Annotated in this window: 109 protein-coding genes and 1 riboswitch; of the genes, 43 read left to right on the plus strand and 66 right to left on the minus strand. The window is 49.0% G+C overall.

All coding sequences use genetic code 11. The features are described 5' to 3' along the window. Positions 1-441: 441 nt before the first annotated feature. From DUW71_RS15130 to tatC, 9 genes are all read left to right on the plus strand, one after another. Positions 442-639, plus strand: coding sequence for a hypothetical protein (locus tag DUW71_RS15130; RefSeq protein ID WP_119396113.1), 198 nt, complete (start codon positions 442-444; stop codon positions 637-639). Between the two features lie 69 nt (positions 640-708). Continuing rightward, a complete protein-coding gene (gene ubiE / locus DUW71_RS15135) occupies positions 709-1458 on the plus strand; it encodes a bifunctional demethylmenaquinone methyltransferase/2-methoxy-6-polyprenyl-1,4-benzoquinol methylase UbiE (RefSeq protein WP_119396114.1) in 750 nt (249 codons plus the stop codon). Then, entirely contained in the window at positions 1458-2042 is a 585-nt protein-coding gene (locus DUW71_RS15140; protein WP_119396115.1) for an SCP2 sterol-binding domain-containing protein, read from the plus strand. Before ubiE ends, DUW71_RS15140 begins: the two co-directional genes overlap by 1 nt. Next, on the plus strand, positions 2042-3709 hold the full coding sequence (gene ubiB / locus DUW71_RS15145; protein WP_119396116.1) for a ubiquinone biosynthesis regulatory protein kinase UbiB: 1668 nt from the start codon (positions 2042-2044) through the stop codon (positions 3707-3709). Before DUW71_RS15140 ends, ubiB begins: the two co-directional genes overlap by 1 nt. Next, positions 3702-4037, plus strand: coding sequence for a phosphoribosyl-ATP diphosphatase (locus DUW71_RS15150; RefSeq protein WP_119396117.1), 336 nt, complete (start codon positions 3702-3704; stop codon positions 4035-4037). The genes ubiB and DUW71_RS15150 overlap by 8 nt, the downstream gene beginning before the upstream one ends. Before the next feature lie 3 nt (positions 4038-4040). Continuing rightward, entirely contained in the window at positions 4041-4385 is a 345-nt protein-coding gene (locus DUW71_RS15155) for a histidine triad nucleotide-binding protein (RefSeq protein WP_119396118.1), read from the plus strand. Positions 4386-4394: 9 nt separating this feature from the next. Further along, positions 4395-4646, plus strand: a complete 252-nt coding sequence (tatA, locus tag DUW71_RS15160) for a twin-arginine translocase TatA/TatE family subunit (RefSeq protein WP_119396119.1) — start codon at positions 4395-4397, stop codon at positions 4644-4646. 3 nt (positions 4647-4649) lie between these two features. Then, a complete protein-coding gene (gene tatB, locus DUW71_RS15165) occupies positions 4650-4913 on the plus strand; it encodes a Sec-independent protein translocase protein TatB (RefSeq protein ID WP_119396120.1) in 264 nt (87 codons plus the stop codon). Next, positions 4910-5698, plus strand: coding sequence for a twin-arginine translocase subunit TatC (gene tatC, locus DUW71_RS15170; RefSeq protein WP_233546163.1), 789 nt, complete (start codon positions 4910-4912; stop codon positions 5696-5698). Before tatB ends, tatC begins: the two co-directional genes overlap by 4 nt. Here tatC and DUW71_RS15175 read toward each other — a convergent pair. After that, the gene (locus DUW71_RS15175; RefSeq protein ID WP_158584157.1) at positions 5607-6218 is read right to left on the minus strand and encodes a hypothetical protein; all 612 of its coding nucleotides are present in this window, start codon (positions 6216-6218) and stop codon (positions 5607-5609) included. The two genes, tatC and DUW71_RS15175, sit on opposite strands and share 92 nt — an antisense overlap. A 68-nt stretch (positions 6219-6286) precedes the next feature. Here DUW71_RS15175 and DUW71_RS15180 point away from each other — a divergent pair, with 68 nt between their 5' ends. From DUW71_RS15180 to DUW71_RS15195, 4 genes are all read left to right on the plus strand, one after another. Then, positions 6287-6601, plus strand: a complete 315-nt coding sequence (locus tag DUW71_RS15180) for a YbjQ family protein (RefSeq protein WP_119396214.1) — start codon at positions 6287-6289, stop codon at positions 6599-6601. Further along, entirely contained in the window at positions 6598-7053 is a 456-nt protein-coding gene (locus DUW71_RS15185) for a heavy metal-binding domain-containing protein (protein ID WP_119396122.1), read from the plus strand. Before DUW71_RS15180 ends, DUW71_RS15185 begins: the two co-directional genes overlap by 4 nt. A 92-nt stretch (positions 7054-7145) precedes the next feature. Then, positions 7146-7439 carry a hypothetical protein gene (locus tag DUW71_RS15190; protein ID WP_158584158.1) on the plus strand — a complete coding sequence of 98 codons (294 nt, stop codon included), beginning with the start codon at positions 7146-7148 and terminating at the stop codon, positions 7437-7439. A 72-nt stretch (positions 7440-7511) separates the two neighbouring features. After that, positions 7512-7943 carry a DUF411 domain-containing protein gene (locus DUW71_RS15195; RefSeq protein ID WP_119396124.1) on the plus strand — a complete coding sequence of 144 codons (432 nt, stop codon included), beginning with the start codon at positions 7512-7514 and terminating at the stop codon, positions 7941-7943. A gap of 65 nt (positions 7944-8008) precedes the next feature. Here DUW71_RS15195 and DUW71_RS15200 read toward each other — a convergent pair whose 3' ends face one another. From DUW71_RS15200 to DUW71_RS15225, 6 genes are all read right to left on the minus strand, one after another. Continuing rightward, positions 8009-8590 carry a penicillin-binding protein activator LpoB gene (locus tag DUW71_RS15200; protein ID WP_119396125.1) on the minus strand — a complete coding sequence of 194 codons (582 nt, stop codon included), beginning with the start codon at positions 8588-8590 and terminating at the stop codon, positions 8009-8011. A gap of 3 nt (positions 8591-8593) precedes the next feature. After that, positions 8594-9931, minus strand: a complete 1338-nt coding sequence (locus DUW71_RS15205; RefSeq protein ID WP_119396126.1) for a hypothetical protein — start codon at positions 9929-9931, stop codon at positions 8594-8596. Between the two features lie 23 nt (positions 9932-9954). After that, positions 9955-10485, minus strand: coding sequence for a hypothetical protein (locus tag DUW71_RS15210; RefSeq protein ID WP_119396127.1), 531 nt, complete (start codon positions 10483-10485; stop codon positions 9955-9957). After that, positions 10485-11714: a phosphoglycerate dehydrogenase gene (gene serA, locus DUW71_RS15215; RefSeq protein ID WP_119396128.1), complete on the minus strand. Its 1230-nt coding sequence runs from the start codon at positions 11712-11714 to the stop codon at positions 10485-10487. The genes DUW71_RS15210 and serA overlap by 1 nt, the downstream gene beginning before the upstream one ends. Before the next feature lie 329 nt (positions 11715-12043). Then, on the minus strand, positions 12044-13120 hold the full coding sequence (fbaA, locus tag DUW71_RS15220) for a class II fructose-bisphosphate aldolase (RefSeq protein ID WP_119396129.1): 1077 nt from the start codon (positions 13118-13120) through the stop codon (positions 12044-12046). Positions 13121-13186: 66 nt separating this feature from the next. Further along, positions 13187-14350 (minus strand): phosphoglycerate kinase, encoded by a 1164-nt coding sequence (locus tag DUW71_RS15225; RefSeq protein ID WP_119396130.1) that lies wholly within the window; start codon positions 14348-14350, stop codon positions 13187-13189. A gap of 260 nt (positions 14351-14610) precedes the next feature. Between DUW71_RS15225 and DUW71_RS15230 the strand changes: the two genes are divergently transcribed. Both DUW71_RS15230 and DUW71_RS15235 read left to right on the plus strand, forming a co-directional pair. Beyond that, positions 14611-15465, plus strand: a complete 855-nt coding sequence (locus DUW71_RS15230; protein WP_119396131.1) for an NDR1/HIN1-like protein — start codon at positions 14611-14613, stop codon at positions 15463-15465. Between the two features lie 23 nt (positions 15466-15488). Beyond that, a complete protein-coding gene (locus tag DUW71_RS15235) occupies positions 15489-17645 on the plus strand; it encodes a hybrid sensor histidine kinase/response regulator (protein ID WP_119396132.1) in 2157 nt (718 codons plus the stop codon). A 389-nt stretch (positions 17646-18034) separates the two neighbouring features. Here DUW71_RS15235 and DUW71_RS15240 read toward each other — a convergent pair whose 3' ends face one another. The 6 genes from DUW71_RS15240 to DUW71_RS15265 all read right to left on the minus strand — a co-directional run bounded on the left by DUW71_RS15240 (position 18035) and on the right by DUW71_RS15265 (position 24707). Continuing rightward, positions 18035-18652, minus strand: a complete 618-nt coding sequence (locus DUW71_RS15240; protein ID WP_119396133.1) for a LysE family translocator — start codon at positions 18650-18652, stop codon at positions 18035-18037. Position 18653: 1 nt separating this feature from the next. Continuing rightward, positions 18654-19274: a MarC family protein gene (locus DUW71_RS15245; RefSeq protein ID WP_119396134.1), complete on the minus strand. Its 621-nt coding sequence runs from the start codon at positions 19272-19274 to the stop codon at positions 18654-18656. 264 nt (positions 19275-19538) lie between these two features. Beyond that, complete coding sequence (gene tkt / locus DUW71_RS15250; RefSeq protein WP_119396135.1) at positions 19539-21536, minus strand: transketolase; 1998 nt, start codon at positions 21534-21536, stop codon at positions 19539-19541. Positions 21537-21703: 167 nt separating this feature from the next. After that, the gene (locus DUW71_RS15255; RefSeq protein WP_119396136.1) at positions 21704-22996 is read right to left on the minus strand and encodes a peptidoglycan DD-metalloendopeptidase family protein; all 1293 of its coding nucleotides are present in this window, start codon (positions 22994-22996) and stop codon (positions 21704-21706) included. A 106-nt stretch (positions 22997-23102) separates the two neighbouring features. Further along, entirely contained in the window at positions 23103-23318 is a 216-nt protein-coding gene (locus DUW71_RS15260; protein ID WP_199671244.1) for a DUF2788 domain-containing protein, read from the minus strand. Then, positions 23319-24707, minus strand: coding sequence for a cobyric acid synthase (locus DUW71_RS15265; protein ID WP_199671245.1), 1389 nt, complete (start codon positions 24705-24707; stop codon positions 23319-23321). It lies immediately after the preceding gene. A gap of 73 nt (positions 24708-24780) precedes the next feature. Here DUW71_RS15265 and DUW71_RS15270 point away from each other — a divergent pair, with 73 nt between their 5' ends. Beyond that, positions 24781-25902 (plus strand): response regulator, encoded by a 1122-nt coding sequence (locus tag DUW71_RS15270; protein WP_158584160.1) that lies wholly within the window; start codon positions 24781-24783, stop codon positions 25900-25902. A 44-nt stretch (positions 25903-25946) separates the two neighbouring features. After that, on the plus strand, positions 25947-26693 hold the full coding sequence (locus DUW71_RS15275; protein WP_119396138.1) for a hypothetical protein: 747 nt from the start codon (positions 25947-25949) through the stop codon (positions 26691-26693). Positions 26694-26751: 58 nt separating this feature from the next. Here the strand turns inward: DUW71_RS15275 and ppk2 are convergent, their stop codons facing one another. Further along, positions 26752-27540: a polyphosphate kinase 2 gene (gene ppk2, locus DUW71_RS15280; protein ID WP_119396139.1), complete on the minus strand. Its 789-nt coding sequence runs from the start codon at positions 27538-27540 to the stop codon at positions 26752-26754. A gap of 91 nt (positions 27541-27631) precedes the next feature. Between ppk2 and DUW71_RS15285 the strand changes: the two genes are divergently transcribed. Beyond that, entirely contained in the window at positions 27632-29008 is a 1377-nt protein-coding gene (locus DUW71_RS15285; RefSeq protein WP_158584162.1) for a hypothetical protein, read from the plus strand. 24 nt (positions 29009-29032) lie between these two features. Here the strand turns inward: DUW71_RS15285 and DUW71_RS15290 are convergent, their stop codons facing one another. Next, positions 29033-29515 (minus strand): Crp/Fnr family transcriptional regulator, encoded by a 483-nt coding sequence (locus DUW71_RS15290; protein ID WP_119396141.1) that lies wholly within the window; start codon positions 29513-29515, stop codon positions 29033-29035. Positions 29516-29517: 2 nt separating this feature from the next. Further along, positions 29518-30954 (minus strand): cardiolipin synthase, encoded by a 1437-nt coding sequence (gene cls, locus DUW71_RS15295; RefSeq protein ID WP_119396142.1) that lies wholly within the window; start codon positions 30952-30954, stop codon positions 29518-29520. Between the two features lie 80 nt (positions 30955-31034). Between cls and DUW71_RS15300 the strand changes: the two genes are divergently transcribed. Next, on the plus strand, positions 31035-33767 hold the full coding sequence (locus tag DUW71_RS15300; protein ID WP_119396143.1) for a sensor domain-containing protein: 2733 nt from the start codon (positions 31035-31037) through the stop codon (positions 33765-33767). Here the strand turns inward: DUW71_RS15300 and nrdG are convergent. Further along, positions 33706-34203 carry an anaerobic ribonucleoside-triphosphate reductase-activating protein gene (gene nrdG, locus DUW71_RS15305; protein ID WP_119396144.1) on the minus strand — a complete coding sequence of 166 codons (498 nt, stop codon included), beginning with the start codon at positions 34201-34203 and terminating at the stop codon, positions 33706-33708. The genes DUW71_RS15300 and nrdG overlap by 62 nt on opposite strands. Positions 34204-34219: 16 nt before the next feature. After that, on the minus strand, positions 34220-36364 hold the full coding sequence (gene nrdD / locus DUW71_RS15310) for an anaerobic ribonucleoside-triphosphate reductase (protein WP_119396145.1): 2145 nt from the start codon (positions 36362-36364) through the stop codon (positions 34220-34222). A 185-nt stretch (positions 36365-36549) separates the two neighbouring features. Here nrdD and DUW71_RS15315 point away from each other — a divergent pair, with 185 nt between their 5' ends. Beyond that, the gene (locus DUW71_RS15315) at positions 36550-37434 is read left to right on the plus strand and encodes a DMT family transporter (RefSeq protein WP_119396146.1); all 885 of its coding nucleotides are present in this window, start codon (positions 36550-36552) and stop codon (positions 37432-37434) included. 4 nt (positions 37435-37438) lie between these two features. Here DUW71_RS15315 and DUW71_RS15320 read toward each other — a convergent pair whose 3' ends face one another. The 13 genes from DUW71_RS15320 to ectA form a co-directional block, all read right to left on the minus strand. Beyond that, positions 37439-37939, minus strand: a complete 501-nt coding sequence (locus DUW71_RS15320) for a TIGR00645 family protein (protein WP_119396147.1) — start codon at positions 37937-37939, stop codon at positions 37439-37441. A 168-nt stretch (positions 37940-38107) separates the two neighbouring features. Continuing rightward, positions 38108-39076, minus strand: a complete 969-nt coding sequence (locus DUW71_RS15325; protein ID WP_119396148.1) for an ABC transporter ATP-binding protein — start codon at positions 39074-39076, stop codon at positions 38108-38110. 2 nt (positions 39077-39078) lie between these two features. Further along, on the minus strand, positions 39079-40077 hold the full coding sequence (locus DUW71_RS15330; protein ID WP_119396149.1) for an ABC transporter ATP-binding protein: 999 nt from the start codon (positions 40075-40077) through the stop codon (positions 39079-39081). Between the two features lie 13 nt (positions 40078-40090). Next, positions 40091-41986 (minus strand): extracellular solute-binding protein, encoded by a 1896-nt coding sequence (locus DUW71_RS15335; RefSeq protein ID WP_119396150.1) that lies wholly within the window; start codon positions 41984-41986, stop codon positions 40091-40093. 60 nt (positions 41987-42046) lie between these two features. Continuing rightward, a complete protein-coding gene (locus DUW71_RS15340) occupies positions 42047-43141 on the minus strand; it encodes an ABC transporter permease (RefSeq protein WP_119396151.1) in 1095 nt (364 codons plus the stop codon). Between the two features lie 2 nt (positions 43142-43143). Continuing rightward, positions 43144-44163, minus strand: a complete 1020-nt coding sequence (locus DUW71_RS15345; protein ID WP_119396152.1) for an ABC transporter permease subunit — start codon at positions 44161-44163, stop codon at positions 43144-43146. A 618-nt stretch (positions 44164-44781) separates the two neighbouring features. Then, on the minus strand, positions 44782-46524 hold the full coding sequence (locus DUW71_RS15350) for an ABC transporter ATP-binding protein (RefSeq protein ID WP_158584164.1): 1743 nt from the start codon (positions 46522-46524) through the stop codon (positions 44782-44784). Further along, complete coding sequence (locus DUW71_RS15355) at positions 46517-48292, minus strand: ABC transporter transmembrane domain-containing protein (RefSeq protein ID WP_119396154.1); 1776 nt, start codon at positions 48290-48292, stop codon at positions 46517-46519. The genes DUW71_RS15350 and DUW71_RS15355 overlap by 8 nt, the downstream gene beginning before the upstream one ends. A gap of 286 nt (positions 48293-48578) precedes the next feature. Beyond that, the gene (locus tag DUW71_RS15360) at positions 48579-49460 is read right to left on the minus strand and encodes a tetratricopeptide repeat protein (RefSeq protein ID WP_158584166.1); all 882 of its coding nucleotides are present in this window, start codon (positions 49458-49460) and stop codon (positions 48579-48581) included. 38 nt (positions 49461-49498) lie between these two features. After that, positions 49499-50932, minus strand: coding sequence for an aspartate kinase (locus DUW71_RS15365; protein ID WP_119396156.1), 1434 nt, complete (start codon positions 50930-50932; stop codon positions 49499-49501). Positions 50933-51100: 168 nt separating this feature from the next. Continuing rightward, entirely contained in the window at positions 51101-51499 is a 399-nt protein-coding gene (locus DUW71_RS15370; protein ID WP_119396157.1) for an ectoine synthase, read from the minus strand. 80 nt (positions 51500-51579) lie between these two features. Next, positions 51580-52848: a diaminobutyrate--2-oxoglutarate transaminase gene (ectB, locus tag DUW71_RS15375; RefSeq protein WP_119396158.1), complete on the minus strand. Its 1269-nt coding sequence runs from the start codon at positions 52846-52848 to the stop codon at positions 51580-51582. 23 nt (positions 52849-52871) lie between these two features. Further along, on the minus strand, positions 52872-53387 hold the full coding sequence (ectA, locus tag DUW71_RS15380; protein WP_199671246.1) for a diaminobutyrate acetyltransferase: 516 nt from the start codon (positions 53385-53387) through the stop codon (positions 52872-52874). A 315-nt stretch (positions 53388-53702) separates the two neighbouring features. On the opposite strand from ectA, the gene DUW71_RS15385 reads away from it, so the two are divergent. Then, positions 53703-54134: a chemotaxis protein CheW gene (locus DUW71_RS15385; protein WP_119396159.1), complete on the plus strand. Its 432-nt coding sequence runs from the start codon at positions 53703-53705 to the stop codon at positions 54132-54134. A 70-nt stretch (positions 54135-54204) separates the two neighbouring features. Here DUW71_RS15385 and metF read toward each other — a convergent pair whose 3' ends face one another. The 4 genes from metF to DUW71_RS15405 all read right to left on the minus strand — a co-directional run bounded on the left by metF (position 54205) and on the right by DUW71_RS15405 (position 59030). Next, positions 54205-55071 carry a methylenetetrahydrofolate reductase [NAD(P)H] gene (metF, locus tag DUW71_RS15390; protein ID WP_119396160.1) on the minus strand — a complete coding sequence of 289 codons (867 nt, stop codon included), beginning with the start codon at positions 55069-55071 and terminating at the stop codon, positions 54205-54207. 60 nt (positions 55072-55131) lie between these two features. After that, the gene (ahcY, locus tag DUW71_RS15395) at positions 55132-56514 is read right to left on the minus strand and encodes an adenosylhomocysteinase (RefSeq protein WP_119396161.1); all 1383 of its coding nucleotides are present in this window, start codon (positions 56512-56514) and stop codon (positions 55132-55134) included. Positions 56515-56532: 18 nt separating this feature from the next. After that, a riboswitch (S-adenosyl-L-homocysteine riboswitch) is annotated at positions 56533-56627 on the minus strand. 245 nt (positions 56628-56872) lie between these two features. Beyond that, positions 56873-58036: a methionine adenosyltransferase gene (gene metK / locus DUW71_RS15400; RefSeq protein ID WP_119396162.1), complete on the minus strand. Its 1164-nt coding sequence runs from the start codon at positions 58034-58036 to the stop codon at positions 56873-56875. A gap of 73 nt (positions 58037-58109) precedes the next feature. Beyond that, positions 58110-59030: an ArsR/SmtB family transcription factor gene (locus tag DUW71_RS15405; protein ID WP_233546170.1), complete on the minus strand. Its 921-nt coding sequence runs from the start codon at positions 59028-59030 to the stop codon at positions 58110-58112. A 240-nt stretch (positions 59031-59270) separates the two neighbouring features. Here DUW71_RS15405 and DUW71_RS15410 point away from each other — a divergent pair, with 240 nt between their 5' ends. After that, complete coding sequence (locus DUW71_RS15410) at positions 59271-60098, plus strand: HDOD domain-containing protein (RefSeq protein WP_119396164.1); 828 nt, start codon at positions 59271-59273, stop codon at positions 60096-60098. A gap of 5 nt (positions 60099-60103) precedes the next feature. Here DUW71_RS15410 and argC read toward each other — a convergent pair whose 3' ends face one another. The 3 genes from argC to DUW71_RS15420 form a co-directional block, all read right to left on the minus strand. Further along, entirely contained in the window at positions 60104-61048 is a 945-nt protein-coding gene (gene argC, locus DUW71_RS15415; protein WP_119396165.1) for an N-acetyl-gamma-glutamyl-phosphate reductase, read from the minus strand. 123 nt (positions 61049-61171) lie between these two features. Next, the gene (locus DUW71_RS17965; protein WP_267896672.1) at positions 61172-61300 is read right to left on the minus strand and encodes a hypothetical protein; all 129 of its coding nucleotides are present in this window, start codon (positions 61298-61300) and stop codon (positions 61172-61174) included. A 357-nt stretch (positions 61301-61657) separates the two neighbouring features. Then, on the minus strand, positions 61658-62179 hold the full coding sequence (locus DUW71_RS15420) for a YqgE/AlgH family protein (protein ID WP_119396166.1): 522 nt from the start codon (positions 62177-62179) through the stop codon (positions 61658-61660). An 86-nt stretch (positions 62180-62265) separates the two neighbouring features. On the opposite strand from DUW71_RS15420, the gene DUW71_RS15425 reads away from it, so the two are divergent. After that, a complete protein-coding gene (locus DUW71_RS15425) occupies positions 62266-62730 on the plus strand; it encodes a chemotaxis protein CheX (RefSeq protein ID WP_119396167.1) in 465 nt (154 codons plus the stop codon). A gap of 38 nt (positions 62731-62768) precedes the next feature. Here the strand turns inward: DUW71_RS15425 and DUW71_RS15430 are convergent, their stop codons facing one another. From DUW71_RS15430 to DUW71_RS15445, 4 genes are read right to left on the minus strand one after another with little or no spacing between them, the layout of a single operon-like run. Continuing rightward, a complete protein-coding gene (locus DUW71_RS15430) occupies positions 62769-63236 on the minus strand; it encodes a GAF domain-containing protein (RefSeq protein WP_233546165.1) in 468 nt (155 codons plus the stop codon). Between the two features lies 1 nt (position 63237). Next, positions 63238-63516 (minus strand): hypothetical protein, encoded by a 279-nt coding sequence (locus DUW71_RS15435; RefSeq protein ID WP_119396168.1) that lies wholly within the window; start codon positions 63514-63516, stop codon positions 63238-63240. A gap of 56 nt (positions 63517-63572) precedes the next feature. Beyond that, positions 63573-64331 carry a Crp/Fnr family transcriptional regulator gene (locus DUW71_RS15440; RefSeq protein WP_119396169.1) on the minus strand — a complete coding sequence of 253 codons (759 nt, stop codon included), beginning with the start codon at positions 64329-64331 and terminating at the stop codon, positions 63573-63575. Further along, on the minus strand, positions 64328-64933 hold the full coding sequence (locus tag DUW71_RS15445) for an alpha-ketoglutarate-dependent dioxygenase AlkB family protein (protein ID WP_119396170.1): 606 nt from the start codon (positions 64931-64933) through the stop codon (positions 64328-64330). Before DUW71_RS15445 ends, DUW71_RS15440 begins: the two co-directional genes overlap by 4 nt. A gap of 167 nt (positions 64934-65100) precedes the next feature. Here DUW71_RS15445 and DUW71_RS15450 point away from each other — a divergent pair, with 167 nt between their 5' ends. Continuing rightward, positions 65101-65670, plus strand: coding sequence for a DUF2937 family protein (locus tag DUW71_RS15450; RefSeq protein WP_119396171.1), 570 nt, complete (start codon positions 65101-65103; stop codon positions 65668-65670). Between the two features lie 13 nt (positions 65671-65683). Here DUW71_RS15450 and DUW71_RS15455 read toward each other — a convergent pair whose 3' ends face one another. Genes DUW71_RS15455 through DUW71_RS15465 form a run of 3 tightly spaced genes read right to left on the minus strand, consistent with a single transcriptional unit; the run spans position 65684 to position 68268 of the window. After that, positions 65684-66367, minus strand: coding sequence for a sensor histidine kinase (locus DUW71_RS15455; RefSeq protein WP_158584168.1), 684 nt, complete (start codon positions 66365-66367; stop codon positions 65684-65686). Next, on the minus strand, positions 66360-67979 hold the full coding sequence (locus DUW71_RS15460) for a tetratricopeptide repeat-containing response regulator (RefSeq protein WP_119396173.1): 1620 nt from the start codon (positions 67977-67979) through the stop codon (positions 66360-66362). Before DUW71_RS15460 ends, DUW71_RS15455 begins: the two co-directional genes overlap by 8 nt. A 46-nt stretch (positions 67980-68025) precedes the next feature. Further along, positions 68026-68268 (minus strand): hypothetical protein, encoded by a 243-nt coding sequence (locus DUW71_RS15465; RefSeq protein WP_119396174.1) that lies wholly within the window; start codon positions 68266-68268, stop codon positions 68026-68028. Between the two features lie 210 nt (positions 68269-68478). Here DUW71_RS15465 and DUW71_RS15470 point away from each other — a divergent pair, with 210 nt between their 5' ends. Together DUW71_RS15470 and DUW71_RS15475 are read left to right on the plus strand one after the other, a co-directional pair. Then, a complete protein-coding gene (locus DUW71_RS15470) occupies positions 68479-69546 on the plus strand; it encodes an amino acid ABC transporter substrate-binding protein (RefSeq protein ID WP_233546167.1) in 1068 nt (355 codons plus the stop codon). A 149-nt stretch (positions 69547-69695) separates the two neighbouring features. Further along, positions 69696-72017 carry a hybrid sensor histidine kinase/response regulator gene (locus DUW71_RS15475; protein ID WP_119396176.1) on the plus strand — a complete coding sequence of 774 codons (2322 nt, stop codon included), beginning with the start codon at positions 69696-69698 and terminating at the stop codon, positions 72015-72017. On the opposite strand, the gene DUW71_RS15480 is transcribed toward DUW71_RS15475, so the two are convergent. The 3 genes from DUW71_RS15480 to DUW71_RS15490 all read right to left on the minus strand — a co-directional run bounded on the left by DUW71_RS15480 (position 72007) and on the right by DUW71_RS15490 (position 75119). After that, positions 72007-73407: a GGDEF domain-containing protein gene (locus tag DUW71_RS15480; RefSeq protein WP_119396177.1), complete on the minus strand. Its 1401-nt coding sequence runs from the start codon at positions 73405-73407 to the stop codon at positions 72007-72009. The genes DUW71_RS15475 and DUW71_RS15480 overlap by 11 nt on opposite strands. Continuing rightward, positions 73400-74161 carry an endonuclease/exonuclease/phosphatase family protein gene (locus tag DUW71_RS15485; protein WP_119396178.1) on the minus strand — a complete coding sequence of 254 codons (762 nt, stop codon included), beginning with the start codon at positions 74159-74161 and terminating at the stop codon, positions 73400-73402. The genes DUW71_RS15480 and DUW71_RS15485 overlap by 8 nt, the downstream gene beginning before the upstream one ends. A gap of 196 nt (positions 74162-74357) precedes the next feature. Further along, positions 74358-75119 carry a c-type cytochrome gene (locus tag DUW71_RS15490; RefSeq protein WP_119396179.1) on the minus strand — a complete coding sequence of 254 codons (762 nt, stop codon included), beginning with the start codon at positions 75117-75119 and terminating at the stop codon, positions 74358-74360. A gap of 129 nt (positions 75120-75248) precedes the next feature. On the opposite strand from DUW71_RS15490, the gene yihA reads away from it, so the two are divergent. The 3 genes from yihA (at position 75249) to DUW71_RS15505 (ending at position 77911) form a co-directional block, all read left to right on the plus strand. Next, positions 75249-75878, plus strand: coding sequence for a ribosome biogenesis GTP-binding protein YihA/YsxC (gene yihA, locus DUW71_RS15495; RefSeq protein WP_119396180.1), 630 nt, complete (start codon positions 75249-75251; stop codon positions 75876-75878). Beyond that, entirely contained in the window at positions 75875-77188 is a 1314-nt protein-coding gene (locus tag DUW71_RS15500; RefSeq protein ID WP_119396181.1) for an MATE family efflux transporter, read from the plus strand. The genes yihA and DUW71_RS15500 overlap by 4 nt, the downstream gene beginning before the upstream one ends. 84 nt (positions 77189-77272) lie before the next feature. After that, positions 77273-77911, plus strand: coding sequence for a hypothetical protein (locus tag DUW71_RS15505; protein ID WP_119396182.1), 639 nt, complete (start codon positions 77273-77275; stop codon positions 77909-77911). Positions 77912-78818: 907 nt separating this feature from the next. Here the strand turns inward: DUW71_RS15505 and DUW71_RS15510 are convergent. The 4 genes from DUW71_RS15510 to DUW71_RS15525 form a co-directional block, all read right to left on the minus strand. Beyond that, complete coding sequence (locus DUW71_RS15510; protein WP_119396183.1) at positions 78819-79907, minus strand: 5-(carboxyamino)imidazole ribonucleotide synthase; 1089 nt, start codon at positions 79905-79907, stop codon at positions 78819-78821. A 2-nt stretch (positions 79908-79909) separates the two neighbouring features. Then, positions 79910-80401: a 5-(carboxyamino)imidazole ribonucleotide mutase gene (gene purE / locus DUW71_RS15515; RefSeq protein ID WP_119396184.1), complete on the minus strand. Its 492-nt coding sequence runs from the start codon at positions 80399-80401 to the stop codon at positions 79910-79912. A 20-nt stretch (positions 80402-80421) separates the two neighbouring features. Beyond that, positions 80422-80688, minus strand: a complete 267-nt coding sequence (locus tag DUW71_RS15520; protein WP_119396185.1) for a YheV family putative zinc ribbon protein — start codon at positions 80686-80688, stop codon at positions 80422-80424. Between the two features lie 90 nt (positions 80689-80778). Continuing rightward, complete coding sequence (locus DUW71_RS15525; RefSeq protein ID WP_119396186.1) at positions 80779-81507, minus strand: hypothetical protein; 729 nt, start codon at positions 81505-81507, stop codon at positions 80779-80781. Between the two features lie 199 nt (positions 81508-81706). On the opposite strand from DUW71_RS15525, the gene DUW71_RS15530 reads away from it, so the two are divergent. After that, positions 81707-82030 (plus strand): rhodanese-like domain-containing protein, encoded by a 324-nt coding sequence (locus DUW71_RS15530; RefSeq protein WP_119396187.1) that lies wholly within the window; start codon positions 81707-81709, stop codon positions 82028-82030. On the opposite strand, the gene DUW71_RS15535 is transcribed toward DUW71_RS15530, so the two are convergent. Both DUW71_RS15535 and DUW71_RS15540 read right to left on the minus strand, forming a co-directional pair. After that, a complete protein-coding gene (locus DUW71_RS15535) occupies positions 82027-82476 on the minus strand; it encodes a GNAT family N-acetyltransferase (RefSeq protein ID WP_119396188.1) in 450 nt (149 codons plus the stop codon). The genes DUW71_RS15530 and DUW71_RS15535 overlap by 4 nt on opposite strands. Beyond that, on the minus strand, positions 82473-84503 hold the full coding sequence (locus DUW71_RS15540; protein WP_119396189.1) for a M3 family metallopeptidase: 2031 nt from the start codon (positions 84501-84503) through the stop codon (positions 82473-82475). Before DUW71_RS15540 ends, DUW71_RS15535 begins: the two co-directional genes overlap by 4 nt. A gap of 82 nt (positions 84504-84585) precedes the next feature. On the opposite strand from DUW71_RS15540, the gene DUW71_RS15545 reads away from it, so the two are divergent. The 6 genes from DUW71_RS15545 to DUW71_RS15570 all read left to right on the plus strand — a co-directional run bounded on the left by DUW71_RS15545 (position 84586) and on the right by DUW71_RS15570 (position 92003). Continuing rightward, positions 84586-86316: a hybrid sensor histidine kinase/response regulator gene (locus DUW71_RS15545; protein WP_119396190.1), complete on the plus strand. Its 1731-nt coding sequence runs from the start codon at positions 84586-84588 to the stop codon at positions 86314-86316. 127 nt (positions 86317-86443) lie between these two features. Continuing rightward, the gene (locus tag DUW71_RS15550; RefSeq protein ID WP_119396191.1) at positions 86444-86980 is read left to right on the plus strand and encodes a gamma carbonic anhydrase family protein; all 537 of its coding nucleotides are present in this window, start codon (positions 86444-86446) and stop codon (positions 86978-86980) included. Then, positions 86977-87963: a hypothetical protein gene (locus DUW71_RS15555; RefSeq protein WP_119396192.1), complete on the plus strand. Its 987-nt coding sequence runs from the start codon at positions 86977-86979 to the stop codon at positions 87961-87963. The genes DUW71_RS15550 and DUW71_RS15555 overlap by 4 nt, the downstream gene beginning before the upstream one ends. 188 nt (positions 87964-88151) lie before the next feature. Further along, entirely contained in the window at positions 88152-88904 is a 753-nt protein-coding gene (locus DUW71_RS15560; RefSeq protein ID WP_119396193.1) for an ABC transporter ATP-binding protein, read from the plus strand. Further along, positions 88901-90019, plus strand: a complete 1119-nt coding sequence (locus tag DUW71_RS15565) for an ABC transporter permease (RefSeq protein ID WP_119396194.1) — start codon at positions 88901-88903, stop codon at positions 90017-90019. The genes DUW71_RS15560 and DUW71_RS15565 overlap by 4 nt, the downstream gene beginning before the upstream one ends. A gap of 127 nt (positions 90020-90146) precedes the next feature. Further along, the gene (locus DUW71_RS15570; RefSeq protein WP_119396195.1) at positions 90147-92003 is read left to right on the plus strand and encodes a methyl-accepting chemotaxis protein; all 1857 of its coding nucleotides are present in this window, start codon (positions 90147-90149) and stop codon (positions 92001-92003) included. 4 nt (positions 92004-92007) lie between these two features. On the opposite strand, the gene DUW71_RS15575 is transcribed toward DUW71_RS15570, so the two are convergent. Continuing rightward, a complete protein-coding gene (locus DUW71_RS15575; protein ID WP_119396196.1) occupies positions 92008-92346 on the minus strand; it encodes a MerR family transcriptional regulator in 339 nt (112 codons plus the stop codon). A 201-nt stretch (positions 92347-92547) separates the two neighbouring features. Here DUW71_RS15575 and DUW71_RS15580 point away from each other — a divergent pair, with 201 nt between their 5' ends. From DUW71_RS15580 to DUW71_RS15605, 6 genes are read left to right on the plus strand one after another with little or no spacing between them, the layout of a single operon-like run. Further along, entirely contained in the window at positions 92548-93243 is a 696-nt protein-coding gene (locus tag DUW71_RS15580; RefSeq protein ID WP_119396197.1) for an RDD family protein, read from the plus strand. Then, entirely contained in the window at positions 93240-94181 is a 942-nt protein-coding gene (locus tag DUW71_RS15585) for a stage II sporulation protein M (protein ID WP_119396198.1), read from the plus strand. The genes DUW71_RS15580 and DUW71_RS15585 overlap by 4 nt, the downstream gene beginning before the upstream one ends. Next, complete coding sequence (locus tag DUW71_RS15590) at positions 94171-95559, plus strand: hypothetical protein (protein ID WP_119396199.1); 1389 nt, start codon at positions 94171-94173, stop codon at positions 95557-95559. The genes DUW71_RS15585 and DUW71_RS15590 overlap by 11 nt, the downstream gene beginning before the upstream one ends. Continuing rightward, positions 95559-96632: a DUF4350 domain-containing protein gene (locus DUW71_RS15595; RefSeq protein WP_119396200.1), complete on the plus strand. Its 1074-nt coding sequence runs from the start codon at positions 95559-95561 to the stop codon at positions 96630-96632. The genes DUW71_RS15590 and DUW71_RS15595 overlap by 1 nt, the downstream gene beginning before the upstream one ends. Continuing rightward, complete coding sequence (locus DUW71_RS15600; protein WP_199671247.1) at positions 96629-97561, plus strand: AAA family ATPase; 933 nt, start codon at positions 96629-96631, stop codon at positions 97559-97561. Before DUW71_RS15595 ends, DUW71_RS15600 begins: the two co-directional genes overlap by 4 nt. Continuing rightward, entirely contained in the window at positions 97558-98832 is a 1275-nt protein-coding gene (locus DUW71_RS15605; RefSeq protein WP_119396202.1) for a DUF58 domain-containing protein, read from the plus strand. Before DUW71_RS15600 ends, DUW71_RS15605 begins: the two co-directional genes overlap by 4 nt. A 604-nt stretch (positions 98833-99436) precedes the next feature. Here the strand turns inward: DUW71_RS15605 and DUW71_RS15610 are convergent. The 8 genes from DUW71_RS15610 to DUW71_RS18110 form a co-directional block, all read right to left on the minus strand. Then, positions 99437-100516: an OmpA family protein gene (locus DUW71_RS15610; RefSeq protein WP_119396203.1), complete on the minus strand. Its 1080-nt coding sequence runs from the start codon at positions 100514-100516 to the stop codon at positions 99437-99439. Then, positions 100513-107139: a putative Ig domain-containing protein gene (locus tag DUW71_RS15615; RefSeq protein ID WP_119396204.1), complete on the minus strand. Its 6627-nt coding sequence runs from the start codon at positions 107137-107139 to the stop codon at positions 100513-100515. Before DUW71_RS15615 ends, DUW71_RS15610 begins: the two co-directional genes overlap by 4 nt. A 900-nt stretch (positions 107140-108039) precedes the next feature. Next, positions 108040-108966 (minus strand): hypothetical protein, encoded by a 927-nt coding sequence (locus DUW71_RS15620; protein ID WP_119396205.1) that lies wholly within the window; start codon positions 108964-108966, stop codon positions 108040-108042. A gap of 10 nt (positions 108967-108976) precedes the next feature. Further along, positions 108977-109882 carry a lipoprotein gene (locus tag DUW71_RS15625; protein ID WP_119396206.1) on the minus strand — a complete coding sequence of 302 codons (906 nt, stop codon included), beginning with the start codon at positions 109880-109882 and terminating at the stop codon, positions 108977-108979. A 164-nt stretch (positions 109883-110046) separates the two neighbouring features. After that, positions 110047-110286 (minus strand): alpha/beta fold hydrolase, encoded by a 240-nt coding sequence (locus tag DUW71_RS15630; protein WP_158584172.1) that lies wholly within the window; start codon positions 110284-110286, stop codon positions 110047-110049. A 23-nt stretch (positions 110287-110309) separates the two neighbouring features. Further along, entirely contained in the window at positions 110310-110915 is a 606-nt protein-coding gene (locus tag DUW71_RS15635) for a DsbA family protein (RefSeq protein ID WP_119396208.1), read from the minus strand. Positions 110916-111085: 170 nt separating this feature from the next. Then, the gene (locus DUW71_RS15640; protein WP_119396209.1) at positions 111086-111457 is read right to left on the minus strand and encodes an NUDIX domain-containing protein; all 372 of its coding nucleotides are present in this window, start codon (positions 111455-111457) and stop codon (positions 111086-111088) included. A gap of 754 nt (positions 111458-112211) precedes the next feature. Continuing rightward, positions 112212-112592 (minus strand): VF530 family protein, encoded by a 381-nt coding sequence (locus DUW71_RS18110; protein WP_407690499.1) that lies wholly within the window; start codon positions 112590-112592, stop codon positions 112212-112214. Between DUW71_RS18110 and DUW71_RS15650 the strand changes: the two genes are divergently transcribed. After that, complete coding sequence (locus tag DUW71_RS15650; protein ID WP_119396210.1) at positions 112591-113469, plus strand: TIGR01212 family radical SAM protein; 879 nt, start codon at positions 112591-112593, stop codon at positions 113467-113469. The two genes, DUW71_RS18110 and DUW71_RS15650, sit on opposite strands and share 2 nt — an antisense overlap. Here DUW71_RS15650 and DUW71_RS15655 read toward each other — a convergent pair. From DUW71_RS15655 to DUW71_RS17895, 3 genes are all read right to left on the minus strand, one after another. After that, entirely contained in the window at positions 113452-113967 is a 516-nt protein-coding gene (locus DUW71_RS15655; RefSeq protein WP_158584174.1) for a DUF805 domain-containing protein, read from the minus strand. The genes DUW71_RS15650 and DUW71_RS15655 overlap by 18 nt on opposite strands. A gap of 63 nt (positions 113968-114030) precedes the next feature. Then, positions 114031-114576, minus strand: coding sequence for a DUF805 domain-containing protein (locus DUW71_RS15660; protein ID WP_119396212.1), 546 nt, complete (start codon positions 114574-114576; stop codon positions 114031-114033). A 446-nt stretch (positions 114577-115022) separates the two neighbouring features. Beyond that, positions 115023-115220 (minus strand): hypothetical protein (locus DUW71_RS17895; RefSeq protein WP_233546169.1); only part of this gene is annotated, 198 nt, incomplete at its 5' end.

Consider the following 115220-nt stretch of genomic DNA (forward strand, 5'->3'; position numbering starts at 1 on the left):
TGTCGTTCTTGGCAAGGGCTGCGTATCTTAATGATTCCCCGCAGCGTGTCAACCAGTTTTTCTAAGAAAGTTTCGAAAAGTTTTTCAGAACTTTCAGCAACTTAGCGAAGAGTGAACCCTCACCAGCCGCTTGGCTGACTCAGCGTTGCTGGCCGTTTTGGCTGTGCCCCGCTGGTGTGGAGGCGCATTATAGAGACAAAGCCAAATGCGTCAACACTTTTTTTGAAGTTTTCTAAATTTTTTTCCTTTTAAATCATAGAGTTAGTACCCACACACTCGCTAGGGGCATAAACCCTATGACACTGATACCAATTAGAACCAAGTCTCAGTTTGCAGTTGAGCCAAGTGAACGAAGTCACATTACTACGCAAGTTAAATAGTGTCGCAGCCGTTTATCCGCACAATGATAGACAACAAGCAATTAGACAGGAGCCGTAGTAAATGGCCTCTAACAGTAAGTACTCGTTGCTATTAGTCGTTTTGGCATCTTTTGGCGTAATGTTCGCCGGGGTTGGACTAGTAGTAGGACTATCTATTAATCAGCTAACGATTACGTTTGGTATGGCAGCGATTGGCTGGCTGTTTATTCTGCCACTTTTGGTAACCGGCCTAAAACAAAGCTGGCAAACAAAGCACTAATAAAGTGGCAATAAGCGAGACAAAGCTAGCACTCCCCCTTACAATGGCTAGAAAATTATTGGGGGCGTTATGTCAGATCAGCAGAAAACCCATTTTGGGTATCAAACCGTCGATGTAGATGAAAAGCAGAAACGCGTAGCAGACGTTTTCCACTCAGTTGCAGCACGCTATGACGTTATGAACGACTTAATGTCTGGTGGCGTTCACCGACTTTGGAAGTTTGTAACCATAGAAGCTAGTGCCGCTCGACCAGGCCAAAAGATCCTCGACATTGCCGGTGGCACTGGTGACCTTACCAAAGCCTTTAGTAAAAAGGTTGGCCCAACGGGCAAAGTCTACCTCTCCGATATCAACGACTCTATGCTGAAAGTCGGTCGCGATAGACTAACCAACCTTGGCTACACCGATAACGTAGAAGTCGTACAAGCAAACGCCGAAGTTTTACCTTTCCCAGACAACCATTTTGATGTGGTTAGCATCAGCTTTGGTCTGCGTAATGTTACTCGCAAAGAAGTCGCGATCAAAGAAATGCATCGTGTACTGAAACCTGGCGGCCGCTTATTAATTCTAGAGTTCTCTCACCCAACGGTGCCAGGTTTGGGTAAACTATATGACATGTATAGTTTCACGGCCTTGCCGTTGATGGGTAAGTTAGTAGTGGGTGATGGCGACAGCTATAAGTATTTGGCTGAGTCGATTCGTATGCACCCAGATCAAGAAACGCTTAAAGGTATCATGCTCGAGCAAGGGTTTGCCAAAGCCGACTATCAAAATATGACAGGCGGCATTGTGGCCTTGCATAAGGGGTATAAAGCCTAATGTGGCGTAACCTTGCGATCATTGCTAGCAAGCAGTTATTGGCGCATTCGGTTGTTACCCGCCAAGCGGTAAATGATTTAGCGGGCAAAACCATGCAGATCGTTGTTGGCGAGCTTAGTTCGCCCGTTACGATTGCGTTTCATACCGGCTACATTGCTTTGCCTGAGCAACCACACAAAGTAGATTTAAAGATCGTCGCGACATTGGCAGATTTACGTGCCTTAGCCAGCAGTGACAATGTCCAGGCAGAGTTATCACAACGCAGCATTCGCATTGAAGGCGATACAGCCATGCTGTTTGCCGTGCAACGTCTATTGCAGTCGCCAGATATTAGCGTCACGCCGTTTTTAGTACCTGCATTAGGCTATCAAGGTGCGCAGGCGGTAGAGGTTGCACTGACTGGCTTAGCATCGCTGCTTAGCGCGGCATATTCTAGCCAATTGCGGCAAGCTGAAGAATGGCTAGTGTGGGAATCAGATTTAGTTGCTAGTCGCGCCCAGTTTGAGGCCATTGCCGACGACCTAGAACAGTTAAGAATCGACATCGCCGCCTTAGCAACACAATTAGCAAAATTGGAGCATTAATGAAGAGCATTTGGCGCGGCTTGCGCATTTTGCATGTCACCGCACGATACCGATTGGATCTATTGCTACCTAGCAACCTGCCATTCCCGATACGTGTTTTGCTTTTCTTGTTACCTGCCCGCTGGATATATCGTGCTAAACAATCACCAGAAGCTAACCTACGGGCGGCACTAGAATCCCTTGGCCCAATCTTTGTAAAATTCGGCCAGATCCTCTCGACTAGACGAGACCTATTACCCCCAGCACTCGCCGTTGAGCTTGCCAAGTTGCAAGACCAAGTGCCGCCATTTGATAGCGAGCTAGCAAAACGAACCATCGAGAAGTCGCTGAACCAACGAATCGACGAGTTGTTTGATCGCTTTGACGAAAAGCCCCTAGCGTCCGCTTCTATTGCCCAAGTGCATTCTGCCAAATTAAAAACGGGCGAAGAAGTCGTTGTGAAGGTTATTCGGCCTGGCATCCGCTCAACAATTGAGCATGATCTGGCCTTGATTGGCCTAATCGCCAAGTTAATAAGTCGCCTGCCGGATGGTCGCCGGTTACGCCCAGTAGAAGTGGTCGAGGATTACCGCGCGACTGTGCTTGATGAGCTCGACCTGATGAAAGAAGGCGCTAACGCAACCACCCTTAAGCGCAACTTTGCTGATGGCGACATGCTTTATGTCCCCAGCATCTATTGGGATTACTCCCGCTCTAATGTGTTAGTGATGGAACGTATCTATGGCGTGCCCATTTCCGACATTGAAACGCTTAAAGCACACAACGTCGACTTCCGCGTCCTCGCCGAGAAAGGCGTTGAGATATTCTTCACCCAAGTCTTCCGCGACAGCTTCTTTCATGCCGACATGCACCCAGGTAATGTGTTCGTCGATATTAGCGACCCGGCCAACCCAGGTTACATCGGTATAGACTGCGGCATTGTTGGTACACTTTCCGACGATGACCAAAACTACCTAGCACAGAACCTAATCGCGTTTTTCAATCACGACTATCATAGAGTGGCCGCACTCCATGTTGAGTCTGGCTGGGTGCCACCACAAACCCCTGTGCGTGAGTTTGAAGGCGCCATTCGAGCAGTGTGCGAGCCAATTTTTGAGAAGCCTTTAGCTGAAATATCATTTGGCCAAGTACTGATTCGTTTATTCCAAACAGCACGTCGCTTTGATATGCAAGTGCAGCCGCAGTTAGTGTTACTGCAAAAAACCCTGCTTAACATTGAGGGGCTAGGCCGCCAACTTTATCCTCAACTCGACCTATGGCAAACAGCAAAACCGTTTCTAGAGCGCTGGATGCGCGACCGCCTTGGGCCAAAACGATTACTTAAACAGGTAAAAGCGCGTGCACCTGAGTGGATTGACCGATTACCACAGCTACCTGACCATATTTGGCATGCCTTGCAAGTACAGCAGGAGCAGGCTCGCATGTTGGATAAGCAGCAAAAGAACATAGACCGTCTAGCGCGCGAGCTAAAGTTCCAACGCCAGCAAAAGCAAGCATGGCTGCTCACTGGCGTATTGCTATTGGTTGCTTGGGTATTGCTACCAGACGGTCAGCAAATTCATACATGGCAAAACTGGCAGCTTAGCCAATGGGCGTGTATCGCGGCCGCCGGTGTCGCGCTTGCATGGCCTTCTATTTATCGTTTTTTGGGATCGGACAATGACTGACGTATTAAAAGAACTCACGACAATTCTTGAACAGCGCAAAGGCGCGAGCCCAGATACCTCGTATGTTGCGCAGTTACATCACAAGGGCTTAAACAAAATTCTGGAAAAGGTTGGCGAAGAGTCATTCGAGACAGTTTTGGCTGCCAGAGACGCAGAGTTAGACCCAGTTCACAAAAAATCGTTAATTGGCGAAACGGCAGACCTGTGGTTCCATACTCTTGTAATGCTTAGTCATTTAAACTTAACTGCTGACGATGTGCTTGACGAACTAGCCAGACGTTTTGATATGTCGGGCTTAGAAGAGAAAGCGAGTCGTATTAAGGACTAAACTATGACTGATTGCCTATTTTGCAAGATTATCGCCGGCGAAATTCCGAGTGATATTGTTTACCGCGATGATGAAATGCTGGTGTTTAAAGACATAGCGCCGAAAGCACCCGTGCATTTATTAGCCATTCCATTGCGTCACATCGAAAATCTAGATGATCTTGATGGCGACGCCCAAGCATTGCTTGGCCGAATGCTTGGCAAGGTGAGCAAAATTGCTCATGACGCGGGCTTGGCAGAAGGGTATCGAGTTATTACCAATACTAACGCGGGTGGTGGGCAAGAAGTCTATCATTTGCATTTTCATATTCTTGGCGATGTTCGCCAGGCTACTTGGGCTGGAATGTAAGGTATTACTATGTTTGCTGGTATGAGTATTTGGCAGCTTGTTATTATCGCAGTTATCGTGATTGCGATCTTCGGCACGAAGAAGTTACGCAATATGGGTTCTGATGTGGGTGGCGCCGTAAAAGATTTTAAAAAAGCCATGCATGATGAAGAGTCTAAAGACGATAAAAAAGATGAATCACCAGCACAGTTGAACCACAAAGAAGGCGACGCCAACTTTAGTGAGCTCAACAGCCAAAAAGAAAAAGATAAGCAGTCTTAAGCTATGTTCGACGTTGGCTTTTTTGAATTATTGCTTATTGGCATGATCGCTCTAGTGGTGGTTGGCCCCGAACGCTTACCAAAAGTGGCACAAACTGCTGGTAAATGGGTAGGTGCCGCTAAACGCTATGCGATGTCGTTACAGCGCCAGTTGGACGCCGAAGTACGAATTGAAGAGATGAATCGCAAGATTATGGAAGCCCATCCGAACGAGCCAACTGCGGAAGAGAACATAAAAAAGCTGCAGCAAGAAGAACAGAATAAATGAACCTACCCGATTCAAGCATGCCGCTGGTTAATCACCTACGGGAACTGCGCAAGCGCTTAATCATTTCATCGGTAACCGTTGCCGTGGTGTTTGCTGGGTTATGGTTTTTCGCCCGCGACATGCACGAAATACTTGCTGCACCACTACAGGCACTGCTGGTCGATAGCGACGGCAGTGCGCTCATTGCAACAGGCATCGCATCGCCATTTTTAGTGCCATTTAAACTTACCATGGTATTAGCAGTGCTGATTAGCGTGCCGGTACTTCTGCATCAAATTTGGGCGTTCGTTTCACCAGGCTTGTATCAGCACGAGCGCAAGTTTGCTATGCCGTTGCTGTTTAGCAGTATCGTGCTGTTCTATAGCGGTGTCGCATTCTGCTACTTTGTTGTATTGCCCCTGGTATATGGCTTCTTTACTGGCTTTGCCAGTGAGGGCATTACGCTGATGCCAGACATCGCCAATCACCTTGATTTTACCCTCAAGCTGATATTTGCCTTTGGTATTGCCTTTGAAATTCCAATCGCAACGGCACTACTGGTAAAAAGTGGCGCCGTAAGTCGGGAAACCTTGCAGCAAAAACGTGCTTATGTGTTTCTAACCTGCTTTATTATTGGCATGTTTATCACACCGCCTGATATGTTTTCGCAAACGATTCTGGCTGTGCCGATGTACTTGTTATTTGAAGCAGGGCTTATTGCGTCTCGATTTCTAGGTCAGCCACCCATTTCGAGAACGCCTGAGGATTTAGAAGAATCGCCGGATCAGACTTCGACTGACCAATAAGACCAGCAAACAAAGATTTCGTTCGCGGTGCGATGCGCGGCAATAACGCTAGCGCATCAGCGAGCGGCTGTATGTGGCTGTCGTCCACCGTGTGGGTATCGGCAACCAAATCAACAACAAAGCCAATTAATGGCTTGTTGCCATCACGCGTTGTGTATACCAGCACCGGCTTGAGCTGCTCTTTTGCCTCTTGCAAGCGCTCACCGAGCTTTTCCATATCGTCTTTCGCTGTCACACCCGCAAGACGTCTTGCTAGGCGAGCTTCACTTTGCGACAACACTTGTTGATTGGAGAGTTTCGCAAGCAACTCACTAATTAGAACGTCAGTCGACTTACCTTCGAGCATTTTCACCAAGTCAAAAATAGGTGTCGACACACCTAGGTACTCTTTTACCCCTATCAAGTCAGGGTCATCGCCCGGCACAGTGACATAGTCATCAGCCAGCTGCTCAGTTAACAAAATATCTAAAATGGGCAAGGCGACAGTTTTACTGCCAGCGACAAAGTTCACGACATCCACAATTGCTTCTACCCTGTTTGGTCTCTATGGCAGAATAGACCAAAGTGCGCGCTATTGAGGAAGAAATCGTGTTAACTAGTAATATAGAAACCCTACCAGGCTATCGAATTACCCAACACCTCGGGCTTGTGGAAGGCAGCACCGTGCGCGCTAAAAATGTTGGCCGCGACATTTTGTCATCAATAAAGAACTTATTTGGCGGCGAACTGGAGAGCTACACCGACCTAATGCGAGAAGCACGGGCTGAAGCCGAAACCCGTATGCTTGAAGCAGCAAAACAACTTGGTGCCAATGCAGTGATTAACATCCGCTTTAGCACCACCAGCATCGCCGATGGCGCAAGTGAAGTTTTAGCCTATGGCACAGCGGTAGTGGTTGAATGAGCGCACTACTCTGGGACCTGATTCCCTTTATTAGTATCGTGCTCATAGCAGCCATCACTCGCATGCTATTGACCCGTGCGCATCTGCTAGCCCTAGCTCGCGGTGAGCAACGGCTGCAACATATACAGCTGCGCAACACACAGCAATATCACGGCTCAGGCCAAGGCAAACTAATTTGTGCCGAAGTTGTCTTAGCAGTCGATGCATTTAGCAGTTTACGCTGGGCAATAAGGTCGTTGATTGGTGGCGAAGCAAAAGCTTTACAAAAGCTAACCTGTCGAGCACGTCGCGAGGCACTGCTTCGCTTGCGCCGAGAGGCACAAGCAAGCGGCAGTAAACTTGTGATTGGCGTGCGTATTGAACCGGCAAGGCTTAATGCCACCTTTGGGCGTAATCAACATCGCATTGCCTTGCGGGTGACCGGCACGGCAATTAAGCTCGCCCATTCATAGAAAAAAGCATAACTGAATAAAAATTGAAGCTGGGTCACTAAAACTGATCTAGATTCTTGCCAAGTAAAATGGTGTGCGCGTATCTTATGCTTATGAACAAGTTTCTTTATTACATACTGGTACTCGCATTGTTAGCGTCTTCGACGATCGCAACTGCCAATCAAATACCAGACATACAGGCAAGCGTGCACGCCACCGAGATGCCATGTCAGAGTATGGATGAGCCATGTTCACCAGAAATTCACAACTGCTGCCAATGGGTTGCCCTCGCGGCTAACCAAGCACCACCATTGCTGGCAGCACCTTCAGCCATTATCCTGCCCGTGCAGCCACAGCTTGTTAGTGCTGCCACCTCACCACCATTTAAGCCACCAAGGCAATCATAACTCTTACCAATTCAATATTATCGTTAAGTAAAGTTTGTGCGCTTTAGCGCTCTGCAACATATAGGTATTGTTATGAAAAAATTAGTGATCGCTACACTTGCCAGCACCCTTGGTTTATCGGCATTAGCCGCAGAAATGACCGTACACAAATCACCTTACTGTGGTTGCTGCACCGGCTGGGTTGAGATTATGGAAGATAAAGGCCATGAGTTAACTGTGATCGAAACCGAAAACGTTAACGACATAAAGGTCGCGCTTGGTATTACTCCTAACTTGGCAAGCTGCCACACAGTCGAAGCGGATGATTATTTCTTTGAAGGTCATATCCCAGAAGCAGAAATTGTTCGCTTTCTAGAGAACCCGCCTGCGGGTGCAGTAGGGCTAACTGTGCCAGGCATGCCAATGATGAGCCCAGGCATGGCGCCGGAAGGTGAAACGTACCGCGACTTTGATGTGCTATTAGTACGTGAAGACGGTAGCACTGAGGTGTATGCGAGCTACTAAATAGGGCTAAAGGGAACCTCTAAATAGCGGTATGACTCAATACCGCTATTGCTTAATAAAGCGGCTTAAAAAGTAGCCGCTTTCTGAATCTTCTTCTGACCGATCCAAACTTCTTCGTTGGTTTCGAGATTAATCAAGGTTAGATCCACTTGATAACTGGTTACTCGACGATCTTGCCACTCATCAACAAATGAATTAATGACCCCAGCCAAAGCAAAGTCGGCACCTAGCTCTTTGCCCCACTGTGACATGCTATCCACTGTCGCATATCCGTCTTGTGCTTCGCGCTCCTCACGCAAGGCTTCGCGTTGAACACTATCGGCAACAAAACGCAGTTTGCCAGTTTGCAAAGAGGCTCGCTTGATGTCGTTAACAAATGTATCGACTGAGACATGCTCATGTGACTTGTTGCGAATGGTTTGCACGATAATGGTTGGGCGGTCTTCACCTGAACGCAGCCAGTCTTTATACCAAGGGAAGGTAATCATTTCGCCAATCATCGCATCAGCCACAAGGCGGCTATCTTCGGCATTCCATTTGTCGGTCAGGGCAATCTCGATATTTGGGTCGACTCGCTGCACAACTGGATTGCTAGCACAGCCAACAAGCACCATAGCAGATAGTGCAAGGGTAAGTAGGCGACGCATTTGTCACTCCTTTATTGATTGGTTTGCGGTTAAATATAGCCTGATTTGACCAGCCGAAAGCTGAACGTCTGGGTTATTAATGGTTCTTGTTACGTGGACATAGCGTGGCATTGCCATCCAGTAGCGCGTATCCGCCGTGGAGACAGCAGCGTTGTATAGCGACAGCAGTATAGAGACGACCTGCAATTCAGTGCTCGTTGAACTGTCAATCACTTCCACAGCTGCTGCTTTGCTCAGCTCGCGCACGGCAGTATTAATCATCAATCTTGGTAGCTGCGCTTGGTAATCTAGGTGTGCAGCCTGGGCGGGCGAAAACACAATGTGGTCTTGTTTAGCCGGCATAGCTACCGGTGGTACATAAGGCACAGAGAAATTAATCACACTGACATCAAAGGCCTCACTGGCAGGTAAGCTGACCGAGGCAGTGCCATATAAACTTGTCAGCAACAAGCTGCCTTCTTGGCCACGAGCGCTAACAATTAGCTCATCACCTAAGCGTGCAATGGTAAAGCCAACTTCGCGAACGATTGGTCGCCAGTCTTTGTAATCGACTGTAAGTGTTTGCCAGCTAGTCGCCCGCCATTCAATCACTTGTTGCTGTAATGCTTCAGGCAATTGAGTCACTTCGTCTTGCCAGCTATCGCCTAACTGCTTGTGCATTCTAAGTTTATCAGCGAGTGCTTGTTCCGCTAGCCAGCCGGTCGCATTACGCTCTGCCGAGTAATAAGCAATTCTGGCATTGTCCCATTCATTTAGGCGCTCATAAGCAACCCCTACCCACCACCAGTAGTAGGCCGCTATACTTGGGTCTTGCAGGGGTTGTGCCGCGCTAACCAGCGAGTCAAACATACCCTGCTCGCTCTCTAGGCGGCGGTTACTCTCTAACAACATCGACAGACGCCTTGCTTCTACCCGCATGCCATCAAGCGCTGCGATGCCACCACCTTGCTGGGCGAGGATAAAATAGTTCTTTAACTGCAAATAATGCGAATACCAACGCTCACTTATCCAAGGCTGGTAGACGGCACTATCCTGGGTGGCAAAAAAACGTTTGAGCCGCTCTTCATTGTTTAGCTCAAGCCAAGCACGGGTTAATGAATCAGCGCGCTGGAGGGATCGGTTAGATTCGCCATATTGGCCTTGCAGATGTTGCAGGCTCCCTAACTCTAGCCAATAGAGTATGCGCTCGCTGCCAGTGGGGTCGACGAGTTCGGTAAGGGTCGCTTCAGCTGCACCAAGCGCTTGCTCAGTTAACTGAGACTGATAGGCTTGCTGGCGATCACCATAGGTAGCACAGCCGCTGAGCGTGAGTAAAATTGCAAGGCTAATCCATAAACGCATGCACACAGTGTTGCTCAACCCGATTAATTAAGACTGAATTCCCGCCAGCTTTCAATCACGGTCTGGCGATCCGAGAGTGGCACTTGCCAGAATGGCCAATTGTCGCTTAGTAGCTTTTCACCAGCCACAATCCAACTATTTTCATCCATCCCTACTACAACATATAGTTGGCCTTGCGGGCTTCTACGGCTACCTAAAACAGGGGTTTGCTGTAACTGAGCAAGCGCAAGCTCAGTTGCTTGGCTGCTATCGCGATAAATCCCAACTTGCTGTGATACCGCAGCTTGCAGCCGTTCAGCCAACTGCTTAACAGCTAACAAGCGAGCCACTTGCTGAGCTTGCAAAGGCGCTTGGTTATCTGTAGCCGTCGTCCCCACTGCCGCGTATTCAACGCCAACTTGCTGCGGATCGCACAGCCAGTTAGGCGCTAACGTCAGTGGGTCGTCGGGAAACTCGCAAGAAATATCGGCAAGGTTGCGACCGCTCAATATACTGCAACCACTCAACAGCAGTGTTGTAGCAATAATCGACGATAGCAACCAAGCCTTATGCATTAGAACAAGATCCGCGATTTCAGTGTGCCAGCCACTGTGCGAATTTTCTCTAACGCTTCACCTGAACATGCTTTATCTACATCAATGACCACATAACCAACCTCGTCATTGGTTTGTAGATATTGGCCAGCGATATTAAAGCCATTGTCCGAGAACGTTTTATTGATCTCAGAAATCACACCTGGGCGATTCTCATGGATATGAAGAATGCGATGGGTGTCACCAGTAGCTGGCAGTGCTACTTCTGGGAAGTTCACAGACGACAACGTCGTGCCATTATCAGAGTAAGCCGCCAGTTTGTCAGCAACTTCAATACCAATGTTGACCTGTGCTTCTTGCGTTGAACCACCTACGTGCGGCGTAAGAATAGCGTTATCAAACTTGCGCAGCGGTGACTCGAACTCTTCATCAGCCGAGCGCGGCTCAACTGGGAATACATCGATTGCCGTACCCAAAAGCTTGCCGCTTTCCATCACTTCACATAGCGCGTCGATATCAACAGTCGTACCACGGGCAGCGTTAATGAAGATAGAACCATCTTTCATCTTGGCGAACTGCTCTTTGCCCATCATCCACTTGGTTGCAGCGGTTTCAGGTACATGTAATGAGATGACATCACTAGTTGCTAACAGCTCGTCCATGGTTTCAATCTGGGTTGCATTGCCCATTGGCAGCTTAGGAACGATATCGTAGAACTGCACGTTCATACCAATGCTTTCAGCCAATACCGACACCTGCGCGCCGATGTTGCCATAACCAACAATACCCAGTGTTTTGCCACGTGCTTCAAAGCTGTTAACTGCGTTTTTCAGCCACTCACCACGGTGAGCAGCAGCACTGCGATGTGGCACACCACGGAACAACATGATGGTTTCAGCCAATACTAGTTCAGCGACTGAACGTGTATTTGAATAAGGTGCATTAAATACTGGCACGCCGTGACGAGTTGCCGCCTTGAGGTCAACTTGGTTGGTGCCAATGCAGAAACAACCTACTGCAACCAGCTTTTCAGCGGCGTCAAATATTTCGGCTGTTAGGTTCGTACGCGAACGAATACCAACAAAGTGGGCATCTTTAATCGATGCAATAAGGTCTTCTTTTGGTAAAGAGCCTTTATGGTATTCGATGTTGGTGTATCCGGCGCGCGTAAAGGTATCCACCGCAGATTGGTGAACGCCCTCTAGCAATAAGATTTTGATTTTAGCTTTATCGAGAGACGTCTGTGCCATGCTTGTGTGCTTCCATAGGTTGGAAAGGTTGCAATCGCGGGCAAGTTTACCACAGCTTTAGTTAATGCCATTAACTTAACGATAAAAACATTGGTGGATTCACAATGAGCAAGGGCCATCATTTCTTCAGCACGCCGTGAATCCATCCATGGAGGCTCGGCACCTGCTCCCTGCAGGTGACGGCTTCGAAATGACAACCCACGCTCATTGAATGTCCAAATTTATCGTTAAGTTAATGGCATCAATATGCTGCACTCTTGCCAATAACTTGCCCAAAACCAAAAAGCCCCCGCACGAAGCGAGGGCTTTAGATCAAACACTAATATGACTTACAGTACGTCAATAGCGTTAAGATCCGCAAAAGCCTTCTCTAGACGAGCGACCATGCTTGTTTGACCTGCACGTAGCCATACGCGTGGGTCGTAGTATTTCTTGTTCGGCGCGTCTGGGCCTTCAGGGTTGCCGATCTGACCTTGTAGGTAGTCGAACTTCTCAGCCGCGTAAGCACGAACGCCGTCCCAAGTTGCCCACTGAGTGTCAGTATCGATGTTCATTTTGATCACACCGTAGCTGATAGACTCTTGGATCTCTGCTTCAGAAGAACCAGAACCACCGTGGAACACATAGCTTAGAGCGTTTGGAGCAATGCCAAACTTCTCAGAGCAGTATGCTTGTGAGTCACGAAGGATCGTTGGCTTAAGAACAACGTTACCTGGCTTGTAAACGCCGTGCACGTTACCGAATGAAGCGGCAATCGTGAAACGGTGAGACACTGCAGATAGCTTCTCGTACGCGTAAGCAACTTCTTCAGGCTTAGTGTAAAGGTCAGCTGTATCAACATCACTGTTGTCTACGCCGTCTTCTTCACCACCAGTGATGCCCAATTCGATTTCTAGCGTCATGCCCATTTTGTCCATGCGCTCTAGGTACTTAGCACAGATTTCCATGTTCTCTTCTAGTGACTCTTCAGAAAGGTCAATCATGTGAGAAGAGAATAGTGGCTTACCAGTTTCTTCGAAGTGCTTCTCGCTCGCGTCTAGTAGACCGTCGATCCATGGAAGTAGCTTCTTAGCAGCGTGGTCAGTGTGCAGAATAACTGGCACACCGTAAGCTTCTGCAAGCGCGTGTACTTGTTTAGCACCTGCGATCGCGCCTAGGATCTGCGCTTCTTGACCTTCTTTCTTCAAGCCTTTACCAGCGAAGAAAGCAGCACCACCGTTAGAGAACTGAACAACAACTGGCGCTTTAACCTTCGCCGCTGCTTCCAGAACCGCGTTCACTGAGTCAGAACCAACACAGTTAACCGCTGGTAGAGCGAACTTGTGCTCTTTTGCGATTTCAAATACTTTTTGTACGTCGTCACCAGTTAGTACACCTGGTTTTACTACGTCTAGGACTTTAGTCATTGCAAATTCCCACTAGGTTTTAAATATGCAAAAACCGCAGCATCGCTGCGGTTCTCTTAAAGGTGTTTAGCCTTTTGCGCGCTCTTCTAGGATCGCGACTGCTGGAAGCGTTTTGCCTTCTACAAATTCTAAGAAAGCACCACCGCCAGTTGAGATATAGCTAATTTTATCACTCAAGCCGTACTTGTCGATAGCTGCTAGTGTGTCACCACCACCGGCAACAGAGAAAGCATCACTCTCGGCGATGGCTTTCGCGACAACTTCAGTACCTTTAGAGAAGTTGTCGAACTCAAATACGCCACAAGGGCCATTCCAAAGAATTGTTTTTGCTTCTTTAAGAATTGCAGCAAACTTCTCTGCTGTTTGCTCGCCCAAATCCATGATTTCTTCGTCATCTTGGATATCTTCACGAGATTTGTTTACTGCCGGCTCATCAGCGCTGAAGTTCTTACCAACGCGAACGTCGATCACAGTTGGGATCTCAGTTTTCTGGATAAGCTTCTTCGCTTCTGGGATCAAGTCTGGCTCGTATAGAGACTTGCCAACATTGAAGCCACGAGTCGCAACAACAGTGTTAGAGATACCACCACCAACAATTACTTGGTCACAGATATCCGCTAGCTTGTCTAGCACTTGTAGCTTAGTAGAAACTTTTGAACCACCAACTAGTGCAACCAGTGGGCGAGCTGGGTTGTCCATTACTTTACCTAGCGCTTCTAGTTCGCCGGCAAGCAGCGGGCCTGCACAGGCAACCGGAGCGTATTGAGCAACACCATGGGTTGATGCCTGGGCGCGGTGAGCGGTACCAAATGCATCCATTACAAACACGTCGCAAAGAGCGGCGTATTTCTTCGACAATTCTTCTTCGTTCTTCTTCTCGCCTTTGTTAAAGCGTACGTTGTCTAGTACAACCACTTCACCGTCAGCGATTTCAACACCTTCAAGGTAATCTTTAACCAAACGCGCGTTAAAGCCTTTGTCTTTAAGATAAGAAACGATTGGCGCCAAAGACGCTTTTTCGTCGTACTCACCTTCAGTCGGGCGACCAAGGTGAGAAGTAATCATCAACTTAGCACCTTTTTCTAGGGCTAGTTTGATGGTTGGGATAGACGCATCAATTCGCTTAGCACTAGTGATGTTACCGTTGTCGTCTAGTGGCACGTTCAAATCCTGACGGATCAGTACACGTTTACCAGCCAGATCCTGTTCAGTCATTTTCAGTACAGACATGGCGTTTCCCTTGTATATCAGGTTTATTAGATAGGCCTATTCTATCGTTTGTTTGGTAATTTTGGCAGTGAAAAATGTAAGAAACTTACAAAACACTGCATTAAATCAAGAAATTTTGAGCTGAATCAGCCATTTTGTCCGGCTTAAAACAACAAGTTTGAAAGCAATTTTCATCTAGCCCTTCCTCACAATCGCGTTAGAATAGCGGATAGGGCGCCAAACTTGCCTACACTTACACAAACCATGCTTCGGAGAATCGCATGCTGGCCAGAAAAATTGCTTTGTATTTTAGTTTCATCACCACCCTTTTCATTGCTGGGTGTGCCTCGGTGCCAACACTGCAAAGCATGACCCCTGCGGTAGAGGTCACCAACACTCGCTTAGCTGGGCTTTCAATGCAATCCGCTAACGTTGAAGCGCTGATCGAAATTCAGAACAAAGCCCCGATAAATTTGATGACTAAAAATTTGCAGCTTGATTTACAAGTAGCAGGTCAAACTATTGCCGACGTGTTGTTAAACGACCCGATTAGCATAGAGGCTAATGGCAGCAAAATGGTTGCAGTGCCAATTAACTTGCCATACCAAGCTCTCTTTAATGCGGCCAACGAGCTAAAAGGTGCCAATGAGTTTTCTTTTGCCTTAGTTGGCAGCACAGCCTTTCCAATACCTGGGTTTGGTGATGCACGTGTACCGTTAAACTTTGAAGGCACTTTACCCATCCCGCAGCTGCCTAAAATCACTTTAGATGAAGTGGTATTAAGTGAACTGGGTGTGCGTAAAACAGTGATGGACGTATATATCGGCATCGAAAATCCAAATATATTTCCGCTAACCCTCACCGACTTCAACATTAAGATGGATGCCAATGACAATCGCCTGTTAGATGTGCGTGCGCTGCAGGACATCCAGGTCGCGTCGGGCGAATCCGTTCGTAAGAAGTTCCCATTAACCTTACAGATTGATCGTGCCGGCATCATGTTGTACCAGGCAATACTTGGGCAAGAGCCAATTGACTGGAATATCAGTGGTAGAACTGATGTACTAGGACTACAAGGCTTGTCAGTGAATGACCTAGGCATTGATATACAAGAGTACCTTTCTGCCTTTAAGTAGGGCCGCTTGAGGAGCACGTTGAAATGGCACAACACAAACAGGGAGAGCTCAGCAATAGCTTGCATAAAAAGCTTAGCTGGACACTAACCGCTAGCGCCTCTGTACTAGGGGTTAGCTTGCTCACTCTGCAATTAATGTGGGGTACGCCATTTCAACAAACGCCACAGTTTGCCGAAAAAGTAACCAACATTCGCAGCGAACTGATCAAAATACGCCTCGATTTAGATGCCTCCTCCAAATGGCAGGCACCACCAAGCAATCAAGTTCGACTCAATATCAATGAGCTGCGTCGTAAGATATTCGAGTTTACCCAGTCGATCGACAACAATGATGTCATTCTGATTCAGGCATCACTGTCACACTTTGAAAAAGAAGCTGATCTAATCCTATCGGGCAACATCGCCGCGTCGCGGATGCTGGCGGGCAATGCGCTCGTGCTGCTGGAGGAACACATTGATGCCGTTATTGCCAAAGAAATGTCGGATGCAGCCGAACGACTACAACGGCATAACTGGATTACCTATATCTTAGCAATCAGCTGGATGGTTAATTTGTTGACACTGATGGCGGTCATCATTCATGACCGGGTAAAAGTAAAACGCCATGCCGCCAAGTTAGACATTCAAGTGAATGAGCGTACCAAGGAGTTAACAGAGCTCGTTGACGCCTTATTGTTACAACGACAAGAACTGCTACAAGCACGCCGCCAAGCAGAGGCGGCGTCGGAAGCGAAAGCTGAGTTTCTGGCAACGATGAGCCATGAGATTCGCACACCACTCAATGGCGTGATCGGCATGACCGAGCTGCTTAGCCGACTAGACCTTAGCAATGCACAAAAGGAGTATGTAGAAGGCATTCGCAATAGTGGCGACACCTTAATGGCCATTATCAATGACATACTGGACTTCTCTCGTATTGAGTCCGGCATGTTTGAACTCGAGCATATCCCGTTCGATTTACTCAACGCACTAGAATACGGCCCTATTTTGCTGTCACCGAAAGCAAAAGAAAAAGGCTTACGCCTCAGTCTAGTCATTAGTCCGGACGTGCCTGAAACCGTACAAGGCGACAGCACTCGCTTAAAACAAGTCATCGTCAACCTACTTGGCAACGCAGTGAAGTTTACAAATCACGGTAAGGTTACGCTGTATGCTGACTATCATAACGACATGCTGAGCATCCGGGTCGCCGATACAGGCATTGGCATCCCAGAAGATCGGCAAAGCCGCCTTTTTCAATCATTCAGCCAAGTAGATGCCTCTACAACACGCAAGTTCGGCGGCACCGGACTTGGCTTAGCCATTAGCCAACAGCTTGTTAACCGAATGGGTGGCGACGGCATCAAGGTAACCAGCGAAGAAAATAAAGGCTCTACTTTCGCTTTTTCTATTCCATTACTTATGGTCCCCAATCAGGCCAGCCAAACCGAAAAAACTGAGTTCGATAATCTAACGTTGCTATCAGATTCACGCGTGCTTAAAGAAAGCGTGCAAGCCATTGCAAGCCGCTTGGGAATAAGCTTTCAAGGCGCAGGTGACCCAACCCTGCTACGCCCGTCGGAGCATTCTGCTCTGCTTGTCGAAGGCTCGGATGTCATTGACGCAGAAACCATTCAAGCTGCCAAGGTACAACTGCAACCGAAAAAGGTTTTATTCATCAATAATCGCTTCGCCCCACCTAGCGATGAAGATTCTTACCTCGACGAGCCCATTAGAATTAGTCAAATCAGACAAATGCTTTCCACCATTGAAGCACCACAACCTACATCTGAAACAGATGCTGATTTGAGCGCACTGCATGGTTTGTCGATTTTGGTGGCTGAGGACAATATTGTGAACCAGAAGATTCTGATTCGCTTTTTAGAAAAGCTGGGCATGCACCCCACCATTGCAGGCAACGGTAAACTCGCCATTGAGATGTTCGAGCTACACCAGCCGCCACTGATCTTAATGGATATGCAAATGCCAGAAATGGACGGTTTGCAAGCTACTCGACTTATTAGAGCATACAAAGACAAGCGCCAGCCCTACATAATTGCCCTAACAGCCAATGCGCGCCAGGAAGACAAACAGAGCTGCCTAGACGCCGGCATGGACGATTTTTTAGCCAAGCCGCTGCGACTATCTTCGCTACAAGAGGCGCTAAAAACCTGGTTAATGAAAAAAATAACTTGCATATGATAATCGTTATCATTACTATTTAACCGTTCCCGCGAGAAACATATCTCAACGGACACTGCTCTATACTCGTAACTCTGCTCGAAGGGCAACAGCTTATGGCTGTTGCCCTTTTTTTGGATTCACTAAAAGCAACCAATTATGTAATAAAACTACATTTTGCAGGGATTTGTTAGATTCTGAAATAAAAGAAGTACTGACTTAAAACAGTTTCCACGAACCAATATGGCGCAAATAGTTGAGCAGGCAAAAAAAATGCACCCAATTGGGTGCATAGAAGCCTTTTGAAGAGGCACGTTAGAAAAGCGGCTGAATACTGACTCTCTCATAATCAGCATTGGTTAACAGCTGGATGTAATTTTCCTACATTTAACCTTAACCTTAGCTGAATGTTAAAATACAGCACTGACAACATAGATTGACAGCAACAATAAAACTGCCCCCATGATGCGATCTAACCAATAACCATGTTGTTGCAAGCGCTGGCGAACCCATACATTGCCAATCAATAACGCAATCAAACTAAACAAACATGCGGTAGCAACCGGTAGGTAAACAAGTAACGCAACTTGTAGTGCAACAGGCGTTTGTTCGGTAGCCAGCAAACTAGAAAACAATGCCGCAAAAAACAGCAATGCTTTCACGTTCAAAGCGTTAGTCGCTAATCCGATAAGAAAGGCTTGTTTGCGCGACGGCAAATTACTGTCTTCAGACATAACCGATGGCTTAGCGGTTAACCCCTGCCAGCCAATCCAAGCCAAAAACGCCGCGCCAAATAGTTGTAGAACAGTCAACGACCAAGGGGCCACCTGCATTAGTGCAGTGATGCCAAACATGGTGAGGGCAACATGCAACAAGATTCCGCTGCCAATACCCGCTGCGGTAAGCAACGCAATGCGCCAGCCATAGCGCAAACTCTGACGCATAATCACAGCAAAATCAGGCCCAGGACTCATTACACCCAGTGCATGGATCACGGCAATCGAAAGAAACGTAGCGAGAGGGGTCAAGTTAACTCCTTTGAGTCATCCAAGCGGCAATGCCAAGCGCGTCCATCACCAATTCTACCGACAAGGCAGCCAGCAACATACCCATGACCCGCACTAAAATTGCAGCACCATTGCGGCCAATTACACGCAAGATAGGCTCGGCAGCGCGCATTAAACCATAGGTGAACAATAACACCGCAATCAAAACACCGGCAGTCATTAGTTGCTCGGTAAACGAGCGCGTCGCATTATCGGTTAATACAATCACCGCCATAATCGAACCTGGACCAGCAATATTTGGTACCGATAGCGGAAACACGGCCGGATCGTGGCCTTGCTCTATTTCCTCTTCCGGGTTACCAGACTCTTTTCCAAAGATCATCTGAATGCCGAATAAGAAGAGAATCACACCACCTGCCACCTGCAGCGAAATCAGCTGCACACCCATTGTCGACAACACCAGCTGACCCAAAATCATGGAGCCCAGTAGCACGGCAATGGAATATAGAATCGCCTTTGAAGCCGTTTTCTTGCGCCGCTCTGGTGGCATCGACGCAGTTACGGCAGCAAACAATGCCGTCGATCCAATCGGATCGATCGTGGCAAACAAAATCAGCGCGTCGCGCAATATATTTTCTAGCATTTTTTTGTACCCTACTTTGAATAGGTTCAATGCCAGCTTAGTGAGCGCTTAAATGAGTTGTGGGTGTGTCTTGTGAGCCCGTCACCTGCAGGGAGGCAGGTGTCGAGCCTACATGGATGTATACACGGCGTGGCGAAACAAGGCATGCGCACAACTCATCAGCTCAATAAACTGGAATTGAACTTAACTACGGTAAGTATGCTAGATAAACAAAAGGCGCGACTATATCGCGCCTAACATGATTGCCTAATTCGCTGTAACGAATTATTTAATCAGAGCTGCCGTTTTGGCAACAACTGCTTCAACGGTGATGCCGAAGTGCTTGTACAAGTCGCCTGCTGGCGCAGACTCACCAAAGGTGCTCATACCAACGAAGTCACCGTCTAGGCCAATGTAGCGGAACCAGCTATCAGCAATACCAGCTTCTACCACTACGCGGGCGCGCACGTCGCTTGGTAATACCGACTGCTTGTACTCAGCACTTTGGGCTTCAAATGCATCAATCGATGGCATAGACACCACGCGTACTTTTTTGCCAGCGTCAGTGAGTTGTTTGGCAGCATCAACCGCCAATTCAACTTCAGAGCCAGTGGCAATAATGATGGCTTCTGGCGTGCCATCGCAATCCACTAGTACGTAACCGCCTTTCTCAATGTTAGCGATCTGCTCAGCAGTGCGCGGCATTGGTGTTAGGCCTTGGCGAGAGAATGCAAGTGCTGCAGGGCCGTCTTTACGCTTGATGGCAACTTTCCAAGCTGCTGCCGACTCAACCGCATCACATGGGCGCCAAGTGCTTAGGTTTGGCGTAGCACGCATTGAAGCTAGCTGCTCAACTGGCTGGTGCGTTGGGCCGTCTTCGCCTAAGCCGATCGAGTCGTGTGTGTAAACGAAGATCACTGGTTGCTTCATCAAGGCAGCCATGCGCACAGCGTTGCGAGCGTATTCCATGAACATGAGGAAGGTCGCACCGTATGGGCGAAGTCCACCATGCAGCTGGATACCATTCATCATTGCACTCATGCCAAACTCGCGCACACCATAGAAGCAGTAGTTGCCTGAGGCATCCTGTGCAGTCACACCTTTAGCACCACTCCACAGTGTTAGGTTAGAGCCCGCAAGGTCAGCCGAACCACCGAACAGCTCAGGTAGTTTGCTCGCGTAAGCTTCAATGGCATTTTGGCTAGCTTTGCGCGAGGCAATTTTTTCAGCGTTGGCTGATACTTCAGCAATGAAGTCATCGGCAATTTTGTCAAACTCAGCTGGTAAATCACCAGCCATGCGACGCTCGTATTCTGCGGCTAATTCAGGGTAGGCAGCTTTATAAGCCGCAAACTTGTCATTCCAAGCAGACTGAGCCGTGCGGCCTTTTGGCTTACCATCCCATGCTTCCTGTACATCGCTAGGAATGTCGAATGGGCCATGGTTCCAACCTAGACGCTCACGCGTTAGCTTGATTTCTTCATCGCCAAGTGGGGCACCGTGACAGTCCTCTTTGCCTTCTTTGTTTGGCGAACCAAAACCAATGATGGTTTTGCAGCAAATCAATGTTGGCTTGTCGCTCTCGGCGCGCGCTGTCTCGATGGCTTGAATAATCTCTTCTGGATCGTGACCATTAACACGTGGAATCACTTGCCAGCCGTATGACTCAAAGCGCTTCACGGTATCGTCGGTAAACCAGCCTTCTACCTCGCCGTCGATAGAAATGCCGTTGTCGTCGTAGAATGCGATGAGCTTACCTAAACCAAGCGTACCGGCTAGTGAGCAAGCTTCATGGCTCACACCTTCCATCATGCAACCGTCACCCATAAACACATAGGTGTAGTGATCAACAATGTCGTGACCATCACGGTTAAACTGGGCGGCTAGCACTTTTTCAGCTAAGGCCATACCAACACCATTGGCAATACCCTGGCCTAGTGGACCCGTGGTCGTTTCAACACCTGGCGCATAGCCATACTCTGGGTGACCTGGTGTTTTAGAGTGCAGTTGACGGAAGTTTTTCAGATCATCAATGCTTAGGTCATAACCACTAAGGTGCAGCAAACTGTAAAGCAGCATCGAACCGTGACCATTGGACAGAATAAAACGGTCACGATCAAACCAGTTCGGATCTTCTGGGTTGTGTTTTAAATAATCACGCCATAGCACTTCGGCGATGTCCGCCATGCCCATAGGGGCACCCGGGTGACCAGATTTTGCCTGTTGTACGGCATCCATAGAAAGTGCGCGAATAGCATTCGCTAGATCAGAACGAGCGGGCATTGTTTCTCCTCGGCGACGGGCTCGTGGTCAGAATGGGCGTATTGTGGCTGATTCCGAGTCATTGAGCAAAATCAATGCAGCATTTTTTGAAAAATGCTGCCCAAAACCATACCGATTTAAAACCCATTCCTCATTTGGCATCATAATTTGATACCAAAAACATACATTTATTCACGACTAGCCAGCGGCGAGCTGCTTTCGATCATGCTTTCGATGTCGGCAACTCGCGCTTTAAAGTCTGGTAATTTAGCCGATGCGACAGATGATGCTAATGGGATCTGTGCTCGCATCGCATTCACTGGGCGGCCATTAATGTGGAACTCAAAGTGTAGGTGCGGGCCGGTAGAGCGACCGGTATTGCCCGACAGCGCAATACGTTCTCCTCGGCTTACCCGCTGGCCTTTGCGAACCAAAATTCGATCTAGGTGCAAAAAGCGGGTGCGGTACTGACCACTGTGCTCAATCACAATGTACTTACCGGCATAAGGATGGTTTTCTACGCGGGTCACCACGCCATCCCCTGTTGCGTAGACTGGCGTGCCACGCGGTACGGCGAAGTCGGTACCGTTATGGGGTGAAATTTTGCCAGTAATTGGGTGTAAACGACTAGGGTTAAACGCAGAGCTAATACGGTATCTCTGATCTACTGGGTAACGGTTAAACGCCCGCGCTAGGCTTTTACCTTCCACATCGTAATAGTTGCCGTCTTCAAAAAGAAAAGCCGTATGCGTTTTAGTGCGGCGATGAATGCGAACGGCCTCGATGCGGGTTTCGCCCGTTGCCTGCGTTTCAACAAATTGGCTTGCGCGCACAATTTCGAACTTGTCACCAGCTTGTATTTGGCGGGCAAAATCAAGCTGCTCGCGAAACAGAGTCGCCACTTCTTGAATCTCTCTGGCCGTAAGCCCTGCTTGTTCAGCCGAGTAATAAAAGCTGCCGTATATCTCACCGCTGAGCACTTCGGTTTTCCAAGTACCTGGCAGGATAAACTCTTCAAAATAAAAAGTACCATCTTCGTTGCGGTGATAGCGAATACGGTTACCAACGTGAATCACTAACTCCATTACCGCTAATTTATCGGTCAGGGCATCCGTGTGAAAAATAATCGTTTGCCCGGGGCGAAGCACATCTAAAGCAAGTAGCTCTATATCGGCGGCTAGTACTTCGTACATGGCTTGCTGGCCAATATTGAGGCGATCAAAAATGGTGCTCAGCGTGTCGCCTTCAGCAACCGCATAATAAAGGCTGTTTAATGAATCAGCATTGGGCAAGGGTGCTATGGTTGCAGAGGGTTGCTGAAAAACAAACTCTGGTGCCGCTTCACTTGGCTCAATGGATAGCGGCACGGTAATTTCAGCAGCGAGTTTGTTTTGTGGCCATAACAACAGTACTAACATAACTAATACCGTTGCAGCGAGTACCGGCTGGCGCCATAACGGAAGCGTTTTAACAGTATTCATAATTTGATCAGACTTATTAGCAACCCCCGTACTATGCGATATGGTGACAAGGGATACAAGCGCAAAATCTGATCATCAACGCTGCGGTGATGCAAATCAAACGTGGTTAGATTGCACCAGATTCCATAAAGTACTGGATGACGACCTTGATGATATAGCCCAGCATCCCTACCCCTAAACCAACAAACAGAATAAAGGTGCCAAACTTACCAGCGTTACTTTTTTTGGCTAAATCCCAAATAATAAAGGCCATGAAACTAATCAGCGTGCCAACCCCAAGAAGAAGCCCCCAATCATTTACAAACTGCTCTACTGCTTCCACTTACCCCTCCTGTTTTACTACATTGTCTACCCAGCCAGTGCGCTCAAGCATATCAGCTAACCGGTCGAGCTCTTGATCGATTCGTTGCTGCCAAGGCCGCACCTGCCCGCGCCAGCCTAATTGCTCTAACCACCACTGACGATAATCATCATTGGTAAAAATATCATGTAAATATACGCCAATGGTCTGCCCTTGGCGCCATCCTAGTTCATCATCTAAGTGCTTTTCTGCCTTGCCACTGGTTTTACCATGATGAATCTCGTAGCCAGTCACGCTGACATCAAACTCAGTTTTTACTGTTGTCAGCTGGGTAACCTTGTTGGCTTGCATACTTGTCGTCAGCGGCAGTAAACCAAGACCTTGTGCTTGCTGGGAATTATCCTCCGCCGCCAAGGATTCACCCAATATTTGCAAACCACCACAGATGCCAAACCGATGCGCCACCTTAGGTATTTGTGCTGCGAGTCCCTGCTCGTGTAGCCAAGCCAAACTCGCCAGTGAGTTTTTAGAGCCTGGCAATATCACAGCATCAAACCCAACCAACGACTGACCATGGCGAATGGGTACTAGGTTTACACCCTCTTCTTGCAGTAACACATCCAACTCATCTAAGTTGCTGGCATAGGGATATACCACCACGGCAATATTGGTTTGCCCTTGAATAAAACTGCTCTGATGGCGCCAGCTATCTTCATCTGGTAATCGGTGAGGCCAGTAGGGAATGCAGCCGCTGACTGCAATGCCAGTTTGTTGAAGAATCCACTCATCGGCAGGGGCTAATAAACTAGCATCACCACGAAACATGTTTAACACGAAACCTTGCACAAGGTTTTGTTCACTGGCGCTCAAACAATGCCAGGTTCCCAATAAGTGTGCATAAGCACCACCTCGGTGAATATCGGCAATGAGTTGCACGCGAGCATTGCAGTGCAGTGCCACCGCCATGTTCACAATATCACCGGCTCTAAGGTTAACCTCGGCAGGGCTGCCAGCTCCTTCGATGACTACAACATCATATTTCGATTGCAGTCTCGCCAAAGCGCTTTCTACATGGGGCCATAGGCGCTGCTTGCGCTGCATCCAAGGCAACTTAGTTACTTCATGGTCAACTTCACCGTTAACAATGACTTGTGAGCGCATATCAGACTCAGGTTTGATCAGTACTGGGTTCATATCAGTATGCGGTGCTAGCCGACAGGCCTTGGCTTGCAGCCACTGGGCACGGCCAATTTCGCCACCGTCGGGCGTAATGGCGGCAAAGTTAGACATGTTCTGCGCTTTAAACGGTGCAACCTGAAAACCTCGATTAACCAGCGCGCGACACAAGCCTGCAGCGAGTAGAGACTTCCCAGCATCGCTGGTACAGCCCTGCAACATAATCGGGCGCATATTCACTCCTATGGATGAAGATCTTTCAACTAGACTTAACAGTAAAACGCTACGCCAAACCGACGAGGCTACTATGACACATGTGCTCATTGTTGATGACGCACCAGACAACCGACTTATCTTGGAATCGATGCTAAAAGGCGATTATCAGACCTCAACAGCCGATTCGGGTGAGCAATGCTTGCAGTTTTGTCAGCAACAAGTTCCAGACGTGATTGTACTGGATGTTGAGATGCCTGGCATGGATGGCTATCAAACTTGTAAAGCATTGCGCCTGCAACCAAGCACCAACACAGTGCCGGTGTTGTTTGTGACCGGTAAAGATACCGATGAAGAACGCTTGGCTGGCTATGAATCGGGCGGTAATGCTTATTTAATCAAACCGGTGGAAAAAGACACCCTTGTAGACCAAATTGAGCGCAGCCAGCTGACTCGCAGGGCCGCGGCCCAGGCGCAAAAAGACGCCGACATGGCAATGAATGTGGCAATGGAAGCCATGACATCCAGCTCCGAGCTAGGGCAAATTATTGAATTTGTTAAACAAGTTCAAGAGGCTTCAAGACGCATTGATGTCGCTAACCTATTAGTTGACTCACTGAAAAATTTCGGGCTAAACATTGCTGTTTATGTACCCAATGCGGCAGAGCCGTTCGCCGGCTGCATGGCCAGCTCGATCGAAGCGCAGCTATTAGAAAAGGCCGTTAACAAACCAGGTAGAATTTTAAGCTTTGGCATCCGCACCATTGTAAAAAGCGAAGTATTGGTCATGCTAGTAAAAAACATGCCCGTTGAGGAGGAAGCAAAGTACGGCCGTTTTAAAGACCACCTAGCTGTTATGCTCACCATAGCCGAAGGCCGCATGCTAGCCATTCAAAGCTCAATAGAAGCTAAGGGTGAGCAGATCAAACTATTAGATGAAGTCATGGTCGCCACCGCGAGCAATGTTGACAGCGTGCGGAATGCCTTTGAGCATCACGATGAAAAAGTAAAAACGGTGATGTTAGATATGATTACTGATCTAGAAGCTATGTTGTTTCGTTTAGGATTAGATGAAGATCAGGAAGAAAAGTTAATGAAGCTCGCATATGATGCCAACGAGCGCTTGCGCTCTACTGAAAAATCGAAAACCGAGCTTCTGGCAACCACAGAAAAAATCATGGACGGCCTAGCTGCCATTAAACAGCAACTCTCGTGACGTTTAATAGCGCATCCACAACAAAAAGAATAAGGATTAACAGTATGCGCAGCACCCTTTTGCTTGTTGCAATCACTATTTCTACTTTGCTACAAGCCGAAACCTTTCCTTGGCGCTTGGGTGTTGGCGTTATTGCCGACCAGCAAATCTATGACAACTACGACGCAAGTAATTTCCCACTGATCGTGCAAACCGATGAAGTACAGTTATTAACAGTACCCATCATTGGCTACGAAGCAGAAAACTGGTCAATTGGCACAGATGGGGCAAACTACACGCTAGAAAGCGGCAAAAACAGCTACACACTTGGCGCTGATTTTACCGGCGCTGGCGTTGACTATGCCTATCAAATAAACGACTTTCTCTCTGTTGGCAGTGGTGCCGGAATTACCTTTAATGGTGGTTTAGGCTGGCAAGTCAGTGCCAACTCTACGGTTTTGTCAGCGACTTATGGCCAGTTATTCAGTGACCCAACAGCCTATATTGCGACCGCCTCAACCGGAGCTCCAATTTGGATTAAAGATGGGCAGCCCGGCTTCATCGCCACACTGGGGTTAACCATGCAGAGCAAAACACATACCTTAGCAACAGCCAATGCTCCGTTGAATGCCAAGCAACTGGATCCAAGCCAACTCACCCTGAGTACAGGTATTATCCATTTTTGGGAGCTAAGCGACCAATGGAGCTATGTGATCATAGCGGGTTACGACTGGTTACCTATCGATGTGCAAGCGCAAGCCAAAAGTAATGGTAAAGCCAACTTGTTGAGCTTTATTACTTATCGCTTTTAGCCGCTTCTAAGCTATGTGAATACCATGACGCTTGTGCCTAGCATTCACACCCAAGCAACTATAAGCCCTTAGTAATATCTGGGACGAAATTCTGCGCTTCATATGGTGAGCGCAGATAGCCTTTGTCGTTCAGTGGTGGCAGTTCAATATGTTCGTGCTCAATATCTTGGTAGTCGACTTGCGCCAAAAAGTGAGCAATACAGTTCAGGCGCGCCCGGCGTTTATCATTGCCATCGATAACCCACCAAGGGCATTCTTTGATGTCGGTAAACTCAAACATTTTATCTTTCGCTTGCGAATACTCTGCCCACCGCTCACGCGACTGTAAATCCATAGGGCTAAACTTCCAGCGCTTCATTGGCGTGGCTATTCGTTCACGAAACCGTTTTTCCTGCTCTTCATCCGATACCGAAAACCAGTATTTCAGCAAGATAATGCCCGAGCGCAGTAATAGCCGCTCGAATTCTGGGCATGAGCGCAGAAATTCGTCGTACTCCTCATCACTGCAAAACCCCATTACCCGCTCAACCCCAGCGCGGTTGTACCAGCTGCGATCAAATAAAACGATTTCACCCGCCGCTGGCAAGTGCGCAACATAGCGTTGAAAGTACCATTGCGTGCGCTCGCGCTCAGTTGGCTTATCTAGGGCAACCACCCGGCAAATCCTAGGGTTGAGCTTTTCGGTAATGCGTTTAATCGCGCCCCCTTTGCCAGCGGCATCACGCCCCTCAAACACCACAGCCACTTTTAGGCCCTTTTCTTTTACCCAGGTTTGCAGTTTCACCAGCTCCAATTGCAGCTCGGCTAGCTTCATTTCATAACTGGCTTTTTTCAGTCGCTTGGCCATGTGTTTTCCTCCGGTTTTTATTGAAAGCCTAGTTGGCGCAAACCAAACTTGCCTGCGTATACCTCACAACAACTTATTAAAAACTGGGCTTATGCGTTGGATCATTATCATTACTGCTGGGTTACTAATTGCGGGTGGGGTTTGGTTTAGTCAATCTCAACCAGCCGTTGTGGTAACGACTAACTCAACATCGCAAGTCCAGATTAATAACGTTATTGCGACACTGCCGCCTGTAGCCCTGCCAATACCAGAGCAAAGGCCCGCGCAAACACAAGAATTAACTCGCAGCATGCCTGTTTTGCCTACACCAACGCGCCTGCCCAAACCCGTTGAACCAGCTGAGATGACCAAAGCGGACCAGCTTAACGAGCTGCTTGCACAAACCGTAGCATTAGATGAAACAGGCAATGCATACCGAGCCATATGGCGTGAAATCTGGCCGCTTAGCCGCCAACGAGGTGTGTTTGAACAAGCGCCCACCACCATCTCATTGATCCAGCAAGGGCTAACAAAACACGGCTGGCGCAATGGCAATACATATTTAGCACTAGCAGCGCAAATGCAGGCGCCACAGGCATTAGGCCCTGTACTTTCAACCTACTGGCAAGCGCAAGACGCACTGGATGCACAAAACTGGCGCTCACAGTTGCAAACACTTGCGCTCATTCAAGCGGGTGACAAAGAGTCTTACCTAGGTGAAACGCAGGCGTTCTGCAGCGACTTGCGCCGCATTAGCGAACTAGCGATGGCCAGTTGTTTCGGCAGCCTGCTCAATGGCTTCAGCGTGGTTTTGCAGCTTCAAAATCTAAAAGACCCAGAAGCAGTCATAGCCTTGGTGCAACAAGCGTTGAGTCAACCAGAGAACATCACCCTTAACTTGCTGCGTGCCATTGAGCAGATTCAATTACCGGGAAGTAGTGAACAACTACTCAAAGTTGCAGTTGTGCAAGCGTTAGCCAACCTACCCATTGAGTACTTGCGCCAAGAGCCATTAGCAAGTTTTGTGCAAAGCTTCGATAGCCCAGATTATCAACTGGCAAACCTAGGGGTAAGTGAACAGGATGACTTGCTCGACGCGCTGTCTATCGACCTTCACGAGTATCATAGGCTATATGTGCTAGCAGCGACGACAGCAGGCGTTAACCTAACCGATAATTGGTTAGATAGAGCCAGTCAAATTAGCGTGGAGCTGATGCTTTTTGGCAAAGATATGATTTTGACAGCCTATCAAAATCCGGAACAGAACAAGCTAACCGACGATTTAAACCGCTATGCGCTCAAGCTATATCAGCACCCTAGGATACTGCAGGCGATGCGCGATGGTGTTCAGTATTGCTTGGCAAACAACCAAGCCGATGAAATTGCCCTGCAACTAATGGACTTAGTTACCTTTCAAAGTCCAGGGCGCGACAGCGATTTCAACCAGTTATACCAGCAACTGGTGCAGTGCCATAACTATCCAAGCTAAGTACTCAGATTCCAAACTACAGGATCAACTCGGCGAGTCGGCTAACTGAAGCGAAGTATGGCGCAAGCGCTGGCTTAGTAGTTGCGCCAAGCGAAAGGTAAAGCGAAAAGCTAGTTTAGGGTGGACTTCAGCCATATTGAATAGCGCATCTTTGTCAGTCAGCAGCAAGGTGACGTCGGTCATCGCTACAGCAGTGGCTGAGCGTGGCGCGCCGTCGATTAGTGACAACTCACCAAAGGTTTGTGATGGGCGCATCACTGCCAGTATACGCTCTTGTCCTGATTGGCCTTTTTTAATGACTTTGATTTTGCCAGCCACAATAAGCCCCATGCTAGAGGCTTGCTCGCCTTCTTCAAACAGTGTGGCACCTGCCGCAACACGATAAGCCTTGAAGTAACGCGCTAGCACTTGAATATCTTGCCAAGGTAAATCGTGCACCCAGTTGGTTTGATCCAACAACTCGGCCAACGAGAACTCAGCATTGTTAATAGGAGAAAGATTTTCCATCGCTATAAAATAGGACTCAAAAAGTACATAACACGTTCCAAAACTTTGGCTCTGCGTGGACGCTGTATCCACTGTGACAATCGAACAGGCTCACTGTCTTCAAGATAACTTTCTAACAGCGCTCCAATCATCTCGCAACTATGCTGACTAAAAAGTGCTACCGACAACTCAAAATTTAATTGCAGGCTGCGAATATCCAAGTTCACACTGCCCACCAGTGCCAGTTCATCGTCGATCAAAATGGCTTTTGTGTGCAGCAAGCCACCGTCGAAGTTATGGATGCAGGCGCCTAATTGCAGCAGATCTTGGTAATAAGAATAGCTCGCCCATTTCACAAGCCAGGAGTTATTGTGTTTAGGCACAATGATATCAATCTGTACATCACGCTTGGCGGCTTGACACAGCGACTCGAATACTGCTTCTGACGGCACAAAGTAAGGCGTGCAAATGACTATTTTTTTGTTACTACGATGAATACTAGATAGCACGATTTGCTCGATGACATCATCGCCAATGCCAGGGCCTGACGGCACAATAGACAACCATTCATTCGCTACCCCTACTTGCTCGGTGTACTGGGGCAATCGCCGCTCTCCAGTTTCTACTTCCCAATCCCAAGCAAACACCTTGCTAATGCCCAAGGCGGCGGTGCCTTGAAATCGCAACATGATGTCGATCCACTGTCCAAACCCAGCATCTTTATTAAAACACTCGGGGTCGGCCATATTCATCGAGCCGGTGTAAGCAACCTGATCGTCTATCACAATCAGTTTACGATGAATGCGCAAATCTAAGCGACGAAAAGCAAAACGCCAAAGTTTTACGGGCAGTGCCGGTACAATTTCTATCCCTGCTGCTTGCATAGCTTTGCACTGGGCAGAACGAAAGAAGGCACGACTGCCGGCATGATCAATGATGAGTTCAACCGATACGCCGCGAGTACAGGCTGCAATCAAGGCTTCGGCAATGGCATCCACACGCTGGCCTGGAAACCAGATATAGAACTCCATTCGAATACTGGTTTGCGCGCTAGCGATGTCTTGCAGCCAGGCGTCAAAAATACTTTTCGGCGTGTGTAATAGCTGAATATGTTGGTACGAAAGCGCCGACACCCCTAACCGCTTAGCAAGCACTTGGTGAATGGCTAACGCTTGCTCGCCACCTGGTTTAGGCGGGGCGACTCGGTCATGCAGATAAGACAAGCTGCTCAAGTAGGGTTTGACCATTTCACGAGCCCGTTGCTCGCGCTTTTTCCCAAGCGACAGCTCGCCCAATAAAAAGTAGAGCAATATGCCGACAGCAGGCAGCAGTAATACCAACAACAACCAAGACATGGTGCCAGCCACGTGCCTGCGTTTCGTTAAAATTCGAACAGTGACTAACACCAGTAACAGCCAGTAAAACCCAGTGCCCACAGTTAATAAGGCCGATTCGCTCAAGGCGCCCCCTTACACAAAAAAATGAACCCTCGCTTTTTGCACAGCTTGGCTAAACTTGTAACATCATTGGGGACTAGTATATGCCGAGCCAAAGCGACCTAGCGAACTATTTAAACTTGAACAACGACCTTGTATTTCACTTGGATGAACACTTCAAGGTTACCGGCGCGTTTATACCCGACAGCAGCCTAGCGATTTACACAGTCGAAGAAACTGTGGGCATGCCTTTGGCGAAACTGCTACCAGGACCAATATCACAGCGCATTGGCATGGCTTTGGAAGACGCTAAGCGCCTGCAATCCGTGCAAGAGGTGTCTTATCAACTGCAAGTGAACGGTGGCGAGAAAGCCTTTACCGCTCGCTGTCAGTATTTAACTGATCAAAAACGCTATCTTTGTGTCGCAAGAGAGGTTCCCCACTACGCCGGCAACGCGCATTCGCAAGACCAAGCTTTTATCAAAGCCACCATTGATGCCTTGCCACAAGCAGTGATGCGCCTAGACAGTAATTGGCGAGTCATAGACGTCAACCAAGCCTGGCATCGACTATTCCCGCAACACAGGGTTGTCACCAATATGTCGCTTTGGTCACTGATACCAGAGCAAGAAAAAGCTTCTTTAAAGATTAAGCTTGGACAGCCACAAAAAGACTGGCAACACCTTATTGAACAAGATGTCGATGGCCACACAAGGTACGTTCAGCTATCCATCGCTAAAATTTACCAACAAAACAGCTATCTTTGCACGCTCAACGACATCACCTCGCAGATTATGGCCGACCGGCAAGCCATCAGCCAAAAGCAGCTCCATGAGCAGCTAATCAACAATGCTAATGAAGCCTTTGTATTGTTTGATGCTGATGAGCGGGTTCAACAAGTTAACCCTAGCTTTGAAATTATGACCGGCATTGGGCATGAAGAAGCGCAAAAGTACGCCTTTGAAGATTTAATTATAGACATCGATGAGTTTGAGCAAACCGCAACACTCAATGGCAGAATTCGACGGACGCCAGTTGAATATCGTTTATCGAAAATGCTCGATGGTAGTTTTTTCATCATCGTACGAGACATCAGTAACCGCCTACAGCGGCAAGCTCAGCTTGAGTTGATGCAACATGCTATGCAGCAAATGCAAGAAGCAGTGGTACTGCTCGATGATTCACAATTTATTACTTGGTGTAATCAGTCGGCGTGCAGCTTGGTGGGCATTGCAGACGAAGACCTTATCGGCCAATCATTTAAAGCCTTTTTACCAACTGATTTAAGCGAATCGCGTCTAGGCCATCACTGGACAAAACTTTTAGAGGAAGGCTACTGGCAAGGTGAGTTTGCTTGCCGCACAACATTGGGTGACCTAATTCCTACCTACTTAACGCTGTCTCGCATTCGCGCCGGTATTAATCAACCTAGTCGCATTGTTGCTGTATTGACCGAAATTTCTGAGCTGAAAGCCATGCAGCAAAAATTGCAGCAGCAGGCACAACGAGACGAGCTAACTGGGCTGTCTAATCGCCTGCACTTTCAGGACCATGTTGAGCAAGCGCTAAAACGCGCTACCCGCAGCGGCAAACCACTTAGCTTGATACACATCGACCTAGATAATTTCAAACGCATTAACGACACCCATGGTCATCAGCTAGGTGATCAACTACTTACGCAAGTAGCAAAAAGACTTACTGCTCGCTGTCGTGATGATGACTTGATTGCGCGCATGGGCGGCGATGAGTTTATGCTGCTACTCGAAGATACCGACCAACTAGGCGCAAGGACGCTGGCAGATCAACTGCTCCTGCTGTTTAGCCTTCCTATTCAGTTAACCAGCACCACCGAACTCACAGTTGGCATGAGCTTTGGCATTGCAACATTTCCTACTGATGGTGAAACCTTTACCGAGCTCTATCATGCGTCCGATACTGCTATGTATCGAGCCAAAGCTGCCGGTAAAAACCGAATTCTCGCCTACACTGCGGCCATGCATAGCCAAGAGAGCCGCCGCCATCTGATTGAGCAAGGCTTGCGCGATGCCGATTTTGATGCCGAGTTCCAGTTAGTGTATCAACCACAGGTAAACGTGGTGAGCCAAGACTTGGAAGGCATTGAAGCCTTATTACGCTGGCAACACCCACAAGTCGGTGCTATTTCGCCAAGCGAGTTTATTCCCATTGCCGAGCACACGGGCATGATTAATCAAATTGGTGATTGGGTGATTCAACGCTCAATTAAAGAGATGGGAGACCTGATTACGCAAGTGGAAAGCGAGTTTCATGTGGCGATTAACGTGAGTGCCGAGCAGCTCCATCAAGATGGCTTCATAGAGCGTTTGCTTGCAACTTGCCAGCGCTACAACGTGCCCAACCAACGAGTAGAAATTGAACTGACTGAGTCACTCGCGCTACAGTCATTAGAAGACACGCAAAAGCTATTTAGCCGTCTACGCGGGCTTGGTTTCCAAATTGCCCTAGACGACTTCGGCACCGGTTATTCATCTCTGGCTTACCTAGCTCAATTGCAGGTTAATCGGTTAAAAATTGATAAGCGTTTTATCGACAACATTGCCAGCAACGAAAATGATGGCAACATCGTACTGGTAGTCGCTTCATTGGCTGACCTACTTGGTTTTGAGCTAATTGCTGAAGGCGTAGAAGCCCTTGAACAAGCTGAGCAGCTGGTGCGATTGGGTTGTGTGCATATGCAAGGCTATTACCTAGCCAAGCCAATGCCACGCCACAAACTATTTGAATGGCACGCTAGTTTTACCCAACACCCTCCAGAGCTGCCGCATACCAAGCCGACACGTAAATCACTCTCTGGTTAGCACTGCCCTGCCAAGGCAGTTCAGGGCTGCGCTGAGATTGCTCAAAGCGGCCATCCACCAGTACATCAAGCTTGGCGACCACCTGTTGTTGGGCACTAGTCAGGGTTTCAATGCGATACCCACTCCAACACCAGATGTCTTTACCCGGGCAGCGCTGGCGTACGGCGTCGATCAGTTCATCCACCCTCGGCAAGTTTTTTGGGTGCAAGGGGTCGCCACCACTGAGCGACAAGCCTTGGCGATGAACACGCGGGTCGTTTAAGTCGGCGACAATACGTTCGATCATCGCCTGATCAAACAGCTGACCAAACCTAAACCCCCAAGTCGCGCGGTTATAGCAACCCTCACAAGCATGCGTGCAACCACTGACAAACAAGGTTGCCCGCACCCCAGGGCCATTGACCACATCAGTTGGATAATAAGCTGAGAAATGCATAGATTTGGCCACCGCACTACAAGTGCTTTACTCGGCGTTTGACTTCTTCTTGTTTGCCGTCGTTAAACGGGCGGGCGTCGGGTGAGCCGAGGTAGCCACAGACACGGCGGGTAACCGAGACCTTCTGTGGGTCGTGGTTGCCACAACTTGGGCATTGAAAACCATCACTGGTGCAATCAAATTCGCCTTTAAGGCCGCACTCATAGCATTCATCAATCGGCGTGTTGGTGCCGTAGTAAGGCACGTGCTGATAGGCGTAATCCCATACCGATTCCAGCGCGGCTTGGTTGTGGCGCATATTGGGAAACTCGCCATAACAGATAAACCCACCGCTGGAGGCCACCGGGAATGGCTTTTCAAAGTCGATTTTATCCCATGGACTGACTTTCTTTTGCACATCTAGGTGGAAGCTATTGGTGTAATAGCCTTTATCGGTCACGCCAGGCACCATGCCAAAGACGGCCGCATCCAGCTTACAAAAGCGTGAGCACAGGTTTTCACTAGGCGTGCCATATAGACTAAAGCCGTAGCCGGATTCTTCCTGCCATTGGTTAACAGCCTGCTTGAGGCGCTCAATGATTTGCAGCGCTTTGTCTTGCAGGGCTTTATCGTCATAAAGGTGCTTATCTTGACCATAGAGGGCAACGACGGCCTCATGAATGCCAATGTAGCCAAGCGAGATCGACGCGCGACCGTTTTTAAACAACTCAGCCACACTGTCATCGGCGTTCAGGCGCACACCACACGCGCCTTCCATGTACAAAATAGGCGCCACACGGGCTTTCACCGACTGCAAGCGTTCAATGCGGGTATACAGCGCGGCTTTGGCGGTGGCCAGGCGTTGCGTTAATAACTGATAAAAACGCTGTTCGTCGCCTTCGGCTAATAGGGCAATACGCGGCAGGTTTAGGCTCACCACGCCTAGGTTATTGCGACCATTGTGCACCAACTCGCCCGCTTCGTTATGCCAAGGGTTCAAAAACGAGCGACAGCCCATTGGCGTTTTAAACGAGCCGGTCACCGCTTCCACTTTCGGCACACTCAGGATATCTGGGTACATGCGCTCGCTGGCGCATTTTAGTGCCAGTTGTTTGATGTCGTAGTTGGGGTCGGCTGGCTTGAGATTCACCCCGTCTTCAAGGGCGAATACCAGTTTAGGGAAAATCGCCGTGCGCTTGTTTTTGCCAAGCCCAGCAAGACGATTGTGCAAGATGGCCTGCTGAATCAAGCGCGCTGCCTGGCTGGTACCACGACCAAAACCAAAGGTCACAAACGGCGTTTGGCCATTGGCGGTATGCAGGGTATTCACTTCATATTCCAACGACTGAAAGGCATCGAAGCACTCTTTTTCAGTGCGCTGGTCAGCATAGCCCTCTGGGTCGGCGACCTGCCATTCATGGGCAATCTTAAGGTGCTTAGCGCGGCTTAACTCAACATATGGCGCCAGCACTTCATCAATTTGGTGAATGGTGGTGCCGCCATAAATATGGCTGGCCACTTGCGCAATAATTTGCGCGGTGACGGCCGTGGCCGTGGTAATCGACTTAGGCGTATCGATTTCGGCATTGCCCATTTTAAAGCCGTTTTCCAGCATGTCTTTTAGGTCGATGAGCATGCAGTTAAACATAGGGAAAAACGGCGCGTAATCGAGGTCGTGATAGTGAATGTCGCCACTATCATGTGCCGCCACAATGGCGCGTGGCAGCATGTGATGTTTGGCATAGTGCTTGGCCACAATGCCAGCAAGTAAGTCACGCTGGGTGGGGATCACCTTTGAGTCTTTGTTGGCATTTTCATTGAGCAGGTCTGAGTTGCTTTGCTCAACCAAGCCACGGATTTCTTTGGTGAGCTGACTGTGTTTTTCACGAGCGATGTCGCGGTCGTGGCGGTATTCAATATAGGTACGTGCCACGGCTTTGTATTTGCTGGCCATCAGGGCATCTTCAACGGCCTGCTGCAGGTCGCTGATATTGACCTCATCGATGCCATCGAGTGTGGCACAGACACTACCGGTGATTTGAATGGCAAATGTCGGGTCACTGACATTGGCCGCCACCATGGCTTTTTCGATGGCATAGCGAATGCGGTCCCAGTCGAATGGCGCCACAGATCCGTCGCGTTTTACCACCTGAGGATGGCTAGTTTGTTGTGCAACCGTCACGAACAACTCCCTTTTGAAATAACTACATATTGTGCTTATAAGCTATAGCAAACACTACATATAGTTCTATCTTGACATTCCCCTTAGATGATTTGAGTCAACTTTGGCAGCATATTTAGCAAATAGTTATTGAGGAATTTTGCCTTGCTGTAGTATTGAGCCAGCTGCATTAACCAAGGTAACCGATGAGTACTAAAACCGAAAAACTAGCCCTATTGTTTGCCCTCGCCGCGGTGGCTCTGTGGTCAACGGTGGCCACGGCATTTGAACTAGCGCTGCGCCACTACTCGCCGCTAACCCTGCTGACCATTGCCAGCAGCACCTCGATGTTGGTGCTCTGGCTACTTAGCCGACATCAGCTTGCCAGCTGCTGGCAGATCATTCGCCAGCACACAGGATTGGCCATTAGCGTCGCCATCATCAACCCCACGGCTTACTACTTGGTGTTGTTTGCAGCCTATGATTTGCTACCGGGCTCGCAAGCCCAAGCGTTGAACTATAGCTGGGCTATGGTTTTGCCCATTATGGCGGCGATCTTTTTGCGCCAGCGCCTACATTGGTACGACTGGTTAGCCATGCTAGTGGCCTACACTGGGGTGGTCATCATTGCCAGCCAAGGGCAACCTGAACTGCCTGATAACCTAGCCGGTGTGGGCTTGGCTTTGGGCTCAACGCTGCTGTGGGCAAGCTATTGGATCATCACCCGGGCAAGCCAGTTTAACGCCACCACGCTGATGACCGTCGGGTTTACCCTCGCCACGCCTATGTTGTGGCTATTGAGTGCCTGGCAAGGTGAGCTGCCAAGCCTTACTTGGCAGGGTAACGTGGCGGCCATTTATGTGGGTATTTTTGAAATGGGCATCACCTTTGTTTTATGGGGCAAAGCCCTCGCCCTGACTCAACACACCGCACGCACCAGTAACCTAATTTTTTTATCGCCGTTTATCTCGCTGGTGCTACTGGCCGTTATTGTTGGCGAGCAGATCCACCCAAGCACAGTGCTCGGGTTAATCTGCATTGTGCTGGCAATACTTTTCCAACAATGGCGCGGTGCGGGTATGTCCAACTAAAGATTTACGGGCGACGCGCGATGTAATCGGTTAACGCGAACAATACGCCCGATACCACAAAGGTGGTGTGAATGCCGACCTTCCACCACAGGATATCCGGGCTGTACTCGGCTAGGTTGATAAATACCTTGAGTAGCTCAACGGTTGAAATGGCAACAATGGCACTGATTAACTTCATTTTTAACGCCGAAAAACCAACCTTGCCCATCCATGATGGCCGGTCTTCATGGTCATCAACGCCTAGCTTGGAAACAAAGTTTTCATAGCCACTAAATGCAACGATCAGCAATAACCCCGCAAGCAGCGCAGTATCGACCAGAGTTAGGGTGGAGATAATTACTTCTGCTGCGGTGTTCTCAAATACGCCGATCACCAGCTTGAATAGTGTGACGCTAAATTTGAACAGCAGCGCTAGTATCGCAATGATCAAACCAATAAAAAATGGCGCCAGCAACCAGCGGGTAGCAAAGAACCATTTTTCGACATTTTTTTCGAGCTTACTCATATGCCCTCACGTTTTAAAAACAGAGGGCAATTGTGCCATGTGGTTATGAAGAATGACGAATGAATAGTTCGCAAGATTTGCAGCCGTAGGTTGCACGGCGCGTGTGTTTGCGCCGGGCAACATGTGTCACCACCGGTCAATGTTTCCCAAACCTGCGGTTTGTAAAACCTACTCGTTAAGAAAACAAGCGGCTTCGTGGCCTTCGCTCAGGGTAATCAACTGTGGTTGTTCAGTGACACACCTATCCATTGCACGCGGGCAGCGCGCGGCGAAGTGGCAGCCTTTTGGTGGATTGATTGGCGATGGCACATCTCCGGTTAGTCGAATGCGCTCACGGTCGCGCTGGCGCGGATCGGGAATAGGAATCGCATCAATCAATGACTGGGTGTACGGGTGTTTTGGTGATGAATAAATGGTATGCGCGTCGGTTAGCTCTACCACACGGCCTAGGTACATCACCGCCACACGATCCGATACGTGACGCACAACCGACAGGTCGTGGGCAATAAAAATTAGCGCTAGGTTCATTTCTTGCTGCAGGTCGAGTAACAGGTTCAGCACCTGCGACTGCACAGAAACATCTAGTGCCGACACCGACTCGTCACAAACAATGACCTTAGGCTTTAATGAAATGGCGCGGGCAATGCCAATACGCTGGCGCTGACCACCAGAAAACTCATGCGGATAGCGGTCTACTGCATCACGTGGTAAACCAACGCGCTCTAGCAGTGCTTTGGCGCGTTCGCGACGCTCAGCTGGGGTGCCAATGCCGTGCACCATCATGGGTTCTTCTAAAATCATGCCAATGGTGTGGCGCGCATTGAGCGACTCCATTGGATCTTGGAAGATAATCTGAATATCTTGGCGCAATCGACGCATGGCCTTTTCGCCCAAATGCGTGATGTCTTGGCCTTCAAACTCAATAGTGCCTGCAGTGGGTTCATGCAGGCGTAGCAGGGTTTTGCCAAGCGTGGATTTACCACAACCCGACTCGCCAACTAAACCTAGGGTTTCACCTGGGTACAAGTCAAACGACACGCCATCAACGGCATAAACAAAGTTTTTCTTCTGAAATAATCCACCACCCAGTTTGAAGTGCTGCTTGAGCTGGCGAATACGTAAAATTGGTTCAGCCATAATTATGCCTCCGCACGCTTCTGGTTAAGGGTTTGCCATTGCCAGCAAAATACTTTGTGGTCACTGGCTATCAGAGTTTGCTCTGGCGTTTGCTGGCATTGATCGGTGGCGAAATCACAACGGTTTTGGAACCTGCAGCCAGATGGCATGTTTAACAGGCTAGGCACCGATCCAGGAATGGTAGGCAGCTGAGTACGTGGTTGGCTGTCTAACTTGGGAATCGAGCTCAACAAACCATGAGTGTATGGGTGGCTTGGGTTTTCAAATAGTTTAAATACATCGGCTTGCTCAGCCGCACGGCCGGCATACATCACGACCACTTCGTCGCACATTTCAGCCACAACGCCTAGGTCGTGGGTAATAAAAATAATCGACATGCCATTGTCGTCTTGCAGTTTTTTCATCAAGTCGAGAATCTGCGCTTGAATGGTCACGTCGAGCGCTGTGGTAGGCTCATCGGCAATCAAGATATCTGGCTCACACGCCAGTGCAATGGCAATCATTACGCGCTGGCGCATACCACCAGACAACTGGTGTGGGTATTCGTCAAAACGCTTGGCTGGCTCGGGAATACCAACCTTTTCCAACATGCGTATGGCTTTTTGCTTACGCTTGTCTTTATCGTAATCTGGCCGGTGTAGTTCGTACACCTCGCAAATTTGCCGCCCCACAGTATGTACTGGGTTTAGCGCAGTCATGGGTTCTTGGAAGATCATCGAGATCTTATCGCCACGAACCTTGTACATGTCTTCTTTAGATAAGGTGGCGAGGTTTTTACCATCGTAAAGAATCTCGCCACTGACAATCTTGCCATGAGGCTGCGGTAGCAACCTCATGATCGACGCAGCGGTGACCGACTTGCCGCAGCCAGACTCGCCCACAATGCCCAATGTTTTACCTTTTGGAACATCGAAGCTCACGCCGTCTAGCACGCGAACAGTTCCAGACTCGACGGTAAATTCCGTACAGAGATTACGTACCGAGAGAATGGTGTCGGTCATTTGTCGCTCCTACTTACTTCGCTTGGTATGTGCGATCAATGATGTTGATCTGGTCTAACTTCTCACCGGCTGCTTTAGCGGCCAGGGTGCGCTCTTTTTCTTCTTGGTCTACCCAGAAGCGGTGATAACCACCTACGCCGTATAGGTACTGAGAGTCAGTTAGTGACGTACCTGGCTCTTCAGGTAACTTCAACCAACGCCAGTGCACATAGCGGTCAAATGGAACTGAGTACGTTGGAATAAACGCCGCACTCTCCATAATGATTTCTTCCGCTTTATGGTTCGCTGCTTCGCGCGCCGCAGGGTCAAACTCGTTGCGGTAGGCTTCGAGGTACTGGTCCAGCTCTGGATCACGCATCATAGTAAAGCTGTTGGTGTTGGCTTTGGCGTTTTCTGAATGGAAATACTGGAAGTGATCTGGGAAGAAAGACGTACCCATACCAATGAACGCAGCCTGGTGGTTTTTCTCTTGTGCTGCCGTCCAACCTTGCGAGCCCTCAATAAAGGTTAGCTTTAGGTTTAAGCCAGCTTTTTTCGCTTCTTCGGTCAAAATGGCAACACGCTCAGTGTGAGCATTCCACATATAAAGCAGTTCAACGACTAGCTCTTGGCCTTGATCATTCATCAAGAAGCCATTCGGACCAATTTGGTCGTAACCGGCTTTAGCAAAATGCTCGCGTGCTAGGTCTGGGTCGAAGTCGTAACGTTTTACGTCAGGATTCGTGTAACGACCATAACCAGAACCAACGGTACGCATATGCGTGTAGTCACCGCGTAGTGCTTGATTGATCATTTTTTCGATATTCAGCGACGCTGCCACACCCAAGCGAATGTCTTTGTTCGCTAATAGAGGGTGATCTTGGTTTAGCCAAATACCCGCCAAGCCCTGAGGTGCATCGGCATATACCCAGGTTTTTGCTAGGTAGCCATTCGCCCAAGCAGAGTAGTTGTCGTTAAAGCTGTGCCACTGTTCAGGCCATACCAATGCCAATGCATCAATCTCACCTTTGTTGAGGGCTTGCTTTTGAATGTCTAGGTCACGAACAATTTCAATGTTGATTTTGTCAACATTGTAACGGCCTTGGAAGTACTTCAGGTCTTTCGCCCACCAGTCTGGGTTGCGCTCCATGGTGATTTTTTTACCCATGTCAATTTCAGTGAAATTGTAGGCGGATAGCACTGGGAAGATGGTCCAGTTTTGCTCACGAATAAACTCTTCGTTGAGTACTGGCTTCACGGCATGCTCAGGAATCGCATGGATAGAGTTCAACTGGTATAACAACTCATCTGGTGCTTTTTTCGAGTTCGCCACCACCTTAATGGTGTGCTCATCTACCTTAGCAATTTCAACAATTTCTTCGGTGAAGTAGTTTTTATACCAAGGCGCTTGTAGTGGTTCGTAAGTTAGGAACTCTTGACCAAACACGTAGTCGTCGGCCGTTAGTGGCTCACCATCCGACCAGCGCGCATTTTCGTTTAACTTAAAGTAAATGGTTTTGCCGTCTTCACCATACGCCCAATGCGTTGCAACATACGGCACATAGTTACGCGTATTTGGGTGCATGAGCACTGGCGTGGTCCAAGTAGAGCGAACATAGGTAGCAAACGCGCTGTTTGAGTCAGGACCAAAGCCACGAATGGTGAGTGGGAAAGACGAATCAGCGTAAGTAATTTCGCCACCTTTTGGTGCATCCACGTTGGCGAACACTGGGTCTGAGTCATTGGTTAGCCATTCAATGTTTGCCGGCAGCTCTGCTGTTGCTGGGTAAGCGCTGGCAGCAGTGGTTTGCTCGGCCACATCGGCGTTGGCAGCAGGGGTTTCGTTAGACTCACTACCACAGCCAGCTAATAAAGCGCTAGACAGGATAGCGGCAGAAAGCAAACCCATTACGGGCTTTATCGGTTTCATGCTTTGTCCCTCGTATTGTTATGTTTTTATAGGCCCAGCTTTGCTGGGCGGGTTGTGAACTTATTCGTATTTGGTGTATCGCTTAGGGTCGAAGGCTTCGCGAATGGCTTCACCGATAAACTGCACCAGCACCAAAATCAGCGTTGTGGCGGCAATGGCAGACGACACAATCCACGGGCTGTCTAGGTGGGCTTTACCCTGCTTCAATAGCTCGCCTAAGCTTGGGGTTGGTGGTTTTACACCAAAACCAAGGTAGTCAAGCGACGTTAAGGCGCCAATGGCGGCAACCATGAAAAATGGCACCATGGTGACAATCATGACCATGGTATTGGGCAGAATGTGGCTAATGATGATGCGACGGTTCGATACCCCAATAGACTTAGCTGCCATCACATAATCACGGGCGCGCTCTTTGTAGGTCATTGAGCGCATATACCAAGTAGAGGCCATCCAGCCAAAAAGAATGTAGATCAGTGCTAGTACCCACACGCTTGGCTGGAGAATATTGGCGACCACCATGATGATGTATAAAAACGGCACCACCGTCATAATCTCAATCAAACGCTGACCCACTAGGTCGACCCAACCACCGTAGTAGCCCATCATGCAACCAAATATCACACCTATGGTCATACTGACCGCCACCGTTGTAATGGCGAACGTCATGGCGACACGAAAGCCATAAACTAGGCGGGCGAGTACATCACGACCAATGGCATCGGTGCCTAAATAGTGCTCGCGCTCCATACTAGGTGGGTAAGGTGGAAAGCTGCCTTCAATAAAGTCTTGTTCGTAAGCATTCCAAGGTACAAGAGGCATGATGACAAAGTTGTCACCCCCCTCGGCGGCGAACTTGGCTTGCAGGTCGCGGTAATTGGTCTCGTACTGATAGTCGAGGCCAAACTCGGTACCCACGTAAACATCTGAGTAAGTTGGGAAGTACAGCTTGCCTTCGTACTTCACGAGCAATGCTCGGTTATTAATAAATAGCTCAGCAAACAATGAGAACAACAGTAAACCAGCCAAAATTAAAAACGACACATAACCGCGGCGAATGGCACGAAAGCGGCGCAGCTTTTTAAGCGTTAACGGGCTAAAAAACTCACGTTTGGCTTTAGCCGCTGGCGCTGTTTGATTAATCGCTTGATCCGTCATGTTTAGCTCCCGTACTTCACGCGTGGGTCAACTAAGGCAACCAGAATGTCTGAAACGATGTTGCCAACGAGGAATAAAATGGTGGTAATAGACAGCAGTCCCATCACCACTGGATAGTCGTTATTCACTAGCGCTTCAAAACTTAGCAAGCCAATGCCGTCGATGTTAAAAATCACTTCAATCAATACCGAACCGGCAAAGAAAACCGTTAAGAAGTTGCCAAAGTGTGAGGCCAATGGAATCAAACTATTGCGCAAGGCGTGGCCCATAACCGCTTGTTTAAACGACAAGCCTTTCGCCACGGCGGTGCGCACATAATCGGCACTGAGGTTTTCCATTAGGTTGTTTTTCATGGTGACCGTTAGCACGGCGAAGTCGGCAATGAGGTAACAGATTAATGGCAGCGTGGTGTGCCACATTACATCTTTCACCTGACCCCAGAAGGTGAGGTCATCAAAGTTATCACTGGTAAAGCCGCCCATCGGGAATATTTGCAGGTCGAACGACAACCACGACAACAGCAGGATACCCACGATATAGCCTGGCACCGCGTAACCAATAAAGATTAACCAAGAGGTGACGTTATCAATGACTCCGTTGTGGCGCATGGCTTTTACAATGCCAAGCGGAATGGAAATGAGATAAGAGATTAGAAACGTACTGATGCCAAAAAACGCCGCCACAGGCAAACGTTCAGCAATCATATCGATTACCGGCATATAAAAACGTTGGCTGTAGCCAAGGTCAAATGTAAGCACCGAGCCTAGCCAATCAAGGTAAGCAGTCGGGATGGGCTCATCTAAGCCGTAGTATTCTTTTAGCTCGTTGATTTGCCGGTCGGTCAGCATCATCGAGGTACGCGACCCACCACCACTCTCGGCACCGCCCATAGCAGACGATTCCATGATGATGCGCTCAACCGGGCCACCTGGCACAAACCGCGTCAGGGCGAAAATTAAGAAGGTCGCCCCTAAAAATGTTGGGATCAGCAGCAACAAGCGCCGAAGAAAATACTGTTTCACTCTACTCTCCTGCCTGCTAACAACGCACAAGCCGATTTAGTTCTTATCAACAGATATACAGGAGCGGTTAAGACTGTAAAGACGGTGGTCGAAAGTTTCCTACTTCCATCCACAGCGAGGGAGGCTGAGCAAGTCGCTTCCTGCATTTTTGTGATTCACATCTCATACTGCACTTGATACACATCAGCAGTCAACGGCGAAAACCAAACAGAAACGACTTGCGTAAAAGATATGCTACTTAGTATGTAATTTACTTACCATTAGCGCACCGTATAATTTATACATCTATTAATTCATTATTTATAATATTTTATTTATTTTTTCTGATTTATTTTAAATTTATACAAATAATAAAAATATTTTTGAAGATTCAATTTCTAACAATGACCTTGATCGACAAAGCCAATGTAAAGAGAGAGTTACAGAAATTGGTATCGGTTTTAGTTGAAATTGGCTAATTTGCCGCAAGGATTTCACATTAACGGAACAGCGCCGAGCTCGATTGATCGTTATTTGAACGGCGCTGATTTTGGTTATCGCGTAGGTTTGACGAATCTTTGATTCGGCTAACATGTATCGCCACCGATCAATGTTTCCCAAACCTGCGGTTTGTAAAACCTACGCCGACAACTCAACTTCCTCTGCTTGATACTGATACAACTTGGCGTACCTGCCATTAGGTATGGTCAACAGGTCTTGGTGTAATCCACGCTCGGCTATGTGACCGTCGGCAAGCAGGATGATTTCATCAGCTTGGCGAATGGTGGATAACCGGTGCGCTACCACAATTAAGGTCACTTCCCCTTTAATCGCATCTAGCGCTTGTTGAATCAGCATTTCGGTTTGCGAGTCGAGGCTGGCGGTGGCTTCATCTAATAACAATACCTTGGGCTCGGCTGCCAACGCCCGCGCCATGGCAATTAACTGGCGCTGACCTGTTGATAAATCCGACCCACCCTCGCCTAGCTCGGTGTCTAAGCCATTAGCCAGCTGATTCACCAGCGGGCGCAACTGGGCTTGATCGATGGCTTTTTGCAAGCTGGCTTCGCTGATATCACGATCCATGACTAGGTTCTCGCGCAAGGTGCCTACTTTAATGAAGGGCTCTTGCGGAATCAGGCCAATGCTTTGGGTTCGATTCGCTTCACTCAAGCTATTGAGTGGTCGGCCATCAATCATGATTTGCCCGGGCTGCACTGGGTAGTGACCAAGCAGCAAGTTCAACAGGGTGGATTTACCGGAGCCAGTACGCCCAACCAACCCAATGAACTTACCTTGTGGAATGTCGATATCCAGGTTGTGCAACACAGTGCGGTCGGCTTTATAAGCAAACGTTAGCTGGTTAATGGTGATACTGGCGTCCTGAATTGGCTGCTCGTCTTTGCCCTCGTCTTCAGCCGTTTGCTGTAGCAGGTTATACACGCGCTCACCCGCCACCATAGCTGTTTGGAATAACGAAAAGCGCTGAGTAATTTCGATCAAGGGTTCACTAAAACGCCCTAAGTACATGACAAACGCATAGAGCACACCCACTTCGGCAACGCCGCCAATCACATCAAAACCAAATACCAAAATCATGGTTGCCAACACTGTGGTACTGATCATGTCCATGGCTGGGCGCAGGAACAAACCCGAGGTGCGAATGATGCGCATACGAGCATCGTACTGGCCTTCGTTCACTTTGCTGAAGGCATCACCATAACGCTGCGTTTGGTGCATGGCTTGCAATACTGACATGCCATTGATGGCTTCAGAGATATGCACGTTTTGCTCGGCCCTACGCGCGCGTACATCAGCAACCGCTTTACCGGAAAACTTCTGGTACACATACACCAACACCAAAACGGCAGGAATCATCCCTAATGCCACTAGCATTAGCTGCACATCTAACAATGCCATGCCAATCAGAATGCCAATAATCAACACCAAGCCAGTTAGTATGCTGGATAGGAAGCTGACATAAAGCTCCAACAAACTTTCCGTGTCGTTGGTTATGCGCGACAACGTTTGGCCACTGATCGAGGTGTCGTGCCAGCGCATCGGTAAGCTCAGTACGTGGGCGAACACTTTTTTGCGCAGGTCGGCAATAATGCGCAGCGCAATGCCAGAGAACAGCCGGAACTGTATATAGCTACCAATGCCAGAGACTACCACTGTTGCCACATAAACCGCCGCCAGCGTGGCAATCAGGTGCGACGCATAGTTACCTGGTACCAAGTAGTCATCGATAAATATTTTAACCAAAAATGGACCCGCCACCTCTGCCGCGGTAGCCACTAGTAATGTGGCAATCGCGATCAGAAAGACTTTTGGGCGCTGCTTAAGGGGGTCAACCAGCAGCTTAAATACCGCCTTATTCAAGGTGATTCTCCAGTTGCTGATGTGAGTACATGCGGGCATACCAGCCATCTTCTAGCTGCATTAACTGCTCGTGGGTGCCCTGCTCGGCGCACTCGCCATCTTTTAAAACAATAATTAGGTCGGCGTCTTGCACAGCACTTAACCGATGGCTTACCACCACCAGGCTGCGCTGGCCTTGCTCGCCAGCTAACGCTTGCAGAATTCGCCGCTCGGTTTCGTTGTCTACCGCCGATAGGGTGTCGTCTAAACACAGCACAGGGGCATCGCGCATTAGCGCACGTGCCAAGGCAATGCGTTGGCGCTGACCACCAGAAAGCGTTACCCCTTTTTCACCAACCGTTGTGGCCAAGCCATCCGGCAAACGCTCGATATCGGGGGCAAGTTCGGCAAGCTGAGCAAATGCCAGCACTTCTTCATCGCTGGCATTTGGTTTGCCGAGGCGAATGTTAGCGGCCAAGCTGTCGGAAAACAGAATTGGGTCTTGCGGCACCATAGCAAACACATCACGCAGGGTATCCAGGGGATACTCGGTCAAGGGTTTACCCGCCAAGGTAATACGGCCGTCCTGCACATCGTAGTAGCGCTGAATAAGGCGCAGCAGTGTCGATTTACCTGAACCAGTTGGCCCAACAATGCCAATCATCTGCCCAGTTCGCACCGATAACTGAATATCTTTTAGTGCTGCGGGCAGATGTGGTTGATAGCGAAATTCTGCAATATCAATGTTCAGTGAATACTCGCTTGGTACTGGCGCTGTGCCGTGGTCTGGCAGGGTATCCGGCTCCACTAGCAGCTCGTACAAACGCACGTGTGCCGCAGCACCACGGTGATACACATTTAAGAACCAGCCAAAGGCGAACATTGGCCAAATCAGCAACCCTAGGTACAGGTTAAAGCTAGTTAGTTGCCCAATGGTGAGCTGATCTAAGTAAATTAGATAACTACCACCAGCCAAGGCAAGCAAGGTAGAAAAGCCTAACGAACCTAGAATTAGTGGCTCATAGAGTGCTTCAATGCGCTGAACTTTGGCATTCGAAGCGAAGGTTTTTTCTGCTTGTGCATCGAAGTCACGCTGCAGAATGCCCTGCAATCCAAGCGCGCGCATCGGACGCAAGCCCGCCAGCGATTCTTGCGTATGATCGTTTAGCGTAGAAAACTGCTCGAGTGCATCTTTGTAAGACTGCTCCATCCTTACCCCAATGCGGCGAAACACATAGGTCATGATGGGAAATGGAATTAATGCCAAGGCAGCCAAACGCCAATCAACAATGGCAACCATCATGATCAGCACAACGGTAAAGGTAAGCAGCCCATCAAAGGCTGCCAACACTGCTTCGCCAGCCGCCATTTCAACGCTGTCTACATCGTTGGTGGCCCGTGCCATTAAATCGCCGGTGCGATGCTTATTGAAGAACGCTGGGCCTAGTTTGCTCAACCGGTCATACAAATGGCGGCGCAGCGCCACACTTAGCCGGTAAGAGGTACCAAATAGTTTGGCACGCCAATAATAACGCAAGCCATATCCGGCCAAGCCTAACATCAGCATAAAACCAAAACGCTGCCATAAGCCAGCCGCGGCAACCTCGCCTGCTTTCAGGTCGTCAATGGTTTTTCCCACCAACCAAGGCAAGGTAATACTAACTACCGACACCGCCATTAACGCCAATAAAGCCATGGCGTACTTCGGCCAGTTCAAACGAATATAGTTCGCCAACGACGTGGTAAAGCGCGCGTGCAACCACAGTTCGGGTGAAACATTAGGGCGCATAAGGATATCCCTGTTAAATTTTCAATTTGTTAGTTTCCACAAGGGAAGGCACTGTCAAATAGGCTGACAATGTAATAAAAGTGCACTGAGCACTTTTGAAGATCTATGGCGCGATTGCCAAAGCAAGTCGCTGCGAAACTGTTAAATCAGATACAAAATCACTGATACGTCTCTGCGGTGTTGAGGAGGATTGGGTAAAATTAGCAAAGCTAGGCGCAGGCTGCACATGAAAGGAGAACAAATGTGAACAAGTCCATGTTCACATTTTAATACACACACCCAATGGTTAGCTTAACGACAAGGAGTCGGCCAATGCTTGGAATGAGTCGGTATCCACTAATACGGCCAGCAATGGGTCGTGTAAGGCCTCGTTGTAGTAACTATTTGATAGCTCTACAGCAGTTTTCAACGACTGCATGGCCTGTTCGTTGTGCTCCATCATGGCGTAGGCACAGGCAGTTTGATAGTGCGCATGCGCGTGTTCAGGCTCAATCGACAAGGCTTGCTCACACAAGTTGAGTGCCCATTGTGGTTCACGCAGCTCCAGTACGTCGTCGGCCTTATGTGTCATGGCTTCTACGTCATCGCGACGCAAACGTAGGATTTGGTCGTAAATCTCAATGCGCTTCTCGACACTCACTTCTTGCGAGGTACGTAGCCACAATGAGTGGATTTCGTTAGTACGCTCAATCTCGTCGGCGTTTTCTTTAATCTGCTTACCACGCACTTTAATTTGCGCTTCCATTTTATCTAGGCGCTTTTCATAGGTGGCAACCAGCTCGCGAATTTGCTCATCGGCTAACTTATGTACTCGATCTTTTACTTCGCGCAGCGAGCTCCACCCTACAAGCACGAGTAGTGACGATGCTCCAGCCAAAATATAGAAGAAGTAAGTAACCGTATTGGTGGAGTACGACATGGCACGGTCGGCGACTGACAGTTCGCGATCGGTAATTTCTTTGATCAACTCTGCCCGCATACGCTGCTGTTCGTCCCTTAGGTTGCGCACTTCATCGATCAAATAACGCTCGATAAACGGGTTATACAAGGGCTCCTCAAGCGACTCAACACGCTCAAGCACATCCGCTTCACTGGCGCTTTCTACCATGGGAGTCGGCTCAGTGGTGACAGTTATATTTTCTTCTTGCCCAAATGCAACAGGCGCCACGAGGGCGCCTGCAAGTGCAATGAGCAATCTATATTTGTTTAGATTGATGCGGCACATATTGCGTAGTCGTGATTATGAGGTTCAATTAAAGCACCGTGGAGGGCACTTACTGCTTTTTCATATTCACTTTCGCCTACTACGAAGCGAATGTCCACTTGGCGAGGCACTTGGTGTACCGCCAAGATGTTAAGACCAGCTTCCGACAATGCAGCAACGGCCTTGGCTAACAAACCTGGCACGGCCAAATCTGAACCAATCGCCGATACCATAGATACTTTGCGTACCGACACTTCAGCCGTGGCATAAGCATCTTTAATAGCTTGCTCGATGCGGCGAGCATTCTTTAAGTTGGTATCAACATAATGGGTAATGCTGTTGGCATTCATGTCTTTACCACATGATTTACCATTAAAGCGGCGAATCAACTTCAAGAAAGTTTCTTCATAACCAGACGACGACACCATTTCTTGATCGAAAATTTCGATGGCAAAAGTATGCGTGCCGGCAATAATCTCAACGCGAGGCTCGCTTGAGATGTAGTCACCTGTAATCAAGGTACCTGTGTGCTCTGGCTCAAAAGTGTTCTTCACGCGCAGCGGAATTTCTTTTACGCGTAAACCACGTGCCGCTTTCGGGTGAATCGCTTCCATACCGAGCATAGAAAGCTGGTCGGCCACGTCGTAGTTAGTACGACCAATCGGTACCACCTTGTCTACGCCTACCACATTCGGGTCAGCTGACGACAAGTGATACTCTTTGTGAATAATGGCTTCGCGCGCATCGGTTAGCTCAGCAATTTTACTGAAAGTAATTTCTGAGTAGCCACGATCAAACGTGCGCATCAGGCCTTCAGAGCAGTTAGTGTAGCCAGTGATAATTGGCAACTCTTTGCTGAAATCGATGTGTTTAAACGACAGTTTAATCTTGTCGTCCATGTTGTGTGTTACCTGCTCACGCCAACCTGTTAGGTCAACAAAGCGCGCATTCACACCTTCATTACGCAACAACAATGCAGTGTTGTAAGCCGAGTGTGCTTCACCAATACCTGCCAGCATTTCACGCACGGTTAACAGGTGGTTATCTAGGTGAAAGTGGCCATACGAACATAAGCGCTGCAGGTCTACTAATGCATTACGCACGCCTTCAACACGCTCTTGAATAAAGCGATCAGCCTGCTCTAGCATTAGTGGGTCGGGGAATAGCCCTTTGTTAATTTGGCATAGGTACTGCGACAATTGTGTCATCGCATCACCCCACGCCCAGTCGCTGTCGTTGTTGGTAAACAACGCGTATACGCCAGGCTCATCGGTTTTCTTGTGCTCAAGCAGCTTGTTGGTTACGCCGCCGTATGCAGATACAACAAAACCACGATTATATGGATTGTCACGGTCAAGTAAGAAGATGTTGTCACGGCAAGCTTGCCAGTCTGACATCGACGTACCGCCGATCTTCTCAATAGTATGTTGGCCCATCTTGATGCCCTATGTCTAAATTCTGCGTTGGCTTGCGCCAACTGTGCTTGTCACAGATGCGAAATATACACCGAAGTTGACAAAAGCAGTGACTATTTTTTTGTCACCTTCGGTTGCTTTTCCGCAAAGTCTAAGAAATTGCTAAATAAAACTGATTTATCGCAACGCTTAGTCGGTGACAGACTCGGCTTCAAGTGGGTATACGCCGTTCTCGTCGTGGTGTTCACGCCCGTGCAATGGCGGGTTGAATACACAAGCAAGCTGCATTTCTTTTGACGCGCGTAGCAAATGCTTGTCGTGCTTATCTAAGATGTAAACCGTGCCTGGCTCAATCTTGTGGATTTTGCCATCCGCAACGGTTTCTACTTCCCCTTCACCACTAATGCAGTAAACCGTTTCTAAGTGGTTTTGGTAGTGGATCGGCGTTTCAGTGCCAGCATAAATAGTTGTGATGTGAAACGAGAAGCCCATGTTGTCGTCTTTTAATGACAATCGAACTGAGTTCCAGTTTTCTGATTTCATCTGGCGTTCGGTATCAATGCAATCTTGCAATTTACGTACGATCATTTTTTTAAACCCAAAAAATCTGGGCCTGCTGCAATACATGCAGCAAGCCAATTAATCTAAAAGTTAGCCTTCAATTATACTTAAGCGTCGAAGTGCTTCTTGCTACCCAAAACTTTTTTCACTGCTGCTTCAAGAATGTCTAGACCTTCGTTTAGGTCGTCTTCAGCAACGATTAGCGGGATCAAGCACTTAACAACCTGATCTTCGCTACCAGAGGTTTCGATGATTAGGTTGTTTTGGAAACATTCGGCAGTAATCTCTGCGGCAATGTCACCATTTGGCATTTCAATGCCACGCATGAAGCCACGGCCTTTCATGTTGATCTGTTCTGGGTATTGATCAGTGATCGCTTGTAAACGATCTTTCAGAATATCGCACTTAGCGCGTACAGCATTGATAAAGCGATCATCTGCCCAGTAGTGCTCAATGGTTTTCGTCGCTGTCACAAACGCAAGGTTGTTACCGCGGAAGGTACCGTTGTGCTCGCCTGGCGAGAAAATGTCTAGTTCAGGTTTCAACAGCATGATGGCGAAAGGCAAACCATAACCAGATAGAGACTTCGAACAAGTGATCATGTCTGGTGAGATACCAGCCGCTTCAAAGGCGAAGAAGTCACCTGAACGACCATTACCTGACTGAATGTCATCAGCAATCAATAAAATGTCGTGCTTGCGGCACAAGCGCTCAAGGCCTTGCATCCACTCAACTGATGCAGCCGTTAGACCACCTTCACCTTGAATTGGCTCAAAGATCGCTGCTGCTGGCTTATCGTAACCAGATGAAGGATCAGACAATAGTTTGTCAATCATCGCAATGGTGTCGATATCTTTGCCGTAATAGCCCTCAAACGGGGCACGTTGAACACCCACTGCAGGAATGCCTGCACCAGAGCGCTTGCTTGAGTTACCAGTGATACCCAAGGCGCCCAGCGTGCAGCCATGGAAACCGTTGGTGAACGACAAAATGTCGGTACGACCGGTTTTCTTACGTGCAATCTTTAGTGCCGCTTCTACTGCGTTAGTACCCGTTGGGCCGGTGAACATGATTTTGTATTCCATGTCACGTGGCTCAAGAATGTGCGATTGGAATGCATTCAAGAATGATTCTTTCGCTTCTGTGTACATGTCTAGGCCATGCGTCACGCCATCTTGCTGAATGTACTCAAGCAATGCTGCTTTTAGTACTGGGTTGTTGTGGCCGTAGTTCAATGTACCAGCGCCCGCTAAGAAATCGATGTAGCGCGTGCCATCAGTGGTAAACAGCGACGCTTCACGCGCTTGGCTGAACACTACTGGGAATGAGCGACAATATGAACGTACCGATGATTCGACTTGCTGAAAAATTTCCATGATAAATATCCTCTATAAATCTATTAAGACGCTGGAGCTGGACGGACAATCGGTCCGATACGGTGCAGCAGCTCACTGTCGTGTTGATCTTTGAAATGGCGTTGACGATCAAAAAACTCATTGACGTCATGCTCAGCTTGATAGCGCCGCGCAAACGCTTGGAAGAGTCGCTGCGAAGCATCGTTATCCGCCGTGATGGTGGTTTCGATGTAGCGAACTTCGTTCAATGCAGGCCGGCTCAAAATCTCGTCTAACATTTTGCTTGCTAGACCTTGGCCACGCGCTCGGGAATCGACCGCAACCTGCCAGACAAACAGAGTGTCAGGTGCAGCAGGTTTTTGGTACGCAGAGATGAAGCCATAGACGTCTTGCTCGTCAGAGCTCGCCGAGGCAATCACACAGGTGTCCGAGAAGTGCGTGCATTGAAGCAGATTACAGTAGGAGGAATTGGGGTCGAGTGGTTGGCATCGGTCGATCAACTGATGCACTGACATGCCGTCAGTTGCGTTCGGTGATCTAAGCCTAATGTCAGATTCCATGTTTAGTACGATGGTTAGAATGTATTGACTACTATATGTTATTTCGTAGTTTAATTTCAACTCTAAATACTTATTGGTTAACAAATAGCCACATTTTGAGAAACAAACCAACAAAACTGGTCATCGCCTGTTGCTTTGCAACAAGCCAATACAACCACAGCCAAGCCCGTAACCTAGGCATGTTCAAATGATTGGCGAGGGTTGGTAAATTTTTATTGGAAAACTCGCAAAATACGCAATGCTGTGCCTTACTTATAGAGTAGTGGCACTTCACTACCCGAAGCCTATTAATAATTACTTAGTGTTGAAAATTTTATGTCTGATGAAACCGATCTATGGCTAAGTTTTAAAGTGGGTGAACAATGGTTCGCGCAATCTGTGATTGGCATACGCGACATTGTCCCGTGCCCAGAGATCAACCCAGTTCCGGGCTCTGATTTGGATGTAGTTGGCATTGTAGATGTGCGCGGCACATCCATTGTTGTGCATGACCTCGCTAGGCTGATGAACGCGCCAGCTATTAGTGACTCACCACAACTACTAACATTTGAGCTGGAAGACAGCTTGCAGGCTATTCGTATTACCGAAGCGGGTGAAATTTTTCGAGCACCTCAAGACAGCATCGAGTCAGTCGGCAATGATCGAGAAGGCGTGCGCGGCACTATTCTCTACCAAGATCATCAGTATATTGTGCTCGACTTAATGCGACTCCTCGAGCCGCATACCGCTGAGCATGACCCTGACTAAACCTTTGACTTACACACTAAAAAGGCGCCCTATCGGCGCCTTTTTTTTGTTTTCGTTGTGGCAAGTAACCCTAAATAATTTCAACGTCTTCTTGCTGGTGTATGCGCAAGCCGAGGTTTTCCATGATATTCAGCGTTGGTTCTGACTTATTCATTGTATAGAAATGAATGCCTGGGGCTCCGCCATCAATCAGACAACCCGTAAGTTCGGTCACCACTTCTTCGCCAAACTTCTGAATGCTTTCCACATCATCGCCATAGCTTTCTAATTGCTTGCGAATCCAACGTGGAATCTCTGCACCACATGCATCTGAGAAGCGAGCAAGATTGCTATAGTTAATGATTGGCATGATGCCTGGAATAATTGGAATATCCACCCCACGCTTTTGCACCTGCTCTACAAAGTGGAAGTAAGCGTCTGGATTAAAAAAGTATTGCGTTAAAGCTGAGTCGGCACCGGCTTTCGCTTTAGTGACGAAGTTTTCGATATCGGCATTGAAGTTAGGCGCCTGCGGGTGCATTTCTGGGTAGGCAGCCACTTCGAGCTTAAATACATCACCGTAATGTTCTTTTAGAAACGCTACAAGGTCACTAGCGTAACGAAATTCACCGGTACCGCCCACCGTACCACTTGGCAGGTCGCCACGCAGTGCAACAATGCGATTAACGCCAATGTCTTTGTATTTGCCTAACAGTTCATGCAAGCCTTCCACCGTTGCGCCCACACAGGTTAGGTGTGGCGCTGTCGCGGTTTCCATTGCATTAAACTCAGCCACAGTTTTGAACGTGCGATCTTGCGTTGAACCACCAGCACCATAGGTTACCGAGAAGAAATTAGGCACTTCCTCTGCCAACTCACTGCGCACTTTGCGCAAGTTTTCCATGCCTTTGTCGGTCTTCGGTGGGAAGAATTCGAAAGACACTGTTAATTCAGACATGTTACTTCTCCTAAATAGTTGGTGCGCCAGGCGGCGCACCGATCAACTTATGGGCTGATCTTAGTACTTATAGCTTTCTGGCTTGAATGGGCCGTCAACTGGTACATTAATATAAGCCGCTTGCTCTTTGGTTAACGTGGTAATCACACCGCCGAAGCCACGCACCATCTCTGCTGCCACTTCTTCATCTAGCTTCTTCGGTAGCACTTTCACATACAAGCCTTTTGCTTTTTCACCAGCAGGTAGTTCGGCAAACTTATGCTCGAACAAGTACATTTGTGCTAATACTTGGTTAGCAAACGAACCATCCATAATACGCGATGGGTGACCTGTTGCATTGCCTAGGTTCACTAGTCGGCCTTCAGACAACAGGATGATGTAGTCTTCACGACCTTCAGCTCGGTAAACGCGGTGCACCTGTGGTTTCACTTCTTCCCACTTCCAGTTTTCGCGCATGAACTTGGTGTCGATTTCGTTGTCGAAGTGACCAATGTTACATACCACAGCATGCTTTTTAACTTTCTGTAGCATGTTTTTGTCACAAACATCGTAGTTACCGGTTGTGGTAACAATTAGATCTGTGTCACCTAGCAGGGCTTCATTGATGCAATCTAGCTCACCCGTGTTGATACCGTTTTTGTATGGTGATACCACTTCAAAACCGTCCATGCACGCTTGCATAGCACAGATTGGGTCCGCTTCGGTTACACGAACAATCATGCCTTCTTGGCGAAGTGATTGCGCTGAGCCTTTACCAACGTCACCATAACCGATCACCAAGGCTTTTTTACCCGCAAGTAGGTGGTCAGTTGCACGCTTGATGGCGTCGTTTAATGAGTGACGGCAACCATATTTGTTGTCGTTCTTCGACTTAGTCACCGCGTCGTTTACGTTGATCGCAGGCACTTTCAATGTGCCTTTTTCTAGCATTTCTAGTAGACGGTGCACACCAGTCGTCGTCTCTTCTGAGATACCGTGGATGCTGTCGAGCATTGCTGCATACTCGTTGTGTAGTACTTCAGTTAGGTCACCACCGTCATCCAAGATTAGGTTTGGCTGCCAACCGTCGACGTCTGCACCAATGGTTTTGTGTAGACACCAAACGTATTCTTCTTCGGTTTCGCCTTTCCAAGCGAATACAGGGATACCACGTGCAGCAATTGCCGCTGCTGCGTGATCCTGCGTAGAGAAGATGTTACAGCTAGACCAGCGAACCTCAGCGCCAAGCTCAACGAGCGTTTCAATCAGCACGGCTGTTTGGATTGTCATGTGGATACAACCCATGATGCGAGCGCCAGCTAGTGGCTGTTCAGCTTTGTATTTGCGGCGCAATGCCATGAGTGCAGGCATTTCAGTTTCAGCGATTTCAATTTCACGGCGACCAAAGTCGGCTAGGTTGATATCTGCAACTTTGTAATCAGTAAAGTTTTCCGGTGCAGTCATTAGATAGTCTCCAATTGTTTGAACCGGGCGCCGTTTCTTCCAGCAAGCTGGCTTAAATTTTATCGCACTACCCTGAGCCTGACAGTGTCACTGCTGCAGCGCCCCTCAAGGAGTTCGTCATTCGTTGAGTAACTAATCGTAGGTGGCAAAGCCGATTTTTTGGCTGGGCAACATGTTTAAATTTGTTTCCCGAAGCTGCGCTTCGTAAAACCTACGATGTACCGTCATTCCCGCACAGGCGGAAATCCAGTTACCAAGCGTAATTTTTTACCCGTCATTCCCGCGCAGGCGGGAATCCAGTTACAAAATCACCATAGGTTGCACGGCCATTTTTTTGGCCGGGCAACGCAGCAAGCAATTACAGGCCTGCCGCAGCGCGTAGTGCAGCTGCTTTGTCGGTTTTCTCCCACGAGAAGCCTTGGTCTTCACGACCAAAGTGACCGTACGCTGCTGTCGCGCGGTAGATTGGCTTGCGCAAATCTAGCATTTCGATGATGCCACGCGGACGAAGATCGAAGTGCTCACGAACTAGCTCTGCGATCTTGTCTTCGTCGATTTTGTTGGTGCCAAAGGTATTGATCGCGATCGACGTTGGCTCAGCAACACCAATAGCGTAAGACACTTGAATCTCACACTTATCAGCAAGGCCCGCCGCCACAACGTTCTTCGCTACATAGCGACCAGCATAAGCAGCTGAGCGGTCTACTTTTGATGGGTCTTTACCAGAGAATGCACCACCACCGTGACGCGCAGCACCACCGTAGGTGTCTACAATAATCTTACGACCGGTTAGACCACAGTCACCAACGGGACCACCGATTACGAAAATTCCGGTTGGGTTGATGTGGTATAGCGTGCCTTCATGCAACCACTCGGCTGGCAGTACAGGCTTGATGATTTTTTCTAGTACCGCTTCACGTAATTCTTCAAGGCTGATCGAAGGGTCGTGCTGGGTAGATAGAACCACCGCCTCAACGGCTTCTGGTTTACCGTTGTCGTCGTAACGTAGCGTTACCTGGCTTTTTGCATCTGGGCGCAGCCAAGGTAGCTCGCCAGATTTGCGCAGTTCAGCTTGTTTCTCAACCAAACGGTGTGAGTAATAAAGTGCCGCAGGCATTAGGTTTGGTGTTTCGTTGGTAGCAAAACCAAACATTAGGCCTTGGTCACCGGCGCCTAAGTCTTTATCTTCTGCTTCGTCAACGCCCACCGCGATGTCGGCAGACTGCTTACCAATTGCATTGATGACGGCGCAGCTGTCAGCATCGAAACCTACGTCTGAGCTGGTGTAACCAATGTCACGCACAACATCACGCACCAGATCTTCTAAGTCAACGTAAGTGCTAGTGCGCACTTCACCGGCAACAATTACCATGCCGGTTTTCACCATGGTTTCTACCGCTACACGTGCGTGTGGGTCATCTTTGATAATGGCATCAAGGATGGCATCCGAAATCTGGTCTGCCATTTTGTCTGGATGGCCTTCTGATACAGATTCCGATGTAAAAATTTTATATTCGCTCACTAGATTTACCCTCTAAATAGCAAATTGGCGGTGCCACCCCGGCCCTACCGCTTAAGTTTATCGTTTCGTTTTTTCAAACGTTCTTTTCAAATAGTAAGCACTGCACCTGAAAACCGTTGCGCAATGCCATAAAACTTGATTGGTGCAACGCAAGCCCCGCCTGAGCTGCCCAGTCGACTAGCTGCTGCTGATCGAACCCGAGCCACATATCACCACAGGCTTCACGCGCCCAAGCTTGATCGTGCTCACAGAGATCGGTAACCAATAGCACTCCGCCATTGCTCAGCATATGCCCGCTATGGCGAAACACATCAGCTGGGGCTGGCATATGATGCAGCACCATGTTGGCGACAATGGCATCAACTGTTTGATCTGCCAAATCACCAAGCTCCCCATGCACATAGCTAACGTTCTTTAATGCCAATGCTTGGTTGCGCTTTTTTGCTTGCGCGAGCATTTGCTCGGAAATATCAACCGCACATACATGCTGATAACGCTGCGCTAACGTGGCGATAAACTGGCCTGTACCTGGACCCAGTTCAATCACTTTTTTCTGCTGCCCTGTAGCCAGTGCTAGCATGCTTTCGGCGAGGTCAGCATACTGCTCAAAGTCAGAGATCAGCTCTTGCTGGACCTCAAACCGTTCAGCATTTTTGGCGAAAAACGCCTGCGCTTGCTGTAGTCTCTCCGCCCGAATTTTTTCAACGCCACGTGCTACTTCTTCATCGAGTGGCGCCACATCTAGCTCTTGCAAAATCGCTTGTATCACAGAGTCTTGCGCGACTACGCAGCGCCGATAAAACACCGACGTACCTTCTCTGCGAGTTGTAACCAACCCGGCATTGGCCAGCGTTTTTAAATGATGGCTCATACCACTCTGACGCATGGAAAAAATCTCGCTTAGCTCTAGCACCCCAAAGCTGTCGTCACGCAAAGCGCGCAGTACCCGCAAGCGTAGTTCATCTCCTAGTGCTTTGTAGCGTTTTGCTAGCATCAAAATGTTAGGCTCATTATTCATTGCGGCGAAGGTTATCAATGCATACGGTGACTCTCAAGAAATATATCAAAATTTTTTGATATATCCATAAAGCGCAACGATTATGTCTGTCAATAACGGCAAACATCTAAACTCTTGCTCGCTAAATCAAACTTCGCATGCAAGGTTAGCTATGCTGAAAGAACTGCACGCAAATGTGATGCACGTTTTGATTATTAGTGGAGCGTCTTTTCGGCAATGAATAACTACCAACATTACTTGTCTAAGATTGGTGGCCAGGTACTTGCAGGCAATGTACAACTGCCGTCACTGCCGAAGCAGGCAGCCATCATTCGTGATGTGGTGATGTCTGAACCACTAGATTTACATGAGTTAATTTATTCGGTTGAAAGCAATGTCGGCATTGCCACCGTGTTCATTGGGCAAGCTAATAGCGCCTTTTATCGAGGGGTCGAGCCGGTAAAGTCAGTACGTGAAGCGATTATTCGCGTAGGTGTAGATTATGCCCAGTCATTAGCTATGCGCGCAGCGTTAAGAACGCTCTATATTCCCAGAAGCCAAGCGGCTCGGGTTTGGTTCGATCAACATTGGCAAGAAAACTATTGGGTCATTGCAGCAGCGCGTTACTTGGCAACCTGGACGCGACACAATGTTGGCGAAGTCACCATGTGCGCCATGCTACATAATATTGGCCGCTTACCTATTGTAATCGAAATTGATCAACAGAACCGAGCTGATGAGCTGTATCAAAACGGCTACCAGAGTGTTGCCGCCCTAGTACCAACTGCGCCCAGAATTAGTTATTTGATTGCCAAGCGCTGGGCAATGAGCGAAACCCATTGTCGCACGGCCCTAGTGGCCGGTGAGCTCAACAAGCGCTATAACGAATCAATTTTGAACGTTATTAATTTTGCCGTCGTAATGGGTCGCAGCTTATTCGTCGGTTTGCCGATCACCGAAGTGATTGACACACCTGAAGCGAGCAATGTGATCGATATTTTAAATCTTGATCGTAAGCAGATCATCCGTGCTGCCAATCAAATGGCGGCAACACGGGATGATTAACGCGCTCAACCTAGCGTGACACACAAGTCTTCGGCAAGACCAAGCATGATATTTAGGTTTTGCACACAGGCGCCACTAGCACCCTTACCTAGGTTGTCCAAGCGAGCGATGAGCAGATGGCGATCCTGATCAGCATCGTGAATGGCTGTCACATCGCAGTAATTAGTACCCGCCACGCCTTCTACATGGAAAAAGTTATTGGCTAACACCTGCTCGGGTTTCAGCACACGGACAAACTTTTGACCGGCATAATAGTCTTCCAACACCTGCGCCAAGTTTGCTTGCTCATTGCTAAGGTCATCACGATGCAAAGGTATTTGTATCACCATGCCTTGCGGTAGGTTCACCACACTTGGGAAAAAGTTTGGCTTGTGTGACAAAGCGCCCCACTGGCGGATTTCTTTGATATGTTTGTGCTCAAAGTTCATCCCGTATAGGGCGTAAGCCGAGGCAGGATTGGCCGCTTCATAGGTTTCGATTAATGCTTTACCACCACCGGTATAACCAGAAACGGCATTTATTGAGATGCGGGCACTGTCTTTTAACACGCCCGCTTGTGTTAAAGGCTTCAACAACAGGGTTGCACCCGTGGCATAACAACCTGGGTTAGATACCCGCTGTGCGTTTGCAATGGCTTGCCGTTGGTCTGGGCTCAGTTCGGGCATGCCATATACCCAACCATCCTGTACGCGATGCGCCGAGCTTGCATCCAATACGCGACAGCCAGCCTCATCGGCCAAAGCAGCCGACGCCTTTGCAGCGTCATCGGGCAAACATAATACGGTTACATCCACAGAGGCCATTAGCGCTCGCTTGGCATTGTCGTCTTTGCGCAAGTCTGGATCGATACTGACTAGCTCAATATGCGGGTGATGGGCGAGGCGGTCACGGATTTGCAGGCCAGTCGTGCCCGCTTCACCGTCGATAAATACTTTAAACTGCTTTGACATGTTGGACTCCTACAGAAGTGCTTTTTATGCTCGCTATTGTAGGAGTAAAGTGGCGCAGTACAATCATTTCATCACATTCGCTGTGCGTGCGCCCTTAAGAAAATAGTAAGTAGTTACCGAATTTTAGCGCTGGTCATCCCGGCGGCGCACTGGCACAGGTACTCGCTTAGGCTGCATGGCTTTTGCTTTTTTAGCTGCGCCAGCAGCAAGCAATGCGGTTACTGCAGTAATAATTACAATTGTCGTTGTCATATCGCACTCCTCGGCTTCGCGGTTTCGACTGACTTCACTTATTAACGATAATTGGTCTCTATCAGTAGGACTAGTTACGATAAATAAATGTTACCTTGTTGGTAATTACGTCAAATTATCGATTTGGTTCTTAACAGCACGAGCCTAAAACCGTCAAGATTACTCACACTATTGATTGGGGTAGTTTGCTTTTTTTCAACTTGAAAGGCCGTGCTGCAGACAAAGTACTGGCTAAGGCCATGCTTATTTATTTTGCAATTACGATGATTTTCTCGCTATGATTGAAGTGTCGGCATTCATAATAATTATGATGTCGCACAGATCTCAAACCAATGAGAGAAGCGCGGCCGGTCAGTCTTAAGACTGATCGGCCATTTTTTTTGCCAGCGCATCCGCTACTTGCACACAGGTTTCATATAGCCGATCTTGGCCAATGCTAAATAAAATAGCATCGCTTGCTGGAATGATTTGCCAGTCTTTATTATCCGATACCGACGCTTCAAGCTCACCCGGCTGCCAGGTATACACACCAAAACCAATTCTAGCTAGCGCCCCAAAATCACCACTGGCAGCAACACTTAGCCCATCAAGCGATAAGGTTAACTGCGCAGCACCTAATTCGAGTGAATTTTCAAAGGCTATGTCTGGCACGACCGGGTGTAATACCCAGGGTTTGTCTTCTTTATCTGGCCCACCAATAAAGATAGGGTTCTGCTTCACCGCCGCGGCGATGTCGTCGCCAAACACTTGCTCCCAGCTAGTGTCGCTAGCATCGTTTAAACAAATGCCAAAGGCGCCGGTTTCATTATGATGCGCAATCAACACAATGCGCTGCTCGCTGCCTCGACCTACTAACAACCAACCTGACAAAGATGTCATAAATTATTTTCCGTTTTCTTTTTGATGTTTACCACGTACCCATTCGGTGAATGCTAATCTTACAGTAGATTCGTTGGGTGCAGTCTATGAATGTTGAATTTATTAACCCTTTCTTAGCGTCGTTTATCGATGTTATGTCTACCATGGCAATGGTACCTGTGCAGCCAGATAAGCCAAAGCTTAAGGCGGATGCGCGAGCGGCTGGCGTACTCACCGGCTTTATCGAAATGAAGGGCCCACAAGTGCAAGGGTCGTTGGCAATTAGCTTTGACCGACCATTAATTGAAGCCGTTTTTACCAACATGCTGGGTGAGCCAGAAGCAGATCTAGACAAAGAGCTTCGCGACTTAGTCGGCGAAATCACCAATATGCTAACAGGCGGCGCCAAGATGCGTTTAGCTGAAAAGGGTTATGATTTTGAGTTGGCACAGCCGAAGATCATCGACGGGGAAGAACACTATATTATGCACTTCTCGCCGCAACGGGTCATTTGCATCCCTATTGCGGGCGAGGCCGGCAAGGCGATGTTGGAAATCAGTTTTAACAAGTAGCATGGCCGAAAACAGAAGCCGATAAACCCATGGTTTAATTAGTGCCAATTTAGCCAATGCTGGGCAACCAACTGAGCAACCGCCTCCACTTGTTCAGCATGTTCATTGGTAAAATGCCCTGTATGTGGCGAGTCTAAATCGATTACAGCAACAGTGCTGCCTGCCACGACAATCGGCACAACAAGCTCACTTCTGGTATTCACATCACAAGCAATATGCCCTTCGAATCGCAGCACGTCGCCGACAAGCTGGGTTTGCTGAAGCCTAGCGGCGGCACCACACACGCCCTTAGCGAAAGGGATTCGTATACAAGCTGGCAGCCCTTGAAAAGGCCCTAAAACTAGCTCCTCAGGCGCATCAACTAGATAAAAACCAGCCCAGTTTAACCCCTTGATACTATGCATTAGCAACGCGGCAAGGTTCGACAAGTTGGCGATTTTATTGGTTTCTCCTGCAACTAGGTGGGAGGCCTGCTCGCCTAGGTGAGAATCAGTAATACTGAACAAATTATTGCCTCTTAATACGTTGAATAAACTGTCGCCAGCGTGATGGTTTTGCCGGTTTAATTAAGGCGGCATAGAATGCTTTCTGCAAGGTAACTGGCGATGGGCTAAACCCGTACTTAAGGCGCCAGTGGCGTTCGGCTTGCTGAATGAGAGCATTAGCTTGATAGTCAAAATTGCTCACCCCGTCGATCGACATGGGTTCGCGTTGCCAATCAATATTTTGCGCTGCAATTTCTTGCGCAAACCACTGCTGCAATGTCGCGAAGTCATCTCCAGCCAAAGCAATGCTCCCAATTAACGGCCCGCTGAATCAATACGTGCTGAGCAGGCCTTGGATTATGACGACAGTAGTTTATCGTTGGCGTTGACAATATTCGCTGCCATCGACTTCATCAACCCCATAATCAAATGTGGACTAGTGCGAATAAGTAAATCAAACTGTGCAGCAGGCACTGCTAGTACCGTGCAATGCTGCTTGGCAACAACAGAGGCTGTTCGACGCTCTCCATGTAATATCGACATTGCGCCAAATATCTCACCGGCGACAATAGTTGCTACCTGCTTGCCATTGCGCACAACTTCAGCTTCCCCTTCAACCAAAGAGTAAACATAGTCTGGCAGAGACCCTTGCTCGATAATGGTATCGTCCGGCTTAAAGAGGCGATGCTCAGGAAGTTCGTGTACCTCCACCGGTGTGTACTGACGTATTTGCTCAAAAAGACAGCCAGGCCAGCGGGTCAATAATGTGAGCCAGTCAGCTAGTAACTCTGTGTTGCTTTGCAACTGGTGCAGCGGCATTAGATACACTTCGCAAGCGCCTTCGGCTCGCAAGGAAAAATCCGTTGGCAGTGCGAATATCGGATCGCCAGGCTCAAGCGTGAGCACGTGCTGATTGCGATAATAAAGCCGTATATAACCTTCGTGGAGTAGCGCCAAGTCGGTGTCACTATGTTCCGGAAACTCGACATACTCGCCGCTCAGCACTTGCCGTGCTGTAAGCTCTTCAGGTAACTCGGCAAATACTCGGCTCGCCACTTGTTGCAATGTTACCTTGTATTCAGCCAGTGCAGGCGATGCGTCATAAAGTGGGATCATAATAGTCTCCGTGCATCATGTTGATCGCCAGTGTGGCGAAAGGTCAAACTGTAGCGACTTTGCGTTACAAGCTGTGGGCTTTGGGCAAGTAAAGCGTGCTGCCAATGCGACTGAAACCCAGATGGCATAAGTAACAAGCTACCGTGATCTAGGCATACTTTTTCCAGCATTTTTGTCTCACCCTTGCGTCGCACGCCAAGGTATCTTGCAACACCTAAGGATACAATAGCAATGACCGGATTCTGACCCAGCTCAGGCTCATCATCACTATGCCACCCCATTTTGTCCTGCCCACCACGATAATGATTGGCAAGTGCGCTATTAAAGCGCGTATCAAACTGCTGGTTAAGCCTTTCAGTTAATGCTGCAAGCCAATGAGGCCAGCCAGCACTTTGCATGCTAATGCCTGAATATCGATATGATTGTTGCGACGCAGCCAACCATAGATGCTGGCGAGGAATGGCATGCTTTTTACCATACAGGATGAGATAATCCTGCCGCCAAGGCAACCCAGCAAGCTGTGAAATCAGATCGCTTGTTTCAGAATTCTCAAGCCAGTTGGGGTAGTAGAGCATGTGACTTACGGTCTGGACTGGTTGCATTGTGTCACCTAACGATCAACGTGCCATAACAGCTACTGAACAATTTTTAGACATTTTTAACCACAGCAAATGAGAAACTTGCCAACTGGTTCAAAACCCCTAGATATAGGGAAGTCTATATTGCACAGGTATCCATTTTGCAACGCCCAAAACTGGCTAGAGCATTTATGTATCGATTTTTTTGCCAAGTAACAGAGCGATTAGTATTTCTAGCATCCGCACTGCTAGGTATGCAAATTCCTGCGTTTTTAGCCAGCTATCGCCAGCGCTTAGATGGCCAATTGTTTGAAGCGACACAAGCATTAGCGAGCTATCGAGAGATTGCTGTACGCAATCATGAAGGCGATATGCAAAGGCTAATTGATAGCTTTCTAGTATCATCTGACGCCAGCTCACGTGAGGTGGGATTTATAATCTTGGAAACGCGTGACAAAGTAGAACAACTACAGGCAAAACTAATGGCATTAAGCGATGGCTCTTTGTTTAGCCAGCTTTGGCATTTCTTTAGTTACTGGGATGGTCAAGCCGTGCAAGGCACATGGCAGCTGTATCAGCCAACGATTCTGCTTACCTTCGAAGCCCTGATATGCGCCTTATTAATTGGTTTTATCGGGTCGGCGGTGAGTTTATTGGTACTGCGAGGACCAAGCTGGCTAGGTCGACAGCTGGTAGATTTTATGGCGGTAAAACGTGGTCGAGACATGGCCGCAGCGGCACAGCGCCGCTTGCAGCAGTAAATCTATTGTAGCGTTAGGGCAGCCATAGGCGAAAATGTGCGCCCTCCTCATTCGACAGCTGTATTTTGCCACAGATACCGTTCTTTTCATGCATATTGGCGACCTTCTCACTCAGGTAAAGACCCAATCCCGTGGAGCCTGTTGCCATGTTAATTGTGCTTGGCCCAGTTAAGCCTTCAATAAGCGCTTGCGGGTATCCACGCCCGTCATCCGTAACTTGTATGCAGAGCATGTCATGCCCAGCAACCTGCTCAATAAACGCGGTGAGATGAATCGTGCTGTTGGTATAACGAATGGCATTGGTCACCACATTGTTCAAGATCGACTCAACCTGCATTGGATCAAAAAACCAGGCTAGGTCTTCCGAACACGCCATACTCAGGGTAACGTTTAGTTGAGCTGCCATACGTTGATAACGAGCAACCACATCTTCAAACACGTCCACAACAAGGGCTTCTTGCACATTAATAACGAGTTTGCCGGCATCTTGACGCTGCAACCCCAAGAGGTTCATCAATACATTATTCATTCTGGCACTTTCGAGTGACAGACGATTGATGCGTTGCAAAGCATCCGTTTGATTCGGCTCGAGCTGGGCAGCGATACCATCTAACTCACTGGTCATGAGTCCTAATGAGTTCTTCACATCATGTATAAGCGCCGAATAGGCGGCAGTGATAGGATTTTGATCAGGCACCAAGTTTCTCCTTAATTTGCAACGCTTTGCTCTGCAACTGCTGATAGCGCTCATATTGCGAGTGCAAGTCGGATAGGTACTGCAGTCGTTGTAGTAAAGCGAGTGCGGCACTGATGCGCTCTTGTTGATTATTACCACTGAGCACCAACTGTAGCAGCGCTTGCACGTAGTTCAATATCAGGCTTGGATTGTGAGGTGATATTTGTAGCGCAGCTTGATATTTGTCTTCTGCCAACTCAAAGTTACCGTCTTTGTATGCCTGAACCGCAGACCGGTTCAGTTCGGAAGCCTTACGTTTATCCTGTTCCGGGATTGGTTCCGACTGCATTTCGATAATCTTCGACTGCAAAGCTTTGTCGTTAGGAAACTTCTTAATTAACTCATCCGCCCAGCGATTGGCAGCATTCGCTTGCCCCACATCATAGTAGGCTTGCATCACCTCGAGCAGTAATTCTTGTGACACATCACCAATTCGACGCTTGGCGGCATCCATCAGTTTTTCGGTCATCGACGCTCGAGCCGCTTTGGCAGCTAGTCTTAGCTGATGGATTTGAGACCGCAACACGGCCTCAGGGTCATCCTTAAAACGCTTATTCATTTTGTCTAACACACGAGAAGCATCGCGTAGAAAGTCAGCCTCATCTGCTACTTCAGCACTGCGCTCAGCAGCTGATTCTAGGTTCAACAATAAACGATCATATAGCGCTGGCGTTTCATGGGGGCTGTTCTCCGCCAGCTTTACTGCTTTACGGAATGCCTTGGCTGCACCACCAGGGTCATCAAGCTGTTCAGATAACTCTCCAATGCGCATTTGTCGGCGAAACGAACGGGGCGAAATGTGAGCGCCCTCTTCACTTGCATGGCGAGCCTGCTCAAGCTCGTCTAGCCGCTCGTAGGTCATCGAAAGCAAATCATAGGCTTTAACAAAATTTGGGTACCTTAATACCAAACCCTGTAATTGCTCGATAACGGGGTGAAAGTTGCCTTTTAGAAATTCAATTCTGGCGAGCAAAAAGTCAATCCACGCCTGCTCTCGCTGCTCACGAGCTTCTAATAAGACTGTCTTAGCATCGTCGAGCGCTTTTTGATCGAGCAAGATATCGACTTTTTGTCGCTGCGCCCAGTTGCGGTAGCGAGGAGATTCTTCAATTAGCTTGTCGAGTTCTGCTAACGCTGACTCAAAGTCTTCGTTTTCAATGGCGGCTAATGCGGGTTCAATTGCATTTTTTCGGGTGGCCCAGCGCTGTAATCGTTTATCGAGTGTGTCGAGTGCAAAGGGTTTAGCCATATAATCATCTGGCTCAAACTCAAGTGCCCCCATCACCATTGCCCTAGTTGTTTCGGCGGTGATCATCACATAAACGGTACGCTGGCTGATAATTTTCTCGGCTCGAGCGAGTTCAAGGAGCTGCTGCCCATCTCGGCCAGGCCCTAGATTGTAATCACATAAAACAACGTCGAAACTTTGATAACGTAGTGCCCGCAGGGCCTCTTGACCGTTTGAAGCTTCGGTGACATTTTCGATGCCAAGTCGGACGAGCATACCTTTGATCGACTTACGCACATTGTCAAAGTCGTCTACTACCAAGCACCGGTAGTGGCTTAAATCCATAATCACTTCCCAACAAGATGTGGCTTGTTGGGAAGTATAGTTGCCTTTAGTTACTTTGCGTCACAACTCGCCACCGAAATCCGGTCTCGGTTACTTCACAGCGCCAGTATTCACCAAGGGCGGTATAGGCAATGTCGCCTTGCCAGTAAACATAACCGTCTAATAAACAAACTGGTTCCGTTGCAACAAACTGCATTAGATTTTCTGGCGTCACAGACAGGTCGAGTAAGTCAGTTTTACCCATTGCGACAACTGGCAATAAGAGCAGACCAAATAATATTGCTCGCATGATTCCCTCGCTTTTTTATTTTTCAGCATACGATATGCGCTAGGCCTTGTGACCCCATTCACAAAAAATTCATTGTCTTGTCACAGTTGCATCAATTAATGTCTTTAATTGTTCTTAACAACCGCAACAGCCTATTGCAGTAGGCCTACTGGCTAAACTAAGGTAGGCTCGAAGGTTCATAGCCCGTTATGTTTTTGGAGATCACCCATTTTGCGCCAAGCCGTTGCCGTTTTATTCATTGGGGTTTTGTCTTGCATGCTGTTAACTGGCTGCCGCGACTCCTTTACTAGCGATAACGACATTCCAATTCAAGACTCGCTAGATGATGGCGGCACTGTGGCGAAAGTGCGCCAACGTGGTCTGCTTAAATGCGGCGTTAGTACCGGTATTCCGGGGTTTTCCGACCGCAATCAGAATGATCGCTGGCAAGGGATTGATGTCGATATCTGCCGGGCCGTGGCCGTTGCGGTGCTAGAAGATCCCGATGCCATTGAGTTTGTTGCCTTAAATCCTCGCAATCGTTTCCTCGCCATCAAAAGTGGCGAGGTAGACCTGCTTGCTCGCAACACCACTTGGACCATCACTCGCGATACGGCAATTGGCCTAGCAGTGGCCGGCGTCAATTATTACGACGGCCAGAGCATCATGGTTAGGGCTGGCGATGCCGCTGCGGGCGTGCCAGGGCTGGCCAACAAGACGATTTGTGTGCAGCGCAGTACTACGTCAGATCCAAACCTAGCCGATTTCTTTCGCCGTTTAGGCTTTGCCTACGAGCCACTGAAGCTCGCCACACCAGAAAAAATGATTGAGGCCTTAGAAGCCAATGACTGCCAGGCGATATCAGCGGACCAATCGCAGCTGTTTGCGCATCGCTCGCGGCTTGCTAATCCAGAAGACTATCAAGTTCTGGATGTTTATATTTCAAAAGAACCACTCGGTCCGGTAGTGCGTGGCGATGACCAACGCTGGTTCAACATTGTTAAGTGGTCGCTGTTCGCCATGATCAATGCCGAAGAGCTTGGCATCAATATGGATAATGTTGAACAAATGAAGCAATCAACCGTGCCTGAAATCCGCCGAGTGCTTGGGACCGAAGGAAATATTGGTAGCTATCTTGGGCTAAGAGCAAGCTGGGCAGCCGATATTATTGCCACAGTTGGCAATTATGGTGAGTCCTTCGAGCGCAACCTAGGTATGGCATCCCCAATAGGCATACCAAGAGGCTACAACCACTTGTGGAAAGAAGGTGGCATTCTGTATGCCCCACCATTCCGCTAGCCACAACTTAACGAGTAGACACTACCCAATAGTAGAACAAAAAACAGGCAATGAACCATTCTTTGCTATGCTATTCCCCTGTTATCTGTGTAGACTTTTGCGGTCGATGACAACGCCTACTTATTATGCATTGGGACACTTGATTCAGAATGGAAACTTGGCAACAGCGCACTTGGGCAGCATCTATATTGTTGTTGCTGCTAGCGAGCACTGGCTTTGCGCAAGCCCTTACAATACCTGTTACAGCACAAGACCAATACCCGCTTGAGCCATATGTAGAATGGTACCTAGAACCTGGTGATAGCAAGTTAACGGAAGCGCAAGTGCTCAATTTGCCTAATGACGCATGGCAATCACGCGCAGGCACCTTCAATGAAGGTGTACGAGCTGGCGTAGTGTGGGCTAAGTTTCAACTCGATTTAACTGACACCTATCATCGCGATTGGTCTCTGCATGTTGAAACGCCACACCTATCCAAAATCGATATCTTTGAACTGAAAGACGGCAAACCCATCAGTCTTTATCGTTCAGGACTCGACAGAGCCTTTGAAAGCCGAGAGTTCAGCCACCATGATTATATTCTGAAAATTAGCCCCATTGACCAAACTGAGTTTTTACTTCGTCTAGAACATGACGAATGGTTGCGCATACCGATCACCCTTAAAAAAACCAACCACCTCGAGGAGGAGCTGCGTGTTCAGTTGCTACTGGACGGCCTAACTTATGGCCTAATGCTTGGCTTAATTGTATTAACTCTGCTTATGCTGGTGGCTGGGCGCGATACGGTGCACCTGTACTTTCTTGGTTACATCATTAGTGCCACAATTTATGTGGCCGGGTTAGATGGTTATTTTATGGAGTACTTCTGGCCTAAATGGGTGCCTTGGTTTGGGCCAGTATTACATATGTTTACACTGGCGATATTAGCCTGTGGCGCATTGTTTTTTACCCGCGCACTGCAAGTTAAACAGTGGGCGCCCAAGCTCGCATTTGGCTTAAATACTATGGCAGTGGTGTTTATTAGCTTGCTGCCAGTGGTCATTTTTGCGCCAGGGCACATTATGAACTTGGTTGAGATTTACCTCACCCTACCACTGGCTGCACTCACCGTTGCAGCGGCTAGCAAAGCAATTAAACGTGGAGACAAGTCAGCCACAATACTAATTATTGGCTTAGTGATTCAGTGGCTATCCATTGGTGTGTACGTGCAAGAAACGCTCGGCACGATAGATATTCGCAACCATGGTGTCGACATTATTAAGGTAGGCACTGTTGTCGGCTCCACCATCATGGCATTGGCACTGGCCTATCGAATCCGCCTAATAGCCGAAGCCCGTCGCATGGCCGAAGTAGAATCACAAAATCGAGCCAAGTATATGACCCAGGTGTCACACGAAATTCGCGCGCCAATGAGCGGGATTTTAGGCATTACCGACTTGCTAGAGCTGGCTAATAGCGAAGCAGAGCGCCAGCAGCATATTCAAGCTATACGCCAGGCCGGCGATGACCTTCTTGTGCTAGTCAACGACTTGCTAGACGAAGCTCGCCTAAAGGCTGGCAAACTCTCCCTGCGCAACAAAGACTTCGACTTAAGGCGATGTTTAGATCAAGTAGTGCAGTTGTGTAAAGGTGGACACCGCAACCCAGACGTAGAGCTGCGCTTAGCTGTTGCCGATAATATTCCATCGCGTGTTGTTGGCGATCATCGGCGCATCGCACAAGTACTAATCAACCTAGTCAGTAACGCTGCCAAGTTCACTCACACAGGTAGCATTACTATAGAAACCAAAGTTAGCCAACTTAATGATGGCAGCCAAGGCATTCGCTTCAGCGTCATTGATACGGGTATTGGGATAGACAAATCGTCACAAGCTCAGCTGTTTGAGGCATTTTCACAAGCCAACGAACAAATTGAAGCCACCTATGGTGGTTTTGGCTTGGGGTTGTCCATTTGTCGTGAGTTAGTCAATGAAATGGGAGGCAAGCTCGAACTCGTTAGCGAAATTGGTAAAGGCGCCAGCTTTAGTTTTACATTACCTCTACCCATGGTAGTGGAAGACTTCTCTGGCACGCCAACCAGTACCCCAGATCACGCTAGCATCCGAGCCCTGGCAGCTGAGGACAACGAAGTTAACCGCAAAGTTTTGGAAAACTTTATGCGTTACGAAGGCCACGACATAATGTCGTTTGCTAATGCCGAGCAACTCATTGCGTGCTGGAGTGAGACAGCTGATATCCAAGTCATTTTTCTGGATATCAACCTACCCGAAATGGACGGCCCAACTGCAGCCAGGCAAATTATCAATATCGCCAAAGAGCAGCAGCGACCGGAGCCTGTCATTATTGGTATTTCTGGCAATGTGGGAGCCGAGGATGAAAGCCGCTGTATTGAGGCAGGCATGCAGCAATTGCTACATAAGCCATTGCGATTAAACCGCCTACAACAGGTACTAGATCAGTTCAATCGCTAGGCTCGGCTAAAACAACTTGGTTTCTGCCAGACCTTTTTGCCTTGTATAAAGCTTCATCGGCTTGGTTAAAGACGTCATTGAACTCGCTCCCTTGTGTCCATTTGGCCACGCCAAAACTACAAGTAACCGTTACTCGCTCACCTTTATAAGTAAGACGGGCAGACTGGATGCGCTCTCGCAGTTTATTAATTACGGTCTGCGATTGCTCAAGCGTAATACCAGACATCAGGATCACGAACTCTTCACCGCCGTAGCGACAAACAAAGTCCGATTTCCGTATGCCGTCACTCAATAGTTTTGCCACCACCTGTAACAGCCTATCACCTGCTTGGTGGCCAAATTGATCATTTATGCCTTTGAACTTATCAATATCGGCAACCACCAAGACCAAACCATCATTACTGGCATTGGCAACAAAGCTAGGCCAGGTTTCTTCATAAGCACTTCGATTTGGCATGCCCGTTAGAGCATCGGTCATTGCACTTTTTTTCGTCGCTACCAACTCACGCTGCTGACGCCTATTTTCTTCTGCCATCGACGAAACGGTTCGCCCAAGGTCGACCATTTGATCACGTAGTGTTTTGCGAATCTCTCTTTGCTGGGCTAAAAACTCACCCATATCAGCGCGAATACCTTGCAGATTATTGACAATCTCTACTTTTAGCTCATCGATGTTAAGGTTCTTAGCTAGCTGGTCTTCAATTCGCTGGAAGTGCTCATCAATACGCGCAGTAAAGCGATCTTCCATCGCTGAAAACGCTTCATCTTGGCTTTGAGTCGCTGAAACAACCTGCCTAATTTCGCTTAGTTGTTGATTAAGCGTTGCCAGATACTGTTCGAACTCGGCCTGCTCGGCGCGCAATAGCTGAATCGCCATCGCTACCGCCTCATCGAGAATTGCTTGCCAGGTTTGTGGTTGCTGGTTCAGTTGTTCTAATAGCTCTTGGCAGCGTATGGTTTCACGACCGTAGGCGCGCAAGCAATGCAGTAAGTCTTGAATACGATTGTGAACATCCATTGGCATACCGCGCGTCATGTTCCGCGTGGCATGTTGTAGCGCTGCAGCAACAATTTCAAACTGTTTTAACAGTGAGCTGTCTTGTGACTCTAAATCTATTTGCTTGAGCTGACTTAAGTCCATGGTCTGAGCAAACTCAAGCACCTGAGAGTTAAGCTGCCAGCGCGCGCGCTTTTCTTGGCGCTCAGTATCATCCGCAGCCTCTTCGGCTACTTTGAGCTTTGCATCGAGTTCAGCCATTGGCGCGTCAGCTTTAATCGCGTCTTTTAGTGCACTAATTGCAGTATCTAAAGCCGCAGAACGCCCATAGCTCAGTAGCGATATTCGCTGAACGAACCTTTGAAGTGTTTCTGACGCAAGACTGTCAGTCACTGGTTACTCCTTGTCGCGAGCGCCTTTTGGGTAACTCAATCACGGCACTCACAGGTAGATGATCAGAAAACCTATGTTGCATTACAGTATAATCATGCAGCGCAATCGTGCGCGACAATAAAATATGATCTAGGGCAGTACGAGGGTGCCAACTTGGATAAGTAGGCTGATCAGATACCAGCGTCATATCTGGTGCAAGTTCTCGTAACCAATTCCGCAATAGCGCAGGCGCTGTATTGAAGTCGCCCATTACAATACGATTTGGGTAATGTTGTATTCGCTCAAAAATATAGCGCAACTGTTGCTTTTGAACCTGAGCGTTTAGCGCCAAATGCGTATTGACCAATACGGTTTCTGGATCGAGTTCGGCCAACATCACTCCCCGCCCTGGCAGATTGCCGGGTAATGGCGCTAGGCTGACGCGGTGCAAAGGTGTTTTCGCCAAAATTGCATTGCCATGCTGGGCGAAAGGCCCAAAGTTGCGTGTGCGCTGCAAGTGGTAGTAAGGCAAGCCCGCATGCTCAGCTAGCCAAGCCCCTTGGGCACGAAAACGACTTCTAAAAGAGCCACCATCCACTTCCTGCAAGGCTAGAAAGTCAAAGTCGGACAACAGGTCGGCCAACGCCAGCATGTTTTCATCTCGCAGTCGAGATGGCAGTAAGTGTTGCCACCCTCGTGTGATGTATTGCCTATAGTTTTGTGTAGGGATGCCCGTTTGAATGTTGTAGCTTAGTATTCGATAAGTCGTCATCATTCAGCCTTGCTCAGTCACCCTATACTATTGGCTAGGAATGTAATTCTTGCAAGTGCAAACCTTGGGTGCACGGTTGATTTGAGGACGTCGATGTCCGCAAACATTCGCTGCGCGAATGATTTACGGATCTACCAAGCTCTATACCTACTTTCTGTAGGTAATATAATAAAAAAAGCGGCAAGTGCCGCTTTTTTTATTATTGACGTGGTCGCAAACCTTGAATGTAGTTTGCTAGTGCCTCAATTTCATGTTCTTTTAAGGCAAATGCGATGCTTCGCATAATCATGCTATCGCCATCGTTAATGCGCTCATTTTCAGAAGATGGTTTATCACCCTCGTATAAATAACCGGCCTGGAACGCATATAGCTGCTTAGCCGTATACGTAGCATGCTGGCCACCAAGTTGCGGATAACCTGCCAACTTATTGCCCGAGCCAGATGGGCTATGACAAGCCGCGCAAGCTGGAACACCCGTATCAGGGTTACCACCATAATAAAGCTTTTCGCCTAGCTCTATCACCTTGTTCAACTCAGCTTGTTCAATAGCTGCTAGCTCTTCTTCACTCAACTCGCCAGCATTGGCTGGTGCTGGGTTTGGGTTCACCACACGACCATAGCTTACTGGTTGATCAGCGTAATAAGCAGCGATATCAAGCAAATCTTGATCAGTTAGACCGTCTAGAATACCAACCATAGATGCCACGACTCGATCGCCATTCTGCACATCTACCATTTGCTTATATAAGTAGCTTTCGTGCTGACCTGCTAGTTTCGGGAAAGTAGGCGTGGCCGATGCACCACCAGGGCCGTGACATGCCATGCACACCGCTACCTTGCTTTCACCTGCTACTGGGTCACCTTTCTTTGGTAACGTCACCGGGGGAGCGTTACCACCTGCCGCCGCAGCGCTGCCCACGACGCCACATAAAATCAGTACTGCCGTTATTAGCTTTTTCATACTTCAGTCCAAGATTGTCACGAGTTGTTTTCAGATCACATCGCAATGCGTCTGATCTGGTACACTATGTCGTCTTGCCCCTACGATATAGATACCTATACGGCAACATTATAGAGAGTGGTCAATAGAATGAGAAGTGACGAAAGCAACGAACCGGTAAAGATTGCTTATGATTCAGCTAGATTTTTGCTTAGCGCCCCCGATTTAGCTAGCTGCCCACCAGAGGGAGGCGTGGAAGTTGCATTCGCTGGTCGCTCTAATGCTGGGAAGTCTAGTGCACTCAATGCTTTAACGCGTAATAGCAAGCTTGCCCGTACCTCAAGAACACCAGGACGAACCCAGCTCATCAACTTTTTTTCCCTTTCAACACCAGATTTTAAGCTCGTCGACCTACCAGGTTACGGTTTTGCAAAGGTATCCAAAAGTAAACGCGGCGAGTGGGACAAAAACATGTCGCAATATTTACAGGAGCGACACAGTTTGCGTGGCCTGGTACTACTTATGGATAGTCGCCATCCGTTAAAAGACGACGACCTGTTTTTGTTGCAGTGGTGCCTTGAAAGCAATATGCCCGTGCACGTAGTGCTGACTAAAGCCGATAAACTAAAGCAAAAAGAGCTCGGTAAATCCTTAGCGATGGTAAAAGAAGCCGTTGATGGCGCTTCAGGGGTTAGCGTGCAGTCACTGTCGTCGACTAAAGGCAGCGGACTTGGCCAGTTGCGCCAACGTTTAGATAGTTGGTATCAAGCTTTTTCATGAGTTATTGGCGTAAAAGCATAAGTATTGCTTGGCCAGTTATGCTGGCCAACATCATTACGCCGCTTATTGGTTTAGTTGACAGTATTTTAATGGGCCGCCTGCCAAGTCCCGCCTATGCGGCGGCGGTCGGCGTTGCCGCAATGGTTGTGGGCTATATTGCTTTTGGTTGCAACTTTTTAAGTTTTTCAATGAGTGGGTTGTCGGCCAATGCCAGAGGCCGAGCACAGCCCCAGCAAGCCATTGCCGCTTGGCAACAGCAAGCCATTGCCGCTTGGCAACAGCACGCAATGATCGCATTGGCGCTAGGTGCTTTTTTCCTTGTTAGTCAGTTTATTTGGTTATCACCACTGCTATCGCTGATTAGCGAAGACACGCAGCTACAACAGCTGGCCGCGCAATACCTTCAACTGCGACTACTCAATGCACCTGTCATCTTATTAAACCTTTGTTTTATTGGCTTCTTTATCGGCCAGGGCCTCACCCGAATAAACCTAGTTGCCAGTGTTGCCGCGCAAGTCATTAACTTACTCCTTTCGGCTTATTTAGTGCTGGTTGCGCAATGGCATGTGCAAGGCGTTGCTGTGGGGTCGATGGTGGCAGAGTGGTTAATGACCCTTATTTATGGTTACAGTTTTTGGCGCTGGGCTAGGCGTAACGGGTGTTACCCATTTGGCCGCCAACCGAGCTACATGCAGCTATCGGCTTTACGCAAAAGAGGCAACACCCTGTGGTTACGAGGCCTAATACTGACCTCCAGCGTTGCCAGCTTGCCATGGATGAGTGCCACCATGGGTAACACCTTTGCTGCCAGCGTAACAATTTTATTAAACTTGTTTTTGCTCACCTCAAGCCTGCTCGATGGTTTTGCCCAAGCAACTGAGGCACAGATCGGTGCCGCAATCGATGCTAAAGGAACAACACAGAATAAAATTTTAGTCACCAACGCTAGCCTACTATTCAGCTTTAGTGCCATCCTGTTAACTGGGCTGTGGTTTGGACAAGATTATTTAATTAGCTTTTTCTCACAAGTTGCCAGCGTGCAAGATGCACTGCTACAGCTCTGGTGGGCACTCATTATTATGATTGGCGCGGGCAGTACCGCTTTTTTCTTAGATGGTGTGTTCATTGGACTCAATAAAGTGCATCACTTGCGCAACGCCGTTGTTGTACCAGCCTTGATCTTCTATTTCCCCAGTTTATTCTGGCTCGATAGCGCACAACAATTGCTGCTCAGTTTTGCATTGTTCCTAGCACTCAGATCAATTTGGTTACTGGTTTGTTTGCTCTATGCTAGAAAAAATGTGAACTAGCTACTCTTTCAACAAAAGTAGGTGTGCAGATTAAATTTCGAACACCTATAGTTTACCCAATATATTTAAGAGCTAGGTGAGCCTATGCCATACAAAGACATTCGTAACATCATTGATGATGCGATCCAGCATGAAGCCGAGACGGGTGCCTTCAGGCAAATACTCGAGCACAATTTGCAACACTTGCATCCTAGCATCCAAACGACCAGTAAAGATGTGGTGAATAGTCTGCAATTTTTTGTCATCGACTATATGCGCCATGTGCCGGATTGCTTAGAGGTGGTTGAGCAGGATGCTACCGAGCTCGGGCTTGAAGAAGCCATGCAGCCATTTGTTAATGTGGCCATCGACTACTTCTTAAGCCCTCCGGCGCAAATAAAGCAGCGTCAAGGCCTTGCTGGATTATTGCACACCGCATATTTAGCGCATCGAATGTTAGAGGAGCTAAATGACAACTACCTTAGCCGAACAGGGCAACCATTGATTCCTCGCAACCTAGTTACCGCTAACTTAGTAGTGCATGAGCTTATAGGCTCTGAGCTGGCGAGCGAACTAGAGCAGTTGATTTCGCAAATGACGTCTATTTTAAGCGCAAGGTTTAACAAAATCCCGAGTAGCTTGTTAAAGCAATCCACTGATGCCCCAGTATTTGAACGCTGGCCTTGTTTCGGCGACCCACATGGCGTGCAGTTACGGTGGGGCCGCCTAAGCGCTACACAGTAACATTGTAGAGGTAACAGTAACGTAACCGTTGGTGTCACTTGCTGCGGTCAAACTGCTAACCCCCACATCCAACTGTAAACGTCAACCAAAAAAAGCCAAGAAACTGACTGTTTTTTGGCTTTTTTTTATCGATTTAAATATCAGACCAACGTTGGAAAGTTGGCACGCCACCTGCATTGTATATTCTGAGAGAGACAGGTAGGCGCTCACAACAACAAAAATAATAGCAGCGCCAAGCCCCACCTAATAAAAATAAAAAGGGGCCAAGCACAATAACAACAATAAGTGCGCATACAAGAACCGCTGAGCCGACATTATGTCGGCTTTCTTGTTTCTGGCCACTGGATTTTCTTGCCCTCTCACTAATTCAGCGTTTTGTTGATTGCACCGTCAAAATTGGACTGACTAGATGTTTCCAATTGTAAGTATGCACTGTCGACGGATCGTCACTCTCGATGTCGACTAGTACACACTTTTTGTTACTGTTACTGTTACCTTTCCACCCAAGAAACAGAATCTAAGAGTTTGAAAGGCTTTGTAAGACAGACGTCAACGACAAAATGGTGACAACTTAACCGACAAGTGTGCGATACATCACATTTATCACACATGAATCACAAGTCTCAAAAGTGGCACGCGACCTGCATTAGTATTTGGGCAAGCACTTAATAACAACAATAAGCTTGGCACGTTACGCACCACCCAATAAAAACAATAAGGTGCGATAAAAACAGACACATAAAAATAAGAAAAATAAGTGTCGCGATAATAATAAGAAAAGCTGCTGAAGCCGGTGTCCTCACCGGCTTTGTCGTATCTGGCACAAGGGAAGTCTGGTCAGCGAGCAAAAAAAAAGCCAATGCACTCAAGGCACTGGCTTGTCAATTTTACTTGCTTGGTTACCCTGCTATAGCAGGTTATTCAATAACGGCTCAAGCTGCGCTAGGCGTTCGTCTAACTCAGACTCACTCTCTGCAACAACCGTTATATGGCCGATCTTACGCCCTGCACGCGCATCTTTACCATAGTCGTGCCAGCTTGCGCCCGGCACTGACAATATGGCCTCAATATCAGGCCAACCACCAATCACATTAAGCATGGCACAGGGTGCAAGCCGTTCGGTACTGCCAATAGGAAGCCCAGCAATCGCTCGCACATGATTGGCAAATTGGCTGGTTACAGCACCTTCAATTGTCCAATGTCCTGAATTATGTACTCGCGGCGCGATTTCATTGGCAAGTAATCCATCAGCGGTCACAAAGAACTCAAACGCCATTACGCCGACATAATCAAGATGCTGCATGACTCTGCTCGCGTAGTCAGCCGCTTGTGCCTGCAGCGGATGCGCGGCAACGGGGCGAGAACAATGCAAGATGCCTTGTCGATGCTCATTTTGAGTGATCGGCCAAGCACTAACTTCACCCGAACGACTACGTACCGCGACAATCGACACCTCATGGTCAAAGTCGACAAAACCTTCCATGATCAACGGCACTTCGCCAAGTTCAATGTAGCTACCTGCCACATCGGCTTCTGAGCGAAGTACTTTTTGACCCTTGCCGTCGTAACCCATGGTGCGTGTTTTTAGCACCGCAGGTAAACCAACGGTTGCAAGCGCCTGCTGCAAGTCTTGCTCGCTGTCGATGGTGGCAAGTTTTGGCACTGGAATACCCAGCTCGATAAACATCGACTTTTCGTGCCAGCGATCACGAGCCGTTTGGAGTGCCTTAGCATTGGGGTGCGCTGGCAGGTGCTCGGCAAGCTTGGCGACTGCTGCGGGAGGCACATTTTCAAACTCAAACGTTACCGCATCGCAGGTATTGATTAACTCTTCGATGGCAAAGTCATCATCGTAATCACATTGCAGGTGCACGCCAAATGATTGCGCACAGGCATCTGGCGCCGGATCAATGAAAGTAAACTCAACGTTCATTGGCCGCGCTGCAAGGGCCATCATGCGCCCTAATTGCCCGCCGCCTACAATACCAATTCGCACGCTTAAGCCTCGCTTGGGTCTGGATTCGCTAGCACTGTTTCCGTTTGATTGGCACGGAAAGCTTTCAGCGCTTGTTTTATCTCAGGGTATTTATTCGCCAAAATAGATGCTGCCAACAAGGCTGCATTGATCGCGCCGGCTCGGCCAATTGCCAAGGTACCAGTAGGTATACCAGCAGGCATTTGTACAATCGACAATAATGAGTCTACGCCACTTAACATACTAGACTGCACTGGCACACCTAACACGGGAAGTGATGTTTTCGCCGCACACATACCTGGCAAGTGGGCTGCACCGCCGGCGCCAGCAATGACTACTTCAATGCCACGGTCTTCTGCTTGTTCAGCATAGTCAAACAGCAAATCAGGCGTGCGGTGGGCAGATACGACCTTAGCTTCACAGCTAATGCCGAGTTTTTCCAAGGTTTCTACGGTGTGGCTCATGGTTGCCCAATCAGACTTCGAGCCCATGATGACGCCTACTAGCGCGGTCATGGCTTACTCCTATAAGATCTTTAATGATCAGTTCGGCGCAGGCCTGGATCTAAAATATTAATCGGCTGCGCAGGTGTTGGTTCACTTGCTGACACTGGCGTGACGCGAGTGGTTAGCTCACTTGGTGGGTTCACTTGCACCTTGGTTGATAGGCTATCTTCATAGCCACAATCAACACAGTCTCGATGCTGAAGCTCTGCTGCTTCGTCCAACCAGGCTCTAACACTGTCGGATGCACCACATTTTGGGCACACCACACCGGCAATAAATCGCTTAACTGGCTGCATGTTCTCTCCCAGAGTGAGAAAGCCGAGCATTATACCATTACTAATGCTAATAGACATATGACAATGCTGGCTTGAGATATTTAGCAGCTACTATTGACCGTCTTGGACAATTTTAACGTCAATCGCTGCGAGCGCGAGAGAGTCGCCAAGGCTAACGTCAACTAGTAACCACGCACGTTCTAGACTAGGAGATACGTAGTCATATCGAAACCGGGCGACATTACGATCAGAGAAATACATCACCGCCTTACCGGCTTCGGCCATGTCAAACTGAGCAAACTGCAACGCTAGTTCGGTTAAATCAGACGACGTTGATATATGACTTAGGCTTTCCAAACGCAGCTGCAACAGCTCTGTGTCGCCCGACATCACCGCATTACTCACTTGATCCGCAATAGGGCGAGCCGCAAGGGCTTGCTCTCGATTAGCTAGGTGCTGGGCCGAGAGCGCACTAGTCGCCGCAATAACCTTGTTGCGATAGTAAAGATTTTGCCAAAGCTGCCATACAGAGGCCTCAGTAAAACTGAGCATAATCTGGGCATTGTCCTGCTGATCTCTGCCATAACCCATACGCAAGCGTGATAGTAAAGAATCTGGTAAGGATGCACTGGTATAGAACCGCAGTTGCGCTGCTGGGTACTGACTTACCTCGTAGGCGTGCTGATAAGCAGCCGCTGATGATGGCAAACCTTGCACATCAATTCGCTCAATGCGCAGAGTAGAGTCGAATAAATTCACTGCTGAATAACTTACCGCCCAAATGCCGCCAATTAGCACAATCACTGCAAGCGCGCTGCGCTTTACCAGGGTTGCCATCATTACTGAAATCTCCTTGCCATTGGACAGGTCGCACGTAGTGTCCCGCTAATCTAGTGATTAATCCAGTCCACTTGTGTTACAGGGTGATTAAACTCAAATAAATCGCCCCAATAATCCCATATACGCAACATAAAGTATCAATTCAAGCCTATTGTTTCGGAGCTTTCTGCTTATACTTGTGTTCATCACTTAATCAAAGATGTGCGTAGCGCTCACCACTGGTAGAGCCAAGCGCACAATAGAGGACAGCATTATGACGACAATCGTAGATGTTCGCAGCCCAGCTGAATATGCCAGTGGCCATATAAACAACGCGTTAAACGTACCCGTAGACCAACTAGCTCAGCGCTTAAGCAAACAACAGTGTCAGCTGGATAAATCCGACCGAGTAATTGTGTATTGTGCGTCTGGTGGTCGCTCTAGCGTTGCTCAAGGCTTACTGCAACGAGCAGGCTATCGCGATGTAATTAATGCTGGCGGCTACCATCAGCTGCGCCAGCAAATAGATGCACTGAACAGCTAGCGGCACATAATAGTGACTGCTTCGCCATACACTTGATGATCAGCAATCACCTGCCAGCCGTGTCGCTCATAGAGTGGCGCGGCATCTGGCGTGTATAACCATAAGTGCTGATAACCTAATGCCAACGCTTGCTGATAAACATGGTTTACCAGTTCGCCAGCATACCCCCTACCACGATTGCCTGCTTCGGTGTAAACACTGGCCAACCAAGGTGTTCGTGACGTTGATTCCGGCAGGTCATTGTCGACCAAAGCCGCGGTGGCGACGGGATGACCTGCGACAAACTTTACCCACATTTGTGGCAGATCATCTTCATTGAGATAGCGCTGCATGCGCTCGATACGACCAGCTAAGGACTCTCCTGGATTCAAGTGGGCCCACTCATCTTGGTGCCACTGAGCAATGAGCGGCACAAAGGGTGCCGCTTGCTTAAGGTTGATGATCATGCAGCAATGCCAGAGTGGCGCAATAGTGCATCAACGGTTGCCTCACGCCCACGGAACTGACGATATAGCTCCGCCATTGGTTGTGAACCGCCCTGACCTAAAATGTAATGAGCAAAGTCCGCTGCGGCTTGGGCAGCAAAGATGCCTTCTTCTTCGAAGCGAGAAAACGCATCTGCCGAGAGTACTTCAGCCCACTTGTAGCTGTAGTAACCCGCTGCATAACCACCGGCAAAGATATGTGAGAAACCATTAGCAAAACGGTTCAATGCAGCCACTGGCACGACCGATACCTCTTGGCGAACGTCTTGCATGACATCTGTAATAAGCTGCTCCTGACCCTTACGGAACTTATGATGCAAAGTAAAGTCGTACAGAGCAAACTCAAGCTGGCGTAGCATCTGCATGGCACTTTGGAAGTTTTTCGCTGCCAGCATTTTGTCCAGTAATGTCTGTGGTAGGGGCTCATTGGTCTCATAATGGCTAGACAAATAGGCTAGCACCTCAGGCTGCCAGCAATAGTTTTCCATAAACTGACTTGGTAACTCGACCGCATCCCACGGCACGCCCGCGATACCACTCACTGCACTGACATCAACCTGAGTTAGCATATGGTGAATACCATGGCCAAACTCATGGAATAATGTCTCGACATCTGAATGCGTCAGTAGCGAAGGCTTGTTACCAGTCGCTGGTGAGAAGTTGCATACCATATAAGCAACAGGAATTTGCACGCCATCACTGGTTAAGCGGCGCGAGCGACAAACGTCCATCCAAGCACCACCACGTTTGCCTTCACGGGCAAACAAATCAAAGTAAAACTGGGCGATAACTTCGCTATTGCGGGTAATTTGGTAAAAGCGCACATCTGGGTGATAAGTATCGAACGATGTGACTTCTTCAACACTTACATTGAATAATTGCTCAAGCGTGCGGAACAAACCCGAAATGACCGTTGGTAGTGGGAAGTATGGCTTAATAAGTTCGTTGCTAATGCTGTATTTCTTTTCCTGTAGCTTCTGAGAAGCATATGCCATATCCCAAGCTTCCAGCGTGTCCAGTGCCAAGTCGGCCTTGGCAAACTCAGCTAACTCAGCAACATCTGCTTGTGCTTGCGCTTTCGACTTGTGGGCTAGTTCGGTCAAAAAATTAAACACTTGCTCGGGTGATTCAGCCATTCGCGTTTGCAATGCATACTCATCATAGGCTTTGAACCCTAACAACTCAGCCGCTTCTTGGCGAAGCTGCATAATTTTTTCCATCACTGGGCGATTATCAAACTCACCTGCATTCGGCCCTACTTCGGATGCGCGTGACACCCAGGCTTCATGAACGGCCTGGCGCAAGCTTCGGTTACTCGCGCGTTCCATGATGGCTAGGTAACACGGAATTTCTAAGTTAATCAGCCAACCATCGAGTTGTTTCGCTTGCGCATACTGCGCTAGCAAAGCTTTATCATCTTCACTTAAACCAGCCAGTTCGGACTCATCAGTAATATGCATAGAGAATGCTTTTGTAGCGTCTAGCACATGCTCTTGGAACTGCTGTTGCAACTGCGCCAGCTCGCCTTGAATATCACCAAAGCGTTTACGTTCGACCTCTGGCAAGGCCACACCGGCTAGCTCAAACCCTTGCACGGCATCTGCTAATGCTTTTTTCTGGGCGCTAGACAAGTCCATCTCATGCTCTAGCACCTTTTTGTACGCTTGGTAGATGGCTGGGTTCTGGTTGAACTCAGTTTGAAAAGCCGTGATCAGCGATACGGCCTCTCGATAGGGCACACGCAGCGCTTCGCTATCTGCTACACCATTGAGATGACCAACTGGACTAAACGTTTTTTCCAAGGCATCCATCGCCTCTTCAATGACAAATACAAAGTTCTGATAAGTCGGCGTTTCAGCTTGATCTACCAATTTCGCAACCACCGCCCGCGCTTCATTAATTCGAGCTTCCACAGCAGGCACGACATGCTCAGGTTGAATGCTCGAGAACTCTGGCAAGGCGCCATCGGCTAATAGTGGATTGGTCATAACTACCCCTATGTATTACTTTTATGTTTATGCTTGGGTAAGAAAACTGTACAATAACCAAACAGTGTAAGAATAAACAAAAATGACACCGTCAAATCAAGGCTTCACACTCAGTACGCAGCGGGTGCACGACATAAGCCGCTGGCTCGCTATGATTAGCACGCTTACGTGTGGCGCGTTTGTGCTGTTTTCTATTGCTGCCAAGCTGACAGTTTTTCTAGTATTTTTCTCTACGTATGCCGCTATATATGGCGCCATTTGGCTGCGAAACCAAGCTGGGCGCCATACTGGCAACGCAGTTGCCCTGTTCATTGCAATTGACACAGGCGTGTTTTTACTGGGATTAATGGTCAGTGATAAACCCGTATTGGCCCCTGCTTACATGCTGTTGATGGCCTTTCCATTCTTTTATAAAGCGAGTGACCATAAAGCCGTTGTACTGTTATTAGCTGCCATACCCTTGCTTACGTATTTAGCCCAGCTTGTGGTGCAAACCCTATGGATTAGCCAACCTTTGCAACCCCTACCCGCACCTGCATACTTTGCCACGGTATTTATTTTGAGTTGCTGCATCTTTGCTTGCGCCATCATGATTTTTCAACAGTTTTCGCTCGACCGCCAGGCTCGCAATAAGCTGCAATACAAGGTGGCTGCGCAAGCCAAAACCTATGATTTGCTTGATCGAGCTTGGCAAGAATCTGAACGCATTTCACAGGAAAAGAACAAACTATTGCTCACGATTGGTCATGAGTTACGTACCCCATTAACCAGCATAATTGGCCATTTAGACTTGATTGAAGAGCGAGATGTCGATCGAAGAAAGCGCGAGCACTGGCAACAAATCAAGCGCTCTAGCCGAACTCTGAGTGGGTTATTAGATGATGTGCTGGAATACAGCGAGTTTTATAATGGCAATCAACAGTTAAGCCTCTGCGAGGTAAATCTTGCTGAACTCTGCCAGCTTGTGTTGGCCGATCACCAAGGTGCAGCCATTCTACAAAACGCCGAGCTAGTATACGAAGGGCCTGAATCGCTCATAATCAACACTGATAGCAATAAAGTGCGAAGAATCTTGAATCATATTATTGGCAACGCGATTAAATTTCGCCGTTCAAATCAAGATACGAACGTCGTTACTTTGGCAGTCACCGCCGATGAGCACAATACTTCCATTACAATCAGCGACCAAGGTTTCGGCATTCCACCTGAACACTTGCGGCACGTATTCAAAGCCTTTTGGCAACCAGACCCGTCACTCTCGCGCCAACACCAAGGCAATGGATTAGGCTTGTACTTGTCACAACAATTGTCGCAGTTGTTAGGCGGTGAACTCACTGTAGAATCTCAGCTAGGTCAAGGCAGCACGTTTACACTCAAGGTGCCGGCATTAAAAGCAGCGCCTGCTTCAAAAAACACTGACCAGAAGCCAAGCAATTTCAAACAAGCCATGGTCGTAGAGGACAACCCTGTGAATCGTAAGGTCATGTTCGCCATGCTCGAGCGCTTGCACTTACCCGCCACCATGATGGAAAACGGCCACGAAGCAGTGTCTAACTACCTACAAAGCCAGCCCGACGTCATACTTATGGATTTACAAATGCCGGTATTGGATGGCCTCGAAGCTTGCCGAAAAATCCGCCAGATAGAACAAGAACACGCACTGCCGCCTTGTCATATTATCGCCGTCAGCGCCAATGCAACCCACCACGATAGAGCCCTTGCCAAAAGCGCTGGCATGGACGACTTCCTCGTTAAACCCTACCGCTTTTCTTCACTAAAAGACTTGCTTTGCCCACCTGAAGAACATACTTAGCGTCAAGCGCTCGCAATTTCTAGCAACAAGCAAGTTCCTGCGCCGTATCAAGCGAAAGACAGGTAGCAGTTTAGCCACACCATTGCTTGCGCTACAATGGCCAAACTCTCTGCAACAAGGTACTGGTATGAAACCTGTCCGATCTCTGCGTGGTGTGGCGCCAACCATAGGTGAGCGCGTTTATATCGACCCACAATGCTGCATTATTGGCGATGTTGAAATTGGTGCCGACAGCTCAGTTTGGCCAATGGCCGTTATTCGCGGCGACATGCACCATATTCGTATTGGCGAGCGCGTCTCTGTGCAAGACGGCTCGGTGCTGCACATCACCCACGCCAGTGACTACAACCCTACTGGCCACCCACTGATTATTGGCAACGACGTCACCATAGGCCACAACGCTTGTTTGCATGGCTGCACCATTGAAGATGAAGTACTAATAGGCATTGGCGCCATTGTGCTCGACGGTGCCCTAGTACCCAAACAAACCATGATTGCCGCCGGCTGCTTAGTACCACCAGGTAAACAATTAGAATCTGGACATTTGTATGTTGGCAGTCCGGCGAAAAAAGCCCGGCCACTAAACGAAAAAGAGTTGGCGTTTTTCAAGTACAGCGCTGGCAACTATGTCAAAGAGAAAAACCAGTTTTTGGAAGAGCTATGAAAAAGTTAATAACGATTGCCGCTGCCATTTTTCTGAGCGGCTGTTTTGCTGCTGGTGAAGGGGCGCGAGGCGCCGGTGAAGTGTGGCAAAAAACCTTTGAAGACTGGAATAAAAATGCCCAGCGCTACACCCAGCTAGTGGGCATGCTATGCGGCGAGCCCAACGAAGACAACCTAACCAGAATGCGCAACGCCCATCGCGGCCTAGTCACCGCCTTCGCTCGCACGGATGGCCTCGACCTAATTCGCAGCCGCAGCAGCTACCCACCATTTCTTATTTTCCCTGATGCCGTTGATACCGTACCAGGCGAGGTAGAGGCCTACGTTGAGGCCGTGCGCAATAGCCCAACCACACGACCTCGTGAGTATGGCGATACGCTATCAAGCATTACCGCCATGGAATATCTCATTTATGCCAATGACGACATCATTGAAGACCCAGCGCGCTGCGTGGCGTTAAAAAACATTGCCGACACCCATGCCCTGCAAACGCTAGATCACTCCGAAAAATGGACCCTAAGCATTCAGCGTGAACTATTAGAAGTCGCCAACCGTTCCGATGAAGAGTACTTCGCCTTGGCCATGGACGCGATTCGTGCGCAACTGCGCCTAGCTGATCGGTTTATGCGCGCCCCAATGCAAGCCGATGGCAGCGTCGCGCTAGACCGTGCCGTAACGCCTTGGATGCAAAGCTATGCGCACATTCAATTCCTACAACCCCTAGAAGCCTCGCGGTTAATCTTTGTGGTAGGCGGCCCACTAAAAACACTGCAAACAAACGATAACGCCGAACTGGGCAGCCAAGCCATGGCACTATACGAAGAAATGGCCGCTACCATCATCAGCTTTGGTGACTATGACCAAATTGCCACCGACCCCGGCAAACTACAGGATATGTGGCGCCTAATTGAAGTGCGTGAGGAGCTTTATGAACTCATGGACGGCCCAATCGCGCGGGCATTAGAAGGGGTTTATAGCCGGTAGATACGAAACATTGTAAACACTCTTAATCGGCGCTGCTTCACCACCGGGGGTGGCGCAAAACAAGCTAAGGACAAACCAAATTTTCCATGCAACGCCGCCGGTACTCAATCATCGACTTGTTGGCAAAAATCCGTATCGTTATGGTGGTCACCAAATGAACGCGTGACACCTAATCAAGGAGTATTGGAATGTTGTCGGTACAAGGTCTGTGTAAGACATTTCAGGAAAAACAAAAACAGCGCTGGAAAACAATTACAGTCGCTAAGCCAGTGCTCAACAATGTTGAGTTAACCGCCAAAAGCGGTCGCACATTAGCAGTTCTGGGCGCCAACGGTGCAGGCAAAACCACTACCCTGCGCTGTATTGCGGGCATGTTGAGCTTCGAGGCTGGCGATATCAGCATGAATGGGTTGACCGCCAAGAGCGGTGCATCTTGGCGCCAGCAAATTGGCTACCTTGCGGGCACTACGCGCCTTTACCCCCGCCTCACTGTTGCTGAAAACCTGCACTACTTCGGCACCTTGTATGGCATGGATAAAACCAGCATCCAGCAGCGAATTGAGCAACTCGACCAGCAACTGGAGCTTGGGAAAGCACTCAATACTCGCGTTGATGCCTGCTCAACCGGCATGCATCAAAAAGGCAATATTGCACGCACCTTGCTGCACGATCCGCAACTACTGATTTTGGACGAACCAACCTCTGGGCTAGATATTATGGCGTCGACCCGCATGCTTGAAGTAGTAAAACGCCAGCGTGATGCCGATCGCACCATTTTATTGTCCACGCACCATATGCACGAGGTTGCCGAACTGGCTGACGACGTTGCCATCATTGCCAAGGGCAAGGTGGCGTTCAACGGCCCAGTTCAGCACCTTGGCCAGCATGCAGAAGACATTCATCAATCCGTTACCAAGATTATCCAAGGAGTTGGCGTATGATGACCATATTTTGGAAAGAATGGCGCGACATTCTGCGTGATCGCAAAACACTGATTTCGCTGATCGTACTGCCGCTGCTGCTCACCCCTGTCATCATGGCCGTAGCCATTGGTGTCGGCTATTTGGCTTCGGAAAAGTCCGCCGCTGAGCGTTATACCTATACTTGGACAAGTGAACCGATTAGCGAGTTTGAGGCGCAACTGCAAGCCAGTGAGTACTTCTCTCCTACCGATGCCGTTGCCGATGTTGAATTATCGGGTAGCGGCACTGAATTAACTGCCGCTTTCGATACCGGTGACTTACAAAGCGCGCTTGGGCGGCGGTTATACGACCTGGTTGATGACCTCAACCTCCAATATGCCAACAACACACTTGCCGAATTTAATCTGAGTTTGGCCGACCTAGAGCCTTGGTCGATGAGTGATCGTGACATCAGTGGTGCGAGCGAAGTCGAAACCTTTTCAAGTTCCATTATCGGGCTAATTTTGCCAATGCTGCTAATGGTCTCAGTGTTGGCAACGTCCATGAGCCTAGCGGGTGATTTGGTAGCAGGTGAGCGCGAGCGTAACACTCTAGAAACCTTGCTGGCCTCGCCGGCGCCTGCCAGCCAAGTTCTGTTGGGAAAATGGTTAATGCTGTCCTCGGCGGGCATTATGTCGGCGTTATTAATGATGGGGTCGCTAAGTTTATTTCTTATCCCTGCACAACTATTTGCTTCTGGTGACATCGCCGACGCCTTCTCAGCTTGGTCGCCTGCTTTGCTTGCGAACACCTTGCTGCTGGCCATTCCAATTGCCATCTTAATTGCCGGCGCCTTGTTAACCATAACGCGCTCGGCAAAAAGCTTTAAAGAAGCACAGTCGCAAGCCAGCCTGGTTTTTATCTTAATCTATATCCCCATCATTTTTTCGATGCAGGGCATTCTTGACCCAACGCTGTTAGTACTAGCGATTCCTATTGTTAACTACCCAGTAACAATTCAAACCCTAGCCGCCGGCGACCTTATTTGGTGGATGCCATTGGTAGCCGTACTCAGCAACTTGGTCGTCGCCCTAGCCGTTGGCTTAATTTACGCTGCCAAAGTCAACGCCGACGAACTATTAAACGGCAGCTAAACGTTACATGGCCGGCTTGTACCCGGCCATATCCCAACTACAGAAACGCACGATCTCGCCGATACACTTTCTCACACAAAAATACTATTACTTACAAAAAGTAAAATTGAATAGGTGAGGTCGTCGAATGCGAAGTATTGCCCACAAGATTAGCATTGCCATTGTTCTGGTCATTGCCCTACTCACTACAGCCCTCACTTGGATGGCTGCAAATCGGCAGCAACAAACCCTAGTGCAAAATACCGAGCAGCAACTTGATGCGGTTATTTCCGGTGCGGCAGTGATCATGAGCGACTGGATCAATACGCAAAAACAACAAGTGGAAGCACTCGCCGCACAACACCGCCCCGCTCTGGGTAACCAGCTACTGGCGCTCACTAGCCAATCGCTTAATGCCACGTTCGTTTATGTGGCTGAAACGAGTAACCGAGATATTGCTCAGTTCCCAGCAGGGTTAATTCCAGCCGGTTTTGATGCCAGCACTCGCCCTTGGTTCGTCCAAGCCAGCCAAGCCAACACAGCCATTATGACGCCGCCGTATATCGACCTAAATAGTAATAAGTTGGTAGTAACCTTTGCCGCGGCCGGTCGTGAAAACGGGCGAGTTGCTAGAGTGGCAGGGATCGACCTATCCATTGATGCCATTGTGCAGCAAGTGCTCGACTTACCGCTGCCAAGTGAAGGTTATGTGTTACTTCTCGATGAGCAAGCCAACATTTTGGCCAGTGCCGATCAGCGGTTAATTGGTGAGAACCTTAGCCAGTTAATTCCCAACGGGCGCTCTGCAGCCTTGCAACGCGTGCAATACAACAACACCCCATACCTAATTAAAAATGAGCCCATTGGCACTACCGGCCTACAGCTGGCATTACTCACCAATGCCCAACAGGCCATCGACACACCGGTAAAACAAGCCGTGCAAACCCTAGTAATCATTAGTGTGTTTGGGTTAATAGCCAGCGCCGTTGTTGCATTTATTGTTGTGCGCCAGCTGTTAAAACCATTAAACCAACTGACTCAAGCATTGCAGTCCGCCTCAAAAGCCGATGGCGATCTTACCAACCGCATTCCGGTTACGAGCAACGACGAAACGGGTGTACTGTCGGAAAGCTTTAACCAATTTGTCGCCTCGGTGCAGCAGCTGGTGATAAAAGCCAAAGCCTCTACCGAAGAGCTGATTGACGTTGCAACTGCGCTTGAGCAGTCCGCCACAGACAACAATGGACAAATTCAAGCCCAGCAAAGCGAAATTCTGCAAATTGCCACGGCATTAGAGGAAATCACCGCAACCGCTGGCGAAGTTGCCGATTCGGCGGCTAATGCTGCCGACTCAGCCAAGCGCTCAGCCGATGCCACCAGTAAAGCAAACCAACACGCGCTCGATAGCGGCGACAGCATGCAAGCATTGATGTCAGAGTTGAATCAAACGGCGGAAGTCATCACGACCCTAGAAACCGAAGCAGATAGCATTGGTTCTATTTTGAGCACCATTCAAGAAATTGCCGAGCAAACGAACCTATTAGCCCTTAATGCTGCCATTGAAGCAGCGCGGGCGGGCGATCAAGGTAGAGGTTTTGCCGTTGTTGCTGACGAGGTGCGAAGCTTATCGCTGCGCACTCACGATGCAACAGGCGAGATTCAAGGCAAAATTGTTGCTCTACAACAGCAAACCCAAGATGCGGTGAACATCATGGAGCGCTCGGGTAGCGCAGCACAATTAACCAACGACAAGGTAGCAAAAGTAGGGGAATACCTAGCGACAGCCAACAATGAAGTACAAGCCATTAGCGCCTTAGCTCAAACGATCTCAAGTGCTGCCAGTCAGCAACGAGAGGCAACAGAGGAAATAGGCCGAATCACCACCGCCGTAAGTGACGCCGCCGATCATATTGCTGGCAATGTGGCCAAAAACACGCACGATGCCTCGAGCATGGCAGCCACAGCCAAGGGGCTTAGCGCAACGATGGCACAGCTGATCGTTTAATAGATCAAGCCCGCTGTTCGAGCATATCGAGCAGCCGTTGCTCTAGGGCGGAGAGGTCAAGCAAGCGATTGCGTACCACATCGAGCTTGCTGCGAATGGTGCGCCGCTGCGAGTCGTTTAAATCGCTTTGCAAATTCATTTCCGCCAATAACTTGGTTTCTTCCACGCTCAACCCCACAGCCTTGCACTGCTGCAAAAAATGCAGCTGTGCAACGGCTTTGGTTTGATAATCACGTCGGCCACTACCAGTGCGAACTTCGTTGCTCAGCAACCCAGCGCGCTCGTAGTACTGAATCGTCTCAATCGGGACACCAGAAAGCTTGGCCAGCGTTCCAATTTTCATCCGATTTCCTTCTCTCAATATGGGTGATATTGGCAACCGCTTACTGCGGTCTAACTTATTAGTAACCTTGGCTTTAAAGCATCAGCGCGTCTATAGCAGCATGACTGATAATTAACGTTTAAGTGTTAAGGCAACTGCACAGCTAGGAATAACGCGGCGGCTTGGGTAATATGCAAGCACGATTACTGTTAAGGACGCACAGTGCAGTCAGCCGATTTAATTAAAAACGAAACGGATATAGAAACCGCGGAAGGCGTGCGCTTACCCTTGGTGCCTGCCGGTGTCGCAGTGCGCGGTTTAGCCTTTGCCCTCGACCTGTTGTTCCAAGGCGTATTGCTGTTTGCCGTTGGTATCGCTAGCGCCGCTGCAGGGCTAGCCGGTGGTGGTATCTTTCTGTTAATCCTGTTTTTGACCTGGTGGTTCTACGGTGTGTTCTTCGACATGCTGTTAAACGGCCAAACCTTGGGCAAAAAAATTGTTGGCATTCGCACCATTCGCGATAACGGCTCGCCCATTACCCTAGATGCCTCAATTGTGCGCAATTTATTGCTAGCCGCCGATTTTCTGCCGTTTTTATGGATAGGTGGTTTGTTCAGCATGGTGCTCACCAAAAACAGCCGCCGCTTAGGTGACCTGGTTGCCGGCACTATAGTGATTTACCAACAAAAAGTTGTACGCACTGAGCTGACTAACAGCCAGCAAGCCGCTCAGCTAGACCTGCCATTAACTGCCAGCGACCAACAAGCTCTGCTTAGCTTTGCTGAGCGATTTGAGCAGATTTCGCCAGGCCGTCAAGCCGAGTTAGCCAATATTCTAGCGCCGCACATTCAAAACCCAAGTGGCGAGCCGGCCCAGCAACTACGTGACTTAGGCGCTCGTATTGGAGGCAAGTCATGAAGCAGGCACAGTTTGAACAACTACATCGCAGCACCTGGCAAGCCCAGCAAGAAGCTGCGACCAAAAAACAACTACCCGCTAATTTTGGCCAGCAACACCGACAAATTTGCCAGCACTTAGCGCTGGCTCGTGCCCGCTACTATAGCTTGGCGCTGATTACCGAGCTTGAACAGCTGGTGCAACAGAGCCACCAAAGACTGTACCGCCAAAGTAGCCGCTGGTTTGCCCTAGTGCGCCTAGTATTTATTGAGTTTCCTCGCCAACTGCGAAGCGACTGGCGTTACTTTATGGTGTCGTTAATTGCCTTTATTGCCCCGGGTGCCATTGCTTGGCTGTTGCTCGACCTGGAGATTGTCAGCATCTACCAGCTTATTCCGGCGCAAATGGTGTCGGATATTGGTGCTATGTATAACCCAGAGGTGGAAAACATTGGTCGCGTTCGCCAGTCAGACACCGACATTTATATGTTTGGTTTCTACATCTGGAACAATGTGGGCATCGCCCTGCGCTCATTTGCCTACGGCATCACGGGCGGCGTGGGCGCCTTATTTATCATGTTCAATAATGGCTTATTTATTGGCTCGATTTTTCAGCACATTACCGTCGTTGGCTACCACACCACCTTCTGGCCATTTGTCATTGGCCACGGGTCGTTTGAGCTTACTGCCATTGTGATTGCCGGAGCAGCAGGCTTGCGCTTAGGTTGGGCATTAATTAGCCCGGGTCAGCTACCTCGCCTTGAGGCACTGAAACTAAGCGCCCAGAAAGCCATGGTGCTGATGTATGGCGTGATCTTTATGCTGCTTGTGGCGGCCTTTATCGAAGCCTTTTGGAGCTCGACCGCCAGCCTTGGGGTGTGGCCAAGAATAACCGTGGGTGCCATGTTATGGGCGTTAGTGATTGGTTGGTTAACCTTGGGAGGCCGTCGTGCAAATTGAGCAATTTCGCCTGGACGCCAAGCCCAGAACCGGCTGGCAGACCCTCGACCTTGGTGTGCAATTAGCCAAACAAAATTATTGGGCACTATTTCTGTGGTTTATGTTACCAGCGCTTGCGGTTGGCACCTTAGTGAGCTGGTTGTGGACACCCATGGCTGGCTACCTTGTGGCTTGGTGGCTCAAGCCCTTATGGGAGCGCCCCGGCATGCTTATTTTGTCGGAGCGAATTTTTAATGGCCACACGCCAGCGCGCACAAGACTAAAATCTCTGCATAAGATATACGGCCAACAAATTTTTGCGTCATTGTTATGGCGACGCTTCTCGCCAACCCGCACTTTTGACATGCCGGTTATGCTGTTAGAAGGCCTTAAAGGAAAACGCCGCAGTCAGCGCCTGCGCCAACTACACGGCAATGTTTTTGGCCAAAGTGCATGGTGGTTGCTACTACTGGTAAACCTAGAGTTTGCAGTCATGATTGCAGCTTCATCGGCCGTTTGGTTGCTGCTGCCGCAAGGCTTGCAACCCGACTTCGATTTGTATTTTGTTCTCACTGATCAATATGAAATGCTGTCATCTTTTGCCTTCTTGGTTGCCGCTGGACTCATTGCGCCATTCTTCATTGCTGGCGGCTTTGCTTTGTATATTCAACAGCGCATTCACCTAGACTGCTGGGATGTGCAAATTGCCTTTAGCCGCATGGCGAACCGTGCCAAAGCTCGCAATGCGACAACGTTATCCGCACTATTCTTGGCCGGTGCCTTGTTGATGCCTACCCAAGACAGCCACGCCACCGAGCTTAGCGAAGCTAAAGATGTGGTAGAACAAGTGCTGGAGAGTGATGAATTTACCAGCACTCAAACCTTTTGGTACCCAGACTTTAGCCGCCTTGGCATCGACATTTTGGATTGGTTTGAATTCAACGACCAATCCAATACCGACTTGCCAAATTTAAGCGGCTTAGCTTTGGTGGTAGAAATACTGCTGTGGCTAGTACTGGCAGCACTGATTATTTGGGCCGGCTACTGGCTGTTGAAAAAAATACCTTATGGTAAGCGCCGACAGCTAGCCAAAGCACAAGTAAACCAAACGGCCAGCACCTGGCATCAGTTTGATTGGCCAGCACTAAGAGCTGGTGGCAACCCACGAGCATTGTTACAAGCTCTGCGACTACTGGCCAACCAAAACCTACAAGCCAACGTGCCGCTTAGTCACTGCTTAACTGAAACCGAGCTCGCTAAACATGGTATCGACAAGGCGCAACAGTTTTGGCTCACCGAGCTCGCCAAACAAATTGAGCAGGTTGCCTGGGCGCAGCAAATGAGCGAGCAGCAGGCGATTGATAATTTACTGCAGCACAGCCCTTGGGAGGTTAAATAATGAAACGTTTAACCTGGTGGCAGTGGGCATTGATCGGCGTTACCTTGGCTTTGTTGGCATTTTTTGCCTTGGTGCCAGAGTGGAAAAAACAAACCATCGACACTGGCTTTAGTGACGCAGCGCTGCGGAACCCGTTTTTGGCCACCCAGCGCCTAGCCGAACAAAGCAATGGCAGTTTTTATGTAACCCGTGAGCTAAAAATAACTGACGACGTGCTCGACCAGTACAACACGCTGGTACTGCAAAACACCTACGCCATGCTCAACCAGCGGCAAGTAGAAACCCTAACCACCTGGCTGCACCAGGGCGGGCGACTCATTATCTCCGGCTACACCCCCGACCTCAATGCACGAGCGGTAAACGACGAACTGTTTGCCCACCTCAACATTGAAGTATTGGCAGCCAATGATGAGATGACTGAAGATGTGCTAGCAGGCTTTTTGTTTAGCGAGCAATGCGGCGGCAATTATTCCGACGATGACATGCTCTACGTGGACGACTATGCCCTGCTGATGGATTTTTACTCCAACACCCGATACTACTCGATCAAGCGCGATCAAACCGCACACGCTTTGGTGCGCACCTATGGTGCTGGCGACGTGGTGATGATGCCTGACCTAATGCCGTTTAGTAACTTCAACATTCTCTGCGCCGACCACGCCGAAGCTGTATGGGCACTATTTAACGACCGCAACACATTGTGGATTTGGGCAGCCCCGGCGAGCAACTGGCTGAAAACACTGGTAAACGCCCTACCAATCACCACAACTATAACCTTACTCACTTTATTATTGTGGCTGTGGCGGCGCGCTGCACGGGTTGGCCCGGCACGCCAGCTCGCTACACCAGAGCGTCCAGCCATTACCCAGCACCACAGTGCCTTAGCAACCAAGTTATGGCAGCAGGGTGATAAAGAAGCTTTTGCCGAGTTAATTGGCCCGCTGATGCGTTATGTCAAACGCACACTTAGCCACGACGATTACCAAACTTTGCAGCCTTACAGTACCCCGCAAAACGACGGCGAGCTGTTAACGCTATACAAACGATTACAACAACTAGGAGTGTTGCGATGACCCAGCACACACAATTAGCAGCCCTGCGAGCGCAGCTGCAAAATGTATTTATCGGCCAGGAAGCCGTAGTGGAGCAAACCCTGGTGTGCTTATTGGCCAATGGCCACATGCTACTCGAAGGCGTGCCGGGACTTGGCAAAACCTTGTTAGTGCGAGCGCTATCGAAGTCGATGTCGTTAAAACCTGGCCGCATCCAATTTACCCCAGACCTACTGCCCAGTGACGTAACCGGCCATACCCTCTACGACATGGGGGCCAGCAAGTTTGTGACACGCCCAGGGCCGGTGTTCTGCAACCTATTACTGGCAGATGAAATCAACCGAGCACCAGCCAAAACTCAGGCAGCGTTGCTGGAAGTCATGCAAGAACGGCAAGTCACCATTGAAGGGCGCGTTTACCCGCTGGAAGGCAGCTTTATGGTCATTGCCACCCAAAACCCCATTGAACAAGATGGCACCTACCCGCTGCCAGAAGCCGAACTTGACCGCTTTTTACTAAAGGCCAACATCGACTACCCAGACCATGCCAGCGAACTGGCATTGGCCCAAGGTAAAGCCGAGCCGAACCTAACAGAACTAAAAGCCGTGGTAGACCAAGCAACCGTCAGCGAATTACAGGCGGCCTGCAGTGCCATTACCATCGACGACAAGCTCGCCACTTATGCGGTAGACATCGTTCGGGCCACGCGCTCGCATGCAGCACTCATGGTGGGTGCCGGCCCACGTGCCAGCATTAACTTGGTGAAAGCTGCCAAAGCACGCGCCATGCTGCACGGCCGCGATTATGTCACCCCAGACGACATTAAAATTCTTGCACCGGCCGTGTTACGCCACCGCGTGCGCGTTGCACCAGAATACGAGTTTGACGGCCAAGACGCCGATCAAGTAGTTGCCCAATTAATTAGCCAGCAGCACGCGCCAACGCCATGAAGCGACTGAACTTCGTACCCAGCGCTCGCCAAACCTGGCTATGGTTAGCCTGCGCCGTGAGTGTATTTTTACTGGAGCTGCTAGCACTGCGCCCCGTCGCACTGGTGTTACTCAGCCTAGTGGGGCTGGCCGCCCTAGCCGACTTACTGGCTGGCTGGCAACTGCCGTCTGTAAGTTGGCATCGACAACTGCCACCAACGTTAATTCGTGGCAGACAAGGTGAGGTGAGCCTGACGCTGGTAAACGAAAGTAACAGCAAATGGCAGGTGCGCTTGTTGGATAACCTGCCCAACGCCCTATTAGCGGATGTACCGGTTGAGCAATGCGAGTTGACCCAATCACAAACCTTCCGCTATACCGTGCAGCCTTGGCAGCGGGGGGATTATCAGCTAGACAAGGTATATAGCCAATGGGCTAGCCCGCTAAAACTCTGGTGGCGCGCCCGCCAAGACAGCGTACCGGCAACCATTCGTGTGGTACCCAATGCCCTAGCCACCGCCAGCCAACTGCCTGGCATTGCCCTGCGCCGTGCTGGCGCATTGCGTCAGCGCCGCCAAGGCAATGGTACAGAGTTCCTCCAGCTGCGCGATTGGCAACAAGGCGAATCGGCGCGCCAAATCGACTGGAAAGCCAGCGCCCGCCGCCACCGCTTGATTGCCAAAGAAACCGAAGTAGAACGTGATCAGCAGTTGATATTCTTGCTCGACACCGGCCCTGCCATGTCTTACCGCGACGAGCACAGCAGCCTGCTCGACCACGCCTTGGATGCGGCGTTATTTATTGCCAGCGACGCCATGAAACATGGCGACGCCGTTGGCGTTGCCAGCAGCAACCTCTGGATAGCCCCACAAGCCGGACGCAAAGGCTTAGTACAAATTGCCGATCAATGCAGTCAACTGCAAACCCAAGAAAGTGGCAGCGACCTCTACAGCGCCGCCCAAACCATAGTGCAGCACAGCCGCCGTGGCACCATGGTGATCATTTTGACCAGTGGCGAGCAAAGTAGCGAGCTACTCACCAGCGCCCAAACTTTGCTTGAGCAAAACCACCACAAAGTCATGATGGCTGCCCTCGATAATCCAGAACTAGCAGGCATGATTGAAACAGCCGACAACATGGACGACATCCGCACCGCCCTATCGCTCGCCAGCGACCGGCGCCAGCAAATCGACCAACTGAGCCAACGCAGCAACCTAGTACACAGCGACCCCAAAACCTTCGCCGTCAAACTACTCGCCCAATGGCAAGTATTCAGAGCGAATGCGAGGTAGATGCCTACTAGGCTTGTAAATCACGAGCGCGCGAGTGTTTGCAGACACGATGTGGCACCCAACAACCCCACTAACCCACGTTGCCCGACGCAAAAACACGCGTCGTACAACCTACGCTTGGGAAACAACAACCCCAGCGATACATGTCCGCAAGCGAATCATGCTCCTGCGATTCGCCCTTACGGACATCCTTGTCCGCAAACATTCGCTGCGCGAATGATTTACGGACCTACGAAGTTTGTAGGTCTGTAAATCACGAGCGTGCGAGTGTTTGCAGACACGACGTGGCACCGAATAACCCCACCAACCCACGTTGCCCGACGCAAAAACACGCGTCGTACAACCTACGATGGGGTTTGGAAAATAATGATGGCGGCGATACATGTCCGCAAGCGAATCATGCTCCTGCGTGCGGCACGGTCTGGGCTGTGACTAGCATCCCTGCTGTGTGTTCCAGCCATGCCATCCATGGCATGTCGTTCATCACTTCAAACGCAGTGCGTTTGATTGCTGCGCAACCGTTCTTCACCCTTGTCCGCAAACATCCGCTGCGCGAATGATTTACGGACCTACGAAGCATTGCAATGTTTTGGCGAGGCGGTTTTTACTCAACAAATACTTCCACAACCCGCTCAAGCTCTGCTTGGCCACCGGTGGCATCACCCATGGCTATGGCTTGAATACGCGCATTGTCGATGCCTACTTGCACTAAATAATCGCGCACGGCGGCAACACGGAACTCAGACATATACTGGTTGGTTTCAGCATCCGGCCAGTCTGCGGCGTAGCCAATTAACACTACGGTGGCAGTGGGTTGTTCAACTAGGAAGTCAGCAAGCTGCTGCACCTGCTGTTGACCAGGCAGTTGACGCGATTGCTCGGCAAACTCAATGCGCTGGTCCTCGAACACGGGGTCAGGCTCAATTACCGGTTCTGGCGCTTCAATTGGCTCTGCTGGTGGTTCAACTATTGGTTCGACCAGTGTCTCAGCTACCGGTTCAACTGTCGCTTCTACTTCAGGCATAGGCTCAGCAACTGGCTGCTCAGCCCAGCCAGCAAATGGTCGCCATTGCACACCTACACTGGCGACTTGCACGATTTCATCATCAAGGCCATAAGCCTGCCATGCACCTGTTACCGACCATTGCTGGCTAATTTGATAGCCCACAATTGGTGAAAACAGCCAACCAAACTGTTCTTGCTCGTGTTTGGCAACCTGTTCATCAGCATTGCTTAACGAATAGCTTTGCTGCCAATACGTTGGGCCTGCGCTAACCCCAAGCGAGAGCTTAGGCACGAACGCATTGGTGGCAACCTGCAGTGCTAAGGCGGCACCGCGGCCCGATTCTGGGTGCACCAGAGCCATAGCATCGTAAAAATCTTGCTGTTCAGCTTGTGGAACGTTGGCGCTGTAATCAAGATTGACCGCCCCTAAATCGAAATACGACAAACTTGAGGCAACAGTCAATGAGTCGGCGGTTAGCCAGTCGTAGCCAACACCTAGTTGCCAAGCGAAGCGTTGGTTGGTAACCGCATCCACCGCTGCGCCCAGTTCATCTGCTTGGGTATCGTAATCACTGCTAGTCAACGCCATGGCATAACCGGCATCGCCGGTTAGCCAAAGGTTATCAAGCGCTAGCGCTGGGGTGACCGCGGCAACTGTTATAAGCATTAGCTTTTTCATGCGCGACCTCCACGACGATTCGCCACAAACATAAGTAGGAACAGCACCCAAAGCACTGGGTTAAACGCACCGGTTTGAGTTGTATTTGAGCCCGACACTGACACCACATTGGCCGTGCTCACGCCACCTGGGTCAACAATTGCCCCGTTAGCAATACCGTCGGCGTCGTTGGCGCCACCGTCTTGCAAGGTTAGTTGCACACAGTAGTAGCCTTCAACTAAGCCTGGTTGCCAAACATCGCCACCCGGCGGTGGGCATACGCCCAGCGTACCTGGCGCCGAATGCAACGCATTGTAGGCATCTTCAACAAACAGCCGCCAAGCACCATTAATGAACTTACGGTACACCGCCTCAGCAGGAATAGCTTGAGTTTGCGGCACCACCACCTGCACCGACTGACCGACCGTTGGTAGCTCTTTGATTTCGAAGTCAACAATGCTGCCGGTATTGGTGAAGAATTCGTCATCCAGTAGAGCATCATTATTAGCGATATCGGCATCGCTCAAGCGTGCACCGCCTTTTTCTGACAGCAGAGAATTAGCACCCAAGTTGCACTTCACACCCGGCTGGCATTCAACCAGAAACTGCTCCGACTCGACCGCTACCTGCTGCAGAATATTGCGCTCGGCAATGGCATCCAGATAGTCGGGAATACCATCGCGGTCTGTATCGCCGGCGCCTTCGTCGGCGTCATTAATGCCGTCTCCATCTTGGTCGGAACCTGTTGGTAGCGCAGTTGGTTCTGCGACCACTTTAAAGAATACGCTCTCACTGCGACGCGCCCCGGCGCTGTCGGTCACCTCCACAGCCACACGATATGCGCCCAGTTCCAGCGTATTTGGGTCGATGGTCAGCAACGAGTCATCACCATCACTGTCCAATTTCGCAGCATTATTAAGCTGCCAGAGATAGCTGTAAGTGTCCTCATTGTTTGGGTCGTTTGGGTCGACAACAGTCGCTTGCACACTGATATCACCGCCATCTTGCGTTGCTTCAATGGTTGTAACCGCGTTCTGCGTCACCGATAAGGACACCTGCGGCGCGACGTTTTCTTCAGTAATCGTGATTTGCTGATTAAACTTGGCGCCTAGGCTTACCTGCTCGCTCTCTTGCAAGGTCACCACAAGCGTTTCGTTGGCTTCGGGGACATCGTCTGCCGTAATGCTAACAGCGGTTGCCACCTCGGTTGTGCCATCAAACTCAAATTCACCCGCCACCAGATTGTGGTCTTCAGTGCTCGCGGTTGACTGTTCGCCAATCACAAACGGTACTATGACTGGGTAACTTGGTGCTTCGCCATTCAGAATGGCCGTCACCGGCACCTGGCTGCCCTCAAATGCGATTAGATCTGGCGCTAGTGATACCAGCGGCCAAACATCAACTTGCTGCACAACCGTTACATCACCTGCTAACACCCATTCAACTTGATGACGACCCGGTTTGAGGTTTAGTTGGCCGTTTTTCATGCCAGTAATACTAAGGTTGTTGGTCAGCTCAGTACCTGCCGTGGCAAACAGTTCATTGAGTGCCTGCGTTTGTGCTTCAGCATTGGCATCAGCTGCCAAGCCCAGTAGCTGGGCTTGGTTCAGCGATGTAATAATGCCAGTAGCCGACAAGCTAACGCTTGGTATATCCACCACGCGCACGGTTAACTCAAACTCTGGCAAGGTTGATTGAGCTATGCCATCACTCACCACAAGTTCAATGGATATGACACCGGCATCGGTAGCCGAAGGCGTGCCTGTTAGCGCACCGGAGCTTGTATCAAGCGTTAGCCATTCTGGTAAATCTGACGCTGAGACCGCTAGCGTGTCGCCGTCAACGTCGCTAATGGTTGGCACAAACTCATACGGCACACCGGCGTATGCCAAGGTTGATGGTGTTCCAGAAATCAGCGGTGCATCATTGGTGTTACTGACCGTAATAGTAAAGCTTTGCGTGTCGGTTGCATCGCTGCTGTCGGTCGCTACCAGCACCACATTATGAGTGCCTAGATGGTCATTGGTTGGGGTACCACTTAACACGCCAGTTGCGCCATTGAACGTTAACCAACTTGGTAGCGTGGTGGCCGATATACTAACCGTATCACCGGTATCCTCATCGCTTGCTGTCAGCGTGTAAGTGTAAGCACTGTCTTCGGTGGCGGCAGTAACGGCTATTGAGGTAATCACTGGCACATCGTTCGTGTTGCTGACCGTAACAGTAAAGCTTTGCGTGTCGGTTGCGTTGTCGCTGTCTGTGGCCACCAGCACCACATTATGAGTGCCTACATGATCGTTCGTTGGCGTACCACTTAGCACACCCGTGCTGGCATTAAAGCTTAACCAGTCTGGCACGGTCGTGGCCGATAGCGTCACTGTGTCACCATCATCCACATCCGTTGCCGTCAGGGTGTAGCTGTAAGCACTGTCTTCTGTGGCGGCGGTCACAGCAGTGGAGGTAATCTCTGGCGCATCGTTAGTGTTAGACACTGCAATGGTAAAGCTTTGCGTATCGGTTGCATCGCTGCTGTCGGTCGCTACCAGTACTACATTATGAGTGCCCATATGGTCATTGGTTGGCGTACCACTTAGCACACCCGTGCTGGCATTGAAGCTTAACCAGTCTGGCAAGGTCGTGGCCGATAGCGTCACTGTGTCGCCATCGTCTGCATCCGTTGCTGTCAGCGTATAGCTGTACGCACTGTCCTCGGTGGCTGTAGTTATGGCAGTGGAGGTGATCTCTGGCGTATCATTAACCGCTGTCACATCAATGGTCAGTGTCGACGAAGATGCACTGTACTCTGTGCCGTCATTAACGCTGAAGGTAAAGCTGGCGTAGGCACTGCCATTTTCATTGTCTGCAGGCGAAAATTGCAAGTCACCATTGTTTATCTGAGAAGCTGTGACCTCATCGTTCACATTTATGGCGTTGCCGTCGAGCGTCAAGCTACCCGCACCCGTTACAGCGTCAATGCGTACTTTTGCCAGCGTATCATTATCATCGTCGCTGTAATTAAAGTCGGCCGCACTAAAGGTGTAAGCCGTATCTTCATCGATCGTGACGGTATTGTCGGAGCTTGTAGGGGCCGTATTCACAATACCACTGAGCACACTACTACTAGCGCTACTTAACCCACCTGAGCTGGCCCGTAGATTAAAGTTTTCTGTGCTGCCGCCTGCGGCGGTATAGGTGATCTCCATGCCCGAGAAGGTGGCGACGCCTGACGAAGGCGTAACGGTTACCGTATTGGCAGAACCATCCTGATCGCTGGTTACCGACATGGTGGCTAAGCCTGCACCATTGACCTCGGCCAGTGTGATATCCGTACTGTAGCCGGTATCCACTACATTATTGGCGTCTTGTGCCGACACCACAGGCACTGTAGTTAAGGTGGTGGCCTCACCGCTGTTTACGGACAGCGGCGCAGGCTGGGTATCAAACACCAATTGGGTAGCAACCACATCCGAGGTCACCGCATTGGCATTTACCGTGGGTAAATTGGTATCGGTGCTGTTTTCATCGTTGGCGGTAAGGGTAAAGCTTTGTTGGTCGGCGGTAGCGGTGTAAATCACATTGGTAAAGGTCGCCACACCGGATACCGCGGCCACATCCACATCACCACTTAAGCTTCCGGCACTGCCTTCCATTAGCGCAATGGTTTCGGCAAAGTCCGTATCCGTATTGCCAACGGCGTCTTGCGCCGTTACCACAGGTTGAGTGGTCAGGCTGTTACCCGATACAGAGCCTGCAGGCTGAGTGGTAAAGGTCATTTGCGTTGCGGTGATATCCACCGTCGAGCCAGTGCCATTGGTAACCGGCGAGGTTGAGCCCATCTGGGTACCAGCGCCGCCCACCGTAACATCCGTATCGCCATCCAGCGAAAGAATAAAGGTATGTCCGTCGGTCAGGTTGGTATTGTCGTTGTAATAGGCATTGATGGTGTAAGTTTCACTGCCACCATTGGCAATGGAAATAGATAAGCCACTAAAGGTGATGGTATCGGCAACCGCATTATAAGTGCCGGTAACATTAGCTACATCTGGGCCATTGAGACGCCAGATTACCTGACCGCGCTCAGCATCGGTTGAGGTGCCTGAGACATTGACCACAATCTCACTGACGGTCATGGCAAGGCCATCACTATTACCGCCGTCACTGAGAGTAAAGTCAAACACATCTACCGCTTCGCCGACCGTATCAATGGTGGATTCCAGACCAACAGGCTCTGTCACTATTGCAGATGCGGTGAGACTGCCGTCGGTATCCGGCGAATCCGTGGTAAAGCTCTGCACACCACCATAGCTCGTGCCAACAGAGTTGGTGGCATAAGCTTGATAATAATAGGTAGTTGCGTTGTTAAGGCCGGAAACGTTTTCGGCAAAACTGCCGGTGCCGGAACCATCGGGGACATCCGTCACCCCGCTTTCGCCTAGCTGTGGCGTGGTATCCGTGCTGGAATAGACAAAGCCCCGTGCACTGACAGCAGCGCCTCCATCATTTGTAACGTTGCCACTGATCGAAGCACTGCTTAAGCCAACGCTACTTGCTGCAGAAGTGGTCAGTGATGGGGTTGATGTTGCGACCGGAACGCCAACCTCAATATTGTTAAAAGAATGCTCTGTAGAAGACTGATCCCCAACATAACCACCACCACTAATATAAACACGTACTTCATCAACATTTTGGAAAGAAGCATTCAGCGTAATTGTCATAGGGTCGTAATTTGCGTCAAAACCGTTAAAGGTTTGTGTGGCTACCTCAGTCCCATCTCGGTACCCTTTAATAGTATTAGTAAATAATGAGCTTTCCCCCCAGTTATAATACTTAAAAGATATAAGGCGAAATTCGCTGCTATCGCTTGAACGAATTAGAAAACCCTTGGAACCACCATTGTTGGGGTTTGTTAAAGCGGAATACGTACCATCATTGCTGCCTAAAAATGATGCGCTGTCTTTCCATTCTAGATTCGCATCTTTTGTTCCATTCATGTGTGAAATCATGAATAGTTCGAAGTTGATATCTGATACATTCAGAGAACCGCCCTCACCATCAGTAGCTGTGTCATCCGAGCTGATATCCGAATCGCTTGTAAAGATTAACGTAGGATTCGAGCTTAATAATACCTCACTCACATCCGTCACCGAAATGGTGATGTCTTGCGTGGTGGTATTGTTAGAACTTTCGCCATCATCGGCCGTTACCGTGACTTGGTATTGGTTGTTTTGGTCGGCATCGGCCGGATTCTCAAAATCGGGAGTCGTTACAAATCGTAGCTCCCCGTTATTGGTATCAATGGTAAAATCGGAGGCATCGGTGCCCGATAAACTGTACGTAACATTGGCGTCGTTTGCGCCCCCATCGCCATCGTTAGCATTAACATCCAATACTACTGTGCTAGTGGCTGTATTTTCTGCTATTGAAGCGGTTGAAGTTGAAGTAAAGGTAGGTGGATTATTTGGAGCTACACTGACCGGTGTAGCGGTAAAGTTTTCGATTTGGAAGTTTTGAGTAGTTCTATTGATTGAAATTACAAACTCAGCGACGCCATTAAGTGGTAATGAGGGTGTAGCTTCAAAGAAGTCAAAAACTGACGTAGGAGAGGTCCCTAGTTGCTTATCATTAGCAAGAGTTAATCGATATATTTCAACACCATTAGAGTTCTTAAACTCTACAGTTGAACCGGCTGGGGATGTTTCAGGAGTGAAAGAGCTAATTCGAATGTCTTGTATAGCAAAAGATGTTGCATTGTTCCCGTCAACCTTAATAGTAAATATATTATTACTCTGGCTTGAAGAGTAAATTCGGGTACCGTCAAACGTGGCATTATTAGACACTACAAAGTATGGCGAGTTTACTCTTTTAAAGCCCGTTCCTCCTGAGTCCGGCGAGCCTAAGCCTGCAAAATTGTATGTCGTAGAGGAAAGCAAGTTGAAATATTTGTTATCTAGCCTAATTGGCTCAAGCAGTTCAAAGTTAATATAAGAATGCTCCAACACCCAATCCCCACCTAATTCGGCGGCTCCAGTTTTATTAGTTGAAGCTGCAATTTGGGGCGTAGTGCTATGGCGTAACTGTTCAATAAACTCACTACCTGCCTCACCCTGGGCTAAGTTGCAGGCGTAAAGCAGTAAGCTACCGTCGTCGCCTAAAACACGCTGCAACCCTGCCGTCAGGGTGTGGTGTTGGGCTAAGGTGTCTGAGGTGAGTTGGTCACCGGCCAGGCGCAGTTCACCCGGCGCACCGTGAGAAAAAATATGTACGGCATCAAATTGTGAGTGGCTGTTTATCTTGTCGGCGAGTGTTGAGGGCGTATCGCTATCGGACAGTCGAATAATATGCGTTTGAGGGCTAAAGGCTGACGCGAGCACCTCTGGGTCTTGCACATCATGGTCAATAATGACCAACTCGCGTTTGTTGACCTCGCTGCTTTGCGAGGGAGTGTTATTTAAACCATTATTACCGCTCTCATCGTGAACATCGGTTGCTATGCTGTCAGCTTCCGCCGCACCATGCTGCGTGGAGGCAATCGTTGGGGTCGAGTACAAACCAGACGCGGCTAAAGCCGGTGTGGCCAGCAACAGGCTAAAGACGATCGAACACGCAACATTCAGAGTGTTGGCATTAAAAATTGCCTGTTTCATGACACCTCCCAGGTTTAACTGCCAATCATCGAACCACGTTGTATTCGCCCTGCTAGCACACCAATATTTTCCCAAATCAACCCCCTATGAGCACCGTTAAACGAACAGCGAATAATGCTCACTTTTCGACCACAAGCAACACGGGAAAACGAGTTTTTTTTTGCTTACCGCACGGAGGAACAAAGAAGAATCATGCTGCCAATTTATTGGCATAGAAATTGTCTTTGTGATTTGGATCACAATTATTTGAGGCCAGCGCACTCTGGGAATTTACACGACTAATGGGGCAAAAAAGTCATTTTTCCGACGCTACACCGTGAGATTCCAACCCGAATCGGCCCAAGCAAGCCGTAACCTAAAGTTTACGTTTTTTCGATAGGTAAGTTTTTGTAGGACTGTAAATCACCAGGTTGTAGGTCTGTAAATCACGAGCGAGCGAGTGTTTGCAGACACGACGTGGCACCCAACAACCCCACCACCCCACGTTGCCCGACGCAAAAACACGCGTCGTACAACCTACGCTTGGGAAATAACGACCCCGGCAATACACGTCCGCAAACATCTGCTGCGCGAATGATTTACGGACCTACGAAGTTTGTAGGTCTGTAAATCACGAGCGTGCGAGTGTTTGCAGACACGATGTGGCGCCCAATTATCGTGGAGATACACGTCCACACCCAACAACCCCAACAACCCCAACAACCCACGTTGCCCGACGCAAAAACAGGCTGCACCAATAGTCTTTTTAGATATTTTTAATAATTATAAAATAATCAATATTTTAATGTAATAAATTACAAATATTGATTTTTAAATTATATAAATTTGTACAACTTTCATTTCGCTGCAGTCTAAATGGTACGGTTCCCCCCACCATTCAATGACCTTTCACATCTGCGTTCACTTTGGTCCCACTTTTTCGAGGGTGAAGAAGTTGGGCTGAAAGTACACCTTGTCGCCAGGTTGCAGATAGTCGAGTTCGGTTGAATAGCGATGCTCCGCCGTTGCCTGTGAGGTGTTGTATACCAGTGGCAAATCGACATAGAACAAGGTTGCTCGCACAAAATAACCAGACTGATCTTGCAAAAACACCGCGCCACTATCTAGGCCAACATTTTCGTAGTTAAGCGAAAACTCTAGTTGTAAGCTGTTTGGCGCCGGTAACAAGCTTTTTAGTTCAAAGTTGGCGGGCGCAAATACGTAGTTTGTGTCGAAGTCTTCAATGACAACAGAAAGGCTACCCGCTTGGGCGTTCAGTTGTGGGTTGATTGTCGCGTATACGGCAGTGTCATTTGGCCCCATGCAAGTGCTAATCACATCAAAGTAGTTATAACTCGTTGTAAGCGCTCTCATCGAGTAGAAATATTCATGGTGCAGCTGCGCGTCATTTGCATCTTTTAGCTGCCAAGAAACGAGCGGGCAAAACACCTCGCCGCTGAGGTTTGTTACCTCAATAAAGGTTGAGCTTTCTGAATCACCTAGCTGGCTAATATAAGCGCGGGTTATTGCTACGCTGCCGTCATCGTTTGCTAAGGTCACTGGCAGGTGCTGTATTTGCCGAGTAGCTGAGTGCTTGCCACATTGCTGATGACTGGCCAATAAGTAGCTGCCATATTGGTCTTGGCGAACGTCGGTTAGTGCTGTGAGCTCGCAAGCGCCATTATTGGTGTTCGCCAGTATTTCTAGCGTTGCACGCTTAGTATTGCTGGCATAGGCTTGGCTACTCTGTTGATGATCTTGGCTTGGTGTTTGCGATATTTGTTCTGCACAAGCGCTAAGCAAAAACGCGCCAGCTAGGGTACACACAGTGAATGAATAATTAGGCATGGTGTGCTCCTCACTGGTTCTTTTGCACAAAGTCAGCCTGAAGGCCGCGTTGCTCAATTTGCATAAGATCTGGATTAAAATAGATTTTATCGCCAAGCTTGAGGCTACCTAGAATGCTAGCGCGCAGGTTTACATGCGCTTCGGGTTGCAGATATACCCGCGTCTTGTCGATGCCAGCAATTCCCCAATGCATAAAGTAACCATTAACGTCTTGAATATATACATACGGAAACACATCTTGCGCCCAATGTAGATGGTCTAGCGTGAACTGCACTTCAATGCTGTTTTGCTGCGCCACGATGCTTTGCAGTTGGTAACCGGTCGGACGATACTCCCCCCCAGACCAGCTTGGACGTGCCGTTAAGTTAATGGCACTCAACCTGTCACCTTCACTAAAGATCGTTTCGCTCAATATGGCACGCTCACCAGGACCAATGCACAGGCTCGAATTGCGACGGTAATCATAGGAAGCAGGTTTTAGTCTTAAGAAGTGACCGTAGCCGAAATCAATAACGCTACCTTGCTGGTCTAAAAAGCTAATTTCAAAATCGGGGCACACTATATCGGTATTCGATGGATTGCTTACTTCAATAAACACATCACCAAACGATGCCTGTGTAGATACAGTGGAGTAGTAAGCACGCGAAATCGTCAGCGGGTTGTCACCTTGCACCTTATTCACAGGTAGATCTTGCACAACCCGCACACGCTGATCTTCGCAGGTTACGCTAGTGACGGTTACATACTGCCCAAACTTGTCTGTTTGCACGTTAGTGAGCGCCTCACTCAGCATCGACGTTTCGCAGTCAGGGCTGTTAGTCGGCGTACCAGAAGCAGCACCACTGACGCTTGGACCAGTGTCGCTGCAGGCTGCCAAAGCCACTAGGGCAAATAGCGCTATGAGTATTCGTTTCATGAACATGTCCTTTTGCTTATTGGGCACAGGTTATCATGAATCGAATGCGTACAATCGACGAAGAACACAGTCTAAATGAGTAAGCAGTAAAAGTCGGACGTTTTTGCAAACGACCGTTGATCAGCATCACCTAGTCAAGCCACTGAGCAATACCTTGCATCAGCTCATTTGGGCATTTTTTCTTCTACGTACACGGCAGCATCGACAAACACCACGCCTTCAAAGCGCTCGGGTGCAACAGCAAGCGCATGGGTGGCAATCACGCCGCCAAAGCTATTACCTACCAGCACAACATTTTGTGCATCAAGCTGGTCCAGCAAAGCAATCAGTCGGCTAACCGACGCATCAAGTGAATAAAACTCGCTTGCCTGTAATAAGAAAGACAACGACGGGTGTTGCTGCATGAAGACCACGGGCATTATGGGGTTTATTCTAACGAAGCCACATATTCAACAAGCTTTGCGAGCTGCTCGGGTGTGCTGACTGAACCACGGTTGATTTGGTACTTACCATTAACAATTACCGTTGGCACGCCTTTTAGTTTGGCTTCAATGGCCTGCTTTCGTTGTTGCGCTTGCAAGCCTTGTACCGCGAAGCTTTCCGCCGCAGCGTCGAAGTCTTGTGCGGTTACCCCTGCACTCAGAAAGATGTCACGCACGTCAGCGCGGCTTAAACTGCGCCGCTCGGTATGAATGGCGTCAAAAATAATCGGTGCGGTTTGCTGCTCTACTTGTAACAGCTTGCCCATTGAGCGTGCCCAGGTCATGTCGGCACCGTTGCGACCAACAAAGTCGACATGGGTGTGCGTCACGTTAATGTCCGAGCCACTGGCTTGCAGCTCACCGAGCATTGCTTCATACACAGGATCAAATACACTGCAATGGCTGCAGTTATAGCTAAAGTACAGTCTAACTTCGGCGCTTTCAGTGGCATTGTCACTAATTCGTTGATAATGCTCACCGTCGTTAAATTCGCCAGCATAAACGCTGACTGAAAATAGGCTGATGGCAAGTACTGCTAATAGTTGTTTCATGGCGATTACTCTTCACATGGTTGGGCGTTACGGAATAGCCGTTGCCTCTTGCTTTTAAATAGCATATGCCATGTTTAAATACCTACCGTGATTTGCATCAAGCAGTTTTAAGTGTGCAACGATGCCAGTGCCGCACTATGTGCTGTGGTTCGCTTTTTGGGCCAAATAACCTACAAGCTTAATGTTTGAAGCACTTGCTCGGCATGAGGAATTCGCTTGCTGGGTAGTGCACTGGTAGGAAACCATTGCAGGTCGGCACACAAAACAGGTTCTTTATTGGTGGGCTTGCCTTGCCAGCGGTCACAGGCAAAGTAGTGAAGTGTGTTGCCTTGCTCGTCTTGCAGGCTTAATGGGCCAGATAGGCGTGTTGGGCAGACACCAATTTCTTCTATGCATTCACGCTGAGCAGCACCAGCTAGGCTTTCGCCAGGCTCTACTCGCCCGCCAGGGAATGCCCACAAATTATTGCTGTGCTCAACATTTTGGCGCAACCCCATTAGTACTCTTTCATTTTCAATAAACACAACCTGCACAACGTTCATAACGCCTCCTGCTTACTGTACGTTACGCAGCGGCGAGTACTTAGATTGTTGCCATTAATAGAGGTAGGTGTGTACGTTCAACGCATTGCCGAGTGTAGGTTTTACGAACCGAAGGTTCGGGAAACAAGATGTGGTGGCAATACATGTTGCCCAACGCAAAAACACGCGTTGTACAACCTACGGGTGTTTCGATGCATTCGGGTTTGGGCGTAGGTTTTACGAACCGTAAGGTTTGGGAAACAAGATGTGGTGGCAATACATGTTGCCCGGCGCAAAAACACGCGTTGTACAACCTACGGGTGTTTCGATGCATTCGGGTTTGGGCGTAGGTTTTACGAACCGTAAGGTTCGGGAAACAAGATGTGGTGGCAATACATGTTGCCCAACGCAAAAACACGCGTTGTACAACCTACGGGTGTTTCGATGCATTCGGGTTTGGGCGTAGGTTTTACAAACCGCAGGTTTGGGAAACAAGATGTGGTGGCAATACATGTTGCCCGGCGCAAACACACGCGCCGTACAACCTACGGGTGTTTCGATGCATTCGGGTTTGGGCGTAGGTTTTACAAACCGAAGGTTTGGGAAACAAGATGTGGTGGCAATACATGTTGCCCAACGCAAAAACACGCGTTGTACAACCTACGGGTGTTTCGATGCATTCGGGTTTGGGCGTAGGTTTTACAAACCGAAGGTTTGGGAAACAAGATGTGGTGGCAATACATGTTGCCCAACGCAAAAACACGCGTTGTACAACCTACTCAAAATTCCCCCAAACGCTTTTACTATCGACCTTGGCCTTCGGCTTGTGCGTAGGTTTTTTGTCGAATTTCGGCTCGCGTTTTGGTTTTTCTGGCACAAAATCAGGATGAAAGGTTTCAAGGTACAGCGCTTCTACTTTTTCACGCGCCCAATCGGTGCGGCGTAAAAACTTCAAAGCAGACTTAATGGTGGGGTTCGATTTGAAGCAGTTGATTGGCACAGCGTCCGCCATTGCCTTCCAGCCCAAGGTTTCTTGCAGTTGTTCAACGATATCGGCAAGTTTCACACCATGTAAAGGGTTGTTAGGTTGTTGGTTCATGCTTAGCTGACCTTGGGCAAGGGTTAATATGTGCCAGTAAGATAGCATATCGACCATGAAAACGCTCTCGCAACACCTGAAAGCCCGCTTTGGCCAGCGCGTGCAAAAAATCTCACTGATCGCTCAGTCTACCTGCCCTAACCGGGATGGTACGATCACGCGAGGGGGCTGCACATTTTGTAATAACTATGCGTTTTTTCCCAATGAGTTGTTAAAGCAGCCAATTGCAAAACAACTAACTGATGGCATCGCTCGTTATAAAGAACGAGGAAAAGCGAATAAGTTCTTGGCGTATTTTCAAGCTTATACCAGCACCCACGGTGACCTAGATGCCCTGCTTGCTATGTTTCAGCAGGCAATGGCACATCCAGATGTGGTGGGCTTATGTTTGGGTACTCGGCCTGACTGCTTACCAGAACCCCTATTGCAGTGGTTGAGCGACAAGCAGCAGCGAGGCTATGAAATTTGGCTAGAACTCGGCGTGCAAACCATGCACGACCAGACTCTTGCGCGTGTAAACCGTGGCCACACCTCTGCCAGCACAATTGAAGCCATGCAACGTTGTCGTGCTTATGGGCTGCAAACTTGTGTACATATGATTGCCGGATTACCAGGCGAAACGGTCGCGGATGTGTTGAGCTCTTGGCGGCGTATGCGCACGCTTAAGCCTACAGGTGTTAAATGGCATCCACTGCAGGTTATTAAAGGTACGCAGTTGGCTAAAACCTACCGCCAAGGCAACTATCAGCCATGGAGCGAGCAAACCTACATCGCAACGATTGCGCGAGTGCTACAAGAAACTGATGAACACACGGTTGTGCACCGGTTGTCGGCTAGCCTCAACAAAAATGACTGGCTGCTAGCACCACAGTGGAGCCTAGCCAGTCGCCAAGTGCGTCATCAAATTGTGTCGCAGTTAGAAGCCAGGCAATAACGCATTGCCAACGATGCTTAATACAAAAAGCGCGATGTAGAGAACCAAAGTAATCCAAAACATGCCCACTACCCAGCCATCAGGCTCACCAGGCGATCGGCCCCACTGATTGGTGCTCATATAACCCGGTGCCAGTAGCAAGTACAACGAAAACAAGATGTTTACGATTGGCACAATCATTAATAAGCTCCACCATGAACTTAACCCTACATCGTGGCAGCGACGTCCGGTTGTCCAGCGTGTAACCTGTACCGCCCACACAACAAAGCCGATAAGCATTAACGCAATGAGAAACTTTGCTAATGCATCACCGGCCATAATGAAGCCACCCAGCACCATACCCAGCACGGTGATGACCACCCCATATATGATTGAGTGCAACATCGTATGTGACCAGTACTGCAGGCGGCCAATACGGCCTTTTACTTGGAATATTTCGTCGTCACGAGCGTGAAGAATGTTTAGCTGCGGCTGAGCAGCTCGTCTTTGAGCAGTCATATCGTTCCCTCTCTTCCTTGTAGTAATCATTTGGCGCCCGCCATTTGGGCACCGTCATACCTTTTAAATACTGGACGCAATTAGGATTTGTGCAACGATGGCAAGAACTATGAATGCCATCAGTATCCAAAACACAACTTTTACCCACGTTTGATTTGCCGTAGGCACGCCGCCGTATTGGTTAGCCGTTGCATTACCAGGCGCTAGAATCATGTACAAGCCAAAAATAATGTTCACGAGTGGAATGAAAGACAGCAAAAACAACCAACCAGAGTGGCCAAGGTCGTGTAGGCGGCGGAACACAAGCATCCGAAGTGAATAAACAATTAGCGCGATATAAGAGACAAAAAACACCACATAGCCAATGCTATCGGCAATAGAGTCTGGCAAACCTATAAGGCCTAATACAACGCTAACGATCATGTAAGCAACGCCCATCACTAAAAACACGGCCATCGACGCTAGCGCGAGAGCAGCACCGTATGCAAAGTAGCGCATACGGCCAATGCGACCTTTTGTAGAAAATATGTCTTCGCAGCGCGTATCTACGACTTCTGTTTCCTGTGCATCAGAAAACTCGGGCGTTGCATAAGGATTGTTAATTGTCATTTTTGCTTCCTTGTGAATCGAATCCTGTACAAATAGTAAGCTCAGTGAATAGTTTTGGCAACCGTTTGAATGTTTAAGCTAGGTTGTACCACGGGTGGATTCGCTTCATTGAGGGTTACGGTGTGGGGTTACTGTGTGCCACTTCTTGTCTGCAAACACTCGCGCGCTCGTGATTTACAGACCTACGAAATACACCTGCATAGCTTCCCGTAGGTCCGTAAATCATTCGCGAAGCGGATGTTTGCGGACATGTATCGGCGAGGTTGTTGTTTCCCAAGCGTAGGTTGTACGACGCGTGTTTTTGCGTCGGGCAACGTGGGCCGTCGCGGTCAATCGGTGCCACATCGTGTCTGCAAACACTCGCACGCTCGTGATTTACAGACCTACAACCTCGTGATTTGTAGACCTACGAAATACGCCAGCATTGTTTCCCGTAGGTCCGTAAATCATTCGCGCAGCGGATGTTTGCGGACATGTGTGAAGAACGGTTGCGCAGCAATCAAACGCACTGCGTTTGAAGTGATGAACGACATGCCATGGATGGCATGGCTGGAACACACAGCAGGGATGCTAGTTACAGCCCAGACCGTGCCGCACGCAGGAGCATGATTCGCTTGCGGACATGTATCGGCGAGGTTGTTGTT

The sequence above is a fragment of the Salinibius halmophilus genome, assembly GCF_003577475.1.
Taxonomy (GTDB): Bacteria; Pseudomonadota; Gammaproteobacteria; order Pseudomonadales; family Natronospirillaceae; genus Salinibius; species Salinibius halmophilus.

Coding starts and splice junctions, on each gene's coding strand:
- DUW71_RS15475 (WP_119396176.1), top strand. CDS start 69,696: ATGGAAACTTGGCAACAGCGCACTTGGGCAGCATCTATATTGTTGTTG.
- DUW71_RS15660 (WP_119396212.1), bottom strand. CDS start 114,576: ATGACAATTAACAATCCTTATGCAACGCCCGAGTTTTCTGATGCACAG.
- DUW71_RS15525 (WP_119396186.1), bottom strand. CDS start 81,507: ATGATGGCAACCCTGGTAAAGCGCAGCGCGCTTGCAGTGATTGTGCTA.
- DUW71_RS15560 (WP_119396193.1), top strand. CDS start 88,152: ATGTTGTCGGTACAAGGTCTGTGTAAGACATTTCAGGAAAAACAAAAA.
- DUW71_RS15355 (WP_119396154.1), bottom strand. CDS start 48,292: ATGCGCCCTAATGTTTCACCCGAACTGTGGTTGCACGCGCGCTTTACC.
- DUW71_RS15575 (WP_119396196.1), bottom strand. CDS start 92,346: ATGAAAATTGGAACGCTGGCCAAGCTTTCTGGTGTCCCGATTGAGACG.
- DUW71_RS15600 (WP_199671247.1), top strand. CDS start 96,629: ATGACCCAGCACACACAATTAGCAGCCCTGCGAGCGCAGCTGCAAAAT.
- DUW71_RS15315 (WP_119396146.1), top strand. CDS start 36,550: ATGAGTACTAAAACCGAAAAACTAGCCCTATTGTTTGCCCTCGCCGCG.
- argC (WP_119396165.1), bottom strand. CDS start 61,048: ATGTCAAAGCAGTTTAAAGTATTTATCGACGGTGAAGCGGGCACGACT.
- DUW71_RS15420 (WP_119396166.1), bottom strand. CDS start 62,179: ATGACATCTTTGTCAGGTTGGTTGTTAGTAGGTCGAGGCAGCGAGCAG.
- DUW71_RS15535 (WP_119396188.1), bottom strand. CDS start 82,476: ATGATCATCAACCTTAAGCAAGCGGCACCCTTTGTGCCGCTCATTGCT.
- DUW71_RS15635 (WP_119396208.1), bottom strand. CDS start 110,915: ATGAAACAACTATTAGCAGTACTTGCCATCAGCCTATTTTCAGTCAGC.
- DUW71_RS15365 (WP_119396156.1), bottom strand. CDS start 50,932: ATGGGCCAACATACTATTGAGAAGATCGGCGGTACGTCGATGTCAGAC.
- DUW71_RS15340 (WP_119396151.1), bottom strand. CDS start 43,141: ATGACGGATCAAGCGATTAATCAAACAGCGCCAGCGGCTAAAGCCAAA.
- DUW71_RS15530 (WP_119396187.1), top strand. CDS start 81,707: ATGTGCGTAGCGCTCACCACTGGTAGAGCCAAGCGCACAATAGAGGAC.
- DUW71_RS15245 (WP_119396134.1), bottom strand. CDS start 19,274: ATGCTAGAAAATATATTGCGCGACGCGCTGATTTTGTTTGCCACGATC.
- DUW71_RS15130 (WP_119396113.1), top strand. CDS start 442: ATGGCCTCTAACAGTAAGTACTCGTTGCTATTAGTCGTTTTGGCATCT.
- DUW71_RS15570 (WP_119396195.1), top strand. CDS start 90,147: ATGCGAAGTATTGCCCACAAGATTAGCATTGCCATTGTTCTGGTCATT.
- DUW71_RS15385 (WP_119396159.1), top strand. CDS start 53,703: ATGTCTGATGAAACCGATCTATGGCTAAGTTTTAAAGTGGGTGAACAA.
- DUW71_RS15335 (WP_119396150.1), bottom strand. CDS start 41,986: ATGAAACCGATAAAGCCCGTAATGGGTTTGCTTTCTGCCGCTATCCTG.
- DUW71_RS15370 (WP_119396157.1), bottom strand. CDS start 51,499: ATGATCGTACGTAAATTGCAAGATTGCATTGATACCGAACGCCAGATG.
- DUW71_RS15425 (WP_119396167.1), top strand. CDS start 62,266: ATGAATGTTGAATTTATTAACCCTTTCTTAGCGTCGTTTATCGATGTT.
- DUW71_RS15630 (WP_158584172.1), bottom strand. CDS start 110,286: ATGCAGCAACACCCGTCGTTGTCTTTCTTATTACAGGCAAGCGAGTTT.
- ectB (WP_119396158.1), bottom strand. CDS start 52,848: ATGGAAATTTTTCAGCAAGTCGAATCATCGGTACGTTCATATTGTCGC.
- DUW71_RS18110 (WP_407690499.1), bottom strand. CDS start 112,592: ATGGTCGATATGCTATCTTACTGGCACATATTAACCCTTGCCCAAGGT.
- DUW71_RS15330 (WP_119396149.1), bottom strand. CDS start 40,077: ATGACCGACACCATTCTCTCGGTACGTAATCTCTGTACGGAATTTACC.
- ppk2 (WP_119396139.1), bottom strand. CDS start 27,540: ATGGCCAAGCGACTGAAAAAAGCCAGTTATGAAATGAAGCTAGCCGAG.
- DUW71_RS15195 (WP_119396124.1), top strand. CDS start 7,512: ATGAAAAAATTAGTGATCGCTACACTTGCCAGCACCCTTGGTTTATCG.
- DUW71_RS15440 (WP_119396169.1), bottom strand. CDS start 64,331: ATGATCCCACTTTATGACGCATCGCCTGCACTGGCTGAATACAAGGTA.
- yihA (WP_119396180.1), top strand. CDS start 75,249: ATGAGAAGTGACGAAAGCAACGAACCGGTAAAGATTGCTTATGATTCA.
- DUW71_RS15490 (WP_119396179.1), bottom strand. CDS start 75,119: ATGAAAAAGCTAATAACGGCAGTACTGATTTTATGTGGCGTCGTGGGC.
- nrdG (WP_119396144.1), bottom strand. CDS start 34,203: ATGCATTTCTCAGCTTATTATCCAACTGATGTGGTCAATGGCCCTGGG.
- DUW71_RS15500 (WP_119396181.1), top strand. CDS start 75,875: ATGAGTTATTGGCGTAAAAGCATAAGTATTGCTTGGCCAGTTATGCTG.
- metF (WP_119396160.1), bottom strand. CDS start 55,071: ATGTCTGAATTAACAGTGTCTTTCGAATTCTTCCCACCGAAGACCGAC.
- DUW71_RS15610 (WP_119396203.1), bottom strand. CDS start 100,516: ATGAAAAAGCTAATGCTTATAACAGTTGCCGCGGTCACCCCAGCGCTA.
- DUW71_RS15565 (WP_119396194.1), top strand. CDS start 88,901: ATGATGACCATATTTTGGAAAGAATGGCGCGACATTCTGCGTGATCGC.
- DUW71_RS15595 (WP_119396200.1), top strand. CDS start 95,559: ATGAAACGTTTAACCTGGTGGCAGTGGGCATTGATCGGCGTTACCTTG.
- DUW71_RS15410 (WP_119396164.1), top strand. CDS start 59,271: ATGAATAACTACCAACATTACTTGTCTAAGATTGGTGGCCAGGTACTT.
- DUW71_RS15650 (WP_119396210.1), top strand. CDS start 112,591: ATGAAAACGCTCTCGCAACACCTGAAAGCCCGCTTTGGCCAGCGCGTG.
- ubiE (WP_119396114.1), top strand. CDS start 709: ATGTCAGATCAGCAGAAAACCCATTTTGGGTATCAAACCGTCGATGTA.
- DUW71_RS15445 (WP_119396170.1), bottom strand. CDS start 64,933: ATGCAACCAGTCCAGACCGTAAGTCACATGCTCTACTACCCCAACTGG.
- DUW71_RS15625 (WP_119396206.1), bottom strand. CDS start 109,882: ATGAAACGAATACTCATAGCGCTATTTGCCCTAGTGGCTTTGGCAGCC.
- ectA (WP_199671246.1), bottom strand. CDS start 53,387: ATGGAATCTGACATTAGGCTTAGATCACCGAACGCAACTGACGGCATG.
- DUW71_RS15640 (WP_119396209.1), bottom strand. CDS start 111,457: ATGAACGTTGTGCAGGTTGTGTTTATTGAAAATGAAAGAGTACTAATG.
- DUW71_RS15230 (WP_119396131.1), top strand. CDS start 14,611: ATGCTGGCCAGAAAAATTGCTTTGTATTTTAGTTTCATCACCACCCTT.
- DUW71_RS15300 (WP_119396143.1), top strand. CDS start 31,035: ATGCCGAGCCAAAGCGACCTAGCGAACTATTTAAACTTGAACAACGAC.
- DUW71_RS15150 (WP_119396117.1), top strand. CDS start 3,702: ATGACTGACGTATTAAAAGAACTCACGACAATTCTTGAACAGCGCAAA.
- DUW71_RS15460 (WP_119396173.1), bottom strand. CDS start 67,979: ATGGATTTAAGCCACTACCGGTGCTTGGTAGTAGACGACTTTGACAAT.
- DUW71_RS15325 (WP_119396148.1), bottom strand. CDS start 39,076: ATGGCTGAACCAATTTTACGTATTCGCCAGCTCAAGCAGCACTTCAAA.
- DUW71_RS15615 (WP_119396204.1), bottom strand. CDS start 107,139: ATGAAACAGGCAATTTTTAATGCCAACACTCTGAATGTTGCGTGTTCG.
- DUW71_RS15265 (WP_199671245.1), bottom strand. CDS start 24,707: ATGCGCCCGATTATGTTGCAGGGCTGTACCAGCGATGCTGGGAAGTCT.
- DUW71_RS15545 (WP_119396190.1), top strand. CDS start 84,586: ATGACACCGTCAAATCAAGGCTTCACACTCAGTACGCAGCGGGTGCAC.
- DUW71_RS15655 (WP_158584174.1), bottom strand. CDS start 113,967: ATGACTGCTCAAAGACGAGCTGCTCAGCCGCAGCTAAACATTCTTCAC.
- DUW71_RS17965 (WP_267896672.1), bottom strand. CDS start 61,300: ATGACAACGACAATTGTAATTATTACTGCAGTAACCGCATTGCTTGCT.
- ubiB (WP_119396116.1), top strand. CDS start 2,042: ATGAAGAGCATTTGGCGCGGCTTGCGCATTTTGCATGTCACCGCACGA.
- tkt (WP_119396135.1), bottom strand. CDS start 21,536: ATGCCCGCTCGTTCTGATCTAGCGAATGCTATTCGCGCACTTTCTATG.
- DUW71_RS15140 (WP_119396115.1), top strand. CDS start 1,458: ATGTGGCGTAACCTTGCGATCATTGCTAGCAAGCAGTTATTGGCGCAT.
- DUW71_RS15155 (WP_119396118.1), top strand. CDS start 4,041: ATGACTGATTGCCTATTTTGCAAGATTATCGCCGGCGAAATTCCGAGT.
- DUW71_RS15285 (WP_158584162.1), top strand. CDS start 27,632: ATGCGTTGGATCATTATCATTACTGCTGGGTTACTAATTGCGGGTGGG.
- DUW71_RS15190 (WP_158584158.1), top strand. CDS start 7,146: ATGAACAAGTTTCTTTATTACATACTGGTACTCGCATTGTTAGCGTCT.
- DUW71_RS15465 (WP_119396174.1), bottom strand. CDS start 68,268: ATGCGAGCAATATTATTTGGTCTGCTCTTATTGCCAGTTGTCGCAATG.
- DUW71_RS15235 (WP_119396132.1), top strand. CDS start 15,489: ATGGCACAACACAAACAGGGAGAGCTCAGCAATAGCTTGCATAAAAAG.
- DUW71_RS15275 (WP_119396138.1), top strand. CDS start 25,947: ATGCGCAGCACCCTTTTGCTTGTTGCAATCACTATTTCTACTTTGCTA.
- DUW71_RS15605 (WP_119396202.1), top strand. CDS start 97,558: ATGAAGCGACTGAACTTCGTACCCAGCGCTCGCCAAACCTGGCTATGG.
- tatA (WP_119396119.1), top strand. CDS start 4,395: ATGTTTGCTGGTATGAGTATTTGGCAGCTTGTTATTATCGCAGTTATC.
- DUW71_RS15550 (WP_119396191.1), top strand. CDS start 86,444: ATGAAACCTGTCCGATCTCTGCGTGGTGTGGCGCCAACCATAGGTGAG.
- DUW71_RS15320 (WP_119396147.1), bottom strand. CDS start 37,939: ATGAGTAAGCTCGAAAAAAATGTCGAAAAATGGTTCTTTGCTACCCGC.
- DUW71_RS15255 (WP_119396136.1), bottom strand. CDS start 22,996: ATGAATACTGTTAAAACGCTTCCGTTATGGCGCCAGCCGGTACTCGCT.
- DUW71_RS15585 (WP_119396198.1), top strand. CDS start 93,240: ATGAAGCAGGCACAGTTTGAACAACTACATCGCAGCACCTGGCAAGCC.
- tatC (WP_233546163.1), top strand. CDS start 4,910: ATGAACCTACCCGATTCAAGCATGCCGCTGGTTAATCACCTACGGGAA.
- DUW71_RS15200 (WP_119396125.1), bottom strand. CDS start 8,590: ATGCGTCGCCTACTTACCCTTGCACTATCTGCTATGGTGCTTGTTGGC.
- DUW71_RS15290 (WP_119396141.1), bottom strand. CDS start 29,515: ATGGAAAATCTTTCTCCTATTAACAATGCTGAGTTCTCGTTGGCCGAG.
- DUW71_RS15205 (WP_119396126.1), bottom strand. CDS start 9,931: ATGCGTTTATGGATTAGCCTTGCAATTTTACTCACGCTCAGCGGCTGT.
- DUW71_RS15540 (WP_119396189.1), bottom strand. CDS start 84,503: ATGACCAATCCACTATTAGCCGATGGCGCCTTGCCAGAGTTCTCGAGC.
- fbaA (WP_119396129.1), bottom strand. CDS start 13,120: ATGACTAAAGTCCTAGACGTAGTAAAACCAGGTGTACTAACTGGTGAC.
- DUW71_RS15620 (WP_119396205.1), bottom strand. CDS start 108,966: ATGCCTAATTATTCATTCACTGTGTGTACCCTAGCTGGCGCGTTTTTG.
- tatB (WP_119396120.1), top strand. CDS start 4,650: ATGTTCGACGTTGGCTTTTTTGAATTATTGCTTATTGGCATGATCGCT.
- DUW71_RS15555 (WP_119396192.1), top strand. CDS start 86,977: ATGAAAAAGTTAATAACGATTGCCGCTGCCATTTTTCTGAGCGGCTGT.
- DUW71_RS15450 (WP_119396171.1), top strand. CDS start 65,101: ATGTATCGATTTTTTTGCCAAGTAACAGAGCGATTAGTATTTCTAGCA.
- DUW71_RS15485 (WP_119396178.1), bottom strand. CDS start 74,161: ATGATGACGACTTATCGAATACTAAGCTACAACATTCAAACGGGCATC.
- DUW71_RS15210 (WP_119396127.1), bottom strand. CDS start 10,485: ATGCATAAGGCTTGGTTGCTATCGTCGATTATTGCTACAACACTGCTG.
- DUW71_RS15520 (WP_119396185.1), bottom strand. CDS start 80,688: ATGCAGCCAGTTAAGCGATTTATTGCCGGTGTGGTGTGCCCAAAATGT.
- DUW71_RS15405 (WP_233546170.1), bottom strand. CDS start 59,030: ATGCTAGCAAAACGCTACAAAGCACTAGGAGATGAACTACGCTTGCGG.
- DUW71_RS15185 (WP_119396122.1), top strand. CDS start 6,598: ATGAGCGCACTACTCTGGGACCTGATTCCCTTTATTAGTATCGTGCTC.
- DUW71_RS15270 (WP_158584160.1), top strand. CDS start 24,781: ATGACACATGTGCTCATTGTTGATGACGCACCAGACAACCGACTTATC.
- purE (WP_119396184.1), bottom strand. CDS start 80,401: ATGACCGCGCTAGTAGGCGTCATCATGGGCTCGAAGTCTGATTGGGCA.
- ahcY (WP_119396161.1), bottom strand. CDS start 56,514: ATGACTGCACCGGAAAACTTTACTGATTACAAAGTTGCAGATATCAAC.
- serA (WP_119396128.1), bottom strand. CDS start 11,714: ATGGCACAGACGTCTCTCGATAAAGCTAAAATCAAAATCTTATTGCTA.
- DUW71_RS15505 (WP_119396182.1), top strand. CDS start 77,273: ATGCCATACAAAGACATTCGTAACATCATTGATGATGCGATCCAGCAT.
- DUW71_RS15225 (WP_119396130.1), bottom strand. CDS start 14,350: ATGTCTGTACTGAAAATGACTGAACAGGATCTGGCTGGTAAACGTGTA.